Source organism: Clostridium kluyveri (genome assembly GCF_001902295.1).
GTDB classification, from domain to species: domain Bacteria; phylum Bacillota; class Clostridia; order Clostridiales; family Clostridiaceae; genus Clostridium_B; species Clostridium_B kluyveri_B.
On record NZ_CP018335.1, the window covers coordinates 3,517,467 to 3,632,809 of the forward strand.

Genomic DNA, 115,343 nt, shown 5'->3' on the forward strand with positions numbered 1-115,343 from the left:
TCTTTTGATGGGTGATTTTCAAAATAAGCTTCTACTTTACTTGTTAAATCTTCTTTAAGTTCATCAAAGCCATTACCATCATCATAATCTCCTGCTTTATTAATTATTTCATCTACAACTTCGTCTGCATTCAAAGTTCCATCAGTTGAGTTAATATATTTTGAACCTGAATTTTTCAATATATCCTGCAAAGTATCTTCATTTGCTGTAATTCCAGTTAAGCTGCTATATGCACTGGTTAATCTTTCATTAAAGTTTGCAATATCCTGTCTGATTTCGGACTCATCAATATTTCCTGTCTGATTATATTTTTCCTGTGCTCTGTTAAATATATCCTCTGCACTTGTATAATTTTTCTTTAATTCTACATTTACAGTACCAGTTGTGTCATCTGCAATTGTGAAATAGCTGTTTTGAAGATCTCCGCCATTTAGTCTAGAGACAATATTTTTATAATTTTGATTTGTCTTTATCCATTTTGCAGTAATATTATCTCCGCTGCTGCTTGAGCCACCGCCGCCGCCACCGCCGCCGGTAGATGGTGATACTCCAAATGCATCTTTCATTTCCTCAGCTAGTGAATCAGATATGTTAGCTGTTCCACCTATTACTGTTATAGTTGCATTTGTATATACCTTATCTTTAAGAAGCTGCTTAGTGGAAGAACTTAATGTTTGTCCAGTTATAACTAGAGGATTCTTGTTCTTGGCAGCCAGTGCTCCTCCTGTAAGGGCATCTGCAAATTCATTGCCTATCGGTCCATTTCCCAGTGCTGCATAAATATTGTTGAACTTAAAGTCTGAAGCAAATCCTTCTATAACATCTACATTTGTTTCATATCTATCAGCTCCGCCAAATCTTTCTGCAGATTTAAGTGAATCTGCAACTGAATTACTTACAGAAGCAGTGCCACCTATTACATAAGTTTTAGTTATTTCAGAATTTGATGTTATGTAATTTGATGTTACATCAGGTAAAATGGTGCTTCTTGTCAAAAGTATCGGCATTCCCTCTATAGCTGCAGCAGGGGCTGCTGAAAGTGCATCTGCATATCCTTCTCCACTTGCAACAACTATCTTACTGGTGGAACCTAGCTTTTCGGCTATTTTTACAGAGGTTTCATACCTATCTTGTCCACCTAATCTTTCTACGTCAGATGTAACTTGTGTCTTTATGCTGTCTACTACACTGTCGGATACTACCCCTGTTCCGCCAACTACAATTACATGGTTAACTTTTAAATTCTTTAATTCATTTAATGTGTTTTGATTTAAACTATTGCTACTTGTGGTAAGTAATATAGGTGCATCATTAGCTTTTGCTAGCGGAACTGCACAAAGTGCATCTGCATAACCTTCTCCATTTGCCACTATTGCATAATTCGAAGAATTCCATCCTGCTTCAGCAATTTTTGCAGCTGTTTCATACCTGTCAGTTCCACCTATTCTTATAATAGATGATGAATCCGCAGCTTTTACAGATGTAGAGACTGCTGAGCCAGCTATCAATAATGATGCTATACTACACACAGATAAAATTTTCTTACCTTCTTTCTTCACATAGCTCCCTCCTCATTTATATTTTTTTAATTTAAAATTCAATATATTTATTGAATAATTTATTATTTCACAAATTTGATACAATTACACTATTATTATACTATAAAGATAATTGTTTTCCAACCATTCACAGAAAATTTATACATAAACATAATTATTTTCTAAATATTTATTATAGAATATATAATTTTATAGTCGTATAGTTTTCAATTTTTTTAATATGTATATAAAAAAACAGATATCATCCAATGCATTTACTTAAAATTTGGAAATAAAAAAGGTTATCCTAAAATCAATACCTTTAGGATAACCTCGTGATTTTTCAATTTTATTTTTTTGGTTTCACAGCCTTAATATTTTTGCCTCCATTTATTTTCACCAGCCTATAAATCACAGACCAGTCATTTAATGAAGTATCTTCCTCTGGATGTACGTTAGTTGGAAAAGCAAAATTGCATATTCTGGCTTTATAAGGGTTTACTGTAAAATCATCTAATGTGAATTTTTCTGATTTAACAGCCCTTTTTTTAGCATCCAATACAGTTATAGGTACTTTATCAATAGTAATTGGTTTGTCTGTAGCATTTCTCATTACTGCTGTAACTAATATATTTCCGTTTTTTTGCAGACCTACACTAAAAGTGGATATAGAAAATTCTCCTTGTGTCATTTCTGGCAGTTCTTCTAAAAATTTGTCAAATACAAGCTTGTCCTTTACATCTATGCTTTCTGGAATCCCTTCATATCTGGGTCTTACCTTTGAAGTTATATTAAATTCACCATTTAACGCAACCTTCCAGTCATCTTCAGGTATTTTATCTACCTTAATATTCTTTTTATCAAAGTAGAGTTTTAAAGGTCTTGCCGAATGAGGTGGAAGTGTTCCAAGAGATGACAGATTAAACTTCTGAGATGCTAAAATATCACCTTTGGAATTTGTAATTACAAGAGGTATTTTATTTAGATTTAAATTGTATGAAAGTCCATTTCTTATATATACTTTAACTTCAAGTTTATCTCCTACATCATAAAGGTATATACCAGACACATTAAGCTGCCCCTCCTCTATAGGGGGTAATTCTTTTATTTCATCTTCAAAAATTTCTTTTTGTACATCGGAAACTACATTTTCCTCTTCATCTAAAAGAGAAAGAACCGTGGAAACATATTCTGTGCTGGTATTTTCCTCGCCATGTTCTGTTTTCTTTACCATTATTAAACCTCCAAATTTCTCATAATAACTCATTTAACTTCTAACTCTCTTGATTTATCTTAATTAAATATATCATAAGGATTTTCTAAAATCAAATGCAATTTTCATGGTAATTTTTCTATTTAAGGATTCATATTTATAATATAATGTATTTTTAATTTTACAGCACAACAGCGATTGTAACAATTTTACACAATAATTATGCTGAATTACAATATTCTACTGTGAATAATATGGTATAATAACCTAAAAAAACATAGGGAGGGAAAAATTTTGAAAGATTTCTTTAAAAAATATTGTAGTTTAATTCTGACTTCTCTATTTCTCTTAAATTGTATACCCTTTGAAAATTCTGAAGTACTAGCATCAAACAACAAAAAATATTCAATAATAGATTTAAATCTATCTGCAGATGGCATATATGCCTTTGAAAATAATGGTCTGGCAAAGTTTAAAAAGGATGGTGTATACGGTATTGTGGATAATAATGGGGCAATAATCTTCACTCCTCAATTTAGTTCTATATCTTCCTTCAAAAATAGCTATGCCAAGGTTTCCAAAGGATCAAAATTTGGCGTTATAAATTCAAAAGGAGATATTATAGTACAACCTCAATTTAAAGACATAGGAGATTTTTCTAAAGAGGGAACGGCTGCTGTGAATACAGGTTCTTACTGGGGTATAATAAACCGTTTTGGCAAGATGATTATAGAACCTGAATTTGACACTGTATATGATTTTGAAAATGGATTCATGCGGGTAAAAAAAGATAATAAGTATGGATTTTTAGACAGCAGCGGAAATATACTTTCAGATTGTATATATGATAACGCCTACAACTTTCAAGATAACTATGCCGCTGTAAAAAAGGGTGCTTCCTGGGGTATTATAGATGATAAAGGAACCTTTACACCCTTTAACTTTGATGAAATAAAGTCTCCTTCTCAAGGAATGGTACCTATAAAAGAAGGTGATAACTGGGGACTTTCAGATATAAATGGCAATATAATTTTACAACCTAAGTACAAAGATATATCAATCCTAAATAAAAATCTAATTAAAGTCTATAGTGGCAGCAAATATGGAATTATAGACACAAATGGCAATACAATTTTAAGTATGGATTATGAAAGTATTATATCTAATGAAGATGGTGTATACCTAATATGTAAAAATGGAGAATACGGAGTTGTAAACTCCCTGGGTAAAATAATAGTACAGCCTAAATTTGACTGGATAGATAATTATAAAGAAGGAAAAGCTATCACAAAACTCAACAATACTTATGGATTTATAGATACCAAGGGCAATATAATTTATAAATCAGAATTTAGTAAAATATATGCTTTCAGCGAAGGACTGGCCAGAGTACAGAAAGATAATAAATACGGATTTATAAACGATAGTGGAGATATAGTGATTGAACCTATATTCAATAACGCTTATGACTTTAGTGAAGGCTATGCAGCTGTTGAAAAAAACACAGGCTCTTCAAATGTTGAAGATTCAAAGAACATAAACAAATATTTAAAATGGGGATATATAGACAGACAAAATTCTACTTTTATCTCCTATAACTTTAACAATGCCTCTTCTTTTAATAATGGATGTGCACTTATTATAAAGGATGGTAAATGCAGTCTTGTAAAAAATTCTGATATAAAATTTATGCCAAACAACACCACAACAGATCCTTTTAAAATCTGGACAATAAAATTCAGTAAATCCCTTCAGAATAAAACTACTAAAGATTCTGAGGATGAAATACTAAATGATATAAATATGACTATGACAGATAATATTAAAGTTACTGACAGCAGCGGAAAATATATAAATGTATCTTTTACTTTTGAAAGTCCGGACACTATAGTAATAAATCCTCCCTATACTGGTTATAAAGCTAATGCAACCTATACCATTACAGTACTTAGCAATGGAAAATACAATATTAGAGACATGGATGGAAATATTTTAAAACCTTCTATTGTGAAAGTTCCCTTTTCAATTGCCAACTAGAGGGATACATTCAAACAACGATTTAAAGTTTGGGAATTTTCCTGTCAGAAACCTATAAAAAAGAGGGATATGCCTAGATTTCAATTATACAAATTTAAGTATATCCCTTTTAGCATCCCTATAATCTAACTTTTTTAGTTCTTAACTCTGCCTATCTTAAAAAATCTTTTTTAAATCAATGATCAAATTATCAAAAATACTCACCTTTATTTCATCTGTATTATTGTAAATTTGTGGTTTACCATACTTGTCATCTCTACTGACTTTATAAACTAAAACATTTTCATCTTTAGGATCTACAATCCAGTATTCTCTGACACCATACTCCCCATATAAATTAAGCTTTTTTACATAGTCTAAAAAAGTTGAAGATGGTGAAACTATTTCAATTATGAAATCCGGTGCTCCTTTAGCACCTCTATAATCTAACTTATGCTCATCACATATAACTGCAATATCTGGCTGAACCACATTTTTTATTTCTTCATCTTCCTCTCCATCAGATAATCTAACATCAAAAGGTGCTGCATATACTTTACAGGTTTTATCTAATAAATATGTCTTTATATAAAAAAATAAATTTCCTGATATTTCTTGATGTATTCTTGAAGGAGCTGGACTCATTGCATAAACTTCGCCATCTATTATTTCCCATTTTTTATCTTCTTTCCAACTTAAATAATCTTTATAAGTATATTTTTCTTTTTTAATAGGAATGGCCACCAATATCACTCCTTTGATTATTATGTTTTAATTTTAACATATTACTTATAAATTAAACATAAAAAAAGAAAAATCTATAAATAGATTTTTCCAAAACAAAGCGGAAGAAAATACTTCACAATTGCAAACTGTGAATTACTTTATGGTTATATCCACTACTTTTTTATTGTCTCTTACAGCCATTACATTAACTGGCATTTTATCATATTTCTTTTTTATGTTTTCACCATATTCCTGTGCCAGTTTTTTTACTTCCTGATCACTGACTCCTTCTTTAATTACCATAGTGACTATAGCTTTATTATGCTGCGTGTATACTTTTCCATCCAATATAATCTTTTCCCTTTTAAGCTTTTTAGTCTTACTCTCATCTTCAGTTATACCAAGTATTTTATTTTCTTTGGCCTGTTCAATTTTAACAGGATCTTTAGAATCCACAACCTTTTTGTGATAAAAATATCCTGATATACAAGCAATAACCACTATAATAAATACAATCAGTCCTATTGTCTTATTCTTATTTTCAACCATTTTATCCTTTAGCAATTTAAGCTTATCTTTCATAAAAAGCACCCCCTGGATTAATTCACTATTCACTATTCACTATTCACAATGGAGGAAGATCTTTCTATGAAAAATCTACAATAAATTATGAATTGTGCTCTATGAACTGTGCATTGAATAAGCAAATCCATTCTATCATACTTATTACAATTTAACAGTTATCCTGCGGGTTATTCATAAAAAATTAAGAATTATCATTAATAGATTTAATATAAAAAGGTATAAGTTTATTGATATAATCTCAAATAAACTTATACCTATTGAACTAGTGAATTGTGCATTAATTAAAGGTCTTTGGTAAGAGCATATTCAAATTGATCTGATAGTATCATATAATTATCCACAGCATTTTTTAAATTCACTTTTTCACTTTCAAGAGCAAGGGCATAAGAATCCAATTCAACCTGAGTTAAAACCCCTGCCTGAACTTTAGCTGCCGCAATATCATAATTCATTTTTGCATTATCTACTTTTATCTGCTGTGTATTTACCGTATCCTCACTATTTTTAAGGGTATAATACTGATTCCATAACTCTACTCTTTTATTCAATTGAATGGTATAAATACTATTTTGTGCCGTCTGTATTTGAAGCCCTGCATTGACTTCTCCCGTTGCATCATTATAGGAATATTTTTTGTATATATCCTCCTGTATTTTGAGTATGTCAATATTGTTTGTTATCTTTTTAAGGTCATAGCAATTATTAACTGCCTGATCAATTCTTGATTGTATATTACTGTCATCAAATTTTACAAATTCTCTTCCTATCTCCTGTAAGGTTACATCCATATTTAAATCAACATTTATAGCTTGTTTTATATTTAATTGATACTGTTGTAATTGAGCCTTTGGAGTATTAAGTGAAGCTATAAAATTACTTTTTTGTACTTCAAGATTTTGAAGAGCATCATTGGTTAACTGTCCCTGCTGTATTTTTGCATTTGTCTGTTCAATTTGTTTATCCATGTTTTCTATCTGGGAATTTATAACACTTATCTGTCTCTGACAGCTTACTGCATTTAAATATTGTCCTTCCAGGCTAAATTTTATATCTTGTAATGTCTCTTTTCTATCATTTTCAGCATCCTCAATATTTTGCTGATCCTGTCTAGGTACAACATCTATTAAAACCTTTATAGATGCATACTGGCCTGCAGGATAGTTAGAGGGACTTTTATCACTATATGAAGCTGCATTTTGATGATCTCTTGAAAACTGTTTTTGATAAAGGAGTATCTTCTGATCAAGCATCTCAATTTCCTTATTATTTGTCTCTATAAGTTTTAACAAATCATCCAAAGTAAAATTAGTAAGTTCACTAGCATCTGTAGAAATAGTGGTCTCTGTAGTACCAGATGATGGTAAGGCCTCTTCTGCAAAACAAGTAGTGCCAATAGTAAAGACCATGGCAAGTCCAATTACTACACTTAATTTTTTTTTCAATTTTTTTACCTCCTTTAATATGTAATTTTTGATATATCACTTCCGATGCCGCAGGCAGTATTTAATTTAAACTGTGCCATCCATATATCTCTCTGGAGTGATTTTAAATCATTTTGAGCAGTTTTAAGATTTACCTTCTGTGAATCAAAATCTATTTTGCTCAATACCCCCACATTGTACTTTACCAGTGCCGTATTATAATTTTTTTCAGCCAGAGCAAGAGCATCTTTTTTAGAATCTATCATTTTACATTTAGTTTGTAAATCATTATAAAGCTTATTTATATCATTAGTTATGTATAACTTATCTAACTCCAAGGTATCCTTAGCTTTATCTAAATTATACTGTCCAATCTTATTACTGGTCTCATATTTGGACGGATATACTCCTTTTATGACATTATACTCAAATTCTTTTAAATTTATATTTTCCTGCCCTATTACAATTTCCCCTCTATTTTCAAGTGCATCACTTACATAATCATCATAACTTCTTATATAAGGTGCTTCTTCAGTTTTATCTTTAAGAGGGGTATCATATTTTACATATACATCTATATCAAATATTTGATTCAACTTCATAATCTGAAGATCATAATCCCTTTGTGCTTTGTTAAGACTGGCCTTTGCATCATAGTAAGATACCTCTGCCTGTTTTACATCTGCCTCTGTCACAACTCCCAAATTCAATTTTAGCTTTGCACTATCATAAAGCTGTTCAGAATTATCAAACTTTTGCTGCTGTAAATCCAATGCATCTTTACTGTTCATAACTGCTGTATACTGTGTATAAGCATCTACTTTAACTTTGTTTTCAACAATTTCTTTTTCCTCGGTATATTTATAAATAGAAAATTTAGCCTGACGCGGAGCAACAGACATACCCTGCATAACCGTCAATTTAGTGTACGTATCTAAATCATCATTTAACTGGTCTGCATAGCTACTGGCATTTTTGGCCGCCTGATTATAAGAATTTTCAGCCTGTTGTATTGAAATATCAGCATTTTTAACTTCATAAGTACTGTCAATATTGTTACTTATCAAACTGTCAATATCTAGGGTATTTCCCTGTGCAAAAGCCATAGTACTTGTACAAAAACTCAGAACAACTGCAGCAGCAAGTATTTTAATCTTATTCATATTTTCCTCCTTCCATATGTTAAAATATTTTCTTAAAAAATATAATATTTCAATCATGAACTGATTTTACCACAATTACAAACATATTTCCATAGTTAGAATTACAATTACCAGGATGTAAAATCTTACAATAATATTTTTAATTACTGTATTATTAAAAATATTTTACCATAATTTACTTATATAGTATTTTAAATATTTATGATAGACTTTAAATGTACATTATTATCGAGGGGGATGTAACTTTTATGAAAAAAGCAATAGGATTCGCTATGTCAATAGCTTTGATGTTTTGTATGTCCAATATTGCCTATGCCAAAACTACATACAATGTAACAAGATTTGCAGGTTTGGACAGATACAAAACTTCTTTAAAAATTTCAAACAACTTTCAACAGGGAAATTTGCAGAATATAATACTTGCCAGCGGAAGAGATTTTCCAGATGCACTGGGAGGAAGTGTTTTATCTAAAAAATATAATGCTCCCATACTCCTTATAAATACTGATTTAAGTGAAAATTCCGATGCCATAGAGTACATAAAAAATCATGTAGATAAGTCTGGAACGCTATACGCTTTGGGAGGCACTGCATCAATAAGTGACGAATTCCTAAACTACATGAAACAGTCAGGTTACAAAAATATTATAAGGCTTGGAGGAAAAAATAGATTTGACACCAACAAATCTGTAATAAATTCCATGAAAGTGGAAAAGGGAACTCCTATAGTTATTGCAAATGGATGGGGATTTGCAGATGCCCTAAGTATATCCAGTGTAGCTGCTTCAAGAGGATATCCTATATTTATGACAGGAGATGCTTATCTTCCAGAGGAGACCAAAAGCCTTATTTCAGATATCAACCCCAGTGATGTTTACATAATAGGTGGACAAGGTTCTGTAAAAGATGGAGTAATAAACCAGTTAAAATCTCTTGTACCATCTTTAAAAGACAACAACATAATAAGAGTAGATGGACAAACTAGGTATGAAACTTCCCTAAATATATGTAAATATTTTAACCTGGATACAGATACAGTAGTACTGGCCAGTGGTGCAAATTTTCCTGATGCATTATCTGGAAGTGCCCTAGCTTCTAAATTAAATGCCTCCATTCTTCTCACAGATGGCAATGACATATCCAACCAGAAAAGCTTTATGGATGAAAAGAAATATGAAAAGGTAGTAATCTTGGGAGGTATAGGCGTTATAGACTTGCCTGTGGAATACCTGTTGAAATCTCCATCAGATGTGGTTGAATCTGAAAAAAACTATGTAAACAATTTAAAAACTTATTGTGAATCATATAATGACAAAAATACAAATGTATCAGAACAATTAAATGGAACCTATAATAATATTATTGATATAATATCAAATTTGGATTCTGCCGCTAGCAGTTATGAAATGTCCCAAAGACTTGGAGAACTGATTGAATCATTTGAAGAAAGTATTTCCTATTTATCTGATTATAAAAATGAACTTATTTCACTTAGAGATAACGTATCGAATCTCTCCATACCAGAAGGATTGGAAACTCTAAACAACCAATATTTAGATAGTATAAATACTCAAATCGAAACTACAAATAAAATATTGGATTATATGAATAACTGCAATAATATATTTACTGCTCTTAAAAATGCAGTAGATACTTCAGACTTGGACAAAATAAGCGAAGAAGCAAACAAGCTTGAAAATTTATCCAGTGATATGGATACAATTTCAAATATAGAAAATGGAAATGAGGGTATAAGCAGCTTATATACCCGCATCACCACAGCCTTAAATAATTTACAACAGTGATTATAATAAGCCTTTTCCTATATTTAAGGAAAAGGCTTATTACAATTCATAGTGTACAATTTATAGGTTTTTCGCAGAAAAAATCATCCTAAATCGTGAATTGTTCTACTAATCGGCAGTTATAGTTCTTCCATCTAAATCTTCACTAGACGGAACATAAAGTGTATATCCCGAGTCATCATGTTTTTCACTTCTTACGTTGATTTCAGAACTGTCACTATTGGCATAAATATAAATTTTATCTCCCTCTTCGAAAGTTCCATTATTGAACCTGTAGATAACTTTTCTTCCATCTATAGTTACTCCGGTAGGAGATAATTCTTCTCCATCACTATCTTTAAATATAAAATCATCCTTATAAGAAGTTTTTATGTCATTATCAATATCCTGATTGAATACTATAGTCACAGTATTCCCATTTGAGCCTTCAGCTGACCATAAATCCGATCTGGTCATAGGTGGAATATATACTTTTGTAGAACCAGATCTTATATTACGCCCTGCCCAATCCACAGAATTGGTATTTGTAACACTAACTGTAGCACTACTCCCGGAATCTTTTATATCATCTATCTTTTCATTATTTTTAATTCCAGCTTTAAACATAAGAATTACATCATTTCCACTGCAATAGCCGCTATCTGGAGCATTCCCGGCTACTTTAAAATCGCTTAAACTGAGTATATCAAGAGGAGAAGACAGTGAAACCTTTACTTCTATATCATTATCCTCAAAAGTCATTTTTGCAGTATCTGACACAATTTTAGGCCCATCACTGGAATCAATAGTAATTTGTCCCATATAGGATCCAAGATCCAATGGATTTCCACTTGCATCTTTTACATTTTTTACTCCCATTTCATAAACACTTGTACCCCCACTTCCAGTTCCTATTGTAAAACTGGACGGAAATTCTATGGTTACACTCTTATAATCCAAACTGCCAGTAATTACAGCACTAGTTGGGAGGGTTCTTATATCTCCATTTCCATCCCTAAAAAGATAATTTGAGGAGGATTCTAAAGAAGACGGATCCATGACCTTTGTAAAAGACATAGCCACAGCATGAGAGTTATCACTTCTTCTTAATATTTCATCTACACTTACCCCTTCAGTATCTGTACCTTCAAGTGTAACAGTATAAGGATCCATGATATTTGGAACTGCATTTGTATCAATAATGTTTTCCACTTTTAATGTGTATTTGGAACCATTTAAGGTGCCATCTTCAAATTTAATATTAAAGGTTCTTTTACTATTCCCATCCACAGTTACTGCGTATATATCATCAATTTTATAAGTTATATCCGCACCACTGGAGTCAAGTATAGTATAATTTCCCTTGTCTGTAGCATAACTTCTTGTTATATCCTTATTAAATTTAACCCTTATGGTTTCCTCATCAAATATACTGGCAGAAGTGATGGTAGGCTTGTCTGTATCCCCACCTACATAGAAATTCATATTGGTTTTAGTAACATAGTTTCCAAAAGTATCTTCTATGTCTTCACTTATGGTAATTGTATTTGAACCTGACTTAAGTACATTTTCTAATTTTGTGATTTTAACTATGGTATCTTCTGAGCCCTTGTCAAAAGTTACGTAAGAAGAATCTACATTTACTGTAGTATCATTTATTTTATAATTTGTAGGTTCTAAAGCTGTCTGTTGATCCATAGGTCTATTATACTCTATATAGACGGTATCTGAATTTTCACTGGTTACACTTTCCACCTGAGGACTTCCTGATATATAGTTTACTGTAAAATTCTTAGATGTACTGCTTAAAGGGAACCCAGCCGCATTATCAAATTTAACTCCTGATTCTCCATTTGGTACAGTGAATGTATTTGTGCCTATCGGAAGAGGAGAATTAAAATAAAGTTCCACTCCATCTGCCCACTTTCCATTTAGAGATTGATCTCTAAATTCAGTATCTGATGTATTTAATCCGAATGCAGTTACATTTTGCCTATTTATCTTAAATGAAGATAATTCATCATCGGTCATCCTAATAGGTTCTGAGAATTTAACCACAAGTTTATTTCCCCCTACCGCGGTTACCGAATCAAGAGTAGGTACAGTAACAGATGAAAAAGTAATCTTTTTTTCATACTTATCTATAACAGTAGTGGAGTCTTTAGTATTTATAGCATTTTTCACTGTAAAAGTTACCTCTTTGTTCTGCTGAAAAGCATTAGAAAATGTAATTAAAACTGTTCTATTATCTTCCTGAAGAGTAGCCGTTGCCTGGGTTTCAGAAACAGACCCTAAATAACTACCACTAATTTCATAATTTGCAGCTCTCTCTGCAGAATCTTCATCCACATCGGTATTAAATACAACTTTTATCTGATTAAGCCCATTGGTAGTTACAGAGGCAACAGTGGCACTTTCTACACTACTTCCTGAAGCTGCTGCATTTATATCAGAAATGGTATTTTCAGAAACTACTCCTTCTTCTTCTATAAGATTTAAGTCTGTAGTTTCCGTTACTTTATCTCTTATGTAATTCAGTGCATTTGATGTAGACGTATCATCATCTTCTCCAATAAGCACTAATGGAGAAGAATTAATTCCTGCTACAGAAGCAGCAATCAGTGCATCTGTATACCTGTCTCCACTGACATTTGCAATATACAGTTTATCAGCCTTTAAATCACTATCGTATTGATTTAATATATTTAAATTTGTATCAAATCTATTGTCTCCTCCAGATATTCTGGATACAGCTCCTAGTTCATTATAAATTTCACTATTTATTAAATTTTCCGTACTGAGTACGGTTACTTCTGAATTATTACTCTTCACAAAATCTACTATGGACTTCATAGTTTCCGTATTATTTACACCAAGCAAAAGTATTTGTCCTTTTGCAGCAGCAATAGGTGCCGCAGAAAGAGAATCTGCAAAACCTTCTCCTGAAACCAACATCATGTTACCCGTATCTACACCGAGCTTCACAAGCTGCTGGGCTACCTTAAGATTAGTTTCATATCTATTTTTTCCACCTAATTCAATTAAATTGTAGCCATCATTTTTAAGCTCATCCCTTATGCTTTGTGATATTGAAGCTGTTCCTCCTATTATATATATATTTTCAGGATTTAACTGTTCAAGAGCGGATTTAGCATAGGAATTAAGAGAATTAGACTTCGTTAAAAGTATAGGTGCTTTTAACTGCTTAGAAATTGCTGTGGAGCTAATAGCATCTGCATACCCTTCCCCTGAGGCTAAGACTACATCAGTGGAGGTAGTCCAATTTTTTTCTGCAACAACAGCTGCAGTTTCATAACAATCTGCTCCAGACAGTTCTGTAACCTGTCCTACTGCCGCTTTAACTTTGGTAAAAGGCAGTGAAGCTGAAAGAATCAGGGATACCACTGCTATACTACTTACAGCTTTTATGGTACTTCTATTCATATATTATAACCTCCTATCTTTTTAGCAATATATGAATATTGTACCATACATACTAAATTTTATATAGATATATGGGGTTAATTGTACATGTAAATTATACCAAGAATCCAGCCTTTTCAGATTAAATTTAAAAATTTCACTTCACAGTTCACTATTTCAATTCACAGTTTACAATTTGTTGTTTTTCAATTTCCGCTGCTGCCCGCACAATACCCTTATTTATAGGTTCATACATTTCTATAACTTTCAATCCTTTTGCCTCTAACTTTTCCCTTGGTTCAACTCCAATTCTAAGTACAAGAACTCCCTGGCAATCCCCTATGGCTCTGACTATTTTTGAAATTTTATCCTCATGTTCGTCACAATCTACAACCCCTGTACAATATTTATCCACATTTCTTTTTTCTAAAAGTCTTATGGTTCCAGAATCATAGGAATATATATAAAATTCAGAAGCATGACCAAAATGCTGGTCTATATTAATGCCAGACCTTGAGGACACTGCAAATTTATATTTTTTATGATAAAATTCAGCCGCATCTTCATGATTTTTTTCAACTTTTCCAGAACATCCTCCAGAGCACCCTGCAGGAGTTCTAAAATCTATGGAACAATCCTCTGCCAGAGTTCCTATGGCATCTGCCCTGCACTGTTTGCAGTGATACATCTGTTTCATATCTACTTCACATTTTTTTCTCATTTCATTTAATTCTGCATTTGAAATCAGAGGTAAATGCTCAAATCCACTTCCCTGAACAGGTATCATCTGCATTATGTTGGTCATGTATGCACCGCAGTCTTTGACTTTTTTAACTACTTCTTTTATATGTGAATCATTTATTCCTTTTAACATAACTATATTGACTTTACACACCACCCCTTTTTCACATAAATATCTAAGTCCTGCAAGCTGATTGTTTAAAAGTATTTCAGCTCCCTCTTCACCAGTACACTTACATCCCAAGTAATTAACTTCCCTATATATTCTGGCTCCTATTTTTTTATCTACTGCATTTATAGTTACAGTAACATGGGATACTCCAAGTTCTATTAATTGGTTTGCATAAAAAGGAAGCATTAGTCCATTGGTGGATAGACAAAAAGTTATTTTAGGATCTTCTTTTCTTATAAGTTCCAAAGATTTTTTTACCTTGGGGAAATTTGCAAGGGCATCTCCAGGACCCGCTACCCCTATAACTGTTAAATTTTCTATTTTACTTTTAACCAGCTTGAACTTTTCAAGTGCTTCTTCTGGGGTTAAAACTCCGCTTGTAACTCCAGGTCTGCTTTCGTTGGCACAATCATATTTCCTGCTGCAGTAATTACAGCTTATATTGCATTCAGGTGCCACAGGTATATGCATTCTGGCAAATTTATGGGCATTATCTCCAAAACAAGGATGGGTACAGCTTTTATCTCTATTTGATTTTGAATTATCCTCCTCCATATCTAAAATAGGGAGATAATAGTCATTATAAGCTTTTTCCCTGTAACTATTCTGAGTTATTTCCAGCATGGCATTTGACACGGCATCTATTAAAAATGAAGAACCATTGTATGCAGTTATCACCTGTCTTTGTCCTCCCACTCTATCATGAATTGGAAAACCTGTTCTTATGAGCTTTACTCCAAGTTTCTTTGCCATTCTCCTTCCATCTGAATTGCCTATCATTAAATTGATATTAAACCTTTTAGTATAGCTTTCCATAGTTTCAAAATCAGTATCATCAAGTACTATGGAATCCTCTTTTTGAGCCTTTAACTCCTCTTTAAGCATTTTCTTCAAAATAGGATTTCTAGAACCTGTACCTGCCACTTTCACAAGTATTCCATTTTCCACACAAAGCCTTGCGGTAGAGAGTAAAAGTTCAGGTTCTCCATACAATACCACCCTTGCCTCTCCAGTATATTTATGATTATCTATCATGGCATCTAAATATCTTCCTTTTTGAATTATATATTCTTCCGGTATAGTCTTTCCAGTAATTTTTGATACAAGAGAAATAAATTCATTTGTATTTCTTATACCTAATGGTATACCGCATTTATAAAGGGGCACTTTGAATTTATCCCTTAGATATACTCCCGGAGAATCTTCATCCTGTATTGTAAGGCCCATTTCAATGGTAGCTGCCGCTCCTCCCATTTTCTTTATGTCCTCTATTTTAGTTCCCCCCTTTGGTATTCTCCTGTACTTTTCATTGTGGGAAGAATCCAGGGTATTCGATACATCCGGTAAAATAGTATATTCTATTTTAAAATCATCCAGTATTTTTTTTATATTTCTCACATCTCCCGGATTTAAATTGGCACATATAATATTTAATTTTCCAGTACTTTCACATTTTTCACATACCTGTTCCACTATTTTTCTTAAAACACTGAAATATCCTTCTGCCTGAGTGTTTCCATATCCCGGGGTAGATGCTGTTATTATCTTTATATCCTTTATATTTTTATTTTCTTCCTGTTCTCTGTAGAATTCCTCAACTATTCTATTTATATCTTCCCCTATGGTTTCTGCAAGACAGGTAGTAAGTATGCCAATAGTAGTTGGATTATACATTTTTATCATATTATTAAGACCCTTTTTCAAGTTGTCAGAACCACCATATACAGTACCCTGCTCTGTAAGGGCGGAAGATGCTATATCCACAGGTTCATTATAATGAGTAGCCATATGTCTTCTAATGTAGGTACTGCACCCTTGAGAACCATGTAAAATCACCATATTGTTTTCTATTCCCTTAAAAGCCATGACCCCTCCCATAGGCATACACATTTTACACGGATTTATATCTACATTTACCAGTTTTTTATTACTCAATTAAACCATCTCCTTAAAATGTTCTATATATAATTCCAAACAGGGCTGTTTATAGTTAAATCTATCTCTTTTGCAAAATTTACCGCCCCTTCAAATCCCGCCAGTATATGCTTTCTTTCATGGTTGTGATCACAAAATGCAACTCCCAGTTTATAGGCAAGAGGTCTTTCCTTTACTCCCCCCACCAGTATATCCGCCCCTTTTTCAACCATAAATTTTTCAAGTTCAGAGGGGTTTGCATCATCTAATATTACAGTGCCTTCCTTTGTAATTTGTTTTATTATTTCATAGTCTTCAGGTTTTCCAGTTTGTGTTCCTACCATGACCGTTTCTATTCCCAAATCCCTAAATTGCCTTATGAGAGATATGGCCTTATAGCCTCCCCCAACGTATATGGCAGCTTTTTTGCCATATAGCCTGCTTCTGTAGTAATTCATGTCATTTTCTATTCTCTGCTTTTCAAACTTTATAAGTTCCTCTGCTTTTTTTACAGTTTCCTCATTTCCCATTAGACCTGCAATTTGAAGCAGTGAATTTTCACTATCTTCTATACCCACAAAACTGGTCTTTATAAATGGAATTCCATAGGTGTGTTCCATATGTTTTGCCATATATGCCATGGAACCTGCACATTGAACTATGTTTAATTTAGCCTGGGGAGCTTTTATTATATCATCGTATTTTCCATCACCTGTAATATTAGCTACCACATCTATGCCTATCTTTTTGAGATATCCTGTTACTACCCATACTTCTCCTGCCAGATTAAAATCTCCAAGATAATTGATACCGTGAATTTTTTCCACACTTTTCTTTTCTCCTATAAGTTTCATTATGGCATCGCAGGCTGCTCTGTATCCCATAGATTTATTTCCGGAAAACCCCGGGGATTTTACAGGTATTACTCTTATAGAATATTTTTTTTCTGCCATTTTACATACTGAATCCACATCATCTCCAATAACTCCTACTATACAGGTGGCATACACAAAAATAACTTTAGGGTGAAATTCTTTTACAATTTCCTCAATGGCCCCTACCAGTTTCTTCTCTCCCCCAAATACTACATCCATTTCACTTAAATCCGTAGAAAAACTATTTCTAAACAATTCAGAACCACTGGTCAAGCTGCCCCTTAAATCCCAGGTATAAGCTGCACATCCTATAGGGCCATGAATCAAATGAAAAGCATCTGTTATAGGATTTAAAACTACCCTGGCACCACAGTACACACAGGCCCTTTGACTTACGGCTCCCGATGCACTGTTTTCATCACATCTCAGCTTCATATCTTTATTTTTAAGGTTGTAACAGACAAATTCTTTTCTATCCTCTATAATTTCCACCCTGTTTTCCATAAGCTCCCCTCCTAAAAGTTTTTATTAAATTGAATTCAGGATGGAATACATCCTGAATTCAATTAATTTTTTATTCTTACAGTACAAGTTCAAAATCTTCTTCCTTGCATTCTCTATCCATTTTGTCCAATATGGCATCACACATCATCTCAAGCAATCTCATAGAACCTCTATATCCTATTTTAGGATTGTAGTAGTATCCGTATCTATCCAATATAGGAAATCCCAGTCTTACAAGAGGAGTGTTTTCCGCCCTTGCAATATGTTTTAAATGAGAATTTCCAACTATAAGATCTACAGGTTCATTTTTGATCCATTGATGCAGCTCGAATAAATCGGCTTGACTCTTAACTTTAGCATTTTGTACTCCTGCATCTTGGAGCATTGGGATTATAGTTTTTTCAAATTTCTCTCCTGGAGTACCTGTAATAACATATCTTGGATTCATCCCCAATGCTATTGCAAATTGGGTAAATGATATTACAGTATCCGGGTCTCCTGCTATAGCTACTTTTTTTCCATGAAAATATTGATGGGTATCCAGCATTAAATCAACAAGCTGGCCTCTTTCCTCTTCAATTTCATAAGGCACTTCCCCTCCTGCAAGCTTTACAAGCTTCATCAAAAATTCATCTGTAGCATCTATTCCTACGGGTATAGGAAGGGTGTCAAAAGGTACCCTGCATTTTTTCTCAAGTTCTATGGCTGCGTCCTGGGAACAAAAGCTTCCAAAGGCAAAGGTACGCTTGGAATTTCCTGTATCCTTTATTTCCTCGATTTTCGTTCCCCCATCTGGAAACATCTTGAATCCTTCTGTCATAGGTGAATCTACTACCCCGCTTGTATCCGGCATTATAATGTATGGAATTCCCATAATTTTAAGTATCCTTTTATATTCCCTCATATCTGCAGGACCTACAAAACCGGGCAATATATTTACCTTCCCATTTTCCTCTCCTGTATTTTCAGAAAGATAGGAAACCATAGCCTTAACCATATTTGAAAACCCTGTTATATGGGATCCTACATAACTTGGAGTATTAGCGTGAATTACTATTTTACCTTCAGGTATTTCTGAAGTTGCCCTATAGGTAACCAGGTCATCACCTACTGTTTCTGAAAGACAGGTGGTATGAACTGCTACAATATCTGGATTATATACTGAGAATATATTTTTCATAGATGTTTTAAAGTTGGCACCGCCTCCAAATACACTGGCACCTTCTGTAAATGAACTGGTGGTTGCCATTATAGGATCTTTAAAATGTCTTGTAAGCTGCATTCTGTGATATGAACAGCAGCCTTGAGAGCCGTGGCTGTGGGGCATGCAATTGTGTATACCAAGTGCTGCATACATGGCACCTATAGGCTGACAGGTTTTAGCCGGGTTTATTCTGAGAGCTTTTCTTTCATATAATTTTTTTGGTGTTGCATCTAACATTATTTTTCACCTCCTATTAATTCTCCCTCTAGTAATGGTTCTTTTCTCCATGGTGGTGTAACATAGCTCCATGCCGGTGTAAATACTCCTGCAGCTAGATCCCTTGCAAATACAGCCGCACCCCTAAATCCTGCATAAGGTCCCGAGTAATCATAGGAATGAAGCTGTTTTGAAACCACTCCCATTTTCTGTATAACGTATTTGTCTTTTATTCCTGAAAAGAACATATCAGGTTTTAATAATTTTATAAATTGTTCTGTTTCATGGTGGTTTAAATCATCCACTACTATAGACCCCTCTTCCATATCCTTAATCATTCCCCCATAATACTCAAGGGGAATTTCCTGCTTTAAGGTTTCATATCTTTCAGGAGATATTATAATACGATATCTTTCTTCATCCTTTTCTACAGTAAGTTCCGGTATATTTCTAGTATCTGCATCTAATTTTATATTTGGAATAACTTCTCTTCCTTCATAGTCGTCCCGGTGGCCGAATTCATACCCTGCAAGTACAGTTTTTATACCTAAATCCTCCAATAATTTTTGGTAATGGTGTGCCCTTGAGCCTCCTACAAATAAACATGCCGTTTTTCCCTGGAGTTTATCCCTATAAAAGCTTATTTCCTCACTAATTGCATCCAGTTCCTCTTCTATAACTTCTTCTGTTCTTTTAGTAAGTCCTGGATCATCAAAGAATTTTGCCATATTTCTGAGAGTTTCAATAGTAGACTTTACCCCTATGAAATTTACCTTAACCCATGGTATTCCATATCTTATTTCCATCATTTCTGCAATATAATTTATGGATCTGTGGCACTGTACTAAATTCAAATCAGATATATAGGACTGTTCAAGTCTCTCGTGACTGCCATCGCCGCTGAACCTGCCCACCACATTGTATCCTATTTTCTCCAGAACCCTTTCAATTTCCCAGGCATCTCCCCCTATGTTATATTCACCCAACATATTTATAGAGAATTTTTTATGCTCTACAGGCTTTCCCTTGCCTACAATACTTTCCAGTATATTATTATTGGCTATATGGTGACCTGCGGATTGGCTTACCCCTTTATAACCCTCACAGTTAAAGGCAAGTACCTGTATACCATATTCTTTAGTTGCCTCCTGGGCAACTGCATTTATATCATCACCTATAAGACCCACCGGACAGGTAGCATATATTCCAATGGCCTTAGGATGAAAAAGTTCTACTGCCTCTTTTATAGCCTGTTTTAACTTCTCTACTCCTCCAAATACTATATCTCTCTCCTGCATATCTGTAGAAAAAGTATACTCTAAAAAATTCTGTCCTCCATCTTCGGCTTTGGCCTTATTTCTTCTGGTTTCCCAGCTATAATAGGCACATCCTATAGGGCCGTGGGTTATATGCACCATATCTTTAACAGGTCCAAGAACAACACCTTTACATCCCGCATAACAGCAGCCTCTGTTTGTCATTATTCCCGGTACTGTTCTTACATTTGCCTGTATAACTGGATTTAGTTCATCATTTGACTTTATAAGTATATGTTTTTTTCTATTTTTAAAGGTTTTAGCCGGATATACTTCTAAAACTTGATCCAATACCTTTTTCATAAAATCATTCCCTTCTAAAAATTAAACAGCTGCATCCTGTTTTTCTCCAGTTCTTATTCTTAAAACATCTGTAACTTTGGTTACAAATATTTTTCCATCTCCTGGATGTCCTGTTTGGTTTATATCAATAATAATATCTACTATTTTTTTTACATCTTCATCCTTAGCTAAAATCCATATAAGTCTTTTTGAAATCAATCTATAGCTTTCAGATATCTGCTCCATAATTTTTCTATCCTCAATCTGGTGCAGTTCCTCTTCAGACATATATTCACTTACCATGGAAAAGTTGACCTTTTTCTTACCACGTCCTAAAACATCTTTACAGGTTATAGACGGAAACCCATTTTCAGCAAGAGCCTTTTTTGTTTTACCCACCATATTCATCCGAATAACAGCCATAATTTCTTTCATTTTACGGTTCCTCCCTCTATAATTGATTTGTTCCTGAACTTATGGTATATACCTCTTCCACTGGAGTTACAAATATCTTTCCATCTCCAAAGGCTCCTTTTTCGCCTGTTTTCGCATTTTTTGTAATTATTTTTATAATGTCTTCTTTATCTTCATCCTTTATAGCTATTAAAAGCATTTGCTTTGGTATCTCATCATAAAATATTTCTCCTACTTTTACTCCTCTTTGCTTACCTCTACCTACTACATCAAACTTGGTAACTGCAGGGAACCCTGCATCACATAATTCTGAAAGCACAACCGCTGTTTTTTCTGGTCTAATAATAGCTTTTACCAATAGCATATTGAATTCACTCCTCTTTTATGGTATAATACCTTTGGTTATAATTTGATTTTTTAATTAACTCTTGGTATATCTCTTGGAATTTTAGCTGAATTTAAGAGATATACTCTCTAATTCTAATCTTATTTAATATTCTTATTTTTTCATATATTTTTAGGATTTTCATCAGTCCAGCAGCCCATGTTCCATAAGTATATCTTCCAATCTATCCTGTGCCATAGGCTTTGGTATTACAAACATGTCATTTCCATCTATAGCTTTAGCCAGAGCTCTATACTCATCTGCCTGTTCTACTTCAGGGCTGAACTGTATAACGGTCTGTTTATTTATCTCTGCCCTTTGAACATCATGACTGCGTGGTACAAAGTATATAAGCTGGGTTCCAAGTTCCTTTGCAAATGCCTCCAGAAGTTCTTTTTCATTTGCAACTTTTCTGCTGTTGCATATAACACCGCCTAACCTTACACCCCCTACGTTGGAAAATTTACTTATACCCTTTGAAATATTATTTGCAGCATACATAGCCATCATCTCTCCGCTGGCAACTATATATATTTCTTTAGCCTTGCCTTCACGGATTGGCATTGCAAATCCACCACATACAACGTCACCTAATACATCATAGAAGACATAGTCTAAGTCATCTTCATAAGCACCAAGCTGCTCCAGCATATTGATTGAGGTTATAATACCCCTGCCGGCACATCCAACTCCAGGTTCAGGTCCCCCTGACTCAACACATTTCACATCTCCATATCCAATTTTCATTATTTCCTCTAAATCTACATCCTCCCCTTCTTCTCTCAGTGTATCAAGAACTGTTTTCTGTGCCAGTCCACCCAAAAGCAATCTTGTAGAATCCGCTTTTGGATCACATCCTACTACCATTATTTTCTTCTTCATTTCAGCAAGTCCTGCAGTAAGGTTTTGTGTAGTTGTAGATTTTCCTATTCCACCTTTTCCATAAATAGCCACTTGTCTCATTTTTCATTCTCCTTTACCAAATAAATTTAAAAGTGCAAAATGCAACTTTTTTAAAATTGAAATTCATTAATTTAAGTTTACTTTTTTTGCGTGTTTAATAATTATTTCAAAATATATCACAAGTTCCTTAAAAAATCAACAGTTAAATTATCTATTTATCAATATTCATATAATTAAAATGATAACCTTATCAAAGACTTTTTCTTAGATTATCATAGTGATATCGATTCTAATTATATTATCTTTTATAAGGTTATGATATGTTTTATAACTATTTAATAACATGTAATGTTACGTTATATTATGTTATGTTAAATATACATATTTATCTTAATTTTTGATAGTTTTATATACGTTTTAGTCATTTTTTATTATTTTCAAAAAAATTAAAAATATATTTTTTGACAACTATTATTTTTAATATTTTTATATTTTTAAAGTATTAAACAGAAAATAACTGAATAAAAGTTTATTTATTAATTTGTATTTTCAGTAAATATGTATTAAAATTATTGTTAAAATTATTATACAAACTAATGACCTACAATTTTTCAATATATTATCATATCTTTAAGAAAGGAGATATATTATGACAGGAAATAATACAGCCTTAACTCCTCAAGAAGTCGCCGAAATGTTAAAGATAACCAAAAATACAGTTTACGAATTGATAAAAAGGGGAGAATTAAACGGATATAAAGTAGGGAAAAAAATCAGAGTGGACTTAAACGATGTGGAAGACTATAAAAATAAAGGTAAAAATACTGCTGAGATTTCCCCAGAAACTGTTCCAAAAGATATTTTTTCTTCTAATATGTTCTATTCTGGAAACACAGATACTCAGGATGGTTTTATAATTTGCGGACAGGACGTACTTTTAGATATATTATCCCGACATATAGAACTTCACTGCCCAGGTATTAGAACTTTTCGTTCATATGTAGGGAGCTATAACGGACTTCTTGCATTATATCTTGGTAAAGTTCAGGTAGCTACTTCCCATTTATGGGATGGAGATTCTAATAAATATAACATACCTTTTGTAAGAAGGCTGCTCCCTGGGATCCCTACAATAGTGATTCATCTTGCTTGTAGAACACAGGGGTTTTACGTATTCCAGGGAAATCCTAAAAAAATTCAAGGCTTTGAAGATTTAAAAAGACCTGATATTACTATGGTGAACAGAGAAAAAGGATGTGGTACCAGAATTCTTTTAGATGAACATCTAAAATTACTAAATATTACAGGTAACAACATAAAAGGCTATACCACAGAATATTTTTCACATCTTGCAGTAGCTAGTGCCATAGCAAGAGGTGAGGCAGATCTGGCCCTTGGAAATGAAAAGACCAGCCTGCAGGTTAAGGGGATAGATTTCATACCACTTCAAAAAGAAAGATATGAAATGGTTATAAAGAAAGAGAATATGAATGATTTTCCTTTTAAATCCATGATAAAAATATTACGCTCCAAGGAATTTAAATCAGAACTTTTAGGACTGGGAGGATACGACCTTACAGAAACAGGTAACATTATAGCAGAATTGTGATAGTATTTTAATAACCTTCACAAGATGAACAAGGGGAATTTTCTCTAAGTGGTGAACTTTTTATATAAAAGTTATAGTCATCAATAGCATATTCACTGAGAAATTTACTTCCCCTTGTAAATTTTACTTTTTGTCCACAAAATTCTATGTTTAAAGGTACAACTTCCATAAAATTTTCATCAATTACACTTGGTCTCAATAAAGGCTCATACAAACTTTTTTCTCCTTTTTTGCTGATAACTTCTATACTATCTGTGGAAGTTATCAATGATTCCACACCGCCATTATTAAAAAATTTTACAGAATTAGAATCACCATGAATTCCTATAGCTTGAGTATTGTAGGCCATTATAGTACCTATTTCAGTGGGAACAGCTGTGGGTTTTAAGGGTTCAAAGGATTTAAGTTTGCCATCTTCATAAAAAGATACCCCTATACGCACATATACATTCCCTATAGGAGAACTTATTTTAATATCATCTTTACTCCAAAAAGTAATACTCTTTATACTTCCACTTTCATAAAAATATACCGAAATAACTTTTTCCTCTAATTTGCCTATAGAAACATCGAACTTTATTTCTTTTGCAAGATTATATTCATCTTTTTCAGACCAGTAGCCTGTTATTTTACCATTTAAAGGGAAAACCCTCTTTATATTTCCGCTTTCATAAAATGTAATGAATTCCGCAGGCAGTATACCAATAGAGGTATTAATACCGGTTTGTTCTTCAAGATAAATTTTTTTTAAATTTCCATTATTGTAGAAAGCAACAGAGGGGATATGTTTACTCCTTTCTTCACCATATTCATATTTGGGTGTCAAAAGCCCACAGGGGGTTTTCAGCTTATTTAAGCTGTCCAATGTACATTCCTTCATGGCTCCATCTTCATAGTACTTAACATAATTTAACTCTTTTAAAGTTCCATATTTAGTATTTATCTGTTCCATTATTTCCTCCTAACTTAATATATAGTTAAAAATTAAGAGCTACTAACTAAAAGTTATGAATGATTTTCTTCCGCTAAAGCTCTGGAAAATCTGAAATACAGTACTCTAAGATCTAAGATTTTTCGCAGCAAAGCGGAGAAAAATATCCTTAACTTTTCACTCTTCACTCTTAATTCCTAATCAGCTTACGCCATTAGTATTACAGAAGATGCTTTAATTAAAGTTGTAACCTCTGAACCAACTTCAATACCTAAATTTTTTAAAGACTCCATGGTAATAACGGAACATATGGATCTGTCATTACCTAAATCTACTATAACTTCCGCATTTACAGCACCTTCTTTTATTTCAGTAACTTTTCCCTTCATTTGATTTCTGGCACTAATTTTCATATTTGTTTCCTCCATAAATTAATAATTTAAAAGTATCAATATTTATTTATAATTTAACACAATTATACCTTTTTATACTTTTTTTGCAACATATTTTAAAAGATTAAAATCATTTTTTAATTAAAAAAATTTTATCTCTGCCTATACATATATTCCAAGGCTGCTCTAAATTTTTTAATTTATGCCACATTTCCCTTGTAATCTCCCAGTGTAAATTCTTAGTTATATTATAGGATTTTTCCTCTACACTATCCAGGCACACTTCCACCGTAAAAGGACTTTCATTTATATGATTTACCTTGCATTTAACAATATTATCTTTTTGTCCCGATTCTCCAAGACTTATGTAATGGGCTCTTATTCCCACATAGCATTGAGATTTTTCAATTTTTTTATTAACTTTAAGGGTACATCCCCAGTCCAGAGCCTCTAAAGTATTTTCATCCAATACTTGAATTCTGGATATATTTTTACACCCTGTAAGTCTTGCTGCTGCTACAGTACCGGGATTTTCAAATATATAATTTCTATCTCCAAAAATCTCTACTGCTCCATTATCCATTATCACAATATTTTTGCAAATACGATATATTTCGTCTCTATTATGGGACACAAAGACTGTAGTACCCTTGTAGGTTGAAAGTACTTCTTTAAGCTTTTCTTCCATTTTATTTCTCAGATGGCTGTCCAGAGCAGAAAATGGCTCATCTAAAAGCAGTATTTCAGGATCTATGGCCATAGCTCTTGCAATGGCCACCCTCTGCTGTTGTCCCCCTGAAAGCTGACTGGGAAATCTATTTTCCAGTCCTTTAAGATCCATCATATTTATTTTTTCATTTATTATTTTACTTTTCTCATCGGCTGACATACGGCTTAATCCAAAGCCTATATTCTGGCCTACTGTCATATTGGGAAACAATGCATAATTTTGAAATAAAAATCCACTCCTTCTCCTGCCGCTTTTAACATTTATCTTTTTTTCTCCATCATATAAAACTTTTTCATCCAACATTATCTTTCCCTTATGTGGTGTTTCAAGACCTGCAATACACCTTAAAGTCATACTTTTACCGGAACCTGAAGCTCCAAGAAGTCCTATAATATTGTCTCTAGTATGAAATTTAACATTTAAATTAAATCCAGAAAAATTTTTTTCAATATCAACGTATAATCCCATGTCATTCCCTCCTAACCCCATAAACATTTCTTTTTTCATGTTCATTCCAATAGTTCATAAGGAAAATCACTACAGTTGAGATTATTACAATCAATATAACCCACATAAGGGCCTTATCCATTTCTCCGCTTTCAGCTGCAAAATAAATGGCCAGAGGAATCGTCTGAGTTCTTCCCGGTATATTTCCAGCTACCATAAGAGTAGCTCCAAATTCTCCAAGAGCTCTTGCAAAAGAAAGAATTGTAGCTGCAGCTATGCCTGGCCATGCCAGAGGCAGTATAACCCTCCAGAAAATTTTCCAGGAAGATACTCCAAGAGTTCTGGCCGCATTTACAATATTATTGTCCACCTGTTCAAAAGCCCCTTTAGTTGTCCTATACATCAAAGGAAAAGCAATAATAGCTGCAGCTATAACCGCGGCAGGCCATGAAAAAATCAAGTTGGTACCAATTTTCAACAAAAGTTTACCCATGGGTCCATTTTTCCCAAATATAAGCAGCAGAAAGAATCCCACTACCGTAGGGGGCAGTACAAGAGGCAATGTAAATATAGTATCCACAGCACTTTTAAATTTTCCATTATAATTGGTCATCCAATAGGCAGCAGCAATTCCAACAAAAAATGTTATGATAGTAGCTATAAAAGTAGTTTTTACTGAAATCCATGCCGGTGAAATATCAAAATTCATTCATGTCACCTCTTTAAAATCAAGTAAGACTATATGTTCCCCAATTTTTTACTCCCTTTTAATATTACACTACTAAACTATTCTCCCATCTTAAATCCATATTTCTCAAATACTGCTTTAGCTTTATCACCAGACAGGAACTTTAAAAAGCTTTTAGCTGCTTCTGCATTTTTGCTGTCTTTAACTACTCCTACAGGATACACCACAGCTTTATGAGAATTCTCAGGTGCAGTAGCTGCAATTGTAACCTTATCAGATACCAGTGCATCAGTTTTATAAACAATTCCTGCATCTGCATTTCCTGTTTCAACCCAGGTTAAAACTTCTTTTACATCTTTTCCATAAACAGCCTTCGGTTTAACTTTATCCAATATATTTAGGTTTGTAAGTACTTCTTCTGCATATTGTCCCGCAGGCACACTCTTAGGTTCCCCTAGAGCTATTTTTTGAACAGTATCTGATGTTAAATCCTCAAAGCTTTTAACTTTGGTCGAATCTTTTGGTACAACTAGTACTACATCATTTTGCAAAAGATTTTTAATAGTATCATTTACCATTAAATTTTTATTTTTGAGTTCATCCATCTGTTTTGTCGCAGCGGACATAAATATATCTGCCGGTGCACCCTGTTCAATTTGCTTTTGCAAGGTACCGGAGGCTCCAAAATTGTATGTAATTGCAGCATTTGCATTTTCTTTAACATACAATTCTTTAATTTCATTCATGGAATCTTTTAAACTGGCAGCAGCAGATACAGTTAATGTTATCTTTGTTGAAGTACCGGATTTTTGATCCTTTGAATTTTCAGCAGTATTGCCACAACCTGCAGCCAAAAATGCAATGAGTGAAAACAAAATTAAAGATAAAATTTTTTTAGTTCTTTTCAAATTAAATACCCCCTTAAATTAAAAAAATTAAATTGCCATGACAAAACATAACAAAACATAACACAACTATATAAATCCAAAAATTACATCTATTTTTTATAATGTAATATTATGTATTATTATATATCTATGATTATATATTCAAATAAAGTATTAATCAAGAGTTTTTCGATAATTTATTATCATATTTATAATATTAAAGGTTTTCATTAACCAATTAAGAAATAAATAGTTTTTTTATGCTTTAACTCATAATTTGTAGATAATTTCAGAAATGTGTGTAAATTTAAGAATTGACTTCATTGAATTATCCCGTTGTAAATACACTTAAAATGTAGTAGAATTCTCTATGTTGGGTAATTCTTAGATTAAGAAGGAGAATGAAATGAAAAAAGGAGATAAGATCGCTGCGCTAATTATAATTATACTGCTTGTTATAAGTACTGCAGGAGTTTTAATATACAAAAACCGCATGGAAAGTTCCAGTAGGATTGCCCTGATAAAACAAGATGGCAAGCTTATAAAAACTATTAATTTAAATACTGTTAAAAACAGTGAGGAATTTATTATAAAATACAAGGACAATGATTTTAATAAAATAAAGGTGGAAAAGGGAAGGATTCGTATTACAGATGCTAATTGTCCTGATAAAATATGTGTAAAAAAAGGGTGGATATCAAAGCCCGGGGAGAACATTGTATGCCTTCCCCACAGACTCATAATAAGTATAGATGGTAAAAATTCAAATTATGACGATATTACAAGATAGAGTTTAACCATTTTAAAAACATATGTAAAGATTATACGCTTATAATATTGTTCAGCTCCTCAACCAGCCCTGAAAGCTCTTCTACATTACCTGTAACTTCCTCTATTGAAGAGGATTGACTTTCTGTAGTTTTAAGGGTAGATTCTGATTCATTGAGAGCTTTGGCAACAGCTGATTGTATCCTGTCTGTAAGGGATACAATCTTTTGTGTTGTTTCTTTGGAGCTTTCAGATAATGTTCTTATTTCATTTGCCACTACCCCAAATCCCTTTCCTGATTCTCCCGCCCTGGCAGCTTCTATAGCTGCATTTAAACCAAGCATCTTGGTTTTATCCGCTATGTTTTTTATGGAATTCAATATGTTATTTATACCTTCAGAGATCTCATTTATATTATTTATGTTCTGGGCAAGTACATGCTGGTTATTTGTTACATCAACGGAAGACACTGCAAGCTCCTCCATGGTAGCGGATATCTGTCTAAAGCTGCTATTCAGTACTTCTGCAATTGAAGTAATCTTATCCTTGGATTGTGAATTATGTTTAATCTGCTCATATCCAATTTTCGACAGATAGTTTGCCACAACATAAAGAAGCTCTGCTGCAGCCTTTACATTTTTCTCTTCTATAATTTTAATTTGAGCTAAAGCCTCCACATATCTGTTCTCATTAAATCCTATTTCTCTTGCAATTTTCCTGAATTCTGATTCTTCGGGTTTTTCATATAGTATTTGTCCTCCTAAAATTGTGCCTATGGATTCTCCTTCTATAGTGATAGGTGCTGCAAAATCTATTAACCCTGCATGACATTTATATATGTATGGTTTCTTTGTTCTTGTGGCTTCTTCTCCACCCCTTTTATGGGATTTTGCACATCTGTCATCCCCTATTTTGGTTGAATGGGTATACTGACAAAGGCTTGTATAGGAACTTGGTCTTGTTACAGGATTGCCATTTCTATCTACAGTTACACTGGCTATATTCATACTTTCCGCAAAATTATCCTGAAACTTTTGTAACATGTCAATATCCAATACATCCTTAATCTCAAGTACACTTAGATCAAGTTCTCCACCATTTAATATTCTAATCACAGGCAAATCCTCCTCTTAAAATAACTCTAATAAATATGATACCTATACGTATTATTATAGATTTGCCCAACACATTATTCAACATTTTTTTGGTTAATTTAACGCTGAATTCATATATAATACACAATATGTAATAAATTCAATAATAATAGTATATTATTGTGAACGATGTCATTATAAAGCTGCATTTTCTTGTTAATTAGGTATCTTTAGCACAGTTCCAAGAGGTCCTGTTTCTTTTATAGTAAGCATTCCAAGATAAAAAAGCAGTGACTTAAAATTCTCTTTCACACTATACATGGTGTGAATGTTAAATCTGTCTACGAGAATTGTAGCTGTTTCACCTATAGACATTATTTCTTCTAAAGCTTCCCTGTCATTAAAATTACGTGCCAATTGATTGACTTTACCATAATCTGTTTTTACATTATTATCTATCATTTCTTTAGGATAACGATTATAGGCTAAATAACCCTCAAGAAAATACATAGCCATATCTGGATTAAAAACAGATTCACTGTTTTCATTAAATTTGTATCCATTATAGTATTCCGTCATATCTTTATATATCTTTTTTCTAAGTTCTTCATTTTTTAAACCAACTTCATCCATAATCCATAATAGTTCTTTTCTTGTAAACCCAAGCATAGCATTCAGTTTCTCATCTAAAGTATAGTTTCTTGTTATATTAAAACCGCTAGTCAAATCATCCAGCATTATAGGACTTACTCCGGTCATAAATATTCTATTAAAATTATCCATAGTAGCATCTTTTAAGGCTTTATAAAAAACTTTGACGAAACCTTCACCATGAAGTATACTGCTGTAAGTATTTTGTTTTCCTCCAGTTATTAGTTCATTTGCAAAGTTATCATATTCATCTATTAAGACAAAAACAGGTATCTTTGCTTTTCTAGAAAGATAAGCTATGTATTCAACTGCTGCTTCCGCTTCAATAATATCTTGAACTACTTTTTCATTCTGAAAAAAATCAGAATATTTCACAAAAAAACTTTTCACTGAATAAGTTATTTTCGTATTAAAACTTTTTCTTAATTCCTCTTCTCCGTGGCCTGCATCTACACTGGCAAAACTCATCCTCCAAACGAGAAATTTATTTTTATTCTTTGTGGGTTTTTTACCTATTTGCCTTAGATCTTAAAAAAGGCGTTTTTAACACGCCTTTCTGATTAATAAGACTACTCCTCTATTGTAAATGCAAGTACAATAGGTTGCAGCGATTTTTGAATCCACAAAACTTTCCTGGGATTTTGTGGTAAGGTAGCCAAATCTAAAATCTATAGTAACATCATTTCCATATCCACTAATGCTAATTCTATATCCTGTATAGGAATAATATAAATAATCATCTCCATTTAAGATATCAGAAATTGCAGATATTATTTCCGACCCTAAGTCCGAAGTATCTATATCTTTAGAAGGGTCATTCATCTTTTTCATAAATACGGACTTTACATCCGCCACCAGATTTTTTTCTGGCTGAGTTTTAACTGCAGCTTCAATATTATCCATTTTGTTCACTGTCCAGCACCTGTATATTTTGTTCTGTAACAGTACTTGCATTCAATCCCTTATTAAATTTTATTGTCCAAGTTTTATTCTGTGCTATGTTGGATTTAGAATCCATGTATTTTATGTCATCTTTTTTAGTAAATCTGAATTTGTTTTGCAAATGAATTTTATACTATAAATTGGTGATTTTTATTATCTTTAGAATAATTTTTTATACAATTTAAAATTGTCATTTATATTAATATTACGTATCCGTGGGGCAAAGTCAGGTACTATAATCTAAAATATTAGCACCATCAACAGTATGAAAAGTAAGATGTCATATTACCCGGCGGATATCTAGGGCTATAAATAGTGTAGAATAGAACCTAATTATCTGATAAAATAAGAGTATATAAAAGTGATATACTAGCTGTTCCAGAGGAAGAATTTGATGGAATAGAAATAATAAATAGCGAGTTAATAAAGGAATTCAAAGAAGATAGAAAAGGAGTCTTAGATGTAAGGATAAGAACTAAATTAGGAAAGCAAATAGATGTTGAAATACAAATACTACCAACAGATTACATGCCAGAACGTACCATATTCTACTGGAGCAAAATGTATACAAGTCAAATAAAGCCAGGAGATACCTACGATAAGCTAAAAAAATGTGTAACTATAAACATAGTGGACTTCAAATGTATACCATTAAAAAAGCTCTATTCCAGCTATCATCTAACTCAAGATGAAACAGGATATAGGCTGACAGATATATTTGAAGTGCACTTTTTAGAAATACCAAAGCTATTTGACGAAGATATTGAGAGAGATGAAAATGACCCAATAGTTCAATGGATGGAATTCTTAGATGCAAAATCGAAGGGAGTGATGGAGATGTTAGCAGAGAAGAATAAGGATATAAAGAAAGCTTATGCTTTATTACAAATAATCAGTAAAGACGAAAAAGCTAGAATGTTGTATGAAGCTAGGCAGGCAGAAATCAGCGACCAATTGACTAGAATAAAGTCAGCAGAGGAAAAAGGAGCAACTAGAAAAGCATTGAGAGTAGCAGAAAAAATGCTAAGACGAGGAGATAGTATAGAAGATATAGTTGACATGACTGAACTACCAAAAGAAAAGGTACTAGAACTAAAAAATAAATATCAAAACTAAAATCATTGAACCCTTTGCATCAACTATATGTGCGAGGGGTTTTCAATGTATAAAAAACTTTACAAAGAAAGCAAGTACGAAAAATATGTAAAGGAGGAGATATTAATGCAATCATCACTATATAGAAAGCCTTATGAGAAAGATATACAACAGGGCCGTAAAGAAGAAAAAGTAGAAACAGTATTAAAGTTTTTAACAAAGCGTTTTGGAATCTTACCTGACGAGATTAGAGGAAAAATCGAAAAATTAGATATGATAAATTTAGATATAATTTTGGATAAAGTGCTGGAGTATAAAGATTTAGATGATTTAAAGAAATTTTTGCACTAAGTTGTGTAAGGGCTGATGTTACTTATTTCATTTTGACAAATGCAAATGAGAAGCCTATGTACAGATTTATAAGAAGTAATGTCCAAAGAAACACAAAAATATTTATGAGTATTTGTAAAATTAATGCAGAAGCAAAATTTTTAAACCCATCAAATAAATTTTCTACATTATTCGCATTATAAGAGAACGTACCTAGATTTGTGTAAATCAAATCTAGGTACGTTCTTTTTATGTATGTAGAACTGGTAATAGTGGTAATAATAAGTATAAATAATTTTTGAAAGGAGATTAAATATGAATATACTAGAAGTACCAGACATTGATTTAAAAAAGGAATTAAAGAAGTGTAATAGTATGGAAGATTTAGTAGGGAAAAATGGACTTATGCAAAGGCTATTTGGAGGTATAATACAGCAGTTTTTAGAAGCAGAAATGGAAGAACATCTTGGAAGAGAAAAATATGCAAGGCTCTCTGATGAGGATAAAGACTATAGAAATGGATACAGTTCTAAAAACATTAGAACCAGTTTTGGCCCGGTTAAAGTAGACGTACCAAGGGATAGAAAGTCTGAGTTCGAACCTAAGATAGTCAAGAAATATGAAACTGTCTGTAATGAACTTGATAAGAAAGTTATAGGTTTATATGCACGTGGTATGTCTGTAGATGATATAAAATCAGAGATAGATGAACTTTACGGGGTAGATATATCCCCTGCAATGATATCCAAAATTACAGATAAGGTCATGGATACAGCTCTAGCATGGCAAAATAGAGCCCTTGATCCAATGTATCCTATAGTATATATGGATGCTCTATATTTTAAAGTCAGAGATGAACATAGAATTGTAAATAAGGCTGCCTATGTCTGCATGGCACTTGATGTAAAAGGCCATAAAGACATTTTGGGAATATGGGTTGGCGAACAAGAAGGAGCAAAATACTGGTTATCTGTATGCAATGATCTTAAAAACAGGGGTGTTAAAGATATTTTAATAGCCTGTATGGACGGTCTTAAAGGACTTCCAGATGCAATTAAAGTAGTTTTTCCTGAAATTAACATACAAAATTGTATAATACACCAGATAAGGAATTCTATAAAATATATACCATCAAAGAATGTTAAGACTTTTATGAAGGATTTAAAAGAAGTATATAAGGCAGTTAATGAAACAATGGCAAGTAAGTCATTACAATCACTGAATGATAAATGGGGAGATAAGTATCCTATAGTTGTACAGTCGTGGCAAAATAACTGGGAAAATCTATCTACATATTTTGATTTTCCTCAAGATATAAGAAAAATAATATATACAACTAACGCCCTGGAAGGTTTCAACAGGCAGCTTAGGAAATTCACTAAGATAAGGACTGTATTTCCTACAGACGATTCCCTTCTAAAAGCCCTATACCTGGCAACCGAGCAGATAATGCTGAAATGGACGGCACCTTCTCCAAACTGGGCAAATACGCTGGCCCAATTAACCATAATGTTTAAAGATAGAATAGAGCCATATATATAAAGATAAAGCCTGTACTATTTTATATAAAGATGAATAATAATAGTATTATTGCTAACAATACTATTATTAGAAAGCTAAACCACACTATTATTAGTTATTTCCTAAAAAATAAAAATTACTACAGGAATTTAATCCTATAGTAATTTCCAAATAAATTTTATCCCGTCTATTCTATTTACACAAACCTATGGACGTTCCCCATTATAATTTAAAGAGAGATGGTTTTTAGAAAATGTCTTTTCATTTTTAACTATCCAACCTATTTCTATATTTTAAAAGTAAGTACAGCAGGAGTTTTAATATATAAGAACTACACGGTATGCCGTTACGTAAACTTTACAAAACTCTATAATAACATTATATAAGTTTAAATTTACTTCCTTATTCAACGTGTCCGATTTTGTAATCCTATTTGTAATCCTAAAGGATAACTACTTTCGTTTGCTATAACACTCCAAAGGCTTAAATTCGGGTGTAACTCACCCTACACGATAGCATAATTCGTTAAAGTGCCTTACGCTACTTTATATCTTGATAAATTAATACTGGCATTTTTATCTCTATCTATTGCAGAACCACAACGCTCACACACAAAAGTTCTTTCTGATAGTGATAGTTTAGGTTTAATATATCCACACGCACTACAAGTTTTCGATGAAGCAAACCACTTATCAGCTTCTACAAATTCAATACCGTATTTTTCAGCTTTGTACTGAATCATGGTTTTAAATTCAAAGAATCCTTGCTTTGCCACCACTTTCGATAAATGACGATTTTTCATCATGCCTTTTACATTTAGACTTTCCATAACTATTCGAGAAGGCTTGGTTTTCACTATCTCTGTAATCACCTTATGTCTATAGTCAGTTCTGATGTTATCAAGACTCTTGTGTAACTTTATAATATTCTTTTCAAGTTTTACAATATTGCTTGTTTTAACGTAACTTCCTCCTTTTTTATTTAGTTGGTATTTATTAGATACCTTACGCTGCAATCTACGCATTTTCTTCTCTAATTTCTTAACTCTTTTAGTTTTATTGATACTCTTATATGGTTCTTCTCTATTTGAACATATAGCTAAATCCTTGATTCCAAGGTCTATCTTCTGCTCTTAAAACGTGGTTTATCAGCTAATCCCTTGAAGAACTTCTTATAAGCTTCACAACCATCTTTAACAGCTTGTTTAGCTACATTATTGCTAATAGAATTTAACCATTGATATTGCTCTGTTTTCTTTAATTGAGTTATTTCTTTTCTTAAATCACTATCTGATATGAACTTACCACCATTTTTATAGTTTTCTTCTTGTCTTGCCAAGGTCCAATTATAAATGAATCTTGCAGTACCAGAACATTGAAACAACTTAGCAATTTGTTTATTATTCGGTTCCAATCTAACCTTCATTGATGTTATCATTCTCTAACAACTCCTTAATCATCTTTTCAACTTCTGAATTGGTTATCATGTCTATTAGTTGATTTAATCCTTTTTTATTGTAGTTTATTCCACTTCCTATGTCAGTAACAATATCAAATTGATAACCTTTAGCAATCATATAGCTTTTAACATTCTCAATCTGTCGCTCTAAATCATCCTTTTGCTTGACACTCTACAATATTCAATTACTTTTTTAGTATTAGTTACAACGCCTTTAAGTCCTAAAAAATGATTGAGTTGTTCTTGTGAATAATATCTATATCCACTGGGAGTAATATGGTGTGGTTTCAATTCATCTTTCTTATCCCATTCCCTTAATGTTTGAGCATTTTTACCTATTAGTTTTGAAAACCTACCTATAGAATAGTATTCCATAACATCACCTTGCATCTATATTACCATAAACATTGTATACATACAGGAATGTTATATAAACTTATATAATGTTTTGCTAACTGTTAATCTTCCTTCCCCACAGGCTTATAATAAGTATAGATGGTAAAAATTCAAATTATGACACTATTACAAGGTATGGCTTTGGATTCTCCTTCCATTAGTAATAGGTGCTGCAAAATCTATTAACCCTGCACAAATATTTTTCAAAAAATTAGATTAAATTTACAGTATAAATGTCCTTTTTTCCTACAACTATAATTAATATTTTCTTTAATTCCTCTTTTTCCAGCTCTTCCTGCACCATTTTACTTTCTCCATATAATTGAAGTTGTTTTAATCCCTGCTCTTTTACTTTATCTAATGTATCCCTGTCACTTTCTTTTACATACTTCAATTCCATAATCCATTGAAATTTAGTTATGTCTTTAAACTGGATTTTTCTTTTAAGCATTAAATCTACATAACCTTTATTGTTTTCATCTTCACTTTTTATAAAATAGGTTCCATCCACACCTAATAGGGTAAGAAACATCATCTTTACATTTTTCTCGTCCATCTGTATAAGATCCCTGTTGGAAAAATATTCTAATATATCTTTTAAAAGCTCTATTAAAGGCTCTATATTGCCGTACATTCGCATTTCATTTACCGCAATTCTAATCTTTTGAATTTCAATATTATAATCTTCATTGATTTTTTGAAAATGCTGCTCCCAATAAATAGTTTTTATAACGTAATTAGGTACCTTTAGCACAGTTCCAAGAGGTCCTGCTTCTTTTATAGTAAGCATTCCAAGATAAAAAAGCAGTGACTTAAAATTCTCTTTCACACTATACATAGTATGAATATTAAATCTGTCTACAAGAATTGTAGATGTTTCACCTAGGGACATTATTTCTTCTAAAGCTTCTCTGTCATTAAAATTACGTGCCAGTTGATTGACTTTACCGTAATCTGTCTTTACATTATTGTCTATCATTTCCTCTGGATATTCATTATATGCCAGATAATTATCTAAAAAATACATTGACATATCCGGATTAAAAACAGTATGGCTTCTTTTATTGAATTTATACCCATCGTAATAGATAATCATATCCTCACAGATTTTTTTTCTAAGTTCCGCATCTTTTATATTAACTTCATCCATAATCCACAATAGTTCTTTTCTTGTAAACCCAAGCATAGCATTCAGTTTTTCATCTAAAGTGTAGTTTCTTGTTATATTAAAGCCACTAGTCAAATCATCTAACATTATAGGACTTACTCCAGTCATAAATATTCTGTTAAAATTATCCATAGTAGCATCTTTTACAGCTTTATAAAAAACTTTTACAAAGCCTTCGCCATGAAGTATGCTGTTATAAGTACTTTGTTTTCCTCCAGTTATTAGTTCATTTGCAAAGTTATCATATTCATCTATTAAGAGAAGCACACTTTTATCTATTTTACTAGCTAAAAGTGATATATATTGTACTGCTATTTCCGCACTTTTTATTTCTTTAGAAATAACTTTATCTTTTAATAAATTTGAATAATGATTCATAAATTTTTCTACAGATAAAATGATCTTCTCATTAAAGCTTTTTCTTAATTCCTCTTCTCCCCGACCTGTATCTACACCAGCAAAGCTGATTTTCCAGACAAGAAAACTGTTTCTCTCTTCTGTAGGATTTTTACCTATATATAAATCACCAAATAACTTTTCAAATTTATCCTTTTTGTTTATATCATAATAATTCTCCAGCATGGATATAAACAAACTTTTACCAAACCTTCTGGGTCTTATAAAAAATTGGTACGGTGCATATATATCTAAAAGCTCTATATAATACGTTTTATCCACATAAAGATAGTCTTTTTCTCTTAAAACCTCAAAGTTAGAAATGCCATAAGGTATTCTCTTCATTTCAGTTCACCTCTGTATTTATTCTCTTAATATTATTTTACCATTTTCAAATCTCTTGTATAGAAGCAAAAAGTCGTCTCCCGACATTGCAAAAATTTATCATTGCAATAATGTCAGAAGTAAGTATAATTAAGACTATATATAACACTGTTCTAACTTGCTTGTGGTAATTCTAACTCAATTCCTGTCTTTAGAATTTCTTCTACTAAACCTGCTGGTTCTTCATATTCATCCATAGTAAATGGTTGAGGTTCTATATCCATATCATAATCAATTGCAGATAGTAGTAAGAAATGAATTCCATCAACTCTACTCATATCCATAAAATACCTCCTCTGTATCATTTAATACTCGTTTTGCCCTATTGGAATCAATAATACTTGATATTTTCTCCATATATATTATATCCAATTTGACAATTAATTTCACTAATCATTTTCTATTTAGTAATTGCCCAGCCTCTACATTCTCCTTACCTTTTCAAGATCTTAAAAAAGGCGTTTTTAACACGCCTTTTCTGCCTAATAAAATTACCCCTGTATTTTAAAAATAAGTACAATAGGTTTTGGAATGGCTTTTCCATCTTCAGATAAAACATTTTGTGTTATAACCAAATAATAAGTTTTTCCCCCATCATATTCTCCTGATGGCTTGACATACACTGTATCCTTGTCATTATTATAGGTGACTTCTATATCTTCTACAGGGTACAAAAGATCATCGTACTCCTCATACACTAATACATTATTGCTGTTTACCGTAGATGCATCAAAAGGTTTGGTAAATTTTATACTCCACATTTTATTCTTTGATATATTGGATTGATTACCCCATTTTTTATACTTTGAAAAGTCAATAGTGACACCCTCTGAAGGATACTTGTAAACTGTGACAGCAGCGGGATAAGCAGAAGTATCCCAGTTATGATCCTGTGATATCTGACTGTCTGTCAAGTTGTAATAGTCATATAAGACCCTGCCTTTAACATCAGGTATAGGATCATCCCAGGTACAGTCCAGATGGTACCACTTTCCATCCAACTTAACAAAATTCCAGGCATGTCCCTCTGAGTCAGAACCGCTGCCTGCACTTCCTGCAATAATTTTACTTTCCACCCCTGCCTCGGTTAACATTTTATAGGCCAGGAGCGCATATCCCTGACACACGGTTTTACCTTCACTTAATGCATTGTAGGCACTATATCTTTCAAGGGATGTATCATATTCCACATTCTTAACAATATAATCATGAATGGCTTTTTCCTTTTTATGGCTGTTCATACTGGAATCAATTATTTCTCCAAGTATACTGGTAACTTTTGAATCCACAAAATTTTCCTGCGATTTTGTGGTAAGGTAGCCAAATCTAAAATCTATAGTAACATCATTTTCATATCCACTGATGCTAATTTTATATCCTGTATAGGAATAATATAAATAATCATCTCCATTTAAGATATCAGAAATTGCAGATATTATTTCCGACCCTAAGTCCGAAGTATCTCCATCATAGTAAACAGAAAATTGTGTAGTTCTATTATACATTTTACTTTCTATTATATCCTTCAAATCAGAAATATTATCTGTAGAGCTACTGGCTGAAGCTCCATAGGAAGGTTCAACCGCAGTTCCATCATAGCTTACTCTGGCACCTTTAGGAAGCTCCCTGTTAACAGTTTCATAACTCTCATTAATAAGATTTTCTCCCTTTACAGCTTGTACCTGTACAGGAAATGCCAAAACAAAAAACAATATAAAAATCCCAAGTATATTTTTTATGTATTTACAATTCAATAAAAGCCCTCCTTACCCTACTTTAACTCATTCAAACAAAGCCATTATTTCTGATAATGTATCTAAGGAAAAATTACTTAAGAAAACCATTTGAAGATCCAACTTTTCTGTTTCTGAAAGATTATCGTACTGAGATTTAAGAGATGAAGTATCTATATCTTTAGAAGGGTCATTCATCTTTTTTATAAGTACGGACTTTACATCCGCCACCAGATTTTTTTCTGGCTGAGTTTTAACTGCAGCTTCAATATTATCCATTTTGTTCACTGTTTCCACAAGATCCGGGTTTGTAATGGTAAATTCCATTCTAACTTCTTTTGGAAGCTGGCAGCCATCTTTACTTGTCACTGATTTTTTTATACACAGGGTATAGGTTTTCCCCTTTTCATAATTTGAATCAGGTAATAGAGTTATAGACAGGTTATCACTGCTCAAGGACAATGTAATTGGAACCATCTGCTCTTCACTGTCCAGCACCTGTATATTTTGTTCTGTAACAGTACTTACATTCAATTCCTTATTAAATTTTATTGTCCAGCTTTTATTCTGCGCTATGTTGGATTTAGTATCCATATATTTTATGTCATAGTCAAAGGCCTTAACGGGAATACCATATACTAAAATACAAATTATAGATACTAGAAAAATATGTTTTAGTTTCACAAAGAATCCTCCCCTTTAATATTTAGCTATATTATAGCATAATAGAATAGGATTCATGGGAAAATTATGTGATATTAGTATTGAAATTTACTCAAATATTACTTTCCATTTGTTTGAAAAATTCTCCGTTTTTTCTGGTGTTAAATCTACTTCAAAACTCAGATTGCAAATTCTTGCTTTTATAGGTTTTATAATAAATTCCTTCAAATTAAACTTTCCACTGACTATAATATTGTCATCCTCATCTTTCAAAGTCACAGGAATCTGCTCTACTTTTATACTCTTATCTGAAGAATTCCTTATAACTAAAGTTACATATATATTACTATTAACATTAAGCGATATATTAAAAGTTGAAATAGCCAATTGTCCTTTTTCAATTTTAGGCAGCTCCTGTAAAAAGCTTTCAAAGCGAGGTTTGAATTTTATAAGTTCCTCTAGAATTTTTTCATATTCTATATTTGCATAATTTACGGCCTTTAATGCTCTATCAAAAATTACCCTGCATTTATTTGGTGTAAATTTATCCATGTGGATTTCCGATTTCTTGAAATAAATCTTCCAGGGTCTAGCAGTACAAGAAGGCAAGTCTCCCATTTCTCTTAAATCAAAGACATTCCTTCCAATTTCCTCATCCTCAGAATTTAATAAGATCAAGGGGACATATTCAAAATTTATGTTTTGTGATAATCCATTTCTAAAATATACTTTAGCTTCCAGTTCTTCTGACTGTTCAAATACATAAATTGTGGATATATTTACATCATCTTTTTCTATAGGCAATAATTCTTCAATTTCCTCCTGAAGTATCTCTTTTTGAGTATCTGATATTATAGATTCATCTTTTTTATCTAATGATAACTTAGTATTTATTTTTTTAGATATATTACTCATATTTACCTCCAAATTATAGTGAATTTTATATTTTTAGATCTACTATTTTGAATACTTTTAACCCCTTGTTAAAAGGAAGCATATCTTAAATAATATTTTAATTAGAAATTCTATTTTATTACATCCGCTTTAACTTCATAATCTGATGCTTCTGTATTTATGATAACTTTTCCTATTGAATCTTTTGGAGTTCCTTTTTTAAATACTATTTTTACTTTTCCATTTTCTATTATATATCTATCATCTAATTTTAACTTATCTCCATTTACGGTAACACCTTTAATTTTTGATGAATCTTTTGTGGTCACATATAAATTACTGGAAAATAATTCTTCAGAATATTGTGCACTAACAATAAAATCACCACTGTTACTTTCGTTAACAGTTATAGCATTTATTCTTTTAGCTAAAGCCTGTTTATCGTTTCCTTCTGGTAATGTTTCAACAGCTTTTTTAGCAGATGTTATATCAGTTTCACTTTTACTATGTTCCGCTTTAGTAACTTTATCTATAACAGTTTTTTTGGATTTCTCATCTATCGAATTTTTACTTGTTTGATTTGATTTAATCTGATTGTTTTTTGTTACATCATTTGAATTTTGTTGTTTATATCTTTTATATCCATAACATAATCCTATTAAAAGCACAGCTAATAGTACTACTATTAGCAACTTGGTTTGTTTCTTCACTTATATTACCTCCTCTAATTTATATGTCATAGTTATTATTCCTTATCATTTTTTCTTACTCATTAGGAATTACTGTGGCATTTATATTCTTCCCTTTATACTGTGCTCTAAGTTTGTCCATATATTTACTTATTTTTGAATACTTGTCTTTATCCTGTATTCCTTTTTTAAGCTTTAAGTTTAACATTATAGTTTCATCATTATGACTTATGTATGCATATTCTAAATCACTATCATTTTTAAATATTTCATCTAATATAGCCTTATCTATATTATTCTGCTGTACACCTTTATCCTGCATTATCTTATTAGATGTTTGTATTCTTTTATTAAGGCTATATTTTTCATAACAATAATATCCACCAATAGCCACTATCATTACTAGCACTACTGCAGCTATTATTTTTGTCTTTTTCTTCATCTGCTTTACCTCCTATGTTTTTCACATAATTAAATTATATTATTATCTTCTATACTATTCAATTTATAATTCTTATATTAACTCAGAAAAATAGAACAGTACCCTTTAAAGATAATTGGATTATTTTGTTTTTCAATCCAAATACAACCTGACTATTTTTTTAAAGATTTTGATATGATTTATTTTTGAAATGCATTTAGATAACGGTCATCCATTCGAAATATCTTCATTATAAGCTCATTGTTGGATGTAAAGAGAAAATGTTACTAACTACCCTTATGATTGTTAAATAACCATACCTATTATCATAATCCATGTTACCCCTATGTTACCTCTAACCCCATAATGATTTCATATTAACTTTACCTTATAATTAAAGAAAAACAATAATGAAAGACCATTAGATAAAATAATGTTCTATCCAATAGTCTTTTGACATGATTTATTCAGTTTTTCAGCCAGAATGTGACCTGACTATTTTGGGAAGGTTTCGATATGATTAATTTTGGGAATGCATTTGTTTCCGTTCATTTATTAAAATTGGAGAAGGAAGGTTTCTCTTCCCCCTCACTTTTTAATGTTTATATTTTTTTACATAAGGCTCTAGTCTCTTAGCGAGAATTTTCTTAGAGTTGCTACAAAATTACTATTTAGTTACTGATAAACCAAATCCAGAAGCTGTTTGTATTTCATTTCCATTAGCATCAGTGAAAGTAGCATTTCCTAATGTCTTAATGTTGAATGAACTTATTGAATTTACATCTGCACCTACCCATCCGTCATCTGCAGCTATAGTTATAGTAACAGTCTTAGCAGAGTTATCTATCATTACATTTCCTGTGACTCCACCAGAGCCATCTCCACCAAATCCAAGTCCAGAATTATCAGTTGCATATTTTATTGCAGTATCTCCTTCATATAATGTAAGTGCTTCTAAATTGATTCCTGTTTCTTTTTGGATTGCTTCACTTACATCAAATACAACTTTATCTCCTTCTTGTAGTACTGAACCAGTATTTCCATCACCCTTAACGATCTTAACATTTGAGAATGCTGGTGCTGTTGTATCTGATTTTTCTATAATAACTGCTGAAGCTGTTGCATCAAAGTTAAGTCCCCATTTATCAAAAATAGCATTATTATTAGTGCCATCTCCATCTCCCTTGATAGTTGTTGTTCCTGGCACTATAGGAGTTGTTACTGTTTTAATTCCTATAGTAACAGTATTTCCATCTGATGAAACTTGTGTTCCATCAAGAACTAAACTTCCAGCACTTAGTATTAAGTCATTATCTGGTGCTGCTGTTGCCGCTTGTATATCTTCTGCATCAATATTCACTGCCTCACTGAATGTAAGAGTTAATGTATCTCCTGCGTTTAATGCACCACTTCCATTAGCATCATTATAAACTGCTTTAGTTATATATGGCTTAACTGCATCTGGTTTAGCTATAGTTATACCTCCACCAGCTGCATCAACTTTAACTCCATTAGCTCCTACTATATGTTTCTTTGTAGCATCACCTGTTATATCAAGTGTATCTGTTCCAAGATCGAAGCTAGCTCCTGTTCCTAATGTAATAACTAGTTTTTCTGGTGATGAACCTTGAGCAACTGTAAAGTTACTTCCAAGATTTCCTGCTGAAAGTTCAAAGTCCTCAACTGTAACATCTCCTGATAGAGATACTGCTCCGTTAAATGTTAGGGTTATTTTATCTCCAGCATTTGCAGTATAATCAGAGTTTGTATCTGCATAAGATACTCCTGTTAAAGCATAAGCTGTTCCTGTAACAGTTGTATCTAAAGTAAAGTCATTGTCTATATCTGTATCTGGTCCAGTAATATCAGCTGGTGCTTGATATGGATTTCCATAGATATCTTTTGCTGTTGTTGATACAGCATATTCATATCCATTTACATAGTTTGCACTATCCTTATCTATTGTAAGTATTACAGTTTTATTGTCATCATATGAAGCTACTGCTGTTACCGGAACTGTAACTGCAGCATTATCCTTTTTAGCAACAGTAAATTTACTTGTAACTAAGTCTGCTGCTGCTAATGATTTATTGAATGTAAGTTTAACTTGATTAGCTGCAACACCTGATTGAGTTGCTCCTGTCATTGTGACAGCATCCTGATCTGTATAAGCAATAGCTATTGATACATCAGCGTCAGTTGCTATCTTATTACCTGCTATATCAACAAATCCTGCTTCTGTAGCTCCTGTGCCAGCTTTTGAAATGTTAAGTGCTAAATTAGATTTATTAACTGCTGATGCTTCTATTGATGTTAATGCTCCGCCTGATAGAGTAAGAACATATTTTTTATCTACTGAAGCATCTGTATTAGCTAAAACATCTGGTGATCCATCTTCAAAAGTAACAGTTGCTGCATTCAACTTAAATAATTCTGTTGTTCCTTCATAAACAGCAAGCTTTGTTATATCTCCAACTGTAACATCTTCATTTGCAGTAATAACTAATTTGTTTGTTGTAGCATTATATGTTACTCCACTTATTACTGGTGCTGTCACGTCATCTGTATAATTTAATACTGACGTATAAGTTGCATCTGCTACTGTGTTACCATTTACGTCTTTAGCAAATCCTGCTCCTAACCCTGCTCCTAACACTAAAGCTCTTGAAGCTTTTGCTGCTCCTTCAACATTTATTAAGTCTGTAGCATCACTTAAAGTAAATTCTAAAGTAGCACTATTAGCTGTTTGTGTCAAGATATTTACTGTTGAAGTTGATCCTACTAAAGGTTCTCCATTAAGAGTAATTGCAGTTAAATCTATAGTTGCTATATTTATTGCTTTATCAAATGTTAAAGTAAGTTTATTTGAAGCTTCATCATAAATTGCTGCTGTTAACTTAGCAGCTGATACTGGTGTTATAGTTGTAGCTGCCATATTATTTGGAGTTAATTCAGTATCTTTTACAGCACCTTCAGCAAATACTACATCTTTGCTTGCTGCTGTATCATAAGCAGTTTTACTTGATGATGATAATGTTATAGTAAGTTCAGCTGTTCCTGTTCTTGAAACAGTATCTGCTAACGCAAGAGCTGCTCCACCTACAGTTATCTTAGATTTATCGATTGTTGCACTTATATCTTTATCAAATTTAACAACTATTTTTGACGAAGTTGAAGGTGTATATACTGCGCCTAATGCAACTGGGCCTGTTGTTGCTGTAGCACCACTTCCATCAAATATAATTTTTGTTTCTGCTGATAACTGTTGTCCTTTTATATCCTTTAATCCAGCATTTACTTTAGCAGTTGCTATATAACCACTGTTGAAATTAATCATTGCTGTATTCAAAGTAACTAAGACACTTTTACCATCGGCTTGTACTTTAGCTAAAGTAGGCACATAATCAGTTACTGAATCATTTACTTTTTCTACATCAAATAAATCTGTAACTAATGCTCCTTCTAAAGCTACTTTATCAACTTTTTCACTGAAAGTGAATAATACGTGTTTATTATCTACTGCAGTTACACTTGAAACTGTTGGAGCTTCGAAATCATATCCAAAGTCTGACCCATCTATTGTAGCTGCTTTACCATTAACTTCTAAAGAACCTTCTTTATTAGCTAATGTAGCTATTGTTAAATCATAAGATTTAGTTGTATTTGGAGTCTTAGTTACTGCTGATACAGCTACTGCCACTCCATCTACTTTAACTGTAAAGTCTCCTGTTGTTAGATCTGTTGTTGGAGCTGTTTCCAATTCAACTCTTACAGTTGTAGCATTAATAGCACTTACTGAATCAACTTTAACTGTTGTTGTTTCGCCTGCCTCAAAGGCTGGTGTAACAGTATCCTCAACTTGACTTAAAATTGAATCTAAATCACCTTCTGGATTTGCCGAATAAATTTCATTTACATCATCAAGAGCATATACATTGCCGTTATATTCATAACCATATTGAGATGAATGTAATCCAGCATCTAATTGATTCCTTAAGCTCATAAGATCACTTAGTGTATATTTTACAGTTCTAGTTGCTAAATCATATACTTCGCCATCCGCTGCTGAAACTGGAATACTACCTAACAAAGTAGCAACAGCCGTTGCAGATAAAACAGCCAAATATTTAATCTTTAATATATATCCTCTACATCAAAATCTGTTAAGTCCATTGCTTTGAAATTTCCATCACTTCCTAATTCTATCTTATAACTCTTTGAAGAGCTATTGATTAAAACTTCTCCTAGGTTGTCCTTAGCTGTACCCTTTTCAAACGTTATCTTAATTTTATCATTTTCAATTGAATACCTATCATCTAACTGAAGCTGCACTCCATCTACTGTCACTCCTGTAACCTTTTCCGAATCTGATACTTCTACATATAAATTTGATGAAAACGTTTCGTCCACATACTCAATACTTTTAATAAAAAAGCTATTAGGTGTAAAAGCAGGTTTACAATCAGATTTAACTTTCCCAAAAATCACAGATAAATTTTTATTACCTGACTTTCTTTCAGTAACATATACTTTGTTCACATCATTAAGACTATAAACATGACCATCATATTCATATCCATAATTAGATGAATGTAATCCAACATACATTTGAATTTTTAAACTTGTTAAGTCCTCCAGGGTATACTTCATACTTTGAGTAGTCAAATCATAAACTTCGCCATTAGCTGCATATACCAAAGCATTTCCACTTAAACTTAGCACAATGACAGATAAAAATACCGACAATAGTTTATTCTTTATGATAACCCCTCCCATAAACTTAATACTTAGTTCCCCTTGACCAAGCAAAGGGAACTAAATATAGAATTTATAAATGTAAAAACTTTACTATTGTATTATATCAGCATCAAGTATATGATCTCCATCTGCAGTCTTTATAACAACTGTTCCAATTGCACTTTTCGCTGTACCTTGAGGAAATGTTATTTTTACCTTTCCATCTTCTATTGCATATCTCTCATCTAATACTAAAGCGGTACCATTAACTGTTACACCAGTAACTTTTGAAGCATCTGTCACTGTTACATATAAATTACTTGACAGTAATTCCTCTGAATATTCTGCTCCAGTAATAAATGCATCTGTCTCTCCTGTCACAGTAATTGTAAGTTCTCCTGAAGTGTTTCCTGCTGCATCTGTAGCTGTTACTTTAAACGTTCCTGCTGCAGTTGGAGTATAACCAGTTCCACTTATTGCAGTTCCATTTACTTTATAAGTAAGAGCATTTGAAGCAGTTACATTATCATTAAAATATTGAGTTAAATCAATTGCAGTACCTACTACTCCTGTTGCTGTTGTTTCAGTAAGTGTTGGAGCTGTCGTATCATTATTATCATCAACAGCACCTATATCTATAGTTACAGCATCATCTGCAACATCATCATCATCCGGAACATAGTGAGCATATTCACCATCTCTGTCTTTTTCAGTAGTAATCTCTGTAGCTTTATTTTTGTCAACTGATATCTTAACTGTTGAATTATTCTTAAATTGTTTTATACTATCTGAATCTGTAAATTTAAAGACTACAGTTTTAGGATCATTTGCAGAAATATCAACATCATCTGCATCTATAGTTTTTCCTCCAACTTTGAAAGTAAAATCATCTGGATTAACACTAGTCTTGTAAATTGGAGTATCAAATACTATATTAACAAGTGCTTCAGTATTATTTACTGTTGCAGTCCATGCATCTTCTGGTTCTGAAACAAGTCTAGGTCCTGCCTGATAGGAATATGGAGTTATGGTTCCTGCTATTGCATTTCCCTCAGAATCTACTTCTACAGCTATAGGTTTACCCGACACATCAGTTGTAGATTCGGCTGTTTTACCATCGTTGGTTCTTATAGTTAATTTAGCATTAACTCCGCCCGCTTTAACAGCTTGAATACTTTCATCTGTATTATATATCAAAATTAATAATTCGCCATCCCTAGTTTGTGTGTCTGGTTTCACACCATTAAGGGCAAAATCACTAGCATTAAACTCATCTATAGATTTTGTGCATTTAAAGCTAACTCTTAATTCATCCTTATCATCTTCATCATAGTAAACTTTAACTGAATTAGCTTTCACTGCTGTCACATCTGTTGCTTCTTCTATAGCTTTAGCTATAGATATTTCTAGTGCATTTCCCTCTGTATCTTCTACTCCTGTTAAGACATCTATTTCTATAACATCATTGTCTCCATAGCCATCATCTTCGTCTGCACCTGTTCTTACTGTATAATTTGATGGAAATTCAATTATTGCACTCTTATTATCAGAACTTGCTTCAATTTCAGTATCACTTGGAAGTGCCTTTAAATCTCCGTTACCATTTCTGTATTTGTAGTTTGAAAGTTCCTGAATAGAGCTTGCATCCATTTCCTTGCTGAATTGAACAACAACTTTTTGATCACTAGCTCCTTTTGTTACAGAATCTACTTTAGGTACTATATCTTCTGCTCCATCAATTGTTTCAGTATATTCATCCATTTCATTTTCACTGGATGTCATATCTGTTATATTTTTAATTGTTATTGTATAACTGGATTCAGTTAAATCATCTTCAAAATTTATATCAACTACATCAGTTGAATCATCCTCGTCAGGGTCTCCTGATTTTCCTGGAATGGTTATATCCTCTATAGTTTCGCTTATGTCTGTTCCGCTGCTATCTTTTATTTTGTAATTTGATGTATCTGTTGCTTCTACTGCATTTACATCTTTACTGAATCTAACCCTTATGGTATCATCATCAAGTACATAAACAGAACTTACTGTTGGCTTAGTATCATCTTCTTCTAAATCAAAAGATTCATAAGTGTCCTCTGCCACATTATTACCATAAGCATCTTTTACATTATCATCAACATATAATGTATTTGAATTCTTGTTAAGTAATCCTGATACTCCAGTTATTTTAACCTGACTGTCATCTTCCTTAAGCTCAATCTTTGCATTAGATTCATCACTAACAAGATCACCATTTATTTTATAATTTGCTAATTTTGTAGCAGTTTTTTCATCCATTGGTCTGTCAAAATTAACATACACTTTTCCACTATCTTCTGCTTTTATACTAACTATTTCAGGTTCTCCAGTCACTTCATCTACATTAAAATCTTCAGTAGATTCTTTAAATGGGAATCCAGCAGCATCTGACAACAATCCAGTTTCACTTCCTGACTTGTCATCTCCATCTGATATTTTTAAAGTTCTGTTTCCTGCTTCAAGTTCTGAACTAAAATAGAACTCAACTTCATCAGACCATATCTCTCCATTATTTCCTATAACAGGATCCTTGATCTCTGAATTACTTTCATCTAGTCCCATACTGCTTATATTTTGTCCATCTATTTTAAACTTGCTCTTTAAGGAACTTATAGTTTTTAAATTAAGCGGCTCTGAGAATTTAACAGTTATCTTACTGTTACCTCTTACCTTTACTGATTCAATTGTAGGTGTAGTAGTATCACTGAAAGTTACAGATTGAGTAAACTCAGAAATACTTTTAGATTTATCTGCTGAAAGTATACCTTTTTTAACTGTTATATCTACATCATCAGATTGTTTTCTTGGTTTAGCAAGAGTTATAAGTACAGTTTTATTATCATCCTGAAGTACAGCTTTTGCTTCTCTGTCTCCATCACCATTTTCATCGTAAGTATCTCCCTGCTCTACCAATGCTGTTCCGTCAACTTTATAGCTGCCTACTTCTTCTGCTGTATCCTCGTCAACTTCATCGCTAAATACAACTTTAATTTGATTCAAATTAACAGCACTAATTGAACTAACTTCTGCATCATTGTCAGGATTATCTGGATTAACAGCATCATTAATTGCCTTAACTATACTATCTGAAACAACCCCAGTTCCACCTATTACATTTAAATCAGTACTAGTTGTAGCATTATCTTTTATATAATCTACAGCATTATCTGTTGCATCTGATTCATCTTTGTCAACTAATACAAGCGGTGCAGTATATTTTCCCGCTAATGCTGATGCAACTAAAGCATCTGCATATAGGTTATCTGGTGTAGCAGCACTTGCATTTGCCACATATAATTTATCATTTTTCAAGCTATCTTTAAATTCTTTTAATACATTTATATTGGTTGCAAATCTATCTGTTCCTCCATCTACTCTGGTACTAGCACCAAGAGCACTGTAGATGGTATCATTTATAACATTTTTAGTTCCAACCACTGTAACCTTTGATCCCTTGTCTTTTACAAAATCAATAACTGATTGAATTGAACTTTGATTATTGTTTGCAAGTAATAATATCTGTCCTTTTGCTGCTGCTACCGGTGCTACTGATAGTGCATCTGAGAATCCTTCTCCTCCAACTACCAATACCTCACTGGCACTAACACCTAATTCAACTAACTTTTCAGCTACTGCTACGTTAGTTTCATATCTGTTGGCTCCACCAAGCTCTACCAGATTATAATCGGTTTTCAAGTTATTCCTTATGCTCTGTGAAATTGATGCATTTCCGCCGATAACATATATGTTCTTTGGCTTTAATTGTTCTATTGCACTTTCTGCATCTGAACTAAGTGTGTCTGGTGTAGTTAAAAGTATTGGTGCATCCAATTTTTTAGCCAATGCAGAAGCACTTACTGAATCTGCATATCCTTCTCCTGATACTAATACTACATTATCAGTAGTTGTCCAGTTTGACTTAGCCACCTGGGCAGCTGTTGCATATCTGTCAGCACCACTTGTCCTTGTTACTTCTCCTGCTGCTGCTTTAACCGGACCAGCTGATAAAGCTGTAGTTAAAACTAAAGACATAAGTGCAGCACTTGCAAGTGCCTTCGTACCTTTTTTACTCATATTGTAATACCCTCCTCGATTAAGTGAATTTTAATTAAAATTCTTTATCTTTATTTAATAAAAGATTATTAAATATATATAATATATATTTTTATAATATATACTTTCTTAAAATGTATGTCCAAGTACTATAAGTATATACACATACCTATGTAAAATTTTAAATTTATATACTTAATACTTATACTGCTTGGTCAACATTTATGAAACAAAAATCATTATACCATGTAATTAATAATGTATGCTACCAATTACATGCAATTTTAAGCTGATTTTTATAAAAATTTAATGTTTTTACGCTATTTCTAACAATTCATTCCTTATTATAGCATAATAAATCCATAATTTCTACAGTTTATATACTATGATAAATAATTTATTAATTAGAATTTGTAATCTACAATCCAATTATACAACAACATTTCTAATTTTTCCATACCTTAATTAATAGTAATTTAAGGCCCTATAAGAAATATATTCCTAAATATACTGCCTAAAAATAAAAGGCATAATTTAATTATACTTGGATTAATGATATATTATTCTACATAATGTGTAAAAATCCTCTTTTATTCAATGCCTATAATTTCTAAATCATCATTATTTTTAAGCACTGCTTCTATTTCTGAAGAAACAGAGGAAGTTCCGCCTACTATTATTATATTTGAATCATCAGTTGCATTTGATAATATGTAACTATTAGCATTAGTCACCTGTGTACTTCCCGCACCTACCCCTGTGAGTACAAGCGGTGAGCCAGTCTTGGCTGCAGCTGCCGATGCTACCAATGCATCTGCAAATTGATCCTGGGTTGATCCTCCTGCGGCTACATATATATTGGTAAAGTCCAGTCCCCCATTTTCTTTAAAATAATTCAGCACTGCAATGTTGGTTGCAAATCTGTCTGCAGTATCGCTGGTTACTTTAGTTCCACCTACAGAAGCTACTACGGACTGGGGCAGTACTCCTTCTCCGCCAACTGCTTGTATTGCCAGACCCTTTGAGGTTATTATATCTTTAACTACAGGCGCTACCTCTTTTGTGGAAGCAAATAATACGGGATATCCTTTTTGCGCTGCAATGGAAGCCACGGAAAGGGAATCTGCATATCCATCCTGTCCATTTACCAGCATGGCAGTTTTTTGATTGCTCATTTCAAGTACTCTTTCAGCTACTTTTGAATTAGTACCCATTCTAGTAGTATCCGTAGTTCCTGCTATACGTTCTACTTCATAACTGTCCCCCAGTGTATTTTCTATGTCTTCAGATACTACTCCTGTACCTCCTACTATGTATATCTTGGCGGCACCTAAACTTTTTATAGTTGAAGCAACTTCTGTTTCCAAGGTTTGTCCATGAGTCAGAAGTATAGGTGCATTAAGCTGTTTTGCAAGTGGTGTTGCACTTACTGCATCTGCATAGCCATATCCATTTACAAGTATTACATTATCACATTTGCTGAATAAATCTAATGCAACCTGATTTGCAGTACCTATTCTTCCCCCATCACCTCCATCTGTTCTCTTTACTGCTGCTGCATACACGCTGCCACTTCCAAGTGCTGCCGATAGAACCAATGCAGTTAGCATGGAACTTAAAAATCTTTTCTTATTTGCCATCAGTTTACCTCTCCTCCAATTAATTATTAAATATACATTATTTTTATTATATAACAATACTGCTTTTTTTTATAGACAATATACAATTTTTATACCGGATCTTTATTCCAGTTTTTCCTTTTACCTATAAATAGTTGTAACTTTTTAAGTTTTTATAAATAAAATAATACTGTAAGCAAAACTAACGAGGTGAAATCCATGGCGTTCTCAGACAGAGAACTTCTGGCGAGAATTATAAAGTGCGAAGCAGGAGGAGAAGGAGACGTTGGTATGAGGGCTGTTGCAACTACCATTATGAATAGAGTACGTGTTCCTTATGGAGAATATCAAAGAATAGGCCAGGGAGATATAAGACGAATACTTTATCAGGAAGGTCAATTTGACTGCATGCGCTCACAAATCAGAGGAGTGACTAATCCCCAGACCATATGGTCAAATCCACCGGATCAAGTACATTATGACATAGCCGACTGGGCACTGGCAGGTAACAGACTATTTAATATAGGTTATTCCCTCTGGTATTTCAACCCCTATGCCCCCTGCCCCTGGCTTTTTCCATTTAACGGCGTAGGCTCTTTTCAGGTAAAAATACTACAGCATTGTTTTTACAATCCAACGGAACTTTATGCACAAACTTAAACAATTCACAACTCACAATTCACAATGCACTATTAACCTTTAACTTTTAACTGATTAATAATAATATGGAGGTATTTTAATGATTTCAAATTACCCTGAATACTTTAGAACTATGCCTATGACTCCCGAATTCACACCAGAAATGTGTGATGAAATATCAGAAGATGATTTTATACAAGATACATTAAGAGATGATAATCCAAGACAAACCACACCTACACCTGCACTAACACCAGCGCCCACCACTTTTGAAATGGCTCCCGGTGCTCCTGTAACTCAAGATACAGATTTTGTTCAAGGGTACTTAAGAACACAAATAGGAAAAAGAGTAAGGGCAACTTTCCTTCTCGGCACCGGAACCCTACAGGATCGTACTGGTATTTTAGAAAGTGTAGGTATAAGTTATATAATACTTAGAAATGAAGAGACAAATACTAAAGAAATGGCAGACATATATTCTATAAAATTCGTAGTCATATTTGATAATCCATAAAGTGATTCTCAGGTTTAAGTGGAATTTGCAAATTGGGATAAAAACATTTAGACCAGCATTTATTTTACTGCTGGTCTATTAACTATCTTCTATTATATCTTCAACATTTTCTTTTTCTTCATCATAGAATTCCAGATAAGAATGTGATTGCCCATTCTTTTTCCAAGCCAATATTCCATCCAAATTCACATTTTGTGCCGCATGAAAAATTGATTTGTCTATATCTTTAAAATTAACTTTCATTTTTTCTATCATATTTTTAACCTCATATCGTTTGCTACTGGTTTTTCCAGCTGCAACTATACACCCACAGTTTAGAGGGGATATTCCCGCATTTTTCATAAAGGCTTTAACATTGCTTTCCTCAACAAAATAAAGGGGTCTTATAAGCTCTATATTCTTAAAATTTTTAGATTTTAACTTTGGCAGCATAGTTTTAAAACTCCCCCCATAAAACAAATTTAGAAGAGTTGTTTCTATTACATCATTGAAGTGGTGGCCCAGTGCAAGCTTGCTGCACCCAAGCTGCTGTGCCTTGGAATACAATGCTCCCCTTCTCATTTTGGCACAAATATAGCAGGGATAATCCTTTGCAATATTGTCTACCACATCAAAAATATGAGATTCAAAAATATGTATAGGAATATTTAAATAATTGCAGTTTTCTATTAAAAGTTTTCTGTTGCTTTCATGATAGCCTGGATCCATTGCAATAAATTCCATATGAAAATTTACCTTCCAATGCCTTTTAAGTTCCTGAAATAGCTTAGCCATGAGCATGCTGTCTTTACCGCCTGACACCGCTACACCAACTCTGTCTCCCTCTTCTACCAGATTAAATTCACTAATAGCCCTTACAAATTTTGACCATATGCGTTTTCTATATCTTTTTGTAATACTGTGTTCTATTTCTTTTAATGGTTTTCTCTCATGAAAAGAAGTCTGTATTTTACATCCTGTTCCCTTTATTTTATCCACGCTATCACTCCGTTCTTTACCAGAACATTATAGCATTTATAGTTAGTAATTAAAATCTGTTTTTCCATGTAATAATAATTTAAATTTTAAAATACACATCTGCAAATTCCATATTAATCTGATTTATTCTATTTTTGCAAGTGATTTCCCCAGCATTTGTATAATTACTTTTGTCTGTATAATTCTCTTCTATAATTTTTACAGGAAGCCTTACGGTAAATTCACTACCACTGCCCCTACTACTCTTTACGATGATTTCTCCTCCATGAAGATGTGCAAAGGATTTTGCCAGATAAAGCCCTATACCGCTTCCTTTGTTTTCTTCCGCAGTAGTATTACCTGCTTGTCCAAATCTTTCAAATATAATTTTTAGTTTATCTTCCGCTATTCCTATTCCAGTATCTTTTACTACAATATATACATTTTTATCATCACATTGAACATTTACATATATTTTCCCTTCTGGTGGAGTAAATTTTACTGCATTAGATAGTAAATTCAAAATTATTCTCTCCATTTTATCTGAGTCCACAGCCATTATCTTTTCTTCCACGTTTGTATCAAAGATCAATTCTATATTTTTACTTTCTACATAAGGTACCAATGATAACGCAATATCTTCAACTATACTCACAATATTTTCATTGTGACAGTTTAATTTTATAAACCCGGAATCCAGTTTGCTTATATCCAATAAATTGTTTATAAGCTTCATCAGCCTGTAACAGTTTTCCTTCATTATCTTAAGATACTCATCCCGCTTATCAATACATTTCTGGTCTTCACAACTTTTACATGCAGCCAGTACCTGTATTGCAGCAAAAATAACATTTAAGGGTGTCTTTAACTCATGGGATATGTCAGATATAAATTCTGTAATATTTTTATTAAGTTCTTGACTTTCATTTAGAAGTTCAGTATTTCTTTCCACATCACTTTTAAGTTTTTGAACCTGTTTTTCTAAGGTCATGCCGCAAAAAACACTTGTTCTTGAAGAATCCTCTAATAATTTTTCATTGATTCTACCTTGCTCACTAAAACTATTCATTTTTTCACACCCATTTCCGTATCAATAATTATATTTTTATAATTATATTAATAGTTATGCTATTATAGAACTTTTTGTAAGAACTATATTAACCTGACAATTAAATATAAGTAATTAGGCAATAAGTAAACTGAATTTAATCTTTTAGAAAACACTTTTAAAATCTCTATTTCAGAACAATACAATAAAACTTTACATCCACTGATAATTATACCATTTATACAATTAAAAATAAATATTTCAAAAGAATATTTTTCATTTTTTAAATGTTATGTATAAAATTAACACGAAATAAAAAGGTCATTATTCTCCACATAAATGCACTTATGAAAATTCAAAAACTACGTTATTGAATTAAATACTTTCGGAATTTTAAGAAGGATTTTTTTTTTTTTTGTAGAATCTATATAGCATAAGATGAAATAAATGTAGAATTTGTAGAAAATTGTAGATTTATATTAAAATACTTTAATAGTCATAGAAGAAAGGACATATAAATTATGCTTAAACTTCACTGGATAGAATTTTTTTTAAGAAGTATTCCTGAAACTTTTTTAATAACTTGGGGTATATGTGTAGTAAGTAAAACATCTTTTAATTTAAAAAAATATATTATATCAACTGTTGGACTGAGCTTGTGTATTTTTTTTATAAGAAGGCTTCCCATATATTGGGGCATTCATACATTCATCTCTATAATTTTAATAATAAGTATTATGTTTATTCAGGGTATTCCACTAATCACTTCTTCATATGGAACACTGCTTATGTTTCTTACCCTTAGTTTAAGTGAAGTTCTGAATATTTTGATGTTAATTATATTTAATATTGAAATAAATTTGGTCTATATGGATTCCATCACGTATTCTATTAGAAAATGTCTGCTTGGAATTCCCTCTCTTATTATAATGTTTTTATTTATTACATTAATTGACCATTTTAAAAATCAGCATAATTAATAATTTAAATTAAAATAATAATCTTAAAAATATATGATGAAAGGATAAAGTAGTTATGTTCAAACTTCACTGGATAGAGATTTTCCTCAGGGGCATTCCTGAGAGTTTTTTAATGTTAGCAGGAATATGTATAATAGCCGAAAAATCTTTACCTATAAAAAATTATATTATCTCAAGTATACTGCTGGGTTTTTGTATTTTTTTTATAAGAGGACTTCCTATATACTGGGGTATTCATACATTAATTATTATTGTTTTAGCAATAAGTTTTCTCGTTATTCAAGGCATGCCCCTGATTTCTTCCTCATATGGCACATTATGCATGCTTTTAATACTTAGTGGAAGTGAAGTTCTAAATATATTAATACTAAACATTTTCCATATTGAAGCACCTTTACTATACGTAAATTCTATCAGTGCTTCTATTAAAAAATGTTTACTTGGAATTCCTTCCCTTATTATGGTATTTTTATTTATACTGGTAATTTATCATTTTAAAAACAAACATATTAATTTATCAAAAATTTAATTTTCTTTTTAAAATATTAGAAATTTCATTTATTTTAATATTTTAAGAAGGAATTTTACTTTTTATGTAGAATTTTCACATATACAATGATATTTAAGAACTTAAATAAATTTTTTAGAGGGGATTTAATATATGTTGAAACTTCAATGGATAGAAATTTTCTTAAGGCTTATTCCTGAAATGTTTTTAGTAATTTGGGGAATAGCCATAATATCTAGAAGATCTCTTAATATAAAAAAACATATACTTTTAAGCATTATGCTGGGAATAATTGTTTTCTTTACACGAGATCTTCCCATATATTTTGGAGTTCACACTATAATAATTATTATTTTAACTATAATTACTATGGTAATTGCAGGAATACCTATAATTGCTTCTATATACGGTACATTAATTATGTCCTTAATGCTTTCACTAAGCGAATCTGTAAATATGATATTATTAAATTTACTTAATACTACTACAACTATTAATTCTATGAATCCAATAAAAAAATGTATACTTGGTATTCCTTCACTTGTAATTTTATTTTTAATAATAATAACATTGAACTATATAATAACAAGGAGAAAAAAATTAAAAGATGTATCTAACTGAAAAATTGGCAGTTTCTTTGGGTAAAAAAACAAAAGTGCTCTTAAATTTAGATGAAGATAGTGAAAAAATCATAGTGTATGGTGCAATTAATATTCTTCAAACTACATTTTCTATTTTATGGATTGTAATTGCAGGATTTATTCTGGGGGTACTTTATGAAGCCCTTATATTTTCCACTACAGCAAGTATTTTAAGAAAATATTCTGGGGGTGTACATGCTTCTTCTCCCAATAGATGTATTATAATAGTCACTGCTTTATCATGTACTGCAGGAGTTGTAATTCAAAAACTACTTTATAGGTTTTCTTTTACCACCACCCTGTTTATAAGTATGCTTTTTATGATAATAGCTTTTATGATAATTATATTAAAGGCTCCTATAGACAGCGTTAAAAAACCCATTATAGATCCAAATATGAAAAAAAAGTTCAAAAAAAATTCTATTATTACATTAATGGTATTTTCTATAGTTATAGTAATTTTATCTATACTTTATGAAACAACCCTTAAACTTTATTACTTGAAAATTATCCACGGCATTATTTTAGGCATTTTATGGCAGTCCTTTACCCTTACAAAAATTGGTATAACAATCTTTGTAAAGGTTGATTTTATTTTAAAATCTACAACTGAAAGGAGTTAATATTAATGAAAAGCAAAATTATAAGAATGTTTTTATCCCTATGCGTATTAATATGTACATTAATGGCTTCTGTTGTTTCTGCTTCAGCATGTATGTGGGGATTTTATCAAACAGAAGAACCTGAGTGCTTGAGAAAATAAAAAATCTAAGCACATTTTTAAGTAAAAATTACTGATTTGTAAAATTAGTAATTTTTACTTTTCAAAGACCCAATACAATTTATATGATAGGAGGACTTATCTATGAAACCTGTTACAAAAGATATGTCTGTTATGCTATCCATGATAAAAATAGCCATAATAATATTTGTTGCAGTAATTATATATATTAATCTACCAAATTACTGGACATATTTAAATATAAAAGAAAATATCAATTTCAGTTTATGCACTACAGCTTTTCTTTCAGGTATCTTAGCACTAATTTGCATAATGTGGCTTATAATTAATGTTAAAATAGAACGCTCCTCAAACGTATTCAGGAAATCCTGGCTTATAGAGACAATACTTTTTACATTGCTAATAGCTTTGCCCATATACCTGTCTAATTCTTACGAAAATGAATATAAGTACCTGTTTCTGCTTTTAATAATAGCTTCAGTAATACAATATGGCTCCCGATATGGAATTATAACTTCTTTTTTTTCTTCCTTTTTTATACTGGGGGTGGATTTATTATATGCTCCCACTGTAAATGATATAAATGTATACTTTCAAAAGGATTTGATACTGGTTGGAATATTCATATTTATATCCTGGATACTGGGTTACTACGTGGATATAGAAGCCGAGAATAATAGAAACAAGGACAACAAATTGGACTTGTTAAACTGCAAATTAAAAGAACAGAATACAAGAAGAAAAAATATTGAATTTTCATTGTTTAAAAATGAACTGTGTTTTCATATGCTGTTTGAGGACTCCGTAAACTCCATTATACTTCATGACAAAGGAAGAATAATCTATGCAAATCAAAGTGCTTCCAGACTTCTAGGATGTGAAGACCCTTTAAAATTAAATGATAGGTCATTGTATGATCACTATAGAGATGAAGATATTCCCACCATGAGAAGAAAATATATAAATATCATAGATGAAAAGCTATCTAAAATTGTAAATGAAGAAAATATACTGAACTGTAAAGGTAATGTTATTTCTGTGAAAAATACTTCTTCATTCTTTATTTATGATAGCAGACCTGTTATACTGACTTTTCTGCTGGATTTAACCCCTCAAAAACAAATGGAAAATTTAAAGAATACTGCAGAGAAAAATTTAAAATTATTAAACGAAACTAAAGAGTTCAACACTCTTATAATGGACTTTTTCATAAATATGTCCCATGAATTCAAAACGCCTATTAATGTTATATTTGTAGCTATTCAAACTATGGATATATATTTAAATAAATATGACAGTGAGGATATGAAAAAATGTAAATCTTATTTAAAAACCATGAAACAAAATTGTCTAAGGCTCATAAGGTTAATAAATAATATAACAGATATAACCAAGGTAGATTCTGGATTTATTACCCTTAACAAAAAAAACATGGATATAGTAAGTGTAGTAGAAGATATCACTCAATCTGTGGCCTCTCATATTAACCCTAAAAATATAGAGTTAATATTTGATACAAATACTGAAGAAAAAATTATGGCTTTCGATCCTAACAAAATGGAACGTATAATGCTTAATTTGCTTTCCAATGCCTTTAAATATACAAATTCCCAGGGTACTATATATGTAAATGTAGAGGACAGGGGGGAAACTGTACTAATTACTGTGGAAGACGATGGAGATGGAATTCCCGAAGATAAACTTCAAGTTATATTTGAGCGCTTTGGTCAGGCCAATCGTTCTCTGTCCAGGGAACACGAGGGAAGCGGAGTAGGTTTATATCTTGTAAAATCTTTTGTAACCATACATAATGGAAAAATAGAAGCTGCCAGCGTACAGGGAGAAGGAAGTAAATTTTCCATAGAATTGCCTGTGGAAATAATTGATAACAATGAGTCTGAGAATAACATACCCTTTAAAACCAATGTGGAAAAAATAGATATAGAATTTTCTGATATATACTCCCTTACAAAATAGAAGAGTTTGCAGGTTTAATAAAAACCACAAACTCTTCTCTAATTAAATTTTAAATTTTTGCACCATTTCATTTAACCGCTGGGCCAGTTCTGCCTGGCTTTGTGCGGTCATTGATACCTGGCCTACAGCTTTTGTAGTTTCATCAATACCATTTTGTATTATCTCTGTATTCTCCCAGGAGCTTTGTGCAGTAGAGGCCATGCTTTGTGCCGCCTCACTTACCTGGCCTATGGTGGCAGCCAGTTCTCCTGACATGGATGCCAGTTCCTCTGACATTTTGCTCACAAAATCAGAATCATTATAATATTCCACACCCATACCTGCAAATGTCTCAAATTGTGGATTTACCTTTTCATTTATAAAGTCCAATATTTCCTCACTGCTTTTTGATATATTTTTAAAAGCCTCCTGAACCTTTACTATAGTATCCTGAATGCCTACAACAGCTTCTGAGGACTGTTCCGCAAGTTTTCCAACCTCCTCTGCCACTACAGCAAAGCCTTTTCCATGTTCTCCTGCCCTTGCAGCTTCTATGGCTGCATTAAGAGCCAATAGATTTGTCTGTTCTGCTATGCTTCCTATGGTATCTGCCATTTGTCTTATATCTTCCACCACTTTACCATCTTCAATGGCCTTTAAGGTATTTTGTTTTTTCTCTTCATATATTTCCTCTGTGTATTCCATGGCTGTTTTTCCTGTGTTTTTTACATTATTTGCTCTTTCCTTAGCATGGATGGAATTATCGCTTCCCTCCATAGCCTTTTGTGATAATTCATTTACACCTGAGTCCACTTCCTCTATAGAAGCAGTTATCTGCTCAGATGCTGCACTGGTTTCCTGTATACTGCTTGCCACAGTTTTTAATGAATTGTCTATACTCTGGGCCTTAGATGAAAGTTCCTCTGCAGTTGCAGATAACTCCTGGCTGGAGCTGCTCATATTTTCAGAGTCTTCCATAATATTTTTCACTAAATCCACTATATTTTTTTGTGCCTTGTTAAGAGATAAAGTAACTTGTCCAAGTTCATCTTTTCTTGTTATATTGGTATTTGAAGAAAAATCAAAATTTGAAAACTTATCTACCAGTTCTTTAATTTTTAAAATAGGTTTGTTAATATTACTTGACGTAAGAATTCCAAGAATTATGGATAAAGCCGCACTGGCTAAAATTATTATAATCAAAAATATAAAAGAAGATCTATATTGGGCAATTCCATCGTCATAGTCTTTTCCAGCTGCCTTTACTTTTAAATCTATGTATTGATCAAGTACGGAAAACATTTTTGTTCTGTAAGTTTCTGTTTGTCCAAATTGTGTTCTGCCATTTTCATAATCTCCCTGTTGTATAGACTTTACGTAATTTTCTCTGGCACTTCTCCAGCCTTCTAAATATTGTTGAAATTCTTCATACAATTGTTTGTCTTTATCTGTTACTATAGTAGATTTATAATCCGATTGGAGTTTTTCATTCTTTTCTTTTAACTTATCAACATTGCTAATAATGTCATTTAAACTATCTTTATTAATCGGATCCAGAATAACGAGCATATCTGATCTGGCTTCCATTAAATTTGTCTTTAATTCCTGGAGAATGTTTGTACTTTTCAAATTTACATTATACATGTTGTTTAAGCTGGTATTTACTTTTCCTATTTTATTTATGGATATAATTCCTACCAAACATGTAAATAGTGTTATTACAATAAAGGACAACATTAATTTTTTAAAAATCTTTAAATTCGAGAACCAATTCATGATAAAAATCTCCTTTACATATTTTATTTTAAATTATTATAGCATATTAATATTTAAACTTATAACTTAAATTTATAAAATTTTTTTAATATAAAGTTTGCTATAGAGAATCTGTTTTAATATAATTTTTTACAAAAATAAATCGGTAGGTTATACCTACCAATTTATTATATATTATATAGAGTTTTTTAGATAGCAGTTTTTAATATACAGTTAATGACTTTAATTAAACTATACTTTTACATTCCAACTGATTTATTACTCCCAATTCACTTTCTATTGCCTCTTCAATTACATCAATGCCATATTTCAATTGTTCCTGAGTTATTACAAGGGGTGGCAAAAATCTTATTACATTACTTAATAATCCTGCATTCAAAACTATTACTCCTCTTTTAAAACAATATTGTGTAATTTTTTTAACCAACTCTGCATGGGGTTCCTTTGTGCTTCTATCCTTTACGAATTCTATTCCTATCATCGCCCCAAGGCCCCTTATATCCCCTATTACATCATATTTTTCTCTCATGTGCTGAAACCTTGCCGTAATGTATTTTCCAATTTCAAAGGCCCTGCTACAGAGATTGTCCTTATCTATCTTCTCTATAACCTTAAGGGCTGCCACACATCCCAGCGGACTTCCAGAATATGTGCCTCCAATCCCACCAACACAGGCAGCGTCCATAATTTCTGCCTTTCCTACAACTGCACTTAATGGGAATCCATTTGCAATTGATTTTGACATGGTTATGATATCTGCCTCAACTCTAAAGTGTTCATGTGCAAACATCTTTCCAGTTCTCCCAAAGCCGGCTTGTACTTCGTCGATAATAAATACTATATCATTTTCATTACATATTTGCTGAATAACTTTAAAATATTCTTTTGGAGGTACTATAAATCCACCTTCCCCCTGTACCGGTTCTGCTATTAAACAAGCTATTTCATCCTTGGAATTCACAGTCTTCAGCATACTCCTAAGTTTTTCAGCACAAGCTATACCGCATTCTGGATATTTACATCCAAGGGCACATCTGTAACAATAAGCTCCCTCTGTTTTATAAGTTTGTGCAGCGAATGGTCCAAATCCATCTTTATATGGCTTGTATTTGCTTGTTATAGACATGGTCATGTTAGTCCTTCCGTGAAAAGAACCCCACAGGGAGATTACACCGGTTTTTTTAGTGTAGGCTCTGGCTATTTTAATGGCATTTTCAACTGCTTCTGCCCCGCTATTTGCAAACATAGCCTTTTTTTCATAACTGCCTGGAGTAATTTCCACAAGTTTTTCTGCCAGAGTAATGTATGGTTCATACATGTTTACATGGAAACATGGATGTATATATTTGTCAAGTTGAGCCTTTACAGCTTCTACTACTCCCTCATCTCTATGACCTACATTTTGAACTCCTATAGCTCCTGCAAAATCAACAAATACATTTTCATCTATATCTTTTATAAGTGCACCTTTAGCCTCTTCTACAAATATTGGTGAACTACATCCTACTCCTTTAGCCACATATTGTTCTCTTTTTTTTATAAGTTCCTTAGATTTAGGCCCTGGTATTTCAGTTATAATTTTTGCATTTTTTTCCTCAATCATTTTAACGCCCCCATACACATTTCATGATAAATTAATATATTTAAGCTTGTAATTTATTTATTTAACAAATATATTATATACAATTTAACATATTATCATCAATATTCATATGTATAAAAAGGACAATTATATAACACAGCATTTGTTTACTTCATACAGGACAAAAAATTCTTTATTTTAAAAGCCATATCAAATCTAAATAAATGCTCCATATTTCTAAGATTACAGTTTAATATCTCCTCTATTCTTTTAATTCTATATTTTAAAGTATTCTTATGAATAAAGAGTTCCTCTGCAGTGTGTATTAAATTACAATTTTCATTAATATAAACCTGCAAAGTTTCAACCAGACTTGTAGAATTTTTACTATCATATTCCATGAGCTCTCCTAATATTTCTCTAAGAAGTCTTTTCATCTCATCCTTTTTGTTCATATCAAATAATAATCTATACATACCCATATCCTTATAGCTGCATACTTTATTTTTATTCCCTCCTAGAATTTCCAAGGCATTTTGTGCCTTATTTACACTGTCTTTAAGTTCTTCAAGCCTTGTCCAAAAGCTTCCTATTCCAATACTTATCTTAAGTTCCGCTATCTTTGAATTTATATTACTTAGAATTTCTTCTGCAATTGGATTTATTTTTTCCCTTTCGTATTTTTCCACAGGAAACATAATTATAATAAAAGTATCTTCAATTATATTAATGGATTTTTTATTTAGCCTATTCATTATATTGGCTATAATCTCTTCAATCTGCTGTCTTGTCCTGGTTTCAAGTTCTTCATTCCAGACTCCCTCCTGTTTAACAAAGCTTATAAAATTATCTACAGATAATACCATTGAACAATAAGTTTTGCCCGGATTGTATTTATAAAATTTAGATTTATTTACTTCATCTTCATCATAGTTTAAATCTCCAAAAATAATATTTTTTATGAAACTATTCATTGACTCCTGTTCCATTTTATTCATAAAAATTGCCTTACATATACTTTGACTTATATCTATGAGCCTTACTTCAAAGGGCAATTCAAATATTGGAAAACCAAGACAATCTCCAAGTTCTATTATATTTTTAGGAGTACTTGGAATATAAGGGCCTACATTTATAACAAGTCCTGCTATATTTTTGGAATTTAAATCTTCAATTAACTTATAAAGAATATTTATATCGTCCTTTATAAGTATTCCAGTTATTAAAATCAATTCTCCTCCCTTTAACCAACGTATATATCCCGGGTTTTCCATAAAGTGCACCCACTTTATGATCCTTCCCATGCCTCTTTTTCCTGCTACCACTTTTAACTTATTTGCATAGGGTAATGTCCTTATATTCTCGCAATCTATTATCATAGTTTCACCACACACCGTTACGTAAACTTTACAAAACTCTATAATAACATTATATAAGTTTAAATTTACTTCCTTATTCAACGTGTCCGATTTTGTAATCCTATTTGTAATCCTAAAGGATAACTACTTTCGTTTGCTATAACACTCCAAAGGCTTAAATTCGGGTGTAACTCACCCTACACGATAGCATAATTCGTTAAAGTGCCTTACGCTACTTTATATCTTGATAAATTAATACTGGCATTTTTATCTCTATCTATTGCAGAACCACAATGCTCACATACAAAAGTTCTTTCTGATAGTGATAGTTTAGGTTTAATATATCCACACGCACTACAAGTTTTCGATGAAGCAAACCACTTATCAGCTTCTACAAATTCAATACCGTATTTTTCAGCTTTGTACTGAATCATGGTTTTAAATTCAAAGAATCCTTGCTTTGCCACCACTTTCGATAAATGACGATTTTTCATCATGCCTTTTACATTTAGACTTTCCATAACTATTCGAGAAGGCTTGGTTTTCACTATCTCTGTAGTCACCTTATGTCTATAGTCAGTTCTGATGTTATCAAGACTCTTGTGTAACTTTATAATATTCTTTTCAAGTTTTACAATATTGCTTGTTTTAACGTAACTTCCTCCTTTTTTATTTAGTTGGTATTTATTAGATACCTTACGCTGCAATCTACGCATTTTCTTCTCTAATTTCTTAACTCTTTTAGTTTTATTGATACTCTTATATGGTTCTTCTCTATTTGAACATATAGCTAAATCCTTGATTCCAAGGTCTATCCCTATGCTTTCGCCAGTTAGTTCTACTGATTCTTGGATTGATTCTATACCTACTGAAATATACCAATGTACGCCATTAAAACTGATTCTCGGATTACTGTACTTCACGCCTGTCGGTATTCTGCCATACTCTGATAACTTAACCTTGCCTAATTTCTCTAATTGTACGTGAGTTGAACTAAACTTGATTTTAATAACATCATTATAGAAAGAAGGTTTAGACTTTCTTCTGCTCTTAAAACCTGGTTTATCAGCTAATCCCTTGAAGAACTTCTTATAAGCTTCACAACCATCTTTAACAGCTTGTTTAGCTACATTATTGCTAATAGAATTTAACCATTGATATTGCTCTGTTTTCTTTAATTGAGTTATTTCTTTTCTTAAATCACTATCTGATATGAACTTACCACCATTTTTATAGTTTTCTTCTTGTCTTGCCAAGGTCCAATTATAAATGAATCTTGCAGTACCAGAACATTGAAACAACTTAGCAATTTGTTTATTATTCGGTTCCAATCTAACCTTCATTGATGTTATCATTCTCTAGCAACTCCTTAATCATCTTTTCAACTTCTGAATTGGTTATCATGTCTATTAGTTGATTTAATCCTTTTTTATTGTAGTTTATTCCACTTCCTATGTCAGTAACAATATCAAATTGATAACCTTTAGCAATCATATAGCCTTTAACATTCTCAATCTGTCGCTCTAAATCATCCTTTTGCTTGTTGCTTGATACTCTACAATATCCAATTACTTTTTTAGTATTAGTTACAACGCCTTTAAGTCCTAAAAAATGATTGAGTTGTTCTTGTGAATAATATCTATATCCACTGGGAGTAATATGGTGTGGTTTCAATTCACCTTTCTTATCCCATTCTCTTAATGTTTGAGCATTTTTACCTATTAGTTTTGAAAACCTACCTATAGAATAGTATTCCATAACATCACCTCTTGCATCTATATTACCATAAAAAACATTGTATACATACAGGATGTTATATAATGTTTTGCTAACTGTTAATCTACCTCCATATCATTCCTAACATATTTTAAAAGAACGCCCTTATTTTGAAATTTTCAAAATAAAGGCGTCTAAATAAATTTTCGAGATATATTATGAGTTATATTATCTAGAAGAGATATGTCATAACAATAAATTAAATACATTATTAAATTTATTATTATTCATTAATAATATTACCATTTTATTAAAATGTCAATAATCATTCTGATAATTTACTTATAATTTATTGAATTGTTATGTTAATCAGCATTTAAAAGGAGCTTACAATGGCTAAATAACATTGTAAGCTCTCTTCTTTTATATTACTTTATGGGAATAAACTCCAAAGTCCATATCAGGTCTCTCTTCATTCAATATTTTTATAAATTCTTGTAATAGCCCCATTTTTTTTAACTTTCTTAAAAAAGATTTTGGATAAGGTATATCCTGAACATAGCTTTTTCTTGGATCTATTAACATAAGTGACCCATCTTTTTGAACAAATAGATGAGGAAATCTCATTTCCAGCTTTGTAAAACCTAGCTTCTTCATATCATCAATAAGCTCTATCACTCTTATAACAAAGGACCTACTTAAACCATGCTTTATAAGATAATCTTTTACATTAGTTCCCCCCACGTATTCTCTAATCATATAATACTTGTCCATTTCATAAGCCTTGGGAAAGTGAGGACTTCCTTCTACAGATTTTAATATATCAAATTCACGTTTACAGCTGTGTGAACTATTGAATACTTTTAAAACTTTTTTGTCTGGCATTAAATATACTTGTCCACTATGCCCTCTCCCTAAATACTTGCAAGATCTTAAATCAACTGGGATACCTTCATAATGGTCCTGTAAATTTTTCACAATAACACCTCCTTTGTTTTTATGTATTATAAAAACAAAGGATTTAAAATACCATTAATATATACTATTACAACATGTTTATTATGTTACTATATTTATTTTTAGAATATTAAGTATCTTATACATAATTTTTATCATTTACGGTTAAACTTATAATGCCTTGATAATAAATAGTTCCCATATGTAATAACTCCATAGATTTAATCAATTTTATTTGAAATTCTCACTTAAAAATAATCCTAGTTATTCAACTAGGATTATTTTGAATGAGAGAGTCCACGGCAATTTTTCAGATTTCCATTATAGAGCCTATGGGAATGAACTCTATAGGATTCCGAAATAACCTCGTCATCTATTATATATTTGTGCTTTAAATAATCTTCGAAATCATATAGACTCATAAAAGAAGCCTTCAATCCCAAGATTATATACAATACAGATTTATTAAAGTCCATAAAACATTCCCTGGAACTGCTTAAAATCATATAATCTGCTTGTATGATAAACCTGACTCCTGAATAACCATTTTCAACAATTTCATCTATATGCTTTGAAAGCTTTGCTCTTATTTCATTTAGCTCCAGTTTGTTATAACAACCAATAATCTTATGTATATGAAAATTTTCTACATAACTAAATCCATATATATCTGATAAATAGCTTGCTAATTCATTGTATACCTCAGGAGCCATGCACACATATATTTTTTCATTTTTATCAATACCATCTTTAATATAGTTATACATGTTTAAAACTAAATGTTGTAATCCAAAATAGTAAAAAGAAGAATTAAATCCAAAAATATTATTTTTATACATAATTTTACCCTCTATAAATATAAATTTAATTTATACTTAAATATATTCTATACTACAGCTGCATACTCCTTTTAATATTTAGTAAATTTTTTTTATCTATGTGAATTTTATTATATTATCCAAAATAATTATATACTTTTTTCATATAGATGCCATAAATTCTATTTATTGCAATAAAAAATTCTTATGTTCTGTAAAACTTTGGCTTAATTAATTGGGAAATAAATATAAAAGTATACAAAAGAAATGGCATGAAGTTCCCGCTATAACAAAGAGATGCCATATAGCATGATTGTAAGGTATTTTGTTAAACATATATAAAAGAGCACCTAATGTATATATGATTCCTCCTGAAACCAAAAGAACTATTGCCGCTGTGGATAACTTTACCAAAAGTATTTTTATGGCAAAAATTATTATCCAGCCCATAAATATATATATCAGGGTGGACACAACATCGTATTTACCTACCCAAAATACCTTCATTATTATTCCAAGTAACGCCATAATCCATACTATCCAAAATATCAGCCAACCTACAGAATCTCTTAAAATTGTCAATGTAAAAGGAGTATATGTTCCAGCTATTAAAAGATAAATGGAAGAATGGTCAATTATTCTAAAAACCCTTTTAGCTTTTGGGTTGGTTATGCTGTGATATAAGGTAGAGCCAAGATATAGTATAAACATGGAGATTCCATAAATTGTATAACTTATCACATACCATTTATCGCCCATTTTACTTGAAAATACGATTAAGAGAACCATTCCTGCTATGGATAAAAGTGCAGCTATACCATGGGTTATGGCATTTGCTATTTCCTCTCCTCTTGTATATAATTTAACTTCATTATACAAATGAAATCACTCCTTTAAAATTTAATATGTATATTATTATATGTAGTTTTGCAAACTATATGTACTATATACAATAATACCACAGGTCATATTTACATTCAATACCTGTTATTGATTTTCACCATATATTTGTAGTAAATAAATTATTTTTTTAGTATAATGTATGTATTAATATAGGTTTTGTGAAGATTTCAGGAGGTCTAATCATGTTAAAAAGAAGCATAACAGATGAATTGATTAAAAAATTTGAAGAATTGTTAGAACAGATAATTTATAATAAAAAAAATAAAAATTATACAAAGGCCCTGGATTTGATAGATGATGCCTTTAAGTATATATTCAGACTTAGTATAAAATTTTTTAATTCTTTTTCTACAGAAAACTTGCTTGAAATAATAAAAAGTGATGGAACTATAAATGCAGATAAATATATAATGATGGGCAAACTATTAAAAGAAGAAGGGGATATTTTAGAAAATCAGCATAAAGAACAGTATGCTTTTTACATATATGAAAAATCTTTAAATCTTTTTTTAAATGCCTTTTTAATTAAAAATGATCACTGTGATTTAGAAAACTATTTTTCAGATATTGACCCCATTATAATTAAGGTTTCCCCTTATAAACTATCCCGGGATATCGAAAATAGGCTGATAGAATATTACTTGAAAGTTGGCAGCTTTGATAAGGCGGAGGATATATTGTATGAAATACTAAAAGACAGTGATTTTTCTAAAGAGTGTTTAAAAAATGCTGTAGAGTTCTATGAAACCCTACTTTTAAAAAGCGAAAATGAACTGAACAGAGGTAATCTACCCCGGGAAGAAATAATTGAATCACGAAATTCTTTAAATGAAAAATTACTAAAAAATAAATGATTGAAGCCCTTTAGGTTTCAATCACTTATTTTAACTTTATCTTCAATGCCACTCTTTCTTTCTGTAAATGTAAATGTCATAAGGGAACCAGCTAATATAAATAACACCCCTATTATGGTATTGGCTGGCATACTCTCTCCTAGCAATATTAGTGCAAGAATAGGAGCAAGAGCCGGCTTTATAAAAAATACTATAGATGCAGTGGATGCAGAGGTATTATCCATTGCAAGAAAATAAAATAGATATCCAAGTCCTGTGACAACTACACCTAAATATATTATAATGAATATATTTGAATAGGTTATGCCCTGAAATACTGGAATATCTGAAAGAATACGAAAACTGCTGTTTGAAACTGCATTTTTAAATATTGAAAGCTTAGAAATACCTATTAAAATCAACATTATTATGTCTCCTACCAGGAATGTCATACAGTTCATGACTATACTTCCATATCGTGAAGATTTCATTTTACCTATTACACTGTATATTGAAAATGTAAGGGCAGCTATTACACATAATATTATTCCTTTAACATCTCCACCCTGTGATGCTTGGAAGGGATTTAAAATACATACTATTCCAATCAGACTTAACACCAGAGAAAAAATAGTGGCCTTCTTTAAGTCTTCTTTTAAGATAAAATACGCAAAAGGAATTGTAAATACAGGGTTTGTACTAAATATTATAGCAACAGTAGAAGCTTTTGTGTAGACTATGGCAAGTTGAAAAAAAGACATGCTAATTACAACACATAATAGCCCCGTTATAATAAAATACCCAAAATCTTTTCTATTTAATTTTATACCTTTATTTTTAAGTACTTTAATGGCAGGTGGTAACAATATAAGTCCGCCTATTAAAAATCTTAAAAAATTCAGCTGAAATGGATTTATAACGTCAGAAATTACTTTACCTGCTATTTCCATAGTACTGAAGGCTACAGCAGCTAAAATGATATACAGATATCCCATTTTGTCATCTCCCTTAGAAAATTATTAAAAGTTATGAGTGAAGAAAAATTCACCTTCACCTTTTACTCTTAACTCTTTCAAAATTAAAACCCCACCATGCCGCAGAATAAGTTATATTGAACCCGCTCTTAACAGGTGGGCATCTCCTTTTTGCTTCTTGTGCTCAAAATAAATTGAGTTTCATTCCACAAAAAGAGTAGGATTCCCTTTTATGAAATGTTCAGCCAACATTAACTCATTCCCCGTACACAGTAGGAATATTGATATATCTTTTTATTTAATTTTAAATTACAACAGAAGTTATTTTATAATACTATTATACTACATTTTTTTAAATTTATCTTTAATATAACCATATAATTTGACTCTAAATTAAAAAATATTTGATTATTTTACTTCTATTCCTAAATCTTTTAGCTGAGATTTATCCACTGAATTTGGTGCTTCTGTTAACGGACAAAATGCATTTTGGTTTTTAGGAAAAGCTATGACATCTTTTATATTATCAGTTCCCGCTAAAAACATTATCATTCTGTCAAATCCATAAGCAAGTCCTCCATGAGGTGGTGGTCCAAATTTAAGGGCTTCCAGAAAATATCCGAATTTATTCCAGGCAGTGTCTTTTGAAATGCCAATTGCCCCAAACATTTTTTCCTGAAGCTTGGTATCATGTATCCTTATACTTCCTCCACCCAATTCTTCTCCATTTAACACTATATCATAGGCCTTTGCCCTTACCTTTTCAGGATTACTTTCTAAATACTGTATGTCCTCATCCATAGGCATGACAAAAGGATGATGTTCCGCCTGATATCTATTCTCCTCTTCATTATAAGATAAAAGAGGAAATTCAGTTATCCATACAAATTTAAAATCATTATTTCCTTCCAATATTCCCGTTTGTTTAGCCATGTGAATTCTAAGAGCACCCAAGCTTTCAAATACAACTTTATCTTTATCTGCTGCTATAAGTATTAAATCTCCCTCTGCCGCTTCCATTTTATTTAATATATTTTGGGTATCTTCCTCTGTTAGAAACTTTGATATGGAACACTTGATTCCTTCCTTTTTATAAGCCATCCATATAAGCCCTGAGGCACCATAGGTCTTCACAAATTCAACTAACTTATCTAGTTGTTTTCTCCCAAGGGCAGCAGAACCGGTAACTTTTATGGCCCTTACAGAGCCCCCATTTTCCAGTGCATTTTGGAATACTTTAAAATCCACGCCTTTAACAACTTCACTTATATCATTTATTTCCATACCAAACCTTAAATCCGGCTTATCACTGCCGTACTTATCCATGGCGGTTTTATAGGTCATTCTTTCTATAGGAAGCTTTACATCCACACCCCGTATCTGTTTAAATACCCTTTGAATAAGTCGCTCATTCAAATCCATTACTTCTTCCTGATCTACAAAGGAAATCTCCAGGTCTACCTGGGTAAATTCCGGCTGTCTGTTAGCTCTTAAATCCTCATCCCTGAAACACTTTGCTATTTGAAAATATCTGTCATACCCAGAAACCATTAAGAGCTGTTTAAATAACTGTGGTGATTGAGGAAGGGCATAATATTTTCCCTTATAATTTCTGCTGGGTACGAGATAATCCCTGGCACCTTCTGGCGTACTTTTCCCAAGTATAGGAGTTTCTATTTCTAGGAATCCCTGTTCATCTAGAAAATCTCTTATGACTTTTGCAGTTTTATGCCTTAACATAAATATTCTCTGCATATCCGGTCTTCTTAAATCAAGATACCTATACTTAAGTCTTATATTTTCAGCTGCATCTAAATTTTCTTTTATGTATATCGGAGGAGTTTCAGACTCTGAAAATATTTTTATATATTCTCCTTTTAATTCTATCATCCCCGTTGGAATTTCCATATTGGGAGATTCCCTTTTTACAATAGTCCCTACTGCAGCTATACAGTATTCTGACTTTACACTATCTGATTTTTCAAAGGCCTCCTTATTTATTGCTTCTCCAAATACTATTTGAAGTATTCCTGTCCTATCTCTTAAGTCTACAAATACAAGACCTCCCAAATTTCTCTTTCTCTGAACCCAGCCCATAACAGTAATTCTATCCCCTATATTTGCTTCTGTTAACCCCCCGCACATACAGGTTCTCTTAAGTGTTTTTAATTCTTCTCCCATAATTATATCTCCATTATATACTTAAGCATATAAAAGATTTTCAACTCCTATCCTAATTATTATTTGAATATTTCAAGTTTTACAAACTACATCCTGGTTAAATTTAAAATTGCACTTAAATCTTCCAAACTGATTTCAAACTGCTGCCCGTCTTCCATTCTCTTGAATTTGGCAGTACCAGATTCAATTTCATTTTCACCCAGTACAACTGTAAACCTTGCATTTATCTTATTGGCATATTTCATTTCTGCCTTTACACTTCTATTCATATGGTCATATTCACATCTTACATTTTTTTCTCTTAATTTATTTGTCAGCGTTAAAGCCTTTATTCTGGCCTTATCTCCAATAACTCCTATATATAAATCTATATAGGGAAGTTTGGGTATTTCTATACCATTTTCACTAAGCGTAAGAAGTGTTCTTTCTATTCCCATGCCAAAGCCTACTGCAGGCATTTTAGGTCCTCCAACTTCTTCTATAAGATAATCATATCTTCCCCCGCCGCATATGGTTATATTCTTATTTATTATTTCAAATACGGTTTTACTATAGTAGTCAAGTCCTCTTACTATTAGGGGATTTATTCTATACCCTATTCCAAGACCTTCAAGGTACATCTTAAGACTTTCAAAATGCTCACTGCACTCATCACACAAGTGGTGAAGCATCAAAGGTGCATCTTTAACTATTTCCCTGCAGCTTTTCTCCTTGCAATCCAATATTCTCATAGGATTTTTATGGAATCTGGTTTTACAGGTATCACAGATATTGTCATATTGCTCCTGTAAAAAAGCCTTCAATATATCATTATATTCCTTTCTACATTTGGAACAACCTATACTGTTTATATTGAGTTCTATTCCCTCTACTCCAAGCTCCTCATAAATTCTCATGGCAAGACTTATTACTTCTGCATCCAGTGAAGCTTCTTTGGAACCAAAAGCTTCTATGCCAAATTGATGATGTTCTCTAAGTCTTCCCTTTTGAACATTTTCATATCTTAAAACTGGCGTAAAGTAAAATAATTTTGTGGGCTGTGCCTCATTGTACAAACTACCTTCTACAAAGGCCCTTACTGCAGGAGATGTACCTTCTGGTTTTAGGGTAAGGCTCCTTCCTGCCCTGTCTAGAAATGTATACATTTCTTTTTGTACTACATCGGTAGTTTCCCCTACTCCCCTTTGAAAAAGTTCTGTATATTCAAATACAGGGGTCCTTATTTCTCTATATCCATAAGAATCAGCTATATTTTTGAATTTATCTTCTAAATAGTGCCATTTATAAGACTCCGTAGGTAATATATCTTTTGTACCTTTGGGTGCTTGTATAGCCATAATGATTTACTTCCTTCCTAAATTTTTTTGTTTGACTATGAAATTGGAAAGTTTCCATAAAGAGTATTTAAAAGCATTATCTTTTTTCTTACCATTTCCTCTGTTCTATTTACATATTCTTTTACATCTTTTATATTTCCATGTCTTTCTAATCTGTTTTCCTCTAAAAATACCACTTTGGTAACAGCATCAGCTCCACAGCCTATTATAGTCTGTCTCTCCTCAATCATTTCTATATTATAGAGTCCAAAATTGTGCCCTGCAGCGTACCCTATATTCTCCATATTACCCACCATGTTTTTTTGTCTGTATAAATAATAGGGTTCCATATTTAAAGTCTCAGCAGCCCTGGCTGTTCTTTCATACATAAGATTTAATTCTACTGCATCTGGAGCTAAATATTTCGTATTATTTATCATATTTTCATAAAGTTTGGATCCTCTTTTTACAGACATGCCATGTACTGTCAAGCTGTCTGGAGAAAGTTTTTCTATTTCAATGCAAGTTTTGTCTATATGCTCAATCCCTTCTCCTGGAAGTCCCACAATTATATCCATATTTATATTGTTAAACCCACACTCTCTTGCCATATGAAATTTTTCTTTTATATCCTCTACCCTGTGATTTCTACCAATAAATTTAAGAGTACTGTCATTCATGGTCTGCGGGTTTATACTTATCCTGTTCACTCCATATTTTTTCATGGTTTTCAATTTATTTAAAGTTATACTGTCAGGTCTTCCGCACTCTACATTAAACTCTTCTATTCTATGTCCATGTACAAAATTATTATATATTTCACAGATTATTTTTTTGAACTTTTCATCATCAACAGAAGTAGGGGTACCTCCTCCAAAATATATACATTCTATATTCAATTTGTTTTTTTTAATATAGCTTGAAATCTGCCTTATTTCATAGATCAAACTTTCAATATAGGGTTCTACTAAATCCTTAAAATTTTCAATAGGATTGGAAGTAAAAGAACAGTAAAGACATCTGGTAGGACAAAAGGGCATTCCCACATATACACTTATATTCCTGCTGCATGTATTCACCAGGTCTTTTTCCTTTGCCGCTACATTTATACAAAGCTCTGCTTTGCGTCTTTCACAACAAAAATGATTACGAAAGTATTCAACTATACCTTCGTAATTTTCCCCTTTTTCTATAAGTTCCAGTGCTATTTTACTTGGCCTTATGCCGATCAAAGTTCCCCAGGGCAATTTTTTGCAGGTTCTATCACTAAAATATAGAAATATTATCTTTCTTATATTTTCCTTTTCTTTTAAGCAGCTTTCAAATTTACCTTCATAAATCTCATTATCATGTTTTATTATAACTCTATCTACTAATATTTCTATATTAAAATCCCAATTATCCTTTTCTACAAAAATTATATTTGAAAACTCACAGAATAAATTTATTATTTGAAAAATATGATATCTATGCTTCTCACAATTTAATTTAACCTTCACTTCCATCTCAGCAGCCCCTTCACCTATGAATGATTAGACCTAGAATAATTACAGAAAAGGATTATGCATCTTTTCCTCCCCTACAAAGGTCTTAGGTCCATGACCTGATAACACTACAGTTTCATTTGGTAAAACTATAATTTTAGTTTTTATGCTATCTATAATTGTTTCAAAATCTCCCCCTGGAAAATCAGTTCTTCCAATGGAACCTTGAAACAGTGTATCTCCTGAAAATATTACTTTATCCGTTAAAAAGCTTACCCCCCCTGGAGTATGCCCAGGTGTATAAATAGCCTTTAACTTTATATCTCCAATTTCGAATATCTGATTGTCTTTAATATAGAGTGGGGCCTCATTTCCTATATTCCCATATACAAAAGCTCCCTGCTGCACCATTTTATAATCCTTTTCACTTATTGCTACAGGGGCATTATATTTGTTTTTCACTTCTACTACGGCACCTGTATGGTCTATATGTCCATGGGTCAGCAGTATATATTTAACTTTACATTTTGAATCCTCCACAGCTTTTATTATCTGCGGGGCATCTCCACCTGGATCAATTACCGCACACTGCAAGCTGCCCTCATCTATTAATATATAGCAATTAGTCCCATAAGATCCCACAACCAAACTTTTTATTTTCATGAATATACCTCCCTAAAATATTAGTTAGTGTAAAGTTTTCTACACTACTTCTTAAATTTTAATTAATAACATATGATTCTATTAAAAAATTTTCTCACTGTCTATCATAATAGTTACCGGACCGTCATTTTCTATAGAAACCAGCATATCTGCTCCAAATTCTCCTGTTTGAACATCATGGACTAAATCCCTACACTGATCTATAAATTCATTGTAGAGGATACTTGCCTTTTCTCCCCCTAAAGCTCTTATAAAGCTGGGTCTTCTGCCTTTTCTGCAATCTCCGTATAATGTGAATTGAGAAATTATAAGTAATTCTCCTTGAACGTCCAGAAGAGATTTATTGAGTTTTCCCTCTTCATCTTCAAATATTCTAAGATTTAATATCTTATCTTTCATATAGGATATATCTTCTTTTTTATCTTCTACAGATATACCCAAAAGTACATTTAACCCTTTTCCTATTTCACCTATAATTTTTCCATCCACTTCAACTTTGGATCTTTTTACCCTTTGAACTACTGCTCGCACGTATAACACTCCCTTTAAACTATCCTCAAATCAACAACAAAAGTATTATTTATTTGAAAGCAGCTGACTAATGATTAATTTTTTGTCCTATAAGCATAAATAATACCCTTTATTTTTCTAAACTTCTTTATTACCTCTTTAATATCTTCTCTATTTAATATCTTTAATTTTATATTGATAATAGATATTCCATTTTTAGGAGGCTTGGTATTTACAGCATATAAAGTAGCCTTGCTCTGACTTATAATCTCTACTATTTCAGCTAGAAGTCTTTCTCTATTTTCTGCTTTTATCTGAATTTCTGTAATATATTCTGTCCCCTTAGGATTCCCCCAGCTCACTTCTATCAATTTAGTGTCCTTACTTTTTAGAGGCAACTGCATATTTTTACAATCTCTTCTATGGATAGATACCCCCCTGCCTTTGGTTATATATCCTATTATAGAGTCTCCAGGTACTGCATTGCAACATTTTGCAAATCTTACCAGTACGTTGGTCTCTCCTTTTACAATTACTCCCGGGGATTTTTTGATTTTTTTATCTGTGGATTTATCTGCATATTTATTAAGCTTATCTTCTAGTTTATCCCATTCTTCCCCACCTGGTTTGGAGATTTTTATATACATTTCCTTCATTTTGAGAACAACAGTGGATGGATTTATAGCACCGATTCCCACGGAAGCATAGAGATCATCCACAGAATTTATATTGTACTTTTTAAGTACAACCTCTATAACCTCTCCCTTTGCAATCTCACCAAAGTTATACCCCTGCTTTTTTGTTTCCTTTTCCAGAAGTTCTTTGCCCTTTACTATATTTTCTTCCCTTCTGGCTTTTTTAAACCAGGATCTTATTTTGCTCTTTGCCTGATTGCTCTTAACCATGTTGAGCCAGTCAATACTTGGTCCTTTGGGGGTATTGGACACAAATACCTCTACAATTTCTCCTGTTTTAAGGTGATAGTCTAGTGGAACCATTTTTCCGCTGACTTTTGCCCCTACACAGCTGTTTCCTATATCAGTGTGTATTTTATAGGCAAAATCTATGGGAGTAGCTTCATAGGGCAAATTTATAACAGTACCCTTTGGTGTAAACACAAATACCTCATCTGAAAATAAATCTATTTTAAATCTTTCCATAAATTCTTCTGCATCTGAAGTTTCCCTCTGCCATTCCAGCATTTCCCTAAGCCATGTAAGTTTTTTATCTATATCTTCTGCAGTGTCAGCTCCTTCTTTATATTTCCAATGAGCTGCTATACCGTATTCTGCAGTTTTATGCATCTCAAAGGTTCTTATCTGTATTTCAAAAGGCTTCCCCTGGGGCCCTATAACAGTGGTATGCAAAGATTGATACATATTTGCCTTTGGCATTGCTATATAATCTTTAAATCTTCCAGGTACAGGCTTATATATAGTGTGTGCTATACCAAGGGCAGCATAACAATCCTTCATAGTACTTACTAAAATCCTTACTGCTGTTAAATCAAAAATTTGATCTATTGTTTTATTCTTCTTTACCATTTTTCTATATATGCTGTAAAAATGTTTGGGTCTTCCTTCAATATCCGTATTTATACCTGCTTTTTGCATATTTTCTCTTAACTGTTTTATTATCTGTTCTATATACTTTTCTCTTTCCACTCTTTTTTCTGCAATTTTTCTAACTATAAAATAATATTCATTTTGATTAATATACCTAAAGGCCAGATCTTCAAGTTCCCATTTGATTTTAGACATACCCAGTCTATAAGCCAGTGGAGCATATATATCAAAGGTTTCTTTTGCTTTTTCTTTTTGTTTTTTAATAGGTAGAAACTTTAATGTCCTCATATTGTGAAGTCTATCTGCAAGCTTTATAAGTATAACCCTAATATCATCTGACATGGCAAGAAGCATTTTCCTTACATTGTCTGCCTGCTGCTCTTCTTTGGTTTTATATTCTATTTTCCCAAGTTTTGTAACACCTTCTACTAAGTTTGCAACTTCCACACTAAATTCTCTACTTACATCTTCCCTGCTAAATTCAGTATCCTCTACTATATCATGAAGCAATCCTGCTACTATAGTACTTGTATCCATTCCCATTTCTGCCAGTATGCAAGCTACTTCTACAGGATGCATTATATAGGGCTCACCAGATTCTCTTTTTTGCTTTTTATGAGCTTCATCTGCAAAATAATATGCTTTTTTAACCATTTTTTCATCAATATTATTACAATTTTCATCTATCAATCTCATTAATTTTTCCAACATACTGATACTCCCTAAAATCAATGGCTGGTTTATAAACCAGCCATTATTTTTTGTTAATATTATATCCTATAGAAAATTATAATTTCAAATTTATATACTTTAAATGTCATATTTTATTAAAGAAAGTACATCATAACCTTTTAATTTCTCTCTTCCCTTTAAATCTGTCAATTCTATTACAAAATCTATAGTTACAATTTCTCCACCGGCTTGTTCTATTAACTTAACCACAGAAGATGTAGTTCCTCCTGTTGCAAGCAAATCATCTACTAAAGCTACTCTGTCACCTTTATTTATTGCATCCTTATGAATTTCAAGTACATCGCTTCCATATTCCAAGTCATATTTAATGCTTAAAGTATCGTAGGGCAATTTCCCCTGTTTTCTAACTGGAACAAAACCTGCTCCCAGGGTATAGGCTATGGGAGCTCCAAATAAAAAACCCCTGGCCTCCGGTCCTACTACCACGTCAATATTCTTATCCTTTAAATACCCAGCTATTTTATCTACTGCATATTTAAAAGCATCTTTATCCCGGATCAAAGTGGTTATATCTTTAAAACTTATTCCTTTCTTCGGGAATCCTTCTACTATTCTTATGTTATCCTGCAAATTCAATTACAATTCCCCCTCAAAAACTTATATGATCCCATTGACTGTAATCTTATTCTAATCCTTTTACCATATAATTATATATTAAATATTTATAAACTTTCAAGCTATAATTGATTTAATAAATTCAATTCAGTATATCATTTCATTTTTTAAATATTTAGCTATCTGCTCTGCCCTGTCTATACTTTCAGTTGTAAAAAGTTCTACTGCAATTCTGGCATTGTCTATATATCTTTTGCAGCTAATTGAAGATATTATTTTATTTGAAAGTTCATATATATTTTTCTGATTTATAGTATGAATCTTATTTACTTTCAATAAAGCTTTCACCCCATAATTGTTGGTGTAGTTCAAGTATCGCATACCTTCCCTTACCATGATTTCATTTTCCCCGGTTATATAACTCTTTTTAGAAAAAATGCCCAGGGTTACAAGGTCTAAATATTTACTTACATATTTCATATTATAATAAATGGATATAGCTTGACACAATTTAAATACAACCCCCACTGCTATAAGATCCTTAAAAGGATATCTGCAGCCTGGCTGATTCGGATTTATAATAATTGTCTCCGGTAGAAATTTTCCACATTTATGGTAGTCTGTTATTATAACATCGATGCCCAGTCTTTTGCAAAGTTCTATCTCAGGCAGGGATTTAATTCCACAGCCCGCGGTTATTATAAGCTTTGCCCCTAAAAACTTTATATGATTTTCTATTATATCAGATTTTATACTAGAATCATTAATTTTGTCGGAAATAAAATACTCTACATCTGCATTTAAATACTTTAACACAAGTAACAATATAGCTGCCGAAGCTATACCGTCTAAATCACAGGTACCATAAATTACAATTTTTTCTCTTTTATTTACAGCTTTTGTTATTTTTTTCATGGCTTCCTCCATATCTTTCAAAAGAAAAGGGTTTTCCATGCCTAAAAAATCAAAATCCTGTATATTATGCTTTTGCCACTCCATAACAAAATCCTCCAAATTAATCGAAAGCACTTATATTATAAATGATATTATCTCCTATTACAAATACAGTATGTCCACATTTTTCACAATAAAAAAATCTAGAGTTTTAATATACTCTAAATTTTTTATTTTATCTTATTAAGCATTATTTTTCTAGATAATAAGTTTACTGCACTGCACTGCGCAATCTTTTTTTTCTATTTATCATACGCTTCTTAATTATAACCCAACATGGACTAGCTATACATATGGATGAATAACATCCTGTTATTACTCCTATAAGTATAGGCTCTGAGAAAATCCTTATGGAAGGCACTAAAACATATACCGATGCCAAGGTTATTACAACTGTAAGTACAGTGTTTATTGATCTTGCCAGAGTCTGAGTTACACTGGCGTCTGCAACCATCTCAGGCTCCTGCCCTCTCATGTACTTGTGATTTTCTCTTATTCTATCAAACACAACTATGGTATCGTGAACGGAATATCCCATAACTGTGAGTGTGGCAGCTATGAAATTAGAATCTATAGAAATTCTAAATATTGCATAGACTGAAAGCATTATAAGTATATTGTGAACCAGAGATATCATGGCAGCTATACCATAGCTCAGTTCAAATCTTATACCTATGTATATAAACATAGCTATAATGGCTACTATGACAGCTTGTATAGCCTTAACTCTAGTCTCTTTTCCTATAACCGCACCTATATTTTCCTGATTTGTAAGACTGCTTTTTTTGTACTTGGCCTTTACATCTTTTACAATATTATTTACATTATCACTACTTAGAGAAGTAGACTTTATGGTTATGGATTTATTATCTGATTTAGTTGATTGAAAATCCTTTGAGTATTTTTTTATTATACTATCCACATCTTCTTTGTTAAAATTGCTGCCTAAATTTATCTCAACTATGGTACCGCCCTTAAAATCAAGTCCATACTCCAATCCTTTTGTAGCCATAGTAAAAATTCCAATTACAATTACTATAAGGGATATAGTAAACCATATTTTTCTTTTCTCAATAATTTTATATATAGTATCCATATTATTTTACTACCCCCTTTCTAAAGTCATGTACACCAAAGGTTCCAATAGTTTGTTTATGATTAAACCATCCTATGTTGGCAGCGAGCTTCATGAGTGTTCTGGTAACAGTTATTGCTGTAAACATACTTAAAATTGTACCTATAATAAGCGTAAGGGCAAATCCCTTTACAGAACCTGTTCCAATACTATAAAGTATAAAGCCTGAAATAATTGTAGTTATATTTGAGTCCAATATGGAAGTCATGGCCCTTCTAAAACCTGCATCTATAGATGCTTTAATGGTCCTGCCGCTTTTAAGTTCTTCTTTGGTCCTTTCAAATATGAGTATATTTGCATCTACTGCCATACCAACTGTTAAAAGAAATCCAGCAATACCTGCCAGGGTAAGGGTGACACCTATGTTGGCAAAAGCAGCCAGAACTATGTATACATATAACGCCAGTGCTATGTCTGCAATAAGTCCAGGTAGTCTATAGTAAAGCAGCATAAATAACATTACAAGTCCTATACCAATTTCGCCCGCCAATATACTAAGAGGCAGTGCATTAGCTCCAAGAGAAGCTCCTACGGTTTTAACCTGAACGGGTTTTACTGTAACTGGCAGAGCACCGGATTTTATTAAATTTGCCTTTCTTTGGGCATCTTTAAGAGTCATATTTCCGCTTATAATAGCCTTGCCATCGGTTATATGTGCATCTACCTGAGGGTCGGTAAGAACTTCTTCATCTAAATAAATAGTAATCTTTTTACCTATAAATTTTGCTGTGGCATCTGAAAATTTCTTAGTGCCATCTTTATTGAATTCTAAATTTATTATAGCCTGACTGCTATTTTGAGAGTCAAGAGATGCTGTGGCATCTTTTACATCCTTACCTGTAAGTATGGTTTTATTATCAGGTCCTACAAATTTCAGTTCTCCGGTTTTAGCTACACCATCTGTTACCTCTTTGGCATCAAATTTACCGGGTATGTCAATTCTTATTCTGTTTTTACCTTCTCTAGCAACTACTGTTTCACTTACCCCTAATTTATTAACTCTTAAGGACAAAAGTTCTACTGTTCTTTCTATGGTACTTTCGTCTACATTTTTCCCTTGAATTTCCTCAAGTACAGAAACTCCACCCTGAAGGTCAAGACCTCTAGTTATAACTTTACTAAAGGGTTTCAATTCATATCCACCTAAAGTCACCCCATATGCTCCTGAATAAGCTAAAAAGCCTATTATAATCAAACACAGGAAGAAAACTATAGTGCTTTTCACCTTAGATTTCATTATTTATCCTCCTTTGCCACCAGCCAAATATTCTTCACTCTCATATATTCACATTAGCAATTATATTACTTAAAAAAAATACCGTCAATACATATAAGCCCAATTAAAATGCCAGATAGTATTAACTTTCTGTAAAAAATGTATAATATTAAGTATTATTTGTCATACTTCTAACTTTAAGTGCAATGGCACATTCAATCCTCTTTTTCTGCATTTTACACCCAAGTTCATAAGGTACTTTCATATCTCCATTAAAATTATAATTATTTGCCTGACATCCTCCACTGCAATAAAATCTGGCCCAACATTTTCTGCACTGTGGTTTATTATATATGTGAGAATTTTTAAATTCACAGGAGATATCTTCTCTTAAATCCTTCCAATTATTTAAATTACCCATTTTAAAGGCTTCATTTCCTACAAATTGATGACAGGGATATATGTCCCCTTGAGGAGTTATAGCCACATACTCATGACCTGCTCCACATCCGGATATTCTTTTATATATGCAAGGCCCTCCTGTAATATCTATGTTAAAATGATAAAATTTGAATTTTTCATCACCAGGCTTCCATTTCAACATTTCCTCATATAATTTATCATATTGAGAGTAAATCTCGGGCAAATCTTCCTCTCGAAGAGATAGAGGATTATCAGAGGGAAGTACCACAGGTTCTACAGATATTTCTTCAAAACCTTCATTTTGAAGAAATTTTATGTCTTCAAAGAAATCTGTATTTTTTCTAGTAAAAGTTCCTCTCACATAGTATTGCTTAGACTTGTCCCTAATTTCTATCATATGTTTAATTTTAGGTAATATGGTATTAAAGGTTCCTCCTCCATCTTTTCTGACTCTTATGTTATCATTTATTTCCTTCCTGCCATCTATGCTAAGTACTATATTCCCCATATTTTTATCAATATACTCCATTATTTCATCATTTAGCATTATAGCATTAGTTGTCATGGTAAATCTTATTTGTTTGTTGTTTTTAACCTCTTGTTCCTTTGCATATTCCACAATTTCTTTTATACACTGGAAGGCCATTAAAGGCTCTCCTCCAAATAAATCTATCTCTATATTTTTTCTGGGGCCTGATTTTTCTATAACAAAATCAATGGCTTTTTTTCCAATGTGTGCAGACATTAATGCCTTTGCACCTTTATATTCACCTTCATCTGCAAAACAGTATTTACACTTTAGATTGCAATCGTGGGCAACATTTAAACACAAGGCCTTTATAAATGAAGGAGTATTGTCTTTTAATACAATATCTTCATATAGGTCTTGTGAATAAAGTATTCCATCTCTAAGTAACTGGCATATTTCTCCATAAGCTTCTACAATATCTTCTTTTTCATATTTATTTTTAAGTGATTTCAATACATAATCAAGTTCCGGTAATTTTTCGTCATCTAAAATATCATATACCAATTCATCAATTTCATGAATTGCACCAGAGTTCACATCTATTACATAGAAATATGATCCCTGAATAAATTTATGAATATCTGCCAAATTTTTCTCCTCCTATCAAGTAGTTGTTATAATAAATTTTAGGCAGCAACTATTTTGTTACTGCCTAAAATTTTATGTTAGTTTTCACAAGCAAGGTTAGCAACTGTACAGGAAGTTTTACATGCTGATTGACATGAGTTAGCGCATTCCTTACATCCCGGTTTTTTTAAACTATCTTTTATATTACTACTATTTATAGTTTTTATATGCTTCATATTGAACTCCTCCATATAATTAATTTATCTGATTGATTATAACATAAAGCGTATATAAAATAAAGTTTAACAGTTTAGGTAGAGAAAAACATTCCTATAAACAAAGCTTCTCTGAACCTCTGAATTACCCATATAGATATCTATAAATTAATTCCAATAATACCCGATAAGGCGCCAACTATAATGGCAAGCAGAACCCTTGCAAATCCATCTGCACCCATAACCATAGAATTTCCTGAAATAATGGAAACTATATACAATATAGATAAATATAAAAGAGTTACTAAAATTCCTATAAGCCATCCCTTTTTTCCTATTTTTCTCACTGCATAAATAGAAGCATACATTATGCTAAGTATTGTAGTAATTAAGTAAAATATATAACTTGCCCTTGAACTAACTTCTACAAAAGTCATTACAACTGCAAAAATCAAAAGCAAAATAACTGTAATTATAAACCCTCTTAAAACTCCTTCCACTGCTGGAAGGTAATTATTATTCTTTTCCAAAATTAAAACACCCCCCATCTAATAGTATCTATGTAGACAAACGGTGCTTTATACCTGAATTTAAAACTTCTTTTTATTTTTTATCAATGTCAGTACTTTCCTGTTTTTTTGTTTCTGATAAAACATTCAATACTCCTGTTTTATCCAACTTTATTTTTACTCTGTCGGGTCCTGTTTGGATAGTTAAAACATTTTCCTGAATATGTGTGATTTTACCTATTATGCCGCCTTTAGTCATAACTTCATCGTTAGCCTTGAGACCTTGCAGCATTGTATTATACTTTTTTCTTCTCCTGCTTTCCGGCAAGAATATAAGTAGATAAAAAAATGCTAGCACAATTATAAGCGGTGCTAATCTATATAATGAATCCAATATTTTCACCTCCTTCTATAAAATAAATTCTATCTATATTAAAAAAATCCTTTTAAACTGTTTCATTCCACTTTTCAAGCTTTTCCTTTTTATATTGTAAAAAATTTCCTTTATCAATAGATTCCCTTATTTCCTTCATTAAATTATTATAAAAATGCAAATTGTGTATTACACAAAGTCTCATGGCAAGCATCTCTTTTGCTTTAAACAAGTGTCTTATGTACGCCCTGGTATAACTTTTACAGGTAGGACAACTGCACTCACTGTCAATAGGATTATCATCCAGCTCATATTTTGCATTTAAAAGATGTATTACACCATAGGATGTAAATACATGAGAATGTCTTCCATTCCTTGAAGGCATTACACAGTCAAAAAAATCCACTCCTCTTTCCACCGACTCCAGTATATTAGCCGGAGTACCTACTCCCATCAAATATATTGGTTTATTTTCAGGAAGATTTGGAACTACCTTTTCTAAAACTCTATACATTTCCTCATGAGTTTCTCCTACAGCAAGGCCTCCTATAGCATATCCATCTAAATCCATGTCACTTATTATTTTTGCATGTTCTACCCGTATGTCATCATATACTCCTCCCTGATTTATACCAAAGAGCATCTGTTTATTATTTATGGTATGGGGTATGGAATTTAGCCTGTCAATTTCAGTTTTACACCGTTTAAGCCAACGGGTAGTTCTTTTTACTGAATCCTCTACATACTCTTTAGGGGCGGGATTTTCAACACACTCATCAAAAGCCATGGCTACTGTAGATGCCAGGTTACTTTGAATTCTCATACTTTCTTCCGGTCCCATAAATATTTTTCTGCCATCTATATGAGAATTAAAGTACACCCCTTCCTCTTTTATTTTTCTCATACCTGAGAGAGAAAATACTTGAAAACCTCCAGAATCAGTTAAAATAGGTCTATCCCAATTCATAAATTTATGTAGTCCCCCAAGCTTTCTGATAACTTCATCTCCAGGCCTCAGACTCAAATGATAAGTATTTGAAAGTTCTATTTGACATCCAATTTCTTTTAAATCTTCAGTTGAAACTGCACCTTTTATAGCTGCCAGGGTACCTACATTCATAAAAACCGGAGTTTGAACTACCCCATGTGGTGTACTAAATTCACCTCTTCTGGAACTTCCATCTTTTTTAAGCAATTTATACATTTAAACACCTCACTTCACTTGATGAACATGGCATCCCCAAAACTAAAAAAGCGATATTTTTCTTTTACTGCCACATTATAAGCATGCAGCGTATTTTCTCTCCCATAAAATGCACTTACAAGCATTATAAGGGTAGATTTTGGAAGATGAAAGTTTGTTATAAGTTTATCTACTACTTTATATTTATATCCTGGATATATAAATATATCCGTCCATCCTGACTGTTCTTTTACCCTGCCATTTTCATCTCCTATGGTTTCAAGTGTCCTGCAGGAGGTAGTTCCCACAGAAATTACACTATGACCACTTTCCTTAGCTGCATTTATCATATCAGCAGTTTCCTTTGACATAGAATAAAACTCAGAATGCATGGTATGTTCTTCTATATTTTCTACTTTAACAGGTCTGAAAGTTCCAAGACCTACATGCAGCGTTAAAAATGCCAGATTAACGCCTTTTTCACGGAGCTCTCTCAATAGCTCTTCAGTAAAATGAAGTCCTGCTGTAGGTGCCGCTGCCGATCCTTCTTCCCTGGAATACACAGTTTGATATAGCTCTTTATTCTCCAACTTTTCCTTTATGTATGGTGGAAGAGGTATTTGACCTAGTTTATCTAGTATTTCTTCAAATACCCCATTGTATTCGAACCTAACTATTCTATTTCCATCCTCATTTATACTAACTACTTCAGCCATTAACTCTCCATCGCCAAAATTAAATCTATTTCCTACCCTAGCCCTTTTGCCAGGCTTAACTAAAGTTTCCCAGGTGCAGTTATCCCTTCTTTTTAACAGTAAAAACTCCATTTTACCCATGGTATCTTCTCTCACACCTATAAGTCTTGCGGGTAAAACTCTGGTGTCATTTAATACAACACAATCCCCTGGATTTAGATAATCTACTATGTCCTTAAATACCTTATGACAAACTTTACCAGTTTTTTTATCCAGCACCATAAGCCTTCCTTCATCCCTTTGTTTCAGGGGCTTTTGTGCAATTAATTCCTCTGGCAAGTAAAAATCGAAATCTGTAACCTCCAATTAAGTTTCACTCCATTTCATCTTGTGTAACATATTTTCATATATCAAGTTATACTTCATCATCAAATAAAGATGACTGCTTCAAATTTTTATGATACGCATTACTACTCTTCCTGGTTTTATTAAAGTGCTTATAAGCACTATCAGAGGCAATTCTTCCCCTTGGAGTTCTAATTATAAATCCCTTTTGGAGCAGATAAGGTTCATATACATCTTCTATAGTATCAAGTTCCTCTCCTATAAAATAAGCGAGAGTTTCTATGCCAACAGGTCCTCCGTTAAAGTTATCTATAATAGCTCTTAATATTTTATTGTCTATACTGTCAAACCCTTCCTTATCCACTTCCAATAATTCCAATGCTGCCTCACTGGTTTTTAAGTCTATTGTCCCATTACCCTTAACTTCAGAGTAATCTCTTACTCTTTTTAAAAGTCTGTTGGCTATTCTTGGAGTTCCCCTGGATCTTTTTCCTATTTCTACTGAAGCTTCAGGCTCTATTTTTATTTTAAGTATATTACAGGATCTAACTACAATTTCACTTAATTCCTCCTGATCATAAAAATCCATGGGACATAAAACGCCAAATCTATCTCTTAAGGGGGCAGTCAAAAGTCCTACCCTGGTAGTAGCACCTATAAGGGTAAATCTAGGTAAATCCAATCTTATGGATTTAGTTGATGCTCCCTTTCCTATAACTATATCAAGTGCATAGTCTTCCATAGCTGGATATAGTATTTCCTCTACACTTCTATTCAACCTGTGTATTTCGTCTATAAAAAGCACATCCCTGTCATCAAGCCCAGTAAGTATTGCAGCCAAGTCTCCTGCTCTTTCTATGGCAGGTCCTGAAGTAATTTTTAGATTCCCGCCCATCTCAAGAGCAATTATATTGGCCAGTGTTGTCTTGCCAAGCCCTGGAGGACCATAAAACAGCACATGATCCAAAGCTTCTTTTCTATTTTTAGCGGCCTCTATAAATATTTTCAATTTTTCTTTTACTTTTCTCTGTCCTATATATTCCTTAAGACTTTTCGGCCTTAAGCTGTACTCACTTTCTGCATCGCCTTTAATATTAAGTGGAGTAACTATTCTGTCTTCCATACCCATCACCTAACCTAATTCATTAAAAATTTCAAAGCATTTTTTATCATTGATTCAATAGAATCATTGTTATCTATAGAAGCCACAGCTCTACCTGCTTCCTTTTCAGAATATCCAAGTGATATAAGGGCTTCTAAGACTTCTATTGTCTCTTCTTCTTGGGAAACTTGTCTATGATCTTTTTCTTGGTTTATAATTTCCTCTGGTTTTATTTTATCTTTAAGTTCCAATATAATTCTCTGTGCAGTCTTTTTTCCTACTCCCGGAGCTCTTACTAAATTTTTTTCATCTCCAGATATTATAGCATATTTTAAATTATTAACACTGCTTATAGATAAGAGAGAAAGTGCTGCCTTTGCTCCTATACCATTTATAGTAAGAAGAAGATTGAACATATTAATTTCTTCTTTTGTTAAAAAGCCATATAGCCCTATAAAATCTTCTCTCACTATTTGCTGAAGATATAAGGTTATATTTTCATCTATTTTGGGAGTTTTGGCAATAGTACTTCCAGAGGTATTTATCTTATACCCTATACCGTTGTTTTCAACTACTATGTAATCTTTATTTACCCCTTTATATATGCCTTTTATGTATTCATACATTTACAAAACTCCTCCAAAATCTGAACTGTTTAATTTTAATGTAACACATATTACTTTATCATGGAAAATAATTTAGTTCAATGAAATATTTTAAAATTAAGGTTCGTCCAAAATCTTATAACGTAATAATTATATCATTAAGTGAAAACCAGAAAAAGCCCTGGAAGCTGCTATTATTCATAGTCTTCCAGGCGTGACTGTGCTTCTTCTCTTGTATTACACTGAAAATACTTATCTCCCTTAGTTAAAAGTTTAATATCTTCTTCCTTTAATCTTTTTGTTTTTATATCAGTTATATCCGTATTTTCATTTTCTATGAACATATTTCCCGCTTTATCTGTCTTATATATGGCAATAAAACCATTTTTTATACCCAGTACATATTTATTTGGAGCATACTTATCCACTTCTTTTACCAATATTACCTGTTGTGTATTAAATTTTTCTATTTTGTATCCTGCACTTTTATAGGTATCTTCAACCTCATCTTTACTTTTCCCAGACAGTTCTCCTGCCGATTCTTCTTTTTCTACCTGATACTCTCCACTTTTGTCATATTTAATTTTAAATATGATTTTTGCTTTATCAGAAACAGCAGCAGCTACACTAGAATTTGTCTTTACAGATTCTTTATTTTTTTCTTTCACTTGAAGTAATTCCTTTTTCATGCTGGCATTTTGAAATCCTGTTACACATATATAACAACTTAAACTAAAAATTAAAATAGTAAAAATAACTAATATTACTGTACGCAATTTTCTTCTATCCATAATATCCCTCCTTTTTGAATATTATGGACAATTTACTGTAAAATTATACATGTTATTTTAACTTTATACTGGTATAATTTCTATCACAATATAAAATTTTATTTTTAATAAATATATTTCCCTGCTTGTCTGTTCTCCAAACTGTAATTCCCCTATTAATTAATCTATTTTCTACCACTTTATTAGGAGTACTTTTATTACTTGTTATAATGGCCACTTTTGGACTTATTCTTTTCAAAAATTCATCAAGAGTACTTGTATGAATTCCATGATGAGGAACTTTCAGTACATCACATTTTTTTAGTTTCCCAGAATTTATCATACTTTCTTCTTCAGCTTTTTCACAATCTCCTGCAAATAAATAAGTAAGCTGACCTACATTGCCCTGTAATACAATAGAATTATTATTTTCTATATTACTGTCTTTATGCAAGGGGGCTACAGCTTCAAGATTTATACCCTGTGCTCTTAGTTTCCAGCCTTCACCTATATATTCTACATGAATCCCCATTTTAATCAATCTATTCCTTATCATATATTTCATGGAGTTTTCATGTCCTGGCAAATATACTCTGCTTACTTTTTTACATTGTACTGTTTTTATTATGCCGTCATAATGATCACAGTGGTAGTGGGTTAATATTAAACCTTCTATTTTATTTACCTTATTTAAATCTAAATATTTTATCACTTTTTTAATATAATATTTGGCTCCTGTATCTATTAAATAGCACTTACCTTTTACTTTTATTAAAATGCAGTCACCCTGGCCCACGTTTAAAAAATGCACCTCACATTTTTCATATCTTGCAGAAGCCATAGTATTCATATCTATTATTAGTATAAATATAGTAATAACTGTTATTATTTTTTTCATCCTGGCTTACTTCCTCCATCACCTTTCTTAAAAAATAGCAACTTAAAATATATTTATTTTCCCCATTAATTCATTTCTATATTCTTCAAAATAAAAAAGACGCCTTATAAAAACGTCCTTTTTACAGTGGATATATGTACTTTATCCTTCAAACTCATCAGGAAAATCTGCATTGTGATATACATTTTGAACATCATCATCAATTCAAGGTTGTCAACTGTTACTGTTTTAGTACTATATGGTTTGAAATCTGGGACCCCTTCTTCAGTGAACTTAACTCCATTTGGATACTTTTCAGCTAAATCCCCACTTAAATTTGTATGTTTGTCCAGCATATTTTTTATTGATTACCCTAACGCCATCTAAGTCAGCTTTACCCGCGCCCTTGAGGCAAAGTCTGTCTTATTATTTTTTAGTGATAGAATTGAGTATTTTCAACTCTTACCACTAGCTTATCACTATAAAAAGCAATGAACTAGCCTACTTATTTTCAGCTAGTTCATTTAGTCTCTTTTTTACTACATTATTACAATTATGCTATTACTTTAATTCAATATTTTATTGATTTCTATAAGCTATAGCATACTTAAATTTAATGCAGTTAATAATTCTAGAATTATGCCTTTAGATATTGTTATCAACGATTTTTTATGCTACATATTCTCTATTTCATCATTAAATCTGTCAATAAGAAATTCTAAGTATTATACCTTTCACCTAATACCCCACTTATTCTATCCCAAGCAATTACTTTTTCAGTATTTGTGTCTAAGCAATACAACCATTCATCACAATTTTCTACCACTATTAAATTATTAGGTAAGCTATAATTTCTATAATCAACAGTAACATCTCTAAACATTGATCTATTTACTTTAGATACGCCTAGTATTTGTACTCCTCCTATTCCACCCTGTCCATAATTTTTTATAAACCATTTATACTCCTCTGGCAGATTAAGTCCTAATTCTTTTTCAGCAACACTTATAATTTCATCATTTGATACTTCTCCTATAAAATTGCCATCTTCTGAGTATTCTTTTATCGTATTTATTACTTTTTCTTTCATATAAATCTACCTCCTATTTAGTAAACTGCTCATATCTCCTTTTCCAATACTTACTTCTAAAATTATTGTATTGCTTTTCTAGCTTTGGATTATTTCTAAAACTTTGCCCATCTTCTATTAATCCATGAAGCTGGCTACTATACTTTTGATGAGTACTTTCTAATATTTCTACCATTGACTCTGATTCTTGTTGAGTTAGATGATGGAATTGTATAGGCTTTCCATCGCTACCTATTGGAGCTCTTCCTTTTTTCATCAACTGCAGATTGGTTAATCCTGAATTTTCATCATAATAATTTATATTGATATCACTACATTGATATACCCTTCTATTTACATCTCTTACCCCTTCATTAACTTTAACTGTACCCTCAAATTCTACTGGATTATATAACTTAGGGTTACTAACCCCCTCAATTATTTTTTTAGCTTCATTAGACACATTACCTTCAATTTTAGAAAACTCAAATAAATCTTCTGCAGCATTTATTGTTCCTATTCCATTTGGTAATGCAATGGGGTTGCATCTAGGTCATAGGCTGGTCACATTCATTGTATAGCAACCTGTTGTCTCAACTAAGTTTGGTCGTATGGGCATAGGTTGAAGCAACTTTATTTTATTATTGAATATTCTTCCTTCAATAGCCGTTTTAGAAGAAAAATTCGACCTTATGCCCAATTGTGTCCAAATTTGACCTTGAAAAAGAAAACTCCAACAGTCACCATTCTAGCATCCATTGGAGTTTTACTATTAGCTTGAATCAGACATCGAAAGGAGTTTTTTGCTAGATACCCTATATTTCCATAGGAGCAAGCAATATGACTTCCTTTCGATGGCTATTTGCAGTTTTTAGAGTATGTTTTTCACTAGGAAACTGTCTACTCCCCGCAGAATTCTAATTATGCAGTTAATATTATCACTACTTTTATTGATTTATCTTACTTCATATAAATAGCTTAATTTTGAATTGAGATTTTAACCTACTCTCCTATAATTTCACAACTTAAATTAAACCCTGCTTCAACTACACTTTTATATGCAACATTTAAAAACTCTTCTGCCTTTTCAGTAATATCATATTTTGCATATATTATTATTTCTATATTTTTATCTTTTGCCTTAGGATAACTTTCATATATTTCTCCACTTTCGATAAAATTCAAGTATGAATTTATCTTATCTTGAAGCATTATTAGATGCTCATATTCATTGCTCCAATCTAAATGGTCTGAAATTCCTATCATTACATTACCATTCTCTTTATTTATGCCTATACTATCAATTTTATCCTTATTAATTACTGACATCATTTCACCTCTATTACTTTCTTATTATCTTAATCTTTGTTGGTGGTATTTCTGTTCCTCCTATGAATGGTGGCTTACCTTTACCAACAACAACTCCTCCATCTGTCTCTATTTCTGGATGTGCTATCTTTTGATTTTTAGTTAATGGTGCTGTTGATGAGGCTTTATACTCTTCAATTAATATTTCACCAGTATCCTTATCTATCCCAATCGCATCTAACCTTGTTCTAGTCCCACTTTTACTTTTTATTGTAATCTGTTCAACAACATCATCCGCACTTTCTTGCATTTTTTCTAATGCCTCTGTCTCAAATTTTCTCCCATTAACTCTATTCTGCTGTAATATGTCAGCTTTACTTACCCCTTGATTCCCTTCACCTTTAATCAATGAGAACAAGTCTTCACTAAAATTATGTGCTGATTTAATTGTAGCAGCACCCCCATGGGTTACAAGACCTAAACTTGCAACGTTTAAAGCAACACCAGCGGGAGCGAGTACTCCTGTAGCGTCTGCTGTAAACCCTAAAAGCTCTCCTCCAGCTCCAGTTCCAGCCTCTGCAGCTCCAAATGCAAATGACCCTATATCACCAGCTAACTCACCTATTTTATATGGTATTGATTTAGGCATACTGCTTTGATTTATTCCACCAACAGTAAATACAGTCCCCAAAAAAATATTTTTATCAAGTGAATTACCTGCTCCTATTATAAAATCTTCCCCAGCCTTCTTTATAGACTTAAGAAAACCATCATTATTTGCTAACTCTAAAAATGGTCCATATATACTTGTGTCACCAAACTTTAATTTTAAATTATCAGCTATCCCTTGACCATTATCTTCCTTTATCGCTTGTTCTTTTAATTCAGCATATTCATCTTTACCTAATACTTTTTCTACATATGATAATATCTCTTTTTCCCCATTAGTCAAGTCATTTGGATTTTTTAGCATTAATTGTATTACTTTATTCTTATCTACTTGTCCATTTTCTGAGATAGCAGAAACACCCCTGAATTCAGATATTCCTACAGTTATTCCTGATATTTTTGAAAATACGGAACATATATTTTCTTCCATATCTCTTACACCATTACAATATGTATTAAATGAGTCATTAAATTCTGTCAAACTTGTTGTTTGATATTTAAGCGAATCCTGTAAATTGAGGACATCATCTGCAATCGGGAATGATGTAAAACTTAAACTATTTGCTAAATTTAATATTTCTTCAAATTTAGAATTCATTTTTTCATAATTATCTATACATTCACTAACATTATTATTTATTTGAAATTGTCCTCCATATTGGAGTGAAATAACTCCTGTATCATCATTTGTAGGGGCTGCCCCACCCCTACTTCTTTTTATACAGTTTACAAAATCCTCACTTTGCTTTTTTAATCTAACTGCCCTTGGCTTTTCTTCATTTATTTTAATGTTTTTTGTACATGTGTGTCAATAATGTTTTATTCTTCCTTGATGCTGTAAAATATTTTAAGTTATTTTAAATTCATTAAGCTCCTCTTCTAGCTCTCAGATTCTATTACTTAACTTTTTTAACATTTTTCTATTTCTTTGCCTTTATTAAATCGTACTCCTTATATTTTTATCCATATCTACACTTAATGCTAAATTAGCTTCCTTTATAATATCATCCAGTCGTTCATCTTTTATTTCACATCTTTTTTTGCTTCTATACTGTTCCATACTTATCTCCTTTTAATCTTATTTCTATTTTTCTTTAAATATAAAAAAGTACATTACCTTTTTTTATGGTTGTACTTTTTTATAATATATTATTAGTAATTTTGCTATTTTATCAATTAAAAAGGCCCATGTTAACAATAATCACATAGATTTTCTCATGAAATATTTTTTGTTGTATTATTAAAATTCCTATTCTCCTACATTAATTAAATGCTTTTGAATATATTTCATTGATTTTAAAACATCACTGTATTTAGGAAGTTCTCCATATACAAACTCTTTGCCAAAGTTATTTTCATAACTTTTTTTTATTTCAGATTTCTCCATTATACTCCAAATAGGTGCCTTACTCCATTTTTCCTTATAAGGATATTTATCTTTAAAATTAGATACTTCTTCGTCTTTTCTCACCAATTTAATAATCGAGCTTAGTTCATTTTTATTCAAATAAAATTCTTTAACAGTATTATATGTAAGATGTAAATCATATAAATGTCTTGTTTTTGTTAATAATTCGGATAAATCAGTATTATATGACATTCTAACTAAAGAGACTATTTTATCCATTAAAGTTCTTTTAATAGACAAAACATTTAATTTAAATGGTTCAAGATTATATTGTTTAATATATTCATCAAATCCCTTTTCTTTAAGATAATCATACACTATAGATTTAACCAGTTTTTTTTCATAAGGGTTAGGTGTAAGGAAAGTTACAGTTTCTATTTTTAAACTTGGGTTCATTTCTGCAAAAGTTACTTCTTCAAAAATAGAAGGATATTCATACTCGACATTTCTATAATTACCACTTTTCCTTTTAACACCATTTTTTGCTTCCTGAAAATCCATACAAATATACTTTTCTACGTCTGTAATGAGTTTTTTAATCTGCGTAGTACTAAGATTTTTATTCTTATTTACTGCCAAATCAATATCCTCAGAAAACCTCTTTAGGTCAGTATAACACTTTGTTAAAGAGGTTCCTCCTCTGAATATGATAAAATCCTTTCTATCAAAAGTTACTAATCTAGATAAGGTATATGATACCCAATAATCTTTCTCAACTATTCTTTCGTCTATTTTATAATATTCACTCGCAACTTGTAATAAAGATTTAAAATCTTCTTTATCTTTATGCAATATCATTAATTAATAAAACCCCCATTCATCTGTATATTTTATTTTTACTTTACAAACTAATTTATATCGTCTTCCTGTATTTGCCTTTATTTTTAGGGGTAATAGTTGATAATATAATTGGTCATATTTATTGGTATTTTTAAATTTAGATTCTATTAAAGTTCCCATGAAATTATTTACAAATTTATTATAATATTTAGTCAAATTAATAATATATTTAAGCTCTTCTATACTAAGTTTTTCTATCTTATTATTTAATACTCGAATATAGTTATCCCAATTAATATCTTGTATTTGATATATCTGCTCTATTATATCTAATAATTGTAATAATTCATAATTATCATTATTAATAACTGTTTTAGGTTTTATCAATTTTACTTTAAGGTGTTCCTTTTCAGTGGTTCTATTTATTAAATTGGTAGCAATCCATGTTTTATTTGGAACTTGTGTAGTTATATTCCATGTATTCCATAAAATTGGACCTGTTAAATACCCATTAACCTGTTTGTCTTCTTTTATATATTGTTTTAATATTAATTGTTGAATATCTATTCCCAATTCTCCAAATTTAGTAATTTGGGGTTTGTAATAAACACCTTTTGTATACTTTTTTATTACATTTTCTTTTTCTAATCTATGAAAAGCTATATTTCTCGCATTTTTACGATAATCGTCAACTTTAATATTTCTCACAAAAATGGGTTCTCTTTCTTTACAACTATCTACATAGTTTCTTACCTTCGTTGCTATATCCATTATTCTATCACCACCTTTTTAATGTACGTATTTTTATTATAATATTATTATGGACATTTGAAAAGATTTTTATTACCTGTTTTGCAAAAAACATTACAGTCATATATTACTATTAATTAAATATAATATTTCTCTCTATATGCAAATGTTATTATAAAATTACCCTGTCTAACTCTTAATATTACTCCATCCAATGGTATACTTAACCAATTACCATTAAAATTCTTATATCTATCTTTTCCTAGACTACTTTTTATAATCTTAATTTATTAAATCATACTACATCTTTTAATAACACAAAAAACACCCTCCATACTGGTATATACCAATATAAAAAGGTGTTCAAATCGTGCATTCTTAATACAAGATTTAAAATTCAAACATACATCTCAACATGGAAAAATTAACGCTCGCATATCACAATCCATGGTATTTTTGTTGTTTTAAAATCCCCTCAAGCCTATGTAAACCGTTGATTTATCCATTATCCTTCAAACTCATCAGGAAAATCTGCATTGTGATATACATTTTGAACATCATCATCATCTTCCAGCTTATCTATAAGTTTTTGAACTTTTCCCGCTGCATCCATATCAACGGCTATTGTGTTATCCGGTATCATTGTAATCTCCGCTGATATAAACTCGAAACCTTCACCTTCCAGCTTTTCTCGTACACTGCCGAAATCTTCTACAGTTGTAATTATTTCAAATACTTCCTCTTCAGCGTTAAAATCCTCTGCACCTGCATCCAATGCCTGCATCATCACTTCATCTTCATCCATGCCATCTTTTCTTTCTACTACTAATTCACCCTTGGTCTGGAACATCCAGGATACACATCCATTAGCTCCTAAGTTGCCCCCCTGCTTTGAAAATATACTTCTCACATTACCTGCTGTTCTATTTTTGTTATCTGTTAAAGCTTTGGCTATTACTGCTACTCCATTTGAACCATATCCTTCATAAACTATTTCCTCATAGTTTACTCCTTCCATTTCTCCTGCCCCTTTTTTAATAGCTCTATTAATTGTATCCTGGGGCATATTGTTAGACTTAGCTTTTGCTATAATGTCTCTCAGTTTAGAATTATTATCTGGATTTGATCCCCCATCCTTAGCCGCAATAGCCAATTCTTTTCCTATTTTAGTAAATATCTTACCTTTTCTTGCATCTGCTTTACCTTTTTTTGCTTGTATATTATGCCATTTTGAATGTCCTGACATATAAATTTCCCCCTAACTGCCATGTATACTTATTATCCGAAGGTATTATATCATATAAACCTAATTATATACAAATTTAGCTATCTAATTCACTTCACAAGCCTATTGTCCATTTTAAAATAAAACTCTTCATCCCCAACTATTACTTCGCACTTTCCATTTGTAACCTCTATAATTTCATTTATTAATTTATCCACATCTTCTACAACACAGTTTATGGATACCTTGACCTTATCGGCATATTCTACATTCTCTATATAAACTGATTTCTGTTCAAACATATATTGTAATTTTCCCAAATTATAATAATCTATAAATATATCTACAGAGGAACCCTGTACTTTTTCCACTATTTTACCTTGGTCAATTGCTGAGATTGCAGCTTTTGAGTAGGCTTTAATTAACCCTGCTTTGCCAAGCAATGTGCCTCCAAAATATCTGGTAACAACTATAACCACATCTGTTACCTTATGCTGTTTTATTATTTCTAATATAGGTATTCCCGCAGTTCCCTGTGGTTCTCCATCATCACTATACCTTTGTATATTCATTTTTTCTCCAATTATATAGGCATACACATTATGCGCTGCCTTAGAATTTTCTGATTTTATTTTACCTATAAATTTTTTAGCTTCATTTTCTGTACAGACTCTTCTTATATTACCTATAAATATAGATTTTTTCTCTTCAAATCTAGAATTAGCCTCATCTTTCACTGTAAAATAACTCATAAATAACCCACCTTTCCCAATGCACAGTTCACAATGCAATTTACAATTAGATTCCATATATTTTATCTAAAAGCTGGAGTGAGACTTCCAACTGGCTCTCTGAATCACTTGATAATTTCACTTAATACTTTTACTCCATATTCTATTTCTTCTTCATTTGTATGAGAAAAACTTATTTTAAAATGATTTTTCCCTTCTAAAGCATTTTTGTAAAATAGAAGTCCAGGGGTAATTAAAATTCCTCTATCTTTTCCCTGTCTAAAAATATTTACAGAATTTAATTTTATATTTTCTTTAATCTTTAAATAAAAATGCAATCCTCCCCCCGGTTTTAAAAATTCCACTTTATCTCCTAAATACTTTAATATGCATTTTTCCATATGAATGTACCTTTTTTTATAAGCACAATTTAAAGTTTCTATATAATTTTTCCATAATCCTTTTCTAATATATAAATCCAAAGCTCTCTGCATAATACTTGAAGTAGATATGTCCGTATTAATCTTAGAATTTTGGATGCTTTCCTTAAATCTTTTAGGAGGTATTAAATATCCAATTCTTATACCAGGTAAAAATATTTTCGAAAAGCTTTTTATATATACTACCCTATCATTATTATCTAAACTTTTAAAGCTATTATACCTTATGCTGTTATCATAAATTAATTCCGAAAGATAATCATCTTCTATTATATAGAAATCATATATTTGTGCCAATTTTAATATTTGGATCTTTTTATAATTGCTGCAGCTTACTCCTGTAGGATTTTGAAAATAGCTCATAGTATAAAAACATCTTATGTTATTTTTTTTTAGTATTTTTTCAAACTTGTCCATATTAATACCATCTTTTTCAATAGGCACTTCAAGAATTTCTGTTCTTCTCCATTTAAATACAGACAAGGCTCCACTATAAGTTGGCTTTTCCACTATTACACTGTCGTTTATATTTAATATTGCTTTTGAAACTAAATCTATACCCTGCTGCGCCCCAGAAATTATAAGTATGTCTTCTTCATCCACATTTTTATTCCAGAAAACACTACTTATACTGCTTCTAAGGCCTTCATATCCTAAAGATTCCTGACAGATTAAAGCTTTAGCTCCATCTCTATCTAATACTTCGTTTAAAACATCTTTAAAAAAATCTATTTGAAAGAATTCCCCGCTGGGGGTTTCTCCTGTAAAATCCACATAATCCACTGTTTCTTCATTAAATATCCTCTTTAAGGCTTTAGAATATTCTCTATTAAAATTCTTATGTATGTCTTTTTTTCTGGCGTAAGTTCCACTTCCTATTTTTTGAATTGCATATCCCTCAGCCTGAAGCTTTTTATAGGCATTTATCACTGTAATATTATTTACATTCAAAAATTGAGCTAATTTTCTTATAGAAGGCAATCTTTCTCTATCCTCTACCATATTGGTGTCAATTAATCTTTTTATATGTTTTTCTATTAATAAATATTTGGGTACTTCTCCTTCACTTAAATGTATAAAATATTTATTTAAGATAAAATTCACCTCCTAAAGCTTTAATCTATATATATTATAAGCATGATACACTTATAAAAATACTTTTATTGATTAGTATTAGCAGCATTAATAATTACATGAAATATACATTTTCTTTAGCCAAAATAGTTCCATCTTTCATCTTATAGTCCCTTGTATCCTTTTTAAGTAGGTTTTTCTGCCATAAACTATTTAATATCTCTTCCATATTTATATTGTAATTATAAAACAATCTATCGTTTTTTATATCTTCGGAACTTAAAAAAGAATCCTTTTCCCTCATATAATTTAAAAGTATTTTTGTAATATTTCTTATATTTTTATCTATATATTTTTTAAAATAGTCCATGGTATTATTTATAGCTTCATCTATATCCGATTTACTAAAAAATAACTCCTCCACGCACTTTCTAAAATTATTATTTAAATTCATAGCAATAGTTACTGCATCTCTACTTATCATATGTCCAGAGGAATTTACGTATAATTTTGAAAATTCCTCCACAGAACGTACTGCTGCAATATAGGATGTATACATTACATCATTTTGAAGGTACTTTTTACATAATCCCATATTTTTAAACAGCTCACCAAGATATACCATATTCCATCTTTCCCTATCTAAATCAGGATAATACCTACCTATATCATATTGGGAGGTTATTTCCATATCTTTTGAAAATACCAATCTGGAAGAAGATATTATTCTATGGATGAACCCTCCCTTTAAATCTTCTTCAGAAGATTGCAAAAAATTACTCTTGCTCATGAGTTTAACATGGATTGGTATACCTTTTTCTTCTGTATATATATCTTTTATGCTAGTTCTTTTATTATCAAATACCACAAGCAAATCAATATCTGATTCATCCCACAGATCTCCACTAACCATGCTTCCAAAAACCATAACTGCCAGAACTGATTTATTGGTTTTAAATCTATCAATAGCACTGTTAAAAGCTTTTTGATATTGCAATATAGTTCTTCCCATATTAATGTAAGCCTCCTTTTAAATTTAATTTCCGTAAACAAAGATTATTCTGAATTTTTATATATTATATAATATATTTTTATAAGAATACAAGTGTGAAGATTTAAAGAGAGTCATCGCCTCTATACTGTACTCCTTTTTAATATCTCAACTTTAAAATACAGCCTGTTATTCAATTATAAACTTTCTACATTTATTATATACTTCTTCGTCTACTAAAGCACTTATATAAGTTCCCTGTTCCCTATAATCTTCCTTTTCTATCTTGCAATTTCTATGTATAAAGGCTACTGCAGCTTGTTCTGTATAGGGAATTAAATATTCCACCTTTTTTATACTTTGGGGAAGCATATGGGATACTTTTTCTAAAAGCTCTTCTAAATTAGTGCTCTGTTTAGCTGATATGTATATGCTTTCTACAGCATTATATTCATTTTTTATATCTTCTACCTTTTCTATTTTGCCCTTATCTATTTTATTAAATACCAAAAGCACTGGTTTATCATTTATGCCAAGCTGATTCAAGACCTTATCTACTGATTCTATATGCTGATATGCATCTTCTGAGGATACATCCACCACATGAAGCAGTAAATCAGAGTAATAAACTTCTTCCAGGGTAGATTTGAAAGCTTCTACCAGATCATGAGGAAGCTTATTTATGAATCCTACAGTGTCAGTTATTGTGATTGTTCTACCATCTTTCAATTCTACAGCTCGAGTAGTAGTATCCAGCGTTGCAAATAACATGTCTGCTTCAAATACTTTATCTTTTACAATACTTTCTTTTGGAACAGCTATTTCACATAACTTGTTTCTCAGGGTAGATTTCCCTGAATTGGTGTATCCAACTAGAGAAACATTGCATATTTCATTTCTCTTTTCTCTTTGTACTTTTCTTATTCCTTTTATCTTTTTCAATTCTCTATTAATCTCATATATTCTTTCTCTTATGTGCCTTTTATCTGTTTCCAGTTTCTTTTCCCCTGGTCCTCTAGTACCTATACCTCCTCCTGTTCTTGAAAGAATTATGCCAAGTCCTGAAAGTCTTGCCAACCTGTATTTAAGCTGGGCAAGTTCTACCTGCATTTTACTCTCTTTACTTTTAGCCCTGGTAGCAAATATATGAAGTATCAATGTGGTTCTGTCTATTATCTTTATCTTTAAATTCTCTTCCAAATTTCTAGCCTGTGAACCGGATATTTCATCATCAAAAATTACCACATTAGCATTATGAACCTGAGCAATTAACCCTATCTCACTTACTTTTCCTTTTCCCACATAAAAAGCTGTATCTACAGTAGTTCTTTTTTGGAATACTTTTTCTAAAACTTTTACATTACACGCTCTGGCCAATTCTTCTAATTCATCTAAACTCTCTTTACTGTCCGTTCCCACGAGTATGGCCCTTTCTTCATACTCCTCCAGTGTATATATTTTTTTAATCAACTCTTCTATTTCATTTATTTTTCTCAATACATTGTAATTAGCAGCCTCCTCCAGAGTCAGGTTATTCAAAACTTCACTTTCAACAGAATCCCCTTTAATGCTTAAAAAGCCTAAGCTCATACCTGTAGGTCCCTGATCATTAACTCCTATAGCCGATATACAATCTAATTTCAACTTTATTAAAGCTGAAATATCTATTTTGGAAAGCTGTGAATTGCCATTAGGATGAGTATGTATCATTCTAATTCCAGAAAGCTTATTTGACCATGTATAAACTTCAATATTTACGCTGTTACTGTCACCTACTGATATATTTAAGACCTTTCCTCTTCTATTAATCAGTACACTTATTTCTCTATTTAAATATATAGTATTTCTGCAAAGTATTTCTACGATCTCCATATTGCAAACACTATCTTTAGGCATTTTAATATCATATATTTCTTCCAATTCATCTAATATAGACTTTCTTATACCTTCTGTATTTCCATATATCAAAAAATCACCTCTATATTCACTATAATCAAATGTTATCAATATTTAATCTTACCATTTACCTCTCTAGTATACATTATATATTTATAAAGTAAAAACCATTTTCACATATTTATCTGCCAAAATTTCAAAAACCATTTATATTTCATTAATACTTTAATTTATGATATAATAAGTAAAATTAAAGTAACAATTTAGAGCAAGGAGGACAATTATGGTAAAAAGACATAAAAAGGCTCCATTTAAAACTTCCAAACTTATATTTATTATCTTATCTGGTTTATTATTGATAGCATTTGTATCAATAATTGGTGCAAGCCTGGCTATCATAAAAAATTCTCCAAAACTTGATGTAAACCAGATATTGAACTTAAATGAGCCTTCTGTTCTATATGATGACAGCAATGAAACCATGGACGTAGTAGTTACCCCGCAGCAGAGAACAGTAATTTCTTTTGATAATATGCCCCAGAACTTAAAAAACGCTTTTATCAGTATAGAAGACGAAAGATTCTATAAACATAGTGGTATAGATTTAAAAAGAATCATAGGTGTAATATTTATAGATATTAAAAATAAGATTACAGGCAGTGACAACCTTCAAGGAGCATCTACTATAACTCAACAACTTGTAAGAAATATATTTCTGTCTTCTGATGTATCTTTTAAAAGAAAACTTCAGGAAATGTACCTGTCCATAAAGCTTGAGCAGAAATTAGGTAAAGATGAAATACTGGGAGCATATATGAATACAATATATTTAGGTGGAAGAGCATTAGGTGTTGAAGCTGCATCTCAACAATATTTTAGGAAATCCGCAAAAGATTTGAATTTAATTGAATGCGCCCTTATTGCGGCTATTCCCCAAAGTCCCTCTGTGTATTATCCCTATTCCGATAAAGCTAAAAAAGATCCATCCATATATTTAGACAGAACCAAATCAGTAATTACAAAAATGTATGAAAATGGATACATTTCTCAAAGTCAGTATACTACTGCCATAAAAGACATTTCAGAAGGTAACCTAGATATTAAGCCAGAACCTACTGTAAGTAATACATATAACTATGAGTGGTTTACAGTGCCTGTTATCACTCAAGTAAAGAAGGATTTAAAATCTAAATATAAGTATACCGATGAACAAATAAACAATCTACTTATGTATGGGGCCCTTAAGATATATACTACAATGGACAAGGACTTGCAGAGGAAAACAGAAGATACTATAACTAACAATAGTATTTTTCAAAATTCTACCACAGATGGAAATGGAATATTACAGCCTGAAGCATCAGCAGTAGTTATGGATTATCATTCTGGAGAAGTAAAAGCCCTGGTAGGTGGTAGGGGAACTCAGCCTGCTAGATCTTTTAACAGAGCTGCCTCTGAAAATTACTTAAAGGCTCCCGGCTCCAGCATAAAACCATTAACTGTATACAGTCCTGCCATAAATTCACAGCAGTTTACATCTGCCAGTATTTTTGAGGATTCCCCATTATCCAATGAAACGGCCAATAAATATGCCTCCAATGGCGAACCTTATCAACCTAAAGATGATGACTACATTGGAGGTAATATGACTTTAAGAACTGCTTTAATGCATTCTATAAATCTAGTCGCAGTTAAGCTGGAAGACAAATTGGGACTTGAAACTGCATCTGAATATGCAGAAAAATTTGGCATAACTTTAGACGAACACGACAGGAGCAGTATAGCAGCACTATCTCTTGGTGAACTTCACCATGGTACAAATACCCTTACAATGGCTGCAGCCTATGGAGTGTTTGGAAATTACGGTACCTATACAACTCCAAAACTTTATACCAAAGTAGAGGATAGAAACAAAAAAGTTTTATTGCAGAATAAAACCCAGACAAAAACCGTTCTATCCAGTCAAACCGCTTATATACTATATGATATGTTAAAAGGTCCTGTCAGTGCAGAAGGTACGGGATATAATGCGAACTTTGGAAATATGGCTGTAAGAGGTAAAACTGGTACTTCCACTGATAGTAAAAACCTGTGGTTTTGTGGATTGACTCCATATTACTCTGCAGCAGTATGGATTGGTAATGACGATAATTCTGTATTAAATGATAATTCACTTAATAGTAATTCTGCAGCCAAACTCTGGGCAGATATAATGTCTCCTTTCCATGAAAACTTAGAATCGAAAGAACTTGAAATGCCCTCTGGAGTGGTAACTGCAGCAATCTGTTCTGAATCCGGCAAACTTGCCAGAGCCGATTGTTATAAGGATCTCACAGGCAGCAAGGTTTACAATGAATTATTTATAGAAGGTACCGTACCTACAAGTTACTGTAATATGTCCCACTCATGGAACATATTTGACGCCCTTCCTGATAAAAATAATAGTAAAAATCAATACAAAAAAAATGATAATAAGACCACTGATACTGACAAAGACAACAAAGATAATACCAATACTGTGGATACTAATAATAATTCCCCTGAAAAAAATAATAGTGACAAGAGTAATTCAGAAAAGGAAACTGAAACTCATACAGGTAATTCCTCTGCAGAAACAACTGTTAAAAATAACTGATATCTTAGTATATTAATTAAAATTCCACCTTAGTATTTTAAAGGTGGAATTAATTTTTGGGGTAATAATATTTATTTAGAAGATAACACTTTTTATAAGATGCTTTAATTCTTTTACTTACCATATTTTCAAGATTACTCACTTAAAATTTCTCTCATGGTTTTAAGTACTTTTTTTTCAATTCTAGAAACCTGTACTTGATTTATTCCTAACATCTTTGCCACTTGTACTTGAGTTTTATCCTTAAAATATCTAAGCATTATAATCTGCCTGGATTTTACATCTAAATTTCTTAGAGCTTCTTTTAATGCAATTCTATCTATGACTTCCACATCTTCTTTAGGGTTTTCACTTATTTTATCTATTAGAAGAACAGGCGAACCATCATCTTGATGTATAGTATCATATAAGTATTGCAAACTATTGGTAGATTCTGTGGCAAAAATTAATTCTTCTGTTTTTACTCCTGAATATTCTGCTAATTCTTCTATAGTAGGTTCTCTGTTAAGTTTTTTTGTAAGTGCCTCTCTATCATAATGAAGTTTTTTAGCTGTATTTTTTATACTTCTGCTTACTTTTATCATTCCATCATCTCGAAGGAATCTCTTTATTTCTCCTAGTATCATGGGTACAGCATATGTAGAAAATTTCACATTATAAGTTTCATCAAAATTATTTACTGCTTTCATAAGCCCCATACAACCTATTTGAAATATGTCTTCATATTCATATCCTCTGTTTAAAAATTTTTTGCTTATGGCTGAAACCAGGGGTAGATTAAGCTCTACTAGCTTGTTTAATGCTTCTTTATCCCCTTCTTTTGCACATTTAATTAACTTTAGATTATCATCGTAGCTATATTTAATTTTTTTTACTGTTTCTTCACCCATATCATTCACCTAACTTAATGAATTAAAAACTTTTTTCATAATCAATCTTGTCCCTTTGTTTTTTTCAGATTCCACTTGAAGAGAATCCATAAATGTCTCCATTACAGTAAATCCCATTCCTGATCTTTCTAATTCTGGCTTAGAGGTATAAAGAGGCTGCATTGCCACATCTATGTTCTCTATGCCTATGCCATTATCCTCTACTATTAAAATCAGTTCCCTTCCTTTAATGCTAGCTTCAATCTTAACTATACCTTCTTTGTTTTCATAACCATGAATAATAGAGTTTGTCACTGCTTCTGAAACTGCAGTTTTTACATCTGTTAATTCATCTAGTGTAGGATCTAACTGGGATACAAAGGCCGCTACTGATACTCTAGCAAAGCTTTCATTTTGTGATTTACTAATAAACTCTATTTTCATACTGTTATCATACATAATTTATCCCCCCATTAAATATTCTGAATTGCTTCCTCAATATTGTCATAAAGTCCTATAATCTTAAACATCCCCGATAGTTCAAACACTCTTCTCACTGAGGGTGATACGCCTACAATACATATCTTTCCTTTCTTAGCATTCAGCCTTTTATATCTTCCAATTACCACCCCTATTCCTGAGCTATCCATAAAGCTTACCTGTGAAAAATCCAATATCAACTTGTTTATGCCTTCTACATCCAATTGATTATCAATTTTATTTCTGACTTCTTCTGTACTATGATGATCTAGTTCTCCTTCCATAATGGCTATAAGATTATCTTCCTTCACATAAAATTGTAAATTCATATACTACACAAAACTCTACTAAAACTAACACAACAATCCTCTGCTCCAACATAGTTTTAGCGTTAAAATATACTTTTAACTTTAATTTACCATATAACATATGAGCTCATGTTATATGACTAAAGTTTAATATTAAACTTTAGCATATGCAAAATATTGCATAGTCCGAGTCAGACCTTCTTACCCCCCCTCTTATAATATCAATTCACAGTTCACAATTCACAGTTCACAATTAATAGTTTGCAATTAATAGTTTGCAATTAACAATTCGCAATTGCAGTGCTTATTCCCCACAGAAGATGAGGCGTTAGCTAATTACATCCTCCTAATAAAAAATTTCATAATTATTAAAATAAAATACGTGTTTTTAATATATTCTACACAGAAAACAGTTTCCCTTTATTTTTTTGTATTTTTATCGATATTTTATTCATATTATTGACAGTTAGTATATTTCTAAACATATGTTGAAAATTTTTAATAAATTTCAATTATTTGAACTGAAAAATAATAAAAAGGCTATTGACTTAGTTTATATTAATGAACTAAGTCAATAACCTTTTGATATATTTAAAACTAAATTATGGATTGTCAAAAACTATCTGGTTAAATCTTCTACGAATTTTGGAAGTACAAAACATGCCTTATGTAATTCTTTAGTATAATATTTTGTATTTATGTTCGAGGTAGAAGATAAATCCACTTCTTTAGGATCATACTTTTTAGAGCCTATGGTAAAACTCCAGAATCCACTTGGATATGTAGGTATGCCTGCCATAAACAATCTGGTAATAGGAAAAATTTCCTTAGCATCCTTGTATACCTGTTTTACCACTTCTGGCAAATAAAAAGGTGTTTCCGTCTGAGCTATGAATATTCCATCTTCTGTTAAACAGTTATATATTTCCTTATAAAAGCTTCCTCCAAATAATCCCTCTGCAGCACCAAAAGGATCTGTGGAATCCACTATTATAACATCAAATTCATTTCTATGCTGGTGGACATATTTTATTCCATCTCCAATAAAAACTTCACATTTTGGATTATTAAGTTCACAACTTATTTCTGGAAGATATTTTTTACACTCATAAACAACTTGTTCATCAATTTCACAAAGTACAACTTTTTCTACAGTTTCATGTTTCAATACTTCTCTTACAGTCCCTCCATCTCCTCCACCAACTATAAGTACTTTTTGGGGATTCGGATGAGTAAATAAAGGTATATGAGTTATCATTTCATGGTATACATACTCATCTTTAACTGTAGTCTGTACTATACCATCTAAAACCAACATTCTTCCTAATGCATATGTATCTACTATAGCCAACTCCTGATATTTGGTTTTCTTTGCAACTAAAGTCTCTTTTATCTTATAGGTCATAGCAGCATCTTCAATTTGACCTTCTCTTAACCATAAATCCATCGATGAAACTCCTTTCCCGCCCTTTAATTTTAAGATTTGAAAACTTAAACTTCTCTTGAAACTAACAAAATCTTATTTATCGCAGCTATTATTATAGCAATAATATTATAATTATACAATGCACTATTCACAGTCCAAGTGATTCTTAGATTCAGATATTTATACTATTTTGTATAAATTTAATTTCTCTATGTGTTAACTGGAAATAATCATATAGTTGTTCCTGAAAATTATAGGACTTTGAAAAAATTATAGGAGGAATATACAATTTCATTAAATTGCTGGGATAGTATTCATATAAATCACACCCTAATTTTTTCCCAAAAGTCTTAAAATAAAACTCATAGATAGAACTATTTAATATATTTAAAAGAGTATCATAATCCACTAAATCATCTCTTTTGATTACCAGAGAATATATGTCTGCACTAAAATAACTTCCCTTGTCTAAGGCAAATCTATTATTTTGAGATTTATAAGGGAATATAATTTTTTTATCCTCAAATATTTCGGCTTTTCTTCCCCATTGAAGTTCATACCACCTTCTTGTTCCCCTTTTGCATTCTCTTCGTTTAATAAGTCTTTCTTTATATTGACCTATATATTCTATGGAATTTGGATATTGACTTTCATATTCTATAAAATTAGAATAAATTATAAATTTTTTATCTCCATCTATGCTGTTTTTATGTATATAACTGCTCTTTATCCAGGGCTTTATTATATTCAATTCAATTTTATTCTTTAATACAGTATCTCTATCCACTATAAAGGCCCTGTCACAGCCTGTTATTATTCCCTGGTAACTTTCACATATATCCTTTAAGGAAAAATTGCATTTTTTTCTTATCTTATTGATTATATTTTTTTCAAATTCACTGATAAAAACCCATCCATTATCATCTATAGAGCTTTGAGGTATAAAAAATTTTTTATACCTTATTTTATCTTTATTTAGAAATAAAGAATCATAAAATTTATTTCTACCCTTTTTTTCACTTTGGTCAGGTTTTATAATTTCTATTTTATTATTAAGACTTTTTTTATTTCTGAAAAATATTATTATAGGATCTACTCCCACTCCTTTAAAAGGTCTTATTCCATAAAAATCTACAATTTTATATATGGTTGTATTAGTACTTAAAAATTCTCTCAACTGCTTTCCACTACAAGCTTCACAAAAATATCTGGGAGTAATAAAAGCAGCTTTTCCTGTTTTTTCTAAATATTTTAGTGATTTTTCAAAAAAACAATAATAAACATCTGATTTATCTTTGTATATATTTTTATAAACTTGTTTCAAAATTTCAGAATATTTCTTTTCTATAGATTTATGTCCTATATATGGTGGATTTCCTATAAATATATCAAACTTTTTTTCTATGGTGTCTATTAAGAAATCTTTTAAAACAAAATTTTCTTTTTGAAATTCTCCACTTATTGAGAATAGATCTATATTTAAAATCTTAAGTGCAACTTCATCTATGTCAAATCCAAATAAATTATTACATACTATGTGGGAATTTATATTTTCAAGTTTTAAATTTATGTTATTCACATTATTTATTACCTCTATATTTTTAATAAATATGTGCCTAAGATAAAAAAAACACGCAGAAAGTATGTTGCCACAGCCACAAGCTGGGTCTACAATTTTTATAAATGGATTATAAATTACATCCTCTTCCGCAATTAAATTTTTAATCATAAAATAGGAAAGTTCTCTCTGAGTATATACTATTCCAGCTCTTTTATTTATGCTTACCAGTTCATAATATTTTTGAGAAAAATACTCCTCTTCAGATATATTAAACTGCTGTTTAATATTTTTTATTAGCTTTAGTTTTTCTCCTTTTGATATTGATGTCTCCATAAAATTATAAATTTTTTTAATGCTTTCAATAAAATCATTCACACTTTTATCTCCATTTTTATGTAAATTACATTTCACTTGTCACTATTTTGATATACCTAATAATTGAAATTATTCCTGTAAATTTTAAGTATAAGATATCTGATTAAGTATACCATAAAATATATATTGTAAGGTAGGTGATAAGATGAAAAAGAAATTTACATCAGTAATTCTATTATGTATAATTTTTTTATGTTTTTTTAACACAAAAAATTATTATAAACAAAGGGCTATTTCTAAAATTAATGATACCTTAGCTGTTAATAAAAATTTAAGTGCCAGTGAATCCCCTACTGATTCCCAAAGCTTAAAAAATTTGGACATATCTAAATTGGACAGAAGTGAAAAAAACTGGTTTTTTAAACCTAATAATAGGGGTACTCCTTCTGAAGAGCCTGAAGAAATTCTAAAGCTTTTAAATAAATATTCTTCATATTACCTAGGAGATACTTCCAAGAAAGTAATTTATTTAACTTTTGATGAAGGATATGAAAATGGATATACCCCCAAAATACTAGATATACTAAAGTCAAATAATGTCAGTGCCGCTTTCTTTGTTACTACTCCTTATATGAAAGACCATCCTGAACTTGTAAAAAGGATGGTAGAAGAGGGACACCTGGTATGCAATCATTCTACACATCATCCTTCTATGGCAGAAGCTGCAAAAGAGCCTGTAAAATTTCAAGAAGAATTCACTGTGACAGAGGATACCTATGAAAAGATTACAGGCAAACAAATGCCTAAATTTTTTAGACCCCCTATGGGAAAATACAGTGAGTTATCCTTGTTCTATACTCAAAAATTAGGCTACAAGACAATCTTTTGGAGCTTTGCCTATAATGATTGGAATATCAAAAAACAGCCTTCTCCTGTAGAATGTAAAAAAATGATAAGCCGCAGAACTCACAATGGAGCTGTTATTTTACTTCATGCAGTATCAAAAACAAATTCAGAAATATTGGATTCTGTGATAAAAGACTGGAAAGATAAGGGATATATATTGCAAAGCTTAGATAAAATTCCTTAAAATCAAATTAAAAGTTAAGAGTTATGGATTAAGAGTTATGGATAATTTTTTAAATTTTGTATCTTTCTTTACTCTTCATTATTAACTCTTAACTCTTAATTAAACTTTTTACTATATACTATTACTTTTAATAAAAATTTAGGTATTGAAGAAAGTCTTTTTATCCTCCAAGGCTCCTTAAAAACTCTATACAGCCATTCAAGTCCTGATTTTATCATCCAGGCTGGCGCCCTTTTGGTCTTTCCTGAAAAAACATCAAAACTTCCTCCTACTCCCATGTATACCCTGCAGGGAAGCCTATCCATATTCTCAACTATAAAAATATCCTGTCTTGGTGCACCCATAGCCACAAACAGTATGTGGGCTCCACTCTCTTTTATATTCTGAATAATATCTTCACACTCATCCAAATTAAAATATCCATTGTGACTCCCAGCTATATTTAAATTAGGATATTTGCTTTTCAAATTTTTAATACAATCTTCTAATATATTTTGCCTGGCTCCTAAAAGATATATGGGATTCCTCTCTTCACTACATTTTTCTATTAAAGCTTCCATTACTTCTATACCTGCTATTTTTTCTTTTACAGGGGGTCTCACTATTCTAGAAGCTAATACGGTACCCAATCCATCTGGAATTATTACAGTGCTTTTTGAAGTAAAGCTTTTTAAAAGTCTACTGTCATTAAGTCCATTATAAAGTATTTCAGGATTGCCAGATACTATATTAACCTTTGAAAATTTGTCTATGTAATTTAAAAACTCCAATTTACTCCTGTTAAACACATCAAATTCTAATATCCTGGTAAACATATTAAAATGCTCCTTCACTTTTAAATACAGAGAAAATTGTTTTAAATAAAATTTTTATATCTGTCCATAATGAAAAACTTTTTATATACGTTAAATCATAATAAACAGTTTTGCCAAGCTCTATTTCCCCTCTGCCGCTTATCTGGGCCAGTCCGGTTATTCCGGGGGTAACTAGAAGTCTTTGTTTGTACGCCTCTGGATAAAATTTAACTACATCTGGTATTTCAGGCCTGGGTCCCACTAAACTCATATTTCCAAATAGCACATTAAACAGCTGGGGAATTTCATCCAAACTGGTTTTTCTTAAAAAAGCTCCAGATTTTGTAATTCTGCTGTCATTTCTGCTTTGAAATACGAAATTTTCTAAATTTTCAGGTTTTATATCCAGAGTGATCTTCTTATCCGCACCCACTACCATAGTTCTAAATTTATATATTATAAATTTTTTTCCATTTTTACCCACCCTGACTTGTTTGAATATGGCAGGTCCTTTTGAATCCAATTTCACCCATACAGCCAATACTATAAACACTATACTCAGCACAA

General features: G+C 31.7%; 99 protein-coding genes, 1 other RNA gene and 4 pseudogenes (2 of these 104 cut by a window edge). 16 read left to right on the top strand and 88 right to left on the bottom strand.

Annotated elements, in window-relative coordinates; genetic code table 11:
* Both BS101_RS17025 and BS101_RS17030 read right to left on the bottom strand, forming a co-directional pair.
* Positions 1-1,559: the 5' portion of a cell wall-binding repeat-containing protein gene (locus BS101_RS17025; protein WP_073539910.1), read on the bottom strand. 205 nt of this gene lie to the left of the window's left edge; 1,559 of the gene's 1,764 nt are visible here — the first part of the coding sequence; its start codon is at positions 1,557-1,559; its stop codon lies off the left edge, out of view.
* A 328-nt stretch (positions 1,560-1,887) separates the two neighbouring features.
* Positions 1,888-2,772: an SLAP domain-containing protein gene (locus BS101_RS17030; protein ID WP_073539911.1), complete on the bottom strand. Its 885-nt coding sequence runs from the start codon at positions 2,770-2,772 to the stop codon at positions 1,888-1,890.
* A 273-nt stretch (positions 2,773-3,045) separates the two neighbouring features.
* Here BS101_RS17030 and BS101_RS17035 point away from each other — a divergent pair, with 273 nt between their 5' ends.
* The gene (locus tag BS101_RS17035; protein WP_073539912.1) at positions 3,046-4,788 is read left to right on the top strand and encodes a WG repeat-containing protein; all 1,743 of its coding nucleotides are present in this window, start codon (positions 3,046-3,048) and stop codon (positions 4,786-4,788) included.
* A gap of 156 nt (positions 4,789-4,944) precedes the next feature.
* Here BS101_RS17035 and BS101_RS17040 read toward each other — a convergent pair whose 3' ends face one another.
* From BS101_RS17040 to BS101_RS17055, 4 genes are all read right to left on the bottom strand, one after another.
* Entirely contained in the window at positions 4,945-5,511 is a 567-nt protein-coding gene (locus BS101_RS17040; protein ID WP_073539913.1) for a Uma2 family endonuclease, read from the bottom strand.
* 135 nt (positions 5,512-5,646) lie between these two features.
* Positions 5,647-6,075, bottom strand: a complete 429-nt coding sequence (locus tag BS101_RS17045; protein WP_073539914.1) for a hypothetical protein — start codon at positions 6,073-6,075, stop codon at positions 5,647-5,649.
* Between the two features lie 284 nt (positions 6,076-6,359).
* Positions 6,360-7,520, bottom strand: coding sequence for a TolC family protein (locus BS101_RS17050; RefSeq protein ID WP_073539915.1), 1,161 nt, complete (start codon positions 7,518-7,520; stop codon positions 6,360-6,362).
* A 14-nt stretch (positions 7,521-7,534) separates the two neighbouring features.
* Positions 7,535-8,662 (bottom strand): TolC family protein, encoded by a 1,128-nt coding sequence (locus tag BS101_RS17055; protein ID WP_073539916.1) that lies wholly within the window; start codon positions 8,660-8,662, stop codon positions 7,535-7,537.
* A gap of 248 nt (positions 8,663-8,910) precedes the next feature.
* On the opposite strand from BS101_RS17055, the gene BS101_RS17060 reads away from it, so the two are divergent.
* Positions 8,911-10,467: a cell wall-binding repeat-containing protein gene (locus BS101_RS17060; RefSeq protein WP_073539917.1), complete on the top strand. Its 1,557-nt coding sequence runs from the start codon at positions 8,911-8,913 to the stop codon at positions 10,465-10,467.
* A 108-nt stretch (positions 10,468-10,575) separates the two neighbouring features.
* Here the strand turns inward: BS101_RS17060 and BS101_RS17065 are convergent, their stop codons facing one another.
* The 8 genes from BS101_RS17065 to nifH all read right to left on the bottom strand — a co-directional run bounded on the left by BS101_RS17065 (position 10,576) and on the right by nifH (position 22,855).
* Positions 10,576-13,890, bottom strand: a complete 3,315-nt coding sequence (locus tag BS101_RS17065; protein ID WP_073539918.1) for a cell wall-binding repeat-containing protein — start codon at positions 13,888-13,890, stop codon at positions 10,576-10,578.
* A 151-nt stretch (positions 13,891-14,041) separates the two neighbouring features.
* Positions 14,042-16,717, bottom strand: coding sequence for a nitrogenase cofactor biosynthesis protein NifB (gene nifB / locus BS101_RS17070; RefSeq protein WP_073539919.1), 2,676 nt, complete (start codon positions 16,715-16,717; stop codon positions 14,042-14,044).
* Positions 16,718-16,740: 23 nt separating this feature from the next.
* Positions 16,741-18,075: a nitrogenase iron-molybdenum cofactor biosynthesis protein NifE gene (nifE, locus tag BS101_RS17075; protein WP_073539920.1), complete on the bottom strand. Its 1,335-nt coding sequence runs from the start codon at positions 18,073-18,075 to the stop codon at positions 16,741-16,743.
* Between the two features lie 76 nt (positions 18,076-18,151).
* Positions 18,152-19,516, bottom strand: a complete 1,365-nt coding sequence (gene nifK / locus BS101_RS17080) for a nitrogenase molybdenum-iron protein subunit beta (RefSeq protein ID WP_073539921.1) — start codon at positions 19,514-19,516, stop codon at positions 18,152-18,154.
* A complete protein-coding gene (nifD, locus tag BS101_RS17085) occupies positions 19,516-21,114 on the bottom strand; it encodes a nitrogenase molybdenum-iron protein alpha chain (RefSeq protein WP_073539922.1) in 1,599 nt (532 codons plus the stop codon). Before nifD ends, nifK begins: the two co-directional genes overlap by 1 nt.
* 21 nt (positions 21,115-21,135) lie before the next feature.
* A complete protein-coding gene (locus BS101_RS17090; RefSeq protein ID WP_073539923.1) occupies positions 21,136-21,528 on the bottom strand; it encodes a P-II family nitrogen regulator in 393 nt (130 codons plus the stop codon).
* Between the two features lie 16 nt (positions 21,529-21,544).
* The gene (locus tag BS101_RS17095; RefSeq protein WP_073539924.1) at positions 21,545-21,871 is read right to left on the bottom strand and encodes a P-II family nitrogen regulator; all 327 of its coding nucleotides are present in this window, start codon (positions 21,869-21,871) and stop codon (positions 21,545-21,547) included.
* A gap of 165 nt (positions 21,872-22,036) precedes the next feature.
* Positions 22,037-22,855, bottom strand: coding sequence for a nitrogenase iron protein (nifH, locus tag BS101_RS17100; protein WP_073539925.1), 819 nt, complete (start codon positions 22,853-22,855; stop codon positions 22,037-22,039).
* 589 nt (positions 22,856-23,444) lie between these two features.
* Here nifH and BS101_RS17105 point away from each other — a divergent pair.
* Complete coding sequence (locus BS101_RS17105; protein WP_073539926.1) at positions 23,445-24,404, top strand: helix-turn-helix transcriptional regulator; 960 nt, start codon at positions 23,445-23,447, stop codon at positions 24,402-24,404.
* A 7-nt stretch (positions 24,405-24,411) separates the two neighbouring features.
* Here BS101_RS17105 and BS101_RS17110 read toward each other — a convergent pair whose 3' ends face one another.
* The 5 genes from BS101_RS17110 to modA all read right to left on the bottom strand — a co-directional run bounded on the left by BS101_RS17110 (position 24,412) and on the right by modA (position 28,500).
* Positions 24,412-25,356 (bottom strand): hypothetical protein, encoded by a 945-nt coding sequence (locus tag BS101_RS17110; protein ID WP_073539927.1) that lies wholly within the window; start codon positions 25,354-25,356, stop codon positions 24,412-24,414.
* 185 nt (positions 25,357-25,541) lie between these two features.
* On the bottom strand, positions 25,542-25,748 hold the full coding sequence (locus BS101_RS17115; protein WP_073539928.1) for a TOBE domain-containing protein: 207 nt from the start codon (positions 25,746-25,748) through the stop codon (positions 25,542-25,544).
* A gap of 109 nt (positions 25,749-25,857) precedes the next feature.
* The gene (locus tag BS101_RS17120) at positions 25,858-26,925 is read right to left on the bottom strand and encodes a sulfate/molybdate ABC transporter ATP-binding protein (protein WP_073539929.1); all 1,068 of its coding nucleotides are present in this window, start codon (positions 26,923-26,925) and stop codon (positions 25,858-25,860) included.
* 1 nt (position 26,926) lies between these two features.
* Positions 26,927-27,613, bottom strand: coding sequence for a molybdate ABC transporter permease subunit (modB, locus tag BS101_RS17125; RefSeq protein WP_073539930.1), 687 nt, complete (start codon positions 27,611-27,613; stop codon positions 26,927-26,929).
* A 77-nt stretch (positions 27,614-27,690) separates the two neighbouring features.
* Positions 27,691-28,500 (bottom strand): molybdate ABC transporter substrate-binding protein, encoded by an 810-nt coding sequence (gene modA / locus BS101_RS17130; RefSeq protein ID WP_073539931.1) that lies wholly within the window; start codon positions 28,498-28,500, stop codon positions 27,691-27,693.
* Positions 28,501-28,885: 385 nt separating this feature from the next.
* Here modA and BS101_RS17135 point away from each other — a divergent pair, with 385 nt between their 5' ends.
* Complete coding sequence (locus BS101_RS17135; RefSeq protein WP_073539932.1) at positions 28,886-29,269, top strand: NusG domain II-containing protein; 384 nt, start codon at positions 28,886-28,888, stop codon at positions 29,267-29,269.
* A 31-nt stretch (positions 29,270-29,300) separates the two neighbouring features.
* Here the strand turns inward: BS101_RS17135 and BS101_RS17140 are convergent, their stop codons facing one another.
* From BS101_RS17140 to BS101_RS24005, 4 genes and pseudogenes are all read right to left on the bottom strand, one after another.
* On the bottom strand, positions 29,301-30,362 hold the full coding sequence (locus tag BS101_RS17140) for a PocR ligand-binding domain-containing protein (protein WP_073539933.1): 1,062 nt from the start codon (positions 30,360-30,362) through the stop codon (positions 29,301-29,303).
* A gap of 198 nt (positions 30,363-30,560) precedes the next feature.
* A pseudogene (locus BS101_RS17145) lies at positions 30,561-31,508 on the bottom strand (AAA family ATPase); the annotation flags it as partial.
* A gap of 27 nt (positions 31,509-31,535) precedes the next feature.
* On the bottom strand, positions 31,536-31,904 hold the full coding sequence (locus tag BS101_RS24000; RefSeq protein ID WP_242951316.1) for a hypothetical protein: 369 nt from the start codon (positions 31,902-31,904) through the stop codon (positions 31,536-31,538).
* Positions 31,888-32,055 carry a hypothetical protein gene (locus BS101_RS24005; RefSeq protein WP_242951317.1) on the bottom strand — a complete coding sequence of 56 codons (168 nt, stop codon included), beginning with the start codon at positions 32,053-32,055 and terminating at the stop codon, positions 31,888-31,890. Before BS101_RS24005 ends, BS101_RS24000 begins: the two co-directional genes overlap by 17 nt.
* 302 nt (positions 32,056-32,357) lie before the next feature.
* Here BS101_RS24005 and BS101_RS17150 point away from each other — a divergent pair, with 302 nt between their 5' ends.
* The 3 genes from BS101_RS17150 (at position 32,358) to BS101_RS17160 (ending at position 34,901) form a co-directional block, all read left to right on the top strand.
* Entirely contained in the window at positions 32,358-33,050 is a 693-nt protein-coding gene (locus tag BS101_RS17150; protein ID WP_431732555.1) for an Rpn family recombination-promoting nuclease/putative transposase, read from the top strand.
* Between the two features lie 105 nt (positions 33,051-33,155).
* Positions 33,156-33,380, top strand: a complete 225-nt coding sequence (locus BS101_RS17155; protein WP_198039506.1) for a DUF4351 domain-containing protein — start codon at positions 33,156-33,158, stop codon at positions 33,378-33,380.
* A 294-nt stretch (positions 33,381-33,674) separates the two neighbouring features.
* On the top strand, positions 33,675-34,901 hold the full coding sequence (locus BS101_RS17160) for an IS256 family transposase (RefSeq protein WP_073538466.1): 1,227 nt from the start codon (positions 33,675-33,677) through the stop codon (positions 34,899-34,901).
* A gap of 514 nt (positions 34,902-35,415) precedes the next feature.
* Here BS101_RS17160 and BS101_RS17165 read toward each other — a convergent pair.
* The 13 genes and pseudogenes from BS101_RS17165 to BS101_RS17220 all read right to left on the bottom strand — a co-directional run bounded on the left by BS101_RS17165 (position 35,416) and on the right by BS101_RS17220 (position 53,551).
* Positions 35,416-36,317 (bottom strand): annotated as a pseudogene (locus tag BS101_RS17165) (RNA-guided endonuclease InsQ/TnpB family protein).
* Positions 36,318-36,333: 16 nt separating this feature from the next.
* A pseudogene (locus tag BS101_RS17170) lies at positions 36,334-36,713 on the bottom strand (IS607 family transposase); the annotation flags it as partial.
* Positions 36,714-36,945: 232 nt separating this feature from the next.
* Positions 36,946-38,643, bottom strand: a complete 1,698-nt coding sequence (locus tag BS101_RS17175) for an ATP-binding protein (RefSeq protein ID WP_073539935.1) — start codon at positions 38,641-38,643, stop codon at positions 36,946-36,948.
* 152 nt (positions 38,644-38,795) lie between these two features.
* The gene (locus tag BS101_RS22940; protein ID WP_156876075.1) at positions 38,796-38,966 is read right to left on the bottom strand and encodes a hypothetical protein; all 171 of its coding nucleotides are present in this window, start codon (positions 38,964-38,966) and stop codon (positions 38,796-38,798) included.
* Positions 38,967-39,173: 207 nt separating this feature from the next.
* Positions 39,174-40,436 carry an Ig-like domain-containing protein gene (locus BS101_RS17180; protein ID WP_073539936.1) on the bottom strand — a complete coding sequence of 421 codons (1,263 nt, stop codon included), beginning with the start codon at positions 40,434-40,436 and terminating at the stop codon, positions 39,174-39,176.
* 27 nt (positions 40,437-40,463) lie between these two features.
* Complete coding sequence (locus BS101_RS17185) at positions 40,464-41,099, bottom strand: Ig-like domain-containing protein (protein WP_073539937.1); 636 nt, start codon at positions 41,097-41,099, stop codon at positions 40,464-40,466.
* Positions 41,100-41,186: 87 nt separating this feature from the next.
* Entirely contained in the window at positions 41,187-41,993 is an 807-nt protein-coding gene (locus tag BS101_RS17190) for an SLAP domain-containing protein (RefSeq protein WP_073539938.1), read from the bottom strand.
* 110 nt (positions 41,994-42,103) lie between these two features.
* Positions 42,104-42,682: a hypothetical protein gene (locus BS101_RS17195; protein ID WP_073539939.1), complete on the bottom strand. Its 579-nt coding sequence runs from the start codon at positions 42,680-42,682 to the stop codon at positions 42,104-42,106.
* 55 nt (positions 42,683-42,737) lie between these two features.
* Positions 42,738-43,103 carry a hypothetical protein gene (locus tag BS101_RS17200; protein WP_073539940.1) on the bottom strand — a complete coding sequence of 122 codons (366 nt, stop codon included), beginning with the start codon at positions 43,101-43,103 and terminating at the stop codon, positions 42,738-42,740.
* A gap of 646 nt (positions 43,104-43,749) precedes the next feature.
* Complete coding sequence (locus BS101_RS17205) at positions 43,750-47,205, bottom strand: beta strand repeat-containing protein (RefSeq protein ID WP_073539941.1); 3,456 nt, start codon at positions 47,203-47,205, stop codon at positions 43,750-43,752.
* A gap of 11 nt (positions 47,206-47,216) precedes the next feature.
* On the bottom strand, positions 47,217-47,828 hold the full coding sequence (locus tag BS101_RS17210) for a hypothetical protein (RefSeq protein ID WP_207649436.1): 612 nt from the start codon (positions 47,826-47,828) through the stop codon (positions 47,217-47,219).
* Positions 47,829-47,930: 102 nt separating this feature from the next.
* Positions 47,931-51,932, bottom strand: coding sequence for a cell wall-binding repeat-containing protein (locus BS101_RS17215; RefSeq protein ID WP_073539943.1), 4,002 nt, complete (start codon positions 51,930-51,932; stop codon positions 47,931-47,933).
* Between the two features lie 569 nt (positions 51,933-52,501).
* On the bottom strand, positions 52,502-53,551 hold the full coding sequence (locus tag BS101_RS17220; RefSeq protein WP_073539944.1) for a cell wall-binding repeat-containing protein: 1,050 nt from the start codon (positions 53,549-53,551) through the stop codon (positions 52,502-52,504).
* A gap of 198 nt (positions 53,552-53,749) precedes the next feature.
* On the opposite strand from BS101_RS17220, the gene BS101_RS17225 reads away from it, so the two are divergent.
* Both BS101_RS17225 and BS101_RS17230 read left to right on the top strand, forming a co-directional pair.
* Complete coding sequence (locus tag BS101_RS17225) at positions 53,750-54,190, top strand: cell wall hydrolase (RefSeq protein WP_073539945.1); 441 nt, start codon at positions 53,750-53,752, stop codon at positions 54,188-54,190.
* Positions 54,191-54,269: 79 nt separating this feature from the next.
* Complete coding sequence (locus BS101_RS17230) at positions 54,270-54,683, top strand: hypothetical protein (RefSeq protein ID WP_073539946.1); 414 nt, start codon at positions 54,270-54,272, stop codon at positions 54,681-54,683.
* A 78-nt stretch (positions 54,684-54,761) separates the two neighbouring features.
* Here the strand turns inward: BS101_RS17230 and BS101_RS17235 are convergent, their stop codons facing one another.
* Both BS101_RS17235 and BS101_RS17240 read right to left on the bottom strand, forming a co-directional pair.
* A complete protein-coding gene (locus tag BS101_RS17235) occupies positions 54,762-55,661 on the bottom strand; it encodes a tRNA 2-thiocytidine biosynthesis TtcA family protein (protein ID WP_073539947.1) in 900 nt (299 codons plus the stop codon).
* A gap of 79 nt (positions 55,662-55,740) precedes the next feature.
* Complete coding sequence (locus tag BS101_RS17240; protein WP_073539948.1) at positions 55,741-56,709, bottom strand: sensor histidine kinase; 969 nt, start codon at positions 56,707-56,709, stop codon at positions 55,741-55,743.
* A gap of 1,620 nt (positions 56,710-58,329) precedes the next feature.
* On the opposite strand from BS101_RS17240, the gene BS101_RS17255 reads away from it, so the two are divergent.
* The 4 genes from BS101_RS17255 to BS101_RS17270 all read left to right on the top strand — a co-directional run bounded on the left by BS101_RS17255 (position 58,330) and on the right by BS101_RS17270 (position 61,536).
* Positions 58,330-58,797, top strand: a complete 468-nt coding sequence (locus BS101_RS17255) for a hypothetical protein (protein WP_073541391.1) — start codon at positions 58,330-58,332, stop codon at positions 58,795-58,797.
* Entirely contained in the window at positions 58,784-59,440 is a 657-nt protein-coding gene (locus BS101_RS17260; RefSeq protein ID WP_073539951.1) for an accessory gene regulator ArgB-like protein, read from the top strand. Before BS101_RS17255 ends, BS101_RS17260 begins: the two co-directional genes overlap by 14 nt.
* 5 nt (positions 59,441-59,445) lie before the next feature.
* The gene (locus BS101_RS17265; protein ID WP_073539952.1) at positions 59,446-59,580 is read left to right on the top strand and encodes a cyclic lactone autoinducer peptide; all 135 of its coding nucleotides are present in this window, start codon (positions 59,446-59,448) and stop codon (positions 59,578-59,580) included.
* Positions 59,581-59,682: 102 nt separating this feature from the next.
* Entirely contained in the window at positions 59,683-61,536 is a 1,854-nt protein-coding gene (locus tag BS101_RS17270) for a sensor histidine kinase (RefSeq protein WP_073539953.1), read from the top strand.
* A gap of 42 nt (positions 61,537-61,578) precedes the next feature.
* On the opposite strand, the gene BS101_RS17275 is transcribed toward BS101_RS17270, so the two are convergent.
* From BS101_RS17275 to trhA, 8 genes and pseudogenes are all read right to left on the bottom strand, one after another.
* Positions 61,579-63,291: a methyl-accepting chemotaxis protein gene (locus tag BS101_RS17275; RefSeq protein WP_073539954.1), complete on the bottom strand. Its 1,713-nt coding sequence runs from the start codon at positions 63,289-63,291 to the stop codon at positions 61,579-61,581.
* 226 nt (positions 63,292-63,517) lie between these two features.
* Complete coding sequence (gabT, locus tag BS101_RS17280; RefSeq protein WP_073539955.1) at positions 63,518-64,894, bottom strand: 4-aminobutyrate--2-oxoglutarate transaminase; 1,377 nt, start codon at positions 64,892-64,894, stop codon at positions 63,518-63,520.
* 146 nt (positions 64,895-65,040) lie between these two features.
* Positions 65,041-66,252: a PucR family transcriptional regulator gene (locus BS101_RS17285; protein ID WP_073539956.1), complete on the bottom strand. Its 1,212-nt coding sequence runs from the start codon at positions 66,250-66,252 to the stop codon at positions 65,041-65,043.
* A gap of 206 nt (positions 66,253-66,458) precedes the next feature.
* A complete protein-coding gene (locus BS101_RS17290) occupies positions 66,459-67,586 on the bottom strand; it encodes an RNA-guided endonuclease InsQ/TnpB family protein (RefSeq protein ID WP_073539957.1) in 1,128 nt (375 codons plus the stop codon).
* Between the two features lie 16 nt (positions 67,587-67,602).
* Positions 67,603-67,989, bottom strand: a pseudogene (locus tag BS101_RS17295) (IS607 family transposase); the annotation flags it as partial.
* Positions 67,990-68,370: 381 nt separating this feature from the next.
* Complete coding sequence (locus BS101_RS17300; protein WP_073539958.1) at positions 68,371-68,925, bottom strand: protein kinase; 555 nt, start codon at positions 68,923-68,925, stop codon at positions 68,371-68,373.
* Positions 68,926-69,182: 257 nt separating this feature from the next.
* Positions 69,183-69,743 (bottom strand): MEDS domain-containing protein, encoded by a 561-nt coding sequence (locus BS101_RS17305; RefSeq protein ID WP_073539959.1) that lies wholly within the window; start codon positions 69,741-69,743, stop codon positions 69,183-69,185.
* A gap of 210 nt (positions 69,744-69,953) precedes the next feature.
* A complete protein-coding gene (gene trhA, locus BS101_RS17310) occupies positions 69,954-70,601 on the bottom strand; it encodes a PAQR family membrane homeostasis protein TrhA (protein ID WP_073539960.1) in 648 nt (215 codons plus the stop codon).
* Between the two features lie 206 nt (positions 70,602-70,807).
* Here trhA and BS101_RS17315 point away from each other — a divergent pair, with 206 nt between their 5' ends.
* Positions 70,808-71,479, top strand: a complete 672-nt coding sequence (locus tag BS101_RS17315; protein ID WP_073539961.1) for a DUF6483 family protein — start codon at positions 70,808-70,810, stop codon at positions 71,477-71,479.
* 17 nt (positions 71,480-71,496) lie between these two features.
* On the opposite strand, the gene BS101_RS17320 is transcribed toward BS101_RS17315, so the two are convergent.
* The 35 genes from BS101_RS17320 to hflX all read right to left on the bottom strand — a co-directional run bounded on the left by BS101_RS17320 (position 71,497) and on the right by hflX (position 105,370).
* Positions 71,497-72,453, bottom strand: coding sequence for a DMT family transporter (locus tag BS101_RS17320; RefSeq protein WP_073539962.1), 957 nt, complete (start codon positions 72,451-72,453; stop codon positions 71,497-71,499).
* Between the two features lie 84 nt (positions 72,454-72,537).
* Positions 72,538-72,714: non-coding RNA, 6S RNA (ssrS, locus tag BS101_RS17325), on the bottom strand.
* A gap of 126 nt (positions 72,715-72,840) precedes the next feature.
* Positions 72,841-74,613: an aspartate--tRNA ligase gene (gene aspS / locus BS101_RS17330; RefSeq protein ID WP_073539963.1), complete on the bottom strand. Its 1,773-nt coding sequence runs from the start codon at positions 74,611-74,613 to the stop codon at positions 72,841-72,843.
* An 86-nt stretch (positions 74,614-74,699) separates the two neighbouring features.
* Positions 74,700-75,950, bottom strand: coding sequence for a histidine--tRNA ligase (gene hisS / locus BS101_RS17335; protein WP_073539964.1), 1,251 nt, complete (start codon positions 75,948-75,950; stop codon positions 74,700-74,702).
* A gap of 35 nt (positions 75,951-75,985) precedes the next feature.
* Positions 75,986-77,434, bottom strand: a complete 1,449-nt coding sequence (locus BS101_RS17340) for a coproporphyrinogen III oxidase (protein ID WP_073539965.1) — start codon at positions 77,432-77,434, stop codon at positions 75,986-75,988.
* Positions 77,435-77,476: 42 nt separating this feature from the next.
* Positions 77,477-78,076, bottom strand: coding sequence for an MBL fold metallo-hydrolase (locus BS101_RS17345; RefSeq protein ID WP_073539966.1), 600 nt, complete (start codon positions 78,074-78,076; stop codon positions 77,477-77,479).
* 81 nt (positions 78,077-78,157) lie between these two features.
* On the bottom strand, positions 78,158-78,607 hold the full coding sequence (gene dtd / locus BS101_RS17350; RefSeq protein WP_073539967.1) for a D-aminoacyl-tRNA deacylase: 450 nt from the start codon (positions 78,605-78,607) through the stop codon (positions 78,158-78,160).
* Positions 78,608-78,681: 74 nt separating this feature from the next.
* On the bottom strand, positions 78,682-80,862 hold the full coding sequence (locus BS101_RS17355; RefSeq protein ID WP_073539968.1) for a RelA/SpoT family protein: 2,181 nt from the start codon (positions 80,860-80,862) through the stop codon (positions 78,682-78,684).
* 99 nt (positions 80,863-80,961) lie between these two features.
* Entirely contained in the window at positions 80,962-81,480 is a 519-nt protein-coding gene (locus BS101_RS17360; protein ID WP_073539969.1) for an adenine phosphoribosyltransferase, read from the bottom strand.
* 126 nt (positions 81,481-81,606) lie between these two features.
* Positions 81,607-82,458 carry a DHH family phosphoesterase gene (locus BS101_RS17365; protein ID WP_073539970.1) on the bottom strand — a complete coding sequence of 284 codons (852 nt, stop codon included), beginning with the start codon at positions 82,456-82,458 and terminating at the stop codon, positions 81,607-81,609.
* 166 nt (positions 82,459-82,624) lie between these two features.
* Positions 82,625-83,509 carry a protein translocase subunit SecF gene (secF, locus tag BS101_RS17370; RefSeq protein ID WP_073539971.1) on the bottom strand — a complete coding sequence of 295 codons (885 nt, stop codon included), beginning with the start codon at positions 83,507-83,509 and terminating at the stop codon, positions 82,625-82,627.
* A 1-nt stretch (position 83,510) separates the two neighbouring features.
* Positions 83,511-84,785, bottom strand: coding sequence for a protein translocase subunit SecD (gene secD / locus BS101_RS17375; RefSeq protein ID WP_073539972.1), 1,275 nt, complete (start codon positions 84,783-84,785; stop codon positions 83,511-83,513).
* A gap of 148 nt (positions 84,786-84,933) precedes the next feature.
* Positions 84,934-86,304 carry a thioether cross-link-forming SCIFF peptide maturase gene (scfB, locus tag BS101_RS17380; RefSeq protein ID WP_073539973.1) on the bottom strand — a complete coding sequence of 457 codons (1,371 nt, stop codon included), beginning with the start codon at positions 86,302-86,304 and terminating at the stop codon, positions 84,934-84,936.
* A gap of 77 nt (positions 86,305-86,381) precedes the next feature.
* Positions 86,382-86,519: a six-cysteine ranthipeptide SCIFF gene (gene scfA, locus BS101_RS17385; protein ID WP_012103482.1), complete on the bottom strand. Its 138-nt coding sequence runs from the start codon at positions 86,517-86,519 to the stop codon at positions 86,382-86,384.
* 140 nt (positions 86,520-86,659) lie between these two features.
* The gene (locus tag BS101_RS17390; RefSeq protein WP_012620866.1) at positions 86,660-87,046 is read right to left on the bottom strand and encodes a TIGR04086 family membrane protein; all 387 of its coding nucleotides are present in this window, start codon (positions 87,044-87,046) and stop codon (positions 86,660-86,662) included.
* A 55-nt stretch (positions 87,047-87,101) separates the two neighbouring features.
* The gene (gene yajC, locus BS101_RS17395; protein WP_073539974.1) at positions 87,102-87,401 is read right to left on the bottom strand and encodes a preprotein translocase subunit YajC; all 300 of its coding nucleotides are present in this window, start codon (positions 87,399-87,401) and stop codon (positions 87,102-87,104) included.
* Between the two features lie 52 nt (positions 87,402-87,453).
* Positions 87,454-88,584: a tRNA guanosine(34) transglycosylase Tgt gene (gene tgt, locus BS101_RS17400; protein ID WP_073539975.1), complete on the bottom strand. Its 1,131-nt coding sequence runs from the start codon at positions 88,582-88,584 to the stop codon at positions 87,454-87,456.
* Between the two features lie 14 nt (positions 88,585-88,598).
* Positions 88,599-89,624, bottom strand: a complete 1,026-nt coding sequence (gene queA / locus BS101_RS17405; RefSeq protein WP_073539976.1) for a tRNA preQ1(34) S-adenosylmethionine ribosyltransferase-isomerase QueA — start codon at positions 89,622-89,624, stop codon at positions 88,599-88,601.
* Between the two features lie 49 nt (positions 89,625-89,673).
* Positions 89,674-90,726, bottom strand: coding sequence for a Holliday junction branch migration DNA helicase RuvB (ruvB, locus tag BS101_RS17410; RefSeq protein ID WP_073539977.1), 1,053 nt, complete (start codon positions 90,724-90,726; stop codon positions 89,674-89,676).
* Between the two features lie 14 nt (positions 90,727-90,740).
* Positions 90,741-91,331: a Holliday junction branch migration protein RuvA gene (gene ruvA, locus BS101_RS17415; protein WP_073539978.1), complete on the bottom strand. Its 591-nt coding sequence runs from the start codon at positions 91,329-91,331 to the stop codon at positions 90,741-90,743.
* A 173-nt stretch (positions 91,332-91,504) separates the two neighbouring features.
* On the bottom strand, positions 91,505-92,101 hold the full coding sequence (locus BS101_RS17420; protein ID WP_073539979.1) for a hypothetical protein: 597 nt from the start codon (positions 92,099-92,101) through the stop codon (positions 91,505-91,507).
* Positions 92,102-92,153: 52 nt separating this feature from the next.
* Entirely contained in the window at positions 92,154-92,978 is an 825-nt protein-coding gene (locus BS101_RS17425) for a ComEC/Rec2 family competence protein (RefSeq protein WP_073539980.1), read from the bottom strand.
* Between the two features lie 104 nt (positions 92,979-93,082).
* Positions 93,083-93,313, bottom strand: a complete 231-nt coding sequence (locus BS101_RS17430) for a hypothetical protein (protein WP_073539981.1) — start codon at positions 93,311-93,313, stop codon at positions 93,083-93,085.
* Between the two features lie 362 nt (positions 93,314-93,675).
* Positions 93,676-94,047: an SMI1/KNR4 family protein gene (locus BS101_RS17435; protein ID WP_083585763.1), complete on the bottom strand. Its 372-nt coding sequence runs from the start codon at positions 94,045-94,047 to the stop codon at positions 93,676-93,678.
* A gap of 13 nt (positions 94,048-94,060) precedes the next feature.
* The gene (locus BS101_RS17440; protein ID WP_073539982.1) at positions 94,061-94,489 is read right to left on the bottom strand and encodes an HNH/ENDO VII family nuclease; all 429 of its coding nucleotides are present in this window, start codon (positions 94,487-94,489) and stop codon (positions 94,061-94,063) included.
* A gap of 539 nt (positions 94,490-95,028) precedes the next feature.
* Positions 95,029-95,355, bottom strand: a complete 327-nt coding sequence (locus tag BS101_RS17445; protein WP_073539983.1) for a DUF6572 domain-containing protein — start codon at positions 95,353-95,355, stop codon at positions 95,029-95,031.
* A 13-nt stretch (positions 95,356-95,368) separates the two neighbouring features.
* Positions 95,369-96,601 (bottom strand): hypothetical protein, encoded by a 1,233-nt coding sequence (locus tag BS101_RS17450; RefSeq protein WP_073539984.1) that lies wholly within the window; start codon positions 96,599-96,601, stop codon positions 95,369-95,371.
* Between the two features lie 339 nt (positions 96,602-96,940).
* Entirely contained in the window at positions 96,941-97,063 is a 123-nt protein-coding gene (locus tag BS101_RS24295; protein ID WP_278335245.1) for a hypothetical protein, read from the bottom strand.
* 189 nt (positions 97,064-97,252) lie between these two features.
* Positions 97,253-98,209 (bottom strand): nucleotidyl transferase AbiEii/AbiGii toxin family protein, encoded by a 957-nt coding sequence (locus BS101_RS17455; protein ID WP_073539985.1) that lies wholly within the window; start codon positions 98,207-98,209, stop codon positions 97,253-97,255.
* Positions 98,210-98,212: 3 nt separating this feature from the next.
* The gene (locus tag BS101_RS17460; protein ID WP_073539986.1) at positions 98,213-98,962 is read right to left on the bottom strand and encodes a hypothetical protein; all 750 of its coding nucleotides are present in this window, start codon (positions 98,960-98,962) and stop codon (positions 98,213-98,215) included.
* A 484-nt stretch (positions 98,963-99,446) separates the two neighbouring features.
* Positions 99,447-100,187 (bottom strand): YebC/PmpR family DNA-binding transcriptional regulator, encoded by a 741-nt coding sequence (locus tag BS101_RS17465; protein ID WP_073539987.1) that lies wholly within the window; start codon positions 100,185-100,187, stop codon positions 99,447-99,449.
* A gap of 89 nt (positions 100,188-100,276) precedes the next feature.
* Positions 100,277-100,918 carry a YigZ family protein gene (locus tag BS101_RS17470; RefSeq protein ID WP_073539988.1) on the bottom strand — a complete coding sequence of 214 codons (642 nt, stop codon included), beginning with the start codon at positions 100,916-100,918 and terminating at the stop codon, positions 100,277-100,279.
* A gap of 104 nt (positions 100,919-101,022) precedes the next feature.
* The gene (locus BS101_RS17475) at positions 101,023-102,441 is read right to left on the bottom strand and encodes a PLP-dependent aminotransferase family protein (protein WP_073539989.1); all 1,419 of its coding nucleotides are present in this window, start codon (positions 102,439-102,441) and stop codon (positions 101,023-101,025) included.
* A gap of 85 nt (positions 102,442-102,526) precedes the next feature.
* Positions 102,527-103,423: a nucleotidyltransferase domain-containing protein gene (locus BS101_RS17480; RefSeq protein WP_073539990.1), complete on the bottom strand. Its 897-nt coding sequence runs from the start codon at positions 103,421-103,423 to the stop codon at positions 102,527-102,529.
* Positions 103,424-103,591: 168 nt separating this feature from the next.
* On the bottom strand, positions 103,592-105,370 hold the full coding sequence (gene hflX / locus BS101_RS17485; RefSeq protein ID WP_073539991.1) for a GTPase HflX: 1,779 nt from the start codon (positions 105,368-105,370) through the stop codon (positions 103,592-103,594).
* A gap of 211 nt (positions 105,371-105,581) precedes the next feature.
* Between hflX and BS101_RS17490 the strand changes: the two genes are divergently transcribed.
* Positions 105,582-107,933 carry a transglycosylase domain-containing protein gene (locus tag BS101_RS17490; protein WP_073539992.1) on the top strand — a complete coding sequence of 784 codons (2,352 nt, stop codon included), beginning with the start codon at positions 105,582-105,584 and terminating at the stop codon, positions 107,931-107,933.
* 134 nt (positions 107,934-108,067) lie between these two features.
* Here the strand turns inward: BS101_RS17490 and sigF are convergent, their stop codons facing one another.
* The 5 genes from sigF to BS101_RS17515 all read right to left on the bottom strand — a co-directional run bounded on the left by sigF (position 108,068) and on the right by BS101_RS17515 (position 112,952).
* Positions 108,068-108,823 carry an RNA polymerase sporulation sigma factor SigF gene (gene sigF, locus BS101_RS17495; protein ID WP_073539993.1) on the bottom strand — a complete coding sequence of 252 codons (756 nt, stop codon included), beginning with the start codon at positions 108,821-108,823 and terminating at the stop codon, positions 108,068-108,070.
* Positions 108,824-108,832: 9 nt separating this feature from the next.
* Positions 108,833-109,261, bottom strand: a complete 429-nt coding sequence (gene spoIIAB / locus BS101_RS17500; RefSeq protein WP_073539994.1) for an anti-sigma F factor — start codon at positions 109,259-109,261, stop codon at positions 108,833-108,835.
* A gap of 14 nt (positions 109,262-109,275) precedes the next feature.
* On the bottom strand, positions 109,276-109,611 hold the full coding sequence (spoIIAA, locus tag BS101_RS17505; protein ID WP_073539995.1) for an anti-sigma F factor antagonist: 336 nt from the start codon (positions 109,609-109,611) through the stop codon (positions 109,276-109,278).
* 598 nt (positions 109,612-110,209) lie between these two features.
* A complete protein-coding gene (gene speE, locus BS101_RS17510) occupies positions 110,210-111,037 on the bottom strand; it encodes a polyamine aminopropyltransferase (RefSeq protein WP_073539996.1) in 828 nt (275 codons plus the stop codon).
* Between the two features lie 151 nt (positions 111,038-111,188).
* Positions 111,189-112,952 (bottom strand): Eco57I restriction-modification methylase domain-containing protein, encoded by a 1,764-nt coding sequence (locus BS101_RS17515; RefSeq protein ID WP_073539997.1) that lies wholly within the window; start codon positions 112,950-112,952, stop codon positions 111,189-111,191.
* Positions 112,953-113,097: 145 nt separating this feature from the next.
* Here BS101_RS17515 and pdaA point away from each other — a divergent pair, with 145 nt between their 5' ends.
* Complete coding sequence (pdaA, locus tag BS101_RS17520; protein ID WP_073539998.1) at positions 113,098-113,982, top strand: delta-lactam-biosynthetic de-N-acetylase; 885 nt, start codon at positions 113,098-113,100, stop codon at positions 113,980-113,982.
* Between the two features lie 95 nt (positions 113,983-114,077).
* Here pdaA and BS101_RS17525 read toward each other — a convergent pair whose 3' ends face one another.
* Both BS101_RS17525 and BS101_RS17530 read right to left on the bottom strand, forming a co-directional pair.
* A complete protein-coding gene (locus tag BS101_RS17525; RefSeq protein ID WP_073539999.1) occupies positions 114,078-114,797 on the bottom strand; it encodes a WecB/TagA/CpsF family glycosyltransferase in 720 nt (239 codons plus the stop codon).
* Between the two features lies 1 nt (position 114,798).
* Positions 114,799-115,343 carry the 3' portion of a sugar transferase gene (locus BS101_RS17530; RefSeq protein ID WP_073540000.1) on the bottom strand. 109 nt of this gene lie beyond the right edge of the window, so the window shows 545 of its 654 coding nt (coding positions 110-654); its start codon lies off the right edge, out of view; the stop codon is at positions 114,799-114,801.

What these genes read in the sequence shown, in the direction of transcription:
- ruvA (WP_073539978.1), bottom strand. Translation starts at nt 91,331, where the DNA reads ATGTATGAATACATAAAAGGCATATATAAAGGGGTAAATAAAGATTAC.
- BS101_RS17525 (WP_073539999.1), bottom strand. Translation starts at nt 114,797, where the DNA reads ATGTTTACCAGGATATTAGAATTTGATGTGTTTAACAGGAGTAAATTG.
- BS101_RS17315 (WP_073539961.1), top strand. Translation starts at nt 70,808, where the DNA reads ATGTTAAAAAGAAGCATAACAGATGAATTGATTAAAAAATTTGAAGAA.
- BS101_RS22940 (WP_156876075.1), bottom strand. Translation starts at nt 38,966, where the DNA reads ATGGATATGAGTAGAGTTGATGGAATTCATTTCTTACTACTATCTGCA.
- BS101_RS17160 (WP_073538466.1), top strand. Translation starts at nt 33,675, where the DNA reads ATGAATATACTAGAAGTACCAGACATTGATTTAAAAAAGGAATTAAAG.
- BS101_RS17425 (WP_073539980.1), bottom strand. Translation starts at nt 92,978, where the DNA reads ATGAAAAAAATAATAACAGTTATTACTATATTTATACTAATAATAGAT.
- BS101_RS24295 (WP_278335245.1), bottom strand. Translation starts at nt 97,063, where the DNA reads ATGGAACAGTATAGAAGCAAAAAAAGATGTGAAATAAAAGATGAACGA.
- BS101_RS17460 (WP_073539986.1), bottom strand. Translation starts at nt 98,962, where the DNA reads ATGGATATAGCAACGAAGGTAAGAAACTATGTAGATAGTTGTAAAGAA.
- BS101_RS17450 (WP_073539984.1), bottom strand. Translation starts at nt 96,601, where the DNA reads ATGAATTCTAAATTTGAAGAAATATTAAATTTAGCAAATAGTTTAAGT.
- BS101_RS17430 (WP_073539981.1), bottom strand. Translation starts at nt 93,313, where the DNA reads ATGCTGGACAAACATACAAATTTAAGTGGGGATTTAGCTGAAAAGTAT.
- hisS (WP_073539964.1), bottom strand. Translation starts at nt 75,950, where the DNA reads ATGGCTATACAAGCACCCAAAGGTACAAAAGATATATTACCTACGGAG.
- BS101_RS17420 (WP_073539979.1), bottom strand. Translation starts at nt 92,101, where the DNA reads ATGGATAGAAGAAAATTGCGTACAGTAATATTAGTTATTTTTACTATT.
- modB (WP_073539930.1), bottom strand. Translation starts at nt 27,613, where the DNA reads ATGAATTTTGATATTTCACCGGCATGGATTTCAGTAAAAACTACTTTT.
- spoIIAB (WP_073539994.1), bottom strand. Translation starts at nt 109,261, where the DNA reads ATGTATGATAACAGTATGAAAATAGAGTTTATTAGTAAATCACAAAAT.
- BS101_RS17155 (WP_198039506.1), top strand. Translation starts at nt 33,156, where the DNA reads ATGCAATCATCACTATATAGAAAGCCTTATGAGAAAGATATACAACAG.
- BS101_RS17220 (WP_073539944.1), bottom strand. Translation starts at nt 53,551, where the DNA reads ATGGCAAATAAGAAAAGATTTTTAAGTTCCATGCTAACTGCATTGGTT.
- BS101_RS17175 (WP_073539935.1), bottom strand. Translation starts at nt 38,643, where the DNA reads ATGAAGAGAATACCTTATGGCATTTCTAACTTTGAGGTTTTAAGAGAA.
- BS101_RS17055 (WP_073539916.1), bottom strand. Translation starts at nt 8,662, where the DNA reads ATGAATAAGATTAAAATACTTGCTGCTGCAGTTGTTCTGAGTTTTTGT.
- BS101_RS17345 (WP_073539966.1), bottom strand. Translation starts at nt 78,076, where the DNA reads ATGAAAATAAAAAGTTTGGTTGTGGGATCTTATGGGACTAATTGCTAT.
- BS101_RS17270 (WP_073539953.1), top strand. Translation starts at nt 59,683, where the DNA reads ATGAAACCTGTTACAAAAGATATGTCTGTTATGCTATCCATGATAAAA.
- nifD (WP_073539922.1), bottom strand. Translation starts at nt 21,114, where the DNA reads ATGAAAAAGGTATTGGATCAAGTTTTAGAAGTATATCCGGCTAAAACC.
- BS101_RS17265 (WP_073539952.1), top strand. Translation starts at nt 59,446, where the DNA reads ATGAAAAGCAAAATTATAAGAATGTTTTTATCCCTATGCGTATTAATA.
- BS101_RS17445 (WP_073539983.1), bottom strand. Translation starts at nt 95,355, where the DNA reads ATGTCAGTAATTAATAAGGATAAAATTGATAGTATAGGCATAAATAAA.
- BS101_RS17320 (WP_073539962.1), bottom strand. Translation starts at nt 72,453, where the DNA reads ATGGGATATCTGTATATCATTTTAGCTGCTGTAGCCTTCAGTACTATG.
- spoIIAA (WP_073539995.1), bottom strand. Translation starts at nt 109,611, where the DNA reads ATGAATTTACAATTTTATGTGAAGGAAGATAATCTTATAGCCATTATG.
- BS101_RS17390 (WP_012620866.1), bottom strand. Translation starts at nt 87,046, where the DNA reads ATGGGGGGTGTTTTAATTTTGGAAAAGAATAATAATTACCTTCCAGCA.
- BS101_RS17480 (WP_073539990.1), bottom strand. Translation starts at nt 103,423, where the DNA reads ATGGGAAGAACTATATTGCAATATCAAAAAGCTTTTAACAGTGCTATT.
- BS101_RS17045 (WP_073539914.1), bottom strand. Translation starts at nt 6,075, where the DNA reads ATGAAAGATAAGCTTAAATTGCTAAAGGATAAAATGGTTGAAAATAAG.
- sigF (WP_073539993.1), bottom strand. Translation starts at nt 108,823, where the DNA reads ATGGGTGAAGAAACAGTAAAAAAAATTAAATATAGCTACGATGATAAT.
- BS101_RS17305 (WP_073539959.1), bottom strand. Translation starts at nt 69,743, where the DNA reads ATGTATAAAAATAATATTTTTGGATTTAATTCTTCTTTTTACTATTTT.
- BS101_RS17490 (WP_073539992.1), top strand. Translation starts at nt 105,582, where the DNA reads ATGGTAAAAAGACATAAAAAGGCTCCATTTAAAACTTCCAAACTTATA.
- BS101_RS17135 (WP_073539932.1), top strand. Translation starts at nt 28,886, where the DNA reads ATGAAAAAAGGAGATAAGATCGCTGCGCTAATTATAATTATACTGCTT.
- BS101_RS17240 (WP_073539948.1), bottom strand. Translation starts at nt 56,709, where the DNA reads ATGAATAGTTTTAGTGAGCAAGGTAGAATCAATGAAAAATTATTAGAG.
- secF (WP_073539971.1), bottom strand. Translation starts at nt 83,509, where the DNA reads ATGGATACTATATATAAAATTATTGAGAAAAGAAAAATATGGTTTACT.
- BS101_RS17215 (WP_073539943.1), bottom strand. Translation starts at nt 51,932, where the DNA reads ATGAGTAAAAAAGGTACGAAGGCACTTGCAAGTGCTGCACTTATGTCT.
- BS101_RS17290 (WP_073539957.1), bottom strand. Translation starts at nt 67,586, where the DNA reads ATGATAACATCAATGAAGGTTAGATTGGAACCGAATAATAAACAAATT.
- BS101_RS17030 (WP_073539911.1), bottom strand. Translation starts at nt 2,772, where the DNA reads ATGGTAAAGAAAACAGAACATGGCGAGGAAAATACCAGCACAGAATAT.
- BS101_RS17470 (WP_073539988.1), bottom strand. Translation starts at nt 100,918, where the DNA reads ATGAGTTATTTTACAGTGAAAGATGAGGCTAATTCTAGATTTGAAGAG.
- speE (WP_073539996.1), bottom strand. Translation starts at nt 111,037, where the DNA reads ATGGATTTATGGTTAAGAGAAGGTCAAATTGAAGATGCTGCTATGACC.
- BS101_RS17465 (WP_073539987.1), bottom strand. Translation starts at nt 100,187, where the DNA reads ATGTCAGGACATTCAAAATGGCATAATATACAAGCAAAAAAAGGTAAA.
- BS101_RS17225 (WP_073539945.1), top strand. Translation starts at nt 53,750, where the DNA reads ATGGCGTTCTCAGACAGAGAACTTCTGGCGAGAATTATAAAGTGCGAA.
- BS101_RS17365 (WP_073539970.1), bottom strand. Translation starts at nt 82,458, where the DNA reads ATGGAGTGGCAAAAGCATAATATACAGGATTTTGATTTTTTAGGCATG.
- BS101_RS17115 (WP_073539928.1), bottom strand. Translation starts at nt 25,748, where the DNA reads ATGAAAATTAGTGCCAGAAATCAAATGAAGGGAAAAGTTACTGAAATA.
- BS101_RS17095 (WP_073539924.1), bottom strand. Translation starts at nt 21,871, where the DNA reads ATGCTATTGGTAAAAGCTATTATTAGACCAGAAAAAACAGCGGTTGTG.
- BS101_RS17110 (WP_073539927.1), bottom strand. Translation starts at nt 25,356, where the DNA reads ATGGAACAGATAAATACTAAATATGGAACTTTAAAAGAGTTAAATTAT.
- pdaA (WP_073539998.1), top strand. Translation starts at nt 113,098, where the DNA reads ATGAAAAAGAAATTTACATCAGTAATTCTATTATGTATAATTTTTTTA.
- BS101_RS17355 (WP_073539968.1), bottom strand. Translation starts at nt 80,862, where the DNA reads ATGTTGGAAAAATTAATGAGATTGATAGATGAAAATTGTAATAATATT.
- BS101_RS17435 (WP_083585763.1), bottom strand. Translation starts at nt 94,047, where the DNA reads ATGAAAGAAAAAGTAATAAATACGATAAAAGAATACTCAGAAGATGGC.
- BS101_RS17200 (WP_073539940.1), bottom strand. Translation starts at nt 43,103, where the DNA reads ATGAAGAAAAAGACAAAAATAATAGCTGCAGTAGTGCTAGTAATGATA.
- secD (WP_073539972.1), bottom strand. Translation starts at nt 84,785, where the DNA reads ATGAAATCTAAGGTGAAAAGCACTATAGTTTTCTTCCTGTGTTTGATT.
- nifK (WP_073539921.1), bottom strand. Translation starts at nt 19,516, where the DNA reads ATGTTAGATGCAACACCAAAAAAATTATATGAAAGAAAAGCTCTCAGA.
- nifE (WP_073539920.1), bottom strand. Translation starts at nt 18,075, where the DNA reads ATGGAAAACAGGGTGGAAATTATAGAGGATAGAAAAGAATTTGTCTGT.
- ruvB (WP_073539977.1), bottom strand. Translation starts at nt 90,726, where the DNA reads ATGGAAGACAGAATAGTTACTCCACTTAATATTAAAGGCGATGCAGAA.
- BS101_RS17455 (WP_073539985.1), bottom strand. Translation starts at nt 98,209, where the DNA reads ATGATATTGCATAAAGATAAAGAAGATTTTAAATCTTTATTACAAGTT.
- scfA (WP_012103482.1), bottom strand. Translation starts at nt 86,519, where the DNA reads ATGAAGCATATAAAAACTATAAATAGTAGTAATATAAAAGATAGTTTA.
- aspS (WP_073539963.1), bottom strand. Translation starts at nt 74,613, where the DNA reads ATGGGAGAAGAATTAAAAACACTTAAGAGAACCTGTATGTGCGGGGGG.
- BS101_RS17190 (WP_073539938.1), bottom strand. Translation starts at nt 41,993, where the DNA reads ATGAGTAATATATCTAAAAAAATAAATACTAAGTTATCATTAGATAAA.
- tgt (WP_073539975.1), bottom strand. Translation starts at nt 88,584, where the DNA reads ATGTATAAATTGCTTAAAAAAGATGGAAGTTCCAGAAGAGGTGAATTT.
- BS101_RS17060 (WP_073539917.1), top strand. Translation starts at nt 8,911, where the DNA reads ATGAAAAAAGCAATAGGATTCGCTATGTCAATAGCTTTGATGTTTTGT.
- BS101_RS17105 (WP_073539926.1), top strand. Translation starts at nt 23,445, where the DNA reads ATGACAGGAAATAATACAGCCTTAACTCCTCAAGAAGTCGCCGAAATG.
- BS101_RS17090 (WP_073539923.1), bottom strand. Translation starts at nt 21,528, where the DNA reads ATGAAAGAAATTATGGCTGTTATTCGGATGAATATGGTGGGTAAAACA.
- gabT (WP_073539955.1), bottom strand. Translation starts at nt 64,894, where the DNA reads ATGATTGAGGAAAAAAATGCAAAAATTATAACTGAAATACCAGGGCCT.
- BS101_RS17260 (WP_073539951.1), top strand. Translation starts at nt 58,784, where the DNA reads ATGTATCTAACTGAAAAATTGGCAGTTTCTTTGGGTAAAAAAACAAAA.
- BS101_RS17120 (WP_073539929.1), bottom strand. Translation starts at nt 26,925, where the DNA reads ATGGGATTATACGTTGATATTGAAAAAAATTTTTCTGGATTTAATTTA.
- BS101_RS17255 (WP_073541391.1), top strand. Translation starts at nt 58,330, where the DNA reads ATGTTGAAACTTCAATGGATAGAAATTTTCTTAAGGCTTATTCCTGAA.
- BS101_RS17285 (WP_073539956.1), bottom strand. Translation starts at nt 66,252, where the DNA reads ATGATAATAGATTGCGAGAATATAAGGACATTACCCTATGCAAATAAG.
- BS101_RS17065 (WP_073539918.1), bottom strand. Translation starts at nt 13,890, where the DNA reads ATGAATAGAAGTACCATAAAAGCTGTAAGTAGTATAGCAGTGGTATCC.
- nifH (WP_073539925.1), bottom strand. Translation starts at nt 22,855, where the DNA reads ATGAGACAAGTGGCTATTTATGGAAAAGGTGGAATAGGAAAATCTACA.
- BS101_RS17275 (WP_073539954.1), bottom strand. Translation starts at nt 63,291, where the DNA reads ATGAATTGGTTCTCGAATTTAAAGATTTTTAAAAAATTAATGTTGTCC.
- BS101_RS17340 (WP_073539965.1), bottom strand. Translation starts at nt 77,434, where the DNA reads ATGGAAGTGAAGGTTAAATTAAATTGTGAGAAGCATAGATATCATATT.
- BS101_RS17230 (WP_073539946.1), top strand. Translation starts at nt 54,270, where the DNA reads ATGATTTCAAATTACCCTGAATACTTTAGAACTATGCCTATGACTCCC.